The 112,115-nt window shown below is 69.8% G+C and carries 102 protein-coding genes, 2 tRNA genes and 1 pseudogene (2 of these 105 only partly in view); 34 read left to right on the top strand and 71 right to left on the bottom strand.

From position 1 onward, the window contains the following. Positions 1-159: the 3' portion of a potassium/proton antiporter gene (locus LCC91_RS01560; RefSeq protein WP_224440984.1), read on the top strand. 1,362 nt of this gene lie to the left of the window's left edge; the window shows 159 of its 1,521 coding nt (coding positions 1,363-1,521); the start codon falls outside the window, past its left edge; it ends in the stop codon at positions 157-159. A gap of 112 nt (positions 160-271) precedes the next feature. Here the strand turns inward: LCC91_RS01560 and LCC91_RS01555 are convergent, their stop codons facing one another. From LCC91_RS01555 to LCC91_RS01530, 6 genes are read right to left on the bottom strand one after another with little or no spacing between them, the layout of a single operon-like run. Next, the gene (locus LCC91_RS01555; protein WP_052231708.1) at positions 272-1,219 is read right to left on the bottom strand and encodes a ribose-phosphate diphosphokinase; all 948 of its coding nucleotides are present in this window, start codon (positions 1,217-1,219) and stop codon (positions 272-274) included. A gap of 2 nt (positions 1,220-1,221) precedes the next feature. Continuing rightward, a complete protein-coding gene (locus tag LCC91_RS01550; RefSeq protein ID WP_082007682.1) occupies positions 1,222-2,844 on the bottom strand; it encodes a thymidine phosphorylase family protein in 1,623 nt (540 codons plus the stop codon). A gap of 1 nt (position 2,845) precedes the next feature. Beyond that, the gene (locus LCC91_RS01545; RefSeq protein WP_052231707.1) at positions 2,846-3,895 is read right to left on the bottom strand and encodes a Bug family tripartite tricarboxylate transporter substrate binding protein; all 1,050 of its coding nucleotides are present in this window, start codon (positions 3,893-3,895) and stop codon (positions 2,846-2,848) included. Positions 3,896-3,934: 39 nt separating this feature from the next. Continuing rightward, a complete protein-coding gene (locus tag LCC91_RS01540) occupies positions 3,935-5,179 on the bottom strand; it encodes an FAD-dependent monooxygenase (RefSeq protein WP_052231706.1) in 1,245 nt (414 codons plus the stop codon). Continuing rightward, on the bottom strand, positions 5,161-6,165 hold the full coding sequence (locus LCC91_RS01535; RefSeq protein ID WP_052231705.1) for a S49 family peptidase: 1,005 nt from the start codon (positions 6,163-6,165) through the stop codon (positions 5,161-5,163). Before LCC91_RS01535 ends, LCC91_RS01540 begins: the two co-directional genes overlap by 19 nt. A gap of 7 nt (positions 6,166-6,172) precedes the next feature. Continuing rightward, positions 6,173-6,592: a Rieske (2Fe-2S) protein gene (locus tag LCC91_RS01530; protein WP_082007680.1), complete on the bottom strand. Its 420-nt coding sequence runs from the start codon at positions 6,590-6,592 to the stop codon at positions 6,173-6,175. Positions 6,593-6,678: 86 nt separating this feature from the next. Here LCC91_RS01530 and LCC91_RS01525 point away from each other — a divergent pair, with 86 nt between their 5' ends. After that, a complete protein-coding gene (locus tag LCC91_RS01525) occupies positions 6,679-7,281 on the top strand; it encodes a Maf family nucleotide pyrophosphatase (protein WP_043702858.1) in 603 nt (200 codons plus the stop codon). Further along, a complete protein-coding gene (locus tag LCC91_RS01520) occupies positions 7,278-8,135 on the top strand; it encodes an SAM-dependent methyltransferase (RefSeq protein WP_224440983.1) in 858 nt (285 codons plus the stop codon). Before LCC91_RS01525 ends, LCC91_RS01520 begins: the two co-directional genes overlap by 4 nt. Before the next feature lie 116 nt (positions 8,136-8,251). Here the strand turns inward: LCC91_RS01520 and purH are convergent, their stop codons facing one another. From purH to dusB, 3 genes are read right to left on the bottom strand one after another with little or no spacing between them, the layout of a single operon-like run. Next, on the bottom strand, positions 8,252-9,838 hold the full coding sequence (purH, locus tag LCC91_RS01515) for a bifunctional phosphoribosylaminoimidazolecarboxamide formyltransferase/IMP cyclohydrolase (RefSeq protein WP_043702856.1): 1,587 nt from the start codon (positions 9,836-9,838) through the stop codon (positions 8,252-8,254). A gap of 46 nt (positions 9,839-9,884) precedes the next feature. Further along, a complete protein-coding gene (locus tag LCC91_RS01510) occupies positions 9,885-10,124 on the bottom strand; it encodes a helix-turn-helix domain-containing protein (RefSeq protein WP_043702854.1) in 240 nt (79 codons plus the stop codon). After that, positions 10,121-11,140: a tRNA dihydrouridine synthase DusB gene (gene dusB / locus LCC91_RS01505; RefSeq protein WP_058616308.1), complete on the bottom strand. Its 1,020-nt coding sequence runs from the start codon at positions 11,138-11,140 to the stop codon at positions 10,121-10,123. Before dusB ends, LCC91_RS01510 begins: the two co-directional genes overlap by 4 nt. Before the next feature lie 109 nt (positions 11,141-11,249). On the opposite strand from dusB, the gene LCC91_RS01500 reads away from it, so the two are divergent. After that, complete coding sequence (locus LCC91_RS01500; protein ID WP_043702852.1) at positions 11,250-11,741, top strand: YqaA family protein; 492 nt, start codon at positions 11,250-11,252, stop codon at positions 11,739-11,741. A 24-nt stretch (positions 11,742-11,765) separates the two neighbouring features. Here LCC91_RS01500 and LCC91_RS01495 read toward each other — a convergent pair whose 3' ends face one another. The 3 genes from LCC91_RS01495 to ettA all read right to left on the bottom strand — a co-directional run bounded on the left by LCC91_RS01495 (position 11,766) and on the right by ettA (position 14,875). Continuing rightward, on the bottom strand, positions 11,766-12,431 hold the full coding sequence (locus tag LCC91_RS01495) for a helix-turn-helix domain-containing protein (RefSeq protein ID WP_052231703.1): 666 nt from the start codon (positions 12,429-12,431) through the stop codon (positions 11,766-11,768). Positions 12,432-12,470: 39 nt separating this feature from the next. Then, positions 12,471-12,992 (bottom strand): DUF1415 domain-containing protein, encoded by a 522-nt coding sequence (locus LCC91_RS01490; protein WP_043702919.1) that lies wholly within the window; start codon positions 12,990-12,992, stop codon positions 12,471-12,473. A 218-nt stretch (positions 12,993-13,210) separates the two neighbouring features. Next, complete coding sequence (gene ettA / locus LCC91_RS01485) at positions 13,211-14,875, bottom strand: energy-dependent translational throttle protein EttA (RefSeq protein ID WP_043702851.1); 1,665 nt, start codon at positions 14,873-14,875, stop codon at positions 13,211-13,213. 315 nt (positions 14,876-15,190) lie between these two features. Here ettA and LCC91_RS01480 point away from each other — a divergent pair, with 315 nt between their 5' ends. Further along, the gene (locus LCC91_RS01480; RefSeq protein WP_043702850.1) at positions 15,191-16,909 is read left to right on the top strand and encodes a DEAD/DEAH box helicase; all 1,719 of its coding nucleotides are present in this window, start codon (positions 15,191-15,193) and stop codon (positions 16,907-16,909) included. A 14-nt stretch (positions 16,910-16,923) separates the two neighbouring features. Continuing rightward, complete coding sequence (gene gloA, locus LCC91_RS01475; protein ID WP_043702847.1) at positions 16,924-17,337, top strand: lactoylglutathione lyase; 414 nt, start codon at positions 16,924-16,926, stop codon at positions 17,335-17,337. Between the two features lie 45 nt (positions 17,338-17,382). Here the strand turns inward: gloA and LCC91_RS01470 are convergent, their stop codons facing one another. Together LCC91_RS01470 and serS are read right to left on the bottom strand one after the other, a co-directional pair. After that, positions 17,383-17,961 (bottom strand): hypothetical protein, encoded by a 579-nt coding sequence (locus LCC91_RS01470; protein ID WP_043702844.1) that lies wholly within the window; start codon positions 17,959-17,961, stop codon positions 17,383-17,385. Positions 17,962-18,081: 120 nt separating this feature from the next. Further along, positions 18,082-19,401, bottom strand: coding sequence for a serine--tRNA ligase (gene serS, locus LCC91_RS01465; RefSeq protein WP_043702841.1), 1,320 nt, complete (start codon positions 19,399-19,401; stop codon positions 18,082-18,084). Positions 19,402-19,601: 200 nt separating this feature from the next. Here serS and LCC91_RS01460 point away from each other — a divergent pair, with 200 nt between their 5' ends. Both LCC91_RS01460 and LCC91_RS01455 read left to right on the top strand, forming a co-directional pair. Beyond that, a complete protein-coding gene (locus LCC91_RS01460) occupies positions 19,602-19,901 on the top strand; it encodes a nucleotidyltransferase domain-containing protein (protein ID WP_043702838.1) in 300 nt (99 codons plus the stop codon). Further along, positions 19,898-20,803, top strand: a complete 906-nt coding sequence (locus tag LCC91_RS01455) for a 5'-nucleotidase (RefSeq protein WP_058616310.1) — start codon at positions 19,898-19,900, stop codon at positions 20,801-20,803. The genes LCC91_RS01460 and LCC91_RS01455 overlap by 4 nt, the downstream gene beginning before the upstream one ends. A 197-nt stretch (positions 20,804-21,000) precedes the next feature. Here the strand turns inward: LCC91_RS01455 and LCC91_RS01450 are convergent, their stop codons facing one another. The 3 genes from LCC91_RS01450 to modA are packed head-to-tail and all read right to left on the bottom strand — an operon-like array spanning position 21,001 to position 23,657. After that, complete coding sequence (locus LCC91_RS01450; RefSeq protein WP_224440982.1) at positions 21,001-22,194, bottom strand: ABC transporter ATP-binding protein; 1,194 nt, start codon at positions 22,192-22,194, stop codon at positions 21,001-21,003. Further along, a complete protein-coding gene (gene modB / locus LCC91_RS01445) occupies positions 22,191-22,856 on the bottom strand; it encodes a molybdate ABC transporter permease subunit (protein WP_043702832.1) in 666 nt (221 codons plus the stop codon). Before modB ends, LCC91_RS01450 begins: the two co-directional genes overlap by 4 nt. Before the next feature lie 12 nt (positions 22,857-22,868). After that, positions 22,869-23,657 (bottom strand): molybdate ABC transporter substrate-binding protein, encoded by a 789-nt coding sequence (gene modA / locus LCC91_RS01440; RefSeq protein WP_224440981.1) that lies wholly within the window; start codon positions 23,655-23,657, stop codon positions 22,869-22,871. Between the two features lie 85 nt (positions 23,658-23,742). Here modA and crcB point away from each other — a divergent pair, with 85 nt between their 5' ends. From crcB to LCC91_RS01425, 3 genes are all read left to right on the top strand, one after another. Beyond that, the gene (crcB, locus tag LCC91_RS01435; protein ID WP_143898009.1) at positions 23,743-24,114 is read left to right on the top strand and encodes a fluoride efflux transporter CrcB; all 372 of its coding nucleotides are present in this window, start codon (positions 23,743-23,745) and stop codon (positions 24,112-24,114) included. Between the two features lie 133 nt (positions 24,115-24,247). After that, positions 24,248-24,952, top strand: coding sequence for an orotate phosphoribosyltransferase (gene pyrE / locus LCC91_RS01430; RefSeq protein ID WP_043702822.1), 705 nt, complete (start codon positions 24,248-24,250; stop codon positions 24,950-24,952). 92 nt (positions 24,953-25,044) lie between these two features. Then, positions 25,045-25,746 carry a DUF4124 domain-containing protein gene (locus LCC91_RS01425; protein WP_052231702.1) on the top strand — a complete coding sequence of 234 codons (702 nt, stop codon included), beginning with the start codon at positions 25,045-25,047 and terminating at the stop codon, positions 25,744-25,746. A 14-nt stretch (positions 25,747-25,760) separates the two neighbouring features. On the opposite strand, the gene gatB is transcribed toward LCC91_RS01425, so the two are convergent. From gatB to gatC, 5 genes are read right to left on the bottom strand one after another with little or no spacing between them, the layout of a single operon-like run. Next, complete coding sequence (gene gatB / locus LCC91_RS01420; protein WP_043702915.1) at positions 25,761-27,242, bottom strand: Asp-tRNA(Asn)/Glu-tRNA(Gln) amidotransferase subunit GatB; 1,482 nt, start codon at positions 27,240-27,242, stop codon at positions 25,761-25,763. A gap of 39 nt (positions 27,243-27,281) precedes the next feature. Then, on the bottom strand, positions 27,282-27,587 hold the full coding sequence (locus tag LCC91_RS01415; RefSeq protein ID WP_082007677.1) for a DUF2442 domain-containing protein: 306 nt from the start codon (positions 27,585-27,587) through the stop codon (positions 27,282-27,284). Then, positions 27,542-27,802, bottom strand: coding sequence for a DUF4160 domain-containing protein (locus tag LCC91_RS01410; protein ID WP_043702816.1), 261 nt, complete (start codon positions 27,800-27,802; stop codon positions 27,542-27,544). Before LCC91_RS01410 ends, LCC91_RS01415 begins: the two co-directional genes overlap by 46 nt. Before the next feature lies 1 nt (position 27,803). Next, positions 27,804-29,318: an Asp-tRNA(Asn)/Glu-tRNA(Gln) amidotransferase subunit GatA gene (gene gatA / locus LCC91_RS01405; RefSeq protein ID WP_043702813.1), complete on the bottom strand. Its 1,515-nt coding sequence runs from the start codon at positions 29,316-29,318 to the stop codon at positions 27,804-27,806. After that, positions 29,315-29,614 (bottom strand): Asp-tRNA(Asn)/Glu-tRNA(Gln) amidotransferase subunit GatC, encoded by a 300-nt coding sequence (gatC, locus tag LCC91_RS01400; protein WP_043702810.1) that lies wholly within the window; start codon positions 29,612-29,614, stop codon positions 29,315-29,317. The genes gatA and gatC overlap by 4 nt, the downstream gene beginning before the upstream one ends. A gap of 120 nt (positions 29,615-29,734) precedes the next feature. Here gatC and LCC91_RS01395 point away from each other — a divergent pair, with 120 nt between their 5' ends. Genes LCC91_RS01395 through mrdA form a run of 4 tightly spaced genes read left to right on the top strand, consistent with a single transcriptional unit; the run spans position 29,735 to position 34,213 of the window. After that, on the top strand, positions 29,735-30,781 hold the full coding sequence (locus tag LCC91_RS01395; RefSeq protein WP_043702806.1) for a rod shape-determining protein: 1,047 nt from the start codon (positions 29,735-29,737) through the stop codon (positions 30,779-30,781). A 48-nt stretch (positions 30,782-30,829) separates the two neighbouring features. After that, on the top strand, positions 30,830-31,714 hold the full coding sequence (gene mreC / locus LCC91_RS01390; protein WP_082007676.1) for a rod shape-determining protein MreC: 885 nt from the start codon (positions 30,830-30,832) through the stop codon (positions 31,712-31,714). Further along, on the top strand, positions 31,711-32,235 hold the full coding sequence (gene mreD, locus LCC91_RS01385) for a rod shape-determining protein MreD (RefSeq protein WP_043702803.1): 525 nt from the start codon (positions 31,711-31,713) through the stop codon (positions 32,233-32,235). The genes mreC and mreD overlap by 4 nt, the downstream gene beginning before the upstream one ends. Positions 32,236-32,242: 7 nt before the next feature. Beyond that, positions 32,243-34,213, top strand: coding sequence for a penicillin-binding protein 2 (gene mrdA, locus LCC91_RS01380; RefSeq protein WP_043702800.1), 1,971 nt, complete (start codon positions 32,243-32,245; stop codon positions 34,211-34,213). Here the strand turns inward: mrdA and LCC91_RS01375 are convergent. From LCC91_RS01375 to glnK, 3 genes are all read right to left on the bottom strand, one after another. Next, on the bottom strand, positions 34,195-34,959 hold the full coding sequence (locus LCC91_RS01375; RefSeq protein WP_043702797.1) for a TSUP family transporter: 765 nt from the start codon (positions 34,957-34,959) through the stop codon (positions 34,195-34,197). The two genes, mrdA and LCC91_RS01375, sit on opposite strands and share 19 nt — an antisense overlap. A 264-nt stretch (positions 34,960-35,223) precedes the next feature. Next, positions 35,224-36,651 carry an ammonium transporter gene (locus LCC91_RS01370; protein ID WP_043702792.1) on the bottom strand — a complete coding sequence of 476 codons (1,428 nt, stop codon included), beginning with the start codon at positions 36,649-36,651 and terminating at the stop codon, positions 35,224-35,226. Between the two features lie 41 nt (positions 36,652-36,692). Further along, on the bottom strand, positions 36,693-37,031 hold the full coding sequence (gene glnK / locus LCC91_RS01365) for a P-II family nitrogen regulator (RefSeq protein ID WP_043702789.1): 339 nt from the start codon (positions 37,029-37,031) through the stop codon (positions 36,693-36,695). A 231-nt stretch (positions 37,032-37,262) separates the two neighbouring features. Between glnK and LCC91_RS01360 the strand changes: the two genes are divergently transcribed. Continuing rightward, positions 37,263-38,831, top strand: coding sequence for a YifB family Mg chelatase-like AAA ATPase (locus LCC91_RS01360; RefSeq protein WP_043702913.1), 1,569 nt, complete (start codon positions 37,263-37,265; stop codon positions 38,829-38,831). A gap of 41 nt (positions 38,832-38,872) precedes the next feature. After that, a complete protein-coding gene (locus LCC91_RS01355; protein ID WP_082007675.1) occupies positions 38,873-41,374 on the top strand; it encodes a GspE/PulE family protein in 2,502 nt (833 codons plus the stop codon). A gap of 100 nt (positions 41,375-41,474) precedes the next feature. Here LCC91_RS01355 and LCC91_RS01350 read toward each other — a convergent pair whose 3' ends face one another. Genes LCC91_RS01350 through LCC91_RS01340 form a run of 3 tightly spaced genes read right to left on the bottom strand, consistent with a single transcriptional unit; the run spans position 41,475 to position 47,216 of the window. Further along, the gene (locus LCC91_RS01350; protein ID WP_043702786.1) at positions 41,475-42,929 is read right to left on the bottom strand and encodes an efflux transporter outer membrane subunit; all 1,455 of its coding nucleotides are present in this window, start codon (positions 42,927-42,929) and stop codon (positions 41,475-41,477) included. Beyond that, complete coding sequence (locus LCC91_RS01345; protein ID WP_143897399.1) at positions 42,926-46,072, bottom strand: efflux RND transporter permease subunit; 3,147 nt, start codon at positions 46,070-46,072, stop codon at positions 42,926-42,928. The genes LCC91_RS01350 and LCC91_RS01345 overlap by 4 nt, the downstream gene beginning before the upstream one ends. Positions 46,073-46,082: 10 nt before the next feature. Continuing rightward, positions 46,083-47,216: an efflux RND transporter periplasmic adaptor subunit gene (locus LCC91_RS01340; protein WP_224440979.1), complete on the bottom strand. Its 1,134-nt coding sequence runs from the start codon at positions 47,214-47,216 to the stop codon at positions 46,083-46,085. A gap of 84 nt (positions 47,217-47,300) precedes the next feature. Between LCC91_RS01340 and LCC91_RS01335 the strand changes: the two genes are divergently transcribed. After that, complete coding sequence (locus tag LCC91_RS01335; protein ID WP_153004421.1) at positions 47,301-47,981, top strand: TetR family transcriptional regulator; 681 nt, start codon at positions 47,301-47,303, stop codon at positions 47,979-47,981. Here the strand turns inward: LCC91_RS01335 and metH are convergent. Next, a complete protein-coding gene (metH, locus tag LCC91_RS01330; protein ID WP_082007672.1) occupies positions 47,978-50,767 on the bottom strand; it encodes a methionine synthase in 2,790 nt (929 codons plus the stop codon). The two genes, LCC91_RS01335 and metH, sit on opposite strands and share 4 nt — an antisense overlap. A gap of 187 nt (positions 50,768-50,954) precedes the next feature. Then, complete coding sequence (locus LCC91_RS01325; RefSeq protein WP_043702780.1) at positions 50,955-51,857, bottom strand: LysR family transcriptional regulator; 903 nt, start codon at positions 51,855-51,857, stop codon at positions 50,955-50,957. Positions 51,858-51,962: 105 nt separating this feature from the next. Here LCC91_RS01325 and LCC91_RS01320 point away from each other — a divergent pair, with 105 nt between their 5' ends. Together LCC91_RS01320 and LCC91_RS01315 are read left to right on the top strand one after the other, a co-directional pair. Beyond that, positions 51,963-53,501: an NADH-quinone oxidoreductase subunit L gene (locus LCC91_RS01320; protein ID WP_043702777.1), complete on the top strand. Its 1,539-nt coding sequence runs from the start codon at positions 51,963-51,965 to the stop codon at positions 53,499-53,501. 51 nt (positions 53,502-53,552) lie between these two features. Then, positions 53,553-56,042, top strand: a complete 2,490-nt coding sequence (locus LCC91_RS01315) for a YbcC family protein (RefSeq protein ID WP_052231700.1) — start codon at positions 53,553-53,555, stop codon at positions 56,040-56,042. On the opposite strand, the gene ychF is transcribed toward LCC91_RS01315, so the two are convergent. Beyond that, positions 56,032-57,126 carry a redox-regulated ATPase YchF gene (ychF, locus tag LCC91_RS01310; protein WP_043702905.1) on the bottom strand — a complete coding sequence of 365 codons (1,095 nt, stop codon included), beginning with the start codon at positions 57,124-57,126 and terminating at the stop codon, positions 56,032-56,034. The genes LCC91_RS01315 and ychF overlap by 11 nt on opposite strands. A gap of 134 nt (positions 57,127-57,260) precedes the next feature. Beyond that, the gene (locus LCC91_RS01305) at positions 57,261-58,163 is read right to left on the bottom strand and encodes an MOSC domain-containing protein (RefSeq protein ID WP_043702775.1); all 903 of its coding nucleotides are present in this window, start codon (positions 58,161-58,163) and stop codon (positions 57,261-57,263) included. A gap of 380 nt (positions 58,164-58,543) precedes the next feature. Between LCC91_RS01305 and LCC91_RS01300 the strand changes: the two genes are divergently transcribed. The 3 genes from LCC91_RS01300 (at position 58,544) to LCC91_RS01290 (ending at position 62,528) form a co-directional block, all read left to right on the top strand. Beyond that, complete coding sequence (locus tag LCC91_RS01300; RefSeq protein WP_043702772.1) at positions 58,544-59,707, top strand: FAD-dependent monooxygenase; 1,164 nt, start codon at positions 58,544-58,546, stop codon at positions 59,705-59,707. A gap of 134 nt (positions 59,708-59,841) precedes the next feature. After that, the gene (locus tag LCC91_RS01295) at positions 59,842-60,600 is read left to right on the top strand and encodes a DsbC family protein (protein ID WP_043702769.1); all 759 of its coding nucleotides are present in this window, start codon (positions 59,842-59,844) and stop codon (positions 60,598-60,600) included. After that, positions 60,597-62,528 (top strand): M61 family metallopeptidase, encoded by a 1,932-nt coding sequence (locus tag LCC91_RS01290; protein WP_082007671.1) that lies wholly within the window; start codon positions 60,597-60,599, stop codon positions 62,526-62,528. The genes LCC91_RS01295 and LCC91_RS01290 overlap by 4 nt, the downstream gene beginning before the upstream one ends. Here the strand turns inward: LCC91_RS01290 and LCC91_RS01285 are convergent. Then, complete coding sequence (locus LCC91_RS01285; protein WP_043702766.1) at positions 62,482-63,300, bottom strand: enoyl-CoA hydratase-related protein; 819 nt, start codon at positions 63,298-63,300, stop codon at positions 62,482-62,484. The genes LCC91_RS01290 and LCC91_RS01285 overlap by 47 nt on opposite strands. A 394-nt stretch (positions 63,301-63,694) precedes the next feature. Between LCC91_RS01285 and LCC91_RS01280 the strand changes: the two genes are divergently transcribed. The 5 genes from LCC91_RS01280 to groL all read left to right on the top strand — a co-directional run bounded on the left by LCC91_RS01280 (position 63,695) and on the right by groL (position 69,400). Further along, positions 63,695-64,486 (top strand): enoyl-CoA hydratase, encoded by a 792-nt coding sequence (locus tag LCC91_RS01280; RefSeq protein WP_043702763.1) that lies wholly within the window; start codon positions 63,695-63,697, stop codon positions 64,484-64,486. A gap of 266 nt (positions 64,487-64,752) precedes the next feature. Further along, positions 64,753-64,829: transfer RNA gene (locus LCC91_RS01275), tRNA-Met, on the top strand. Between the two features lie 572 nt (positions 64,830-65,401). Continuing rightward, on the top strand, positions 65,402-66,844 hold the full coding sequence (locus LCC91_RS01270; RefSeq protein WP_043702760.1) for an ATP-binding protein: 1,443 nt from the start codon (positions 65,402-65,404) through the stop codon (positions 66,842-66,844). Between the two features lie 570 nt (positions 66,845-67,414). Then, entirely contained in the window at positions 67,415-67,705 is a 291-nt protein-coding gene (gene groES, locus LCC91_RS01265; protein WP_043702757.1) for a co-chaperone GroES, read from the top strand. Between the two features lie 60 nt (positions 67,706-67,765). Then, complete coding sequence (gene groL, locus LCC91_RS01260) at positions 67,766-69,400, top strand: chaperonin GroEL (protein WP_043702754.1); 1,635 nt, start codon at positions 67,766-67,768, stop codon at positions 69,398-69,400. Positions 69,401-69,572: 172 nt separating this feature from the next. On the opposite strand, the gene LCC91_RS01255 is transcribed toward groL, so the two are convergent. Genes LCC91_RS01255 through LCC91_RS01245 form a run of 3 tightly spaced genes read right to left on the bottom strand, consistent with a single transcriptional unit; the run spans position 69,573 to position 72,915 of the window. Then, the gene (locus LCC91_RS01255; protein ID WP_043702751.1) at positions 69,573-70,511 is read right to left on the bottom strand and encodes a DUF6279 family lipoprotein; all 939 of its coding nucleotides are present in this window, start codon (positions 70,509-70,511) and stop codon (positions 69,573-69,575) included. 45 nt (positions 70,512-70,556) lie between these two features. After that, complete coding sequence (locus LCC91_RS01250; RefSeq protein ID WP_043702746.1) at positions 70,557-71,705, bottom strand: acyl-CoA dehydrogenase family protein; 1,149 nt, start codon at positions 71,703-71,705, stop codon at positions 70,557-70,559. Positions 71,706-71,718: 13 nt separating this feature from the next. Further along, the gene (locus LCC91_RS01245; RefSeq protein WP_043702742.1) at positions 71,719-72,915 is read right to left on the bottom strand and encodes an acyl-CoA dehydrogenase family protein; all 1,197 of its coding nucleotides are present in this window, start codon (positions 72,913-72,915) and stop codon (positions 71,719-71,721) included. Positions 72,916-73,100: 185 nt separating this feature from the next. On the opposite strand from LCC91_RS01245, the gene LCC91_RS01240 reads away from it, so the two are divergent. Next, positions 73,101-73,176, top strand: a tRNA-Asn gene (locus LCC91_RS01240). Between the two features lie 117 nt (positions 73,177-73,293). Here LCC91_RS01240 and LCC91_RS01235 read toward each other — a convergent pair. The 12 genes from LCC91_RS01235 to flgB form a co-directional block, all read right to left on the bottom strand. Continuing rightward, positions 73,294-74,481 carry an HDOD domain-containing protein gene (locus LCC91_RS01235; RefSeq protein ID WP_043699669.1) on the bottom strand — a complete coding sequence of 396 codons (1,188 nt, stop codon included), beginning with the start codon at positions 74,479-74,481 and terminating at the stop codon, positions 73,294-73,296. A 307-nt stretch (positions 74,482-74,788) separates the two neighbouring features. Then, positions 74,789-76,069 (bottom strand): flagellar hook-associated protein FlgL, encoded by a 1,281-nt coding sequence (flgL, locus tag LCC91_RS01230; protein ID WP_043699672.1) that lies wholly within the window; start codon positions 76,067-76,069, stop codon positions 74,789-74,791. 17 nt (positions 76,070-76,086) lie between these two features. Then, complete coding sequence (gene flgK, locus LCC91_RS01225; protein ID WP_043699674.1) at positions 76,087-78,045, bottom strand: flagellar hook-associated protein FlgK; 1,959 nt, start codon at positions 78,043-78,045, stop codon at positions 76,087-76,089. 17 nt (positions 78,046-78,062) lie between these two features. Continuing rightward, entirely contained in the window at positions 78,063-78,944 is an 882-nt protein-coding gene (gene flgJ / locus LCC91_RS01220; protein WP_043699677.1) for a flagellar assembly peptidoglycan hydrolase FlgJ, read from the bottom strand. Position 78,945: 1 nt separating this feature from the next. After that, the gene (locus tag LCC91_RS01215) at positions 78,946-80,097 is read right to left on the bottom strand and encodes a flagellar basal body P-ring protein FlgI (RefSeq protein WP_052231456.1); all 1,152 of its coding nucleotides are present in this window, start codon (positions 80,095-80,097) and stop codon (positions 78,946-78,948) included. Between the two features lie 36 nt (positions 80,098-80,133). Further along, the gene (locus LCC91_RS01210) at positions 80,134-80,823 is read right to left on the bottom strand and encodes a flagellar basal body L-ring protein FlgH (RefSeq protein WP_043699679.1); all 690 of its coding nucleotides are present in this window, start codon (positions 80,821-80,823) and stop codon (positions 80,134-80,136) included. A gap of 47 nt (positions 80,824-80,870) precedes the next feature. After that, on the bottom strand, positions 80,871-81,653 hold the full coding sequence (flgG, locus tag LCC91_RS01205; RefSeq protein WP_043699681.1) for a flagellar basal-body rod protein FlgG: 783 nt from the start codon (positions 81,651-81,653) through the stop codon (positions 80,871-80,873). Positions 81,654-81,669: 16 nt separating this feature from the next. Next, positions 81,670-82,410: a flagellar basal-body rod protein FlgF gene (flgF, locus tag LCC91_RS01200; RefSeq protein ID WP_143897400.1), complete on the bottom strand. Its 741-nt coding sequence runs from the start codon at positions 82,408-82,410 to the stop codon at positions 81,670-81,672. Positions 82,411-82,442: 32 nt separating this feature from the next. After that, on the bottom strand, positions 82,443-83,741 hold the full coding sequence (flgE, locus tag LCC91_RS01195; protein ID WP_043699685.1) for a flagellar hook protein FlgE: 1,299 nt from the start codon (positions 83,739-83,741) through the stop codon (positions 82,443-82,445). Between the two features lie 66 nt (positions 83,742-83,807). Further along, positions 83,808-84,464, bottom strand: a complete 657-nt coding sequence (locus LCC91_RS01190; RefSeq protein WP_043699687.1) for a flagellar hook assembly protein FlgD — start codon at positions 84,462-84,464, stop codon at positions 83,808-83,810. A 21-nt stretch (positions 84,465-84,485) separates the two neighbouring features. Beyond that, the gene (gene flgC / locus LCC91_RS01185) at positions 84,486-84,890 is read right to left on the bottom strand and encodes a flagellar basal body rod protein FlgC (protein WP_043699688.1); all 405 of its coding nucleotides are present in this window, start codon (positions 84,888-84,890) and stop codon (positions 84,486-84,488) included. A gap of 11 nt (positions 84,891-84,901) precedes the next feature. Further along, positions 84,902-85,348, bottom strand: coding sequence for a flagellar basal body rod protein FlgB (gene flgB / locus LCC91_RS01180; RefSeq protein ID WP_043699696.1), 447 nt, complete (start codon positions 85,346-85,348; stop codon positions 84,902-84,904). Positions 85,349-85,511: 163 nt separating this feature from the next. Between flgB and flgA the strand changes: the two genes are divergently transcribed. The 3 genes from flgA to LCC91_RS01165 all read left to right on the top strand — a co-directional run bounded on the left by flgA (position 85,512) and on the right by LCC91_RS01165 (position 87,209). Next, entirely contained in the window at positions 85,512-86,345 is an 834-nt protein-coding gene (gene flgA / locus LCC91_RS01175; protein WP_052231457.1) for a flagellar basal body P-ring formation chaperone FlgA, read from the top strand. 119 nt (positions 86,346-86,464) lie between these two features. Beyond that, the gene (gene flgM, locus LCC91_RS01170; protein WP_043699699.1) at positions 86,465-86,800 is read left to right on the top strand and encodes a flagellar biosynthesis anti-sigma factor FlgM; all 336 of its coding nucleotides are present in this window, start codon (positions 86,465-86,467) and stop codon (positions 86,798-86,800) included. 49 nt (positions 86,801-86,849) lie between these two features. Then, the gene (locus LCC91_RS01165; protein ID WP_043699702.1) at positions 86,850-87,209 is read left to right on the top strand and encodes a hypothetical protein; all 360 of its coding nucleotides are present in this window, start codon (positions 86,850-86,852) and stop codon (positions 87,207-87,209) included. A gap of 32 nt (positions 87,210-87,241) precedes the next feature. Here LCC91_RS01165 and LCC91_RS01160 read toward each other — a convergent pair whose 3' ends face one another. From LCC91_RS01160 to LCC91_RS01050, 23 genes and pseudogenes are all read right to left on the bottom strand, one after another. After that, complete coding sequence (locus LCC91_RS01160; RefSeq protein ID WP_043699798.1) at positions 87,242-87,964, bottom strand: RNA polymerase sigma factor FliA; 723 nt, start codon at positions 87,962-87,964, stop codon at positions 87,242-87,244. Positions 87,965-88,014: 50 nt separating this feature from the next. Continuing rightward, positions 88,015-88,626 (bottom strand): hypothetical protein, encoded by a 612-nt coding sequence (locus tag LCC91_RS01155; RefSeq protein ID WP_043699704.1) that lies wholly within the window; start codon positions 88,624-88,626, stop codon positions 88,015-88,017. Next, positions 88,619-90,157, bottom strand: a complete 1,539-nt coding sequence (gene flhF / locus LCC91_RS01150; protein ID WP_043699707.1) for a flagellar biosynthesis protein FlhF — start codon at positions 90,155-90,157, stop codon at positions 88,619-88,621. Before flhF ends, LCC91_RS01155 begins: the two co-directional genes overlap by 8 nt. Next, positions 90,154-92,244 carry a flagellar biosynthesis protein FlhA gene (gene flhA / locus LCC91_RS01145; protein ID WP_043699710.1) on the bottom strand — a complete coding sequence of 697 codons (2,091 nt, stop codon included), beginning with the start codon at positions 92,242-92,244 and terminating at the stop codon, positions 90,154-90,156. The genes flhF and flhA overlap by 4 nt, the downstream gene beginning before the upstream one ends. Before the next feature lie 29 nt (positions 92,245-92,273). Further along, on the bottom strand, positions 92,274-93,413 hold the full coding sequence (locus tag LCC91_RS01140; RefSeq protein ID WP_043699712.1) for an EscU/YscU/HrcU family type III secretion system export apparatus switch protein: 1,140 nt from the start codon (positions 93,411-93,413) through the stop codon (positions 92,274-92,276). A gap of 121 nt (positions 93,414-93,534) precedes the next feature. Next, complete coding sequence (locus tag LCC91_RS01135) at positions 93,535-94,194, bottom strand: protein phosphatase CheZ (RefSeq protein WP_043699715.1); 660 nt, start codon at positions 94,192-94,194, stop codon at positions 93,535-93,537. A 24-nt stretch (positions 94,195-94,218) separates the two neighbouring features. After that, entirely contained in the window at positions 94,219-94,605 is a 387-nt protein-coding gene (cheY, locus tag LCC91_RS01130; protein ID WP_043699718.1) for a chemotaxis response regulator CheY, read from the bottom strand. 23 nt (positions 94,606-94,628) lie between these two features. Beyond that, positions 94,629-95,597 (bottom strand): flagellar motor protein MotB, encoded by a 969-nt coding sequence (motB, locus tag LCC91_RS01125; protein WP_043699721.1) that lies wholly within the window; start codon positions 95,595-95,597, stop codon positions 94,629-94,631. Positions 95,598-95,638: 41 nt separating this feature from the next. Continuing rightward, on the bottom strand, positions 95,639-96,496 hold the full coding sequence (gene motA, locus LCC91_RS01120) for a flagellar motor stator protein MotA (protein ID WP_043699724.1): 858 nt from the start codon (positions 96,494-96,496) through the stop codon (positions 95,639-95,641). Positions 96,497-96,561: 65 nt separating this feature from the next. Then, a complete protein-coding gene (locus LCC91_RS01115) occupies positions 96,562-96,918 on the bottom strand; it encodes a YqjK family protein (protein WP_161936800.1) in 357 nt (118 codons plus the stop codon). Continuing rightward, the gene (locus LCC91_RS01110; protein ID WP_052231459.1) at positions 96,902-97,309 is read right to left on the bottom strand and encodes a phage holin family protein; all 408 of its coding nucleotides are present in this window, start codon (positions 97,307-97,309) and stop codon (positions 96,902-96,904) included. The genes LCC91_RS01115 and LCC91_RS01110 overlap by 17 nt, the downstream gene beginning before the upstream one ends. Positions 97,310-97,349: 40 nt before the next feature. Next, positions 97,350-97,661: a DUF883 family protein gene (locus LCC91_RS01105; protein ID WP_043699727.1), complete on the bottom strand. Its 312-nt coding sequence runs from the start codon at positions 97,659-97,661 to the stop codon at positions 97,350-97,352. Between the two features lie 46 nt (positions 97,662-97,707). Continuing rightward, positions 97,708-99,501: an aspartate--tRNA ligase gene (gene aspS, locus LCC91_RS01100; protein ID WP_043699729.1), complete on the bottom strand. Its 1,794-nt coding sequence runs from the start codon at positions 99,499-99,501 to the stop codon at positions 97,708-97,710. A gap of 44 nt (positions 99,502-99,545) precedes the next feature. Continuing rightward, positions 99,546-100,220 (bottom strand): DUF502 domain-containing protein, encoded by a 675-nt coding sequence (locus tag LCC91_RS01095; RefSeq protein WP_224440978.1) that lies wholly within the window; start codon positions 100,218-100,220, stop codon positions 99,546-99,548. Further along, positions 100,207-100,518 carry an FmdB family zinc ribbon protein gene (locus LCC91_RS01090; protein ID WP_043699731.1) on the bottom strand — a complete coding sequence of 104 codons (312 nt, stop codon included), beginning with the start codon at positions 100,516-100,518 and terminating at the stop codon, positions 100,207-100,209. The genes LCC91_RS01095 and LCC91_RS01090 overlap by 14 nt, the downstream gene beginning before the upstream one ends. A 113-nt stretch (positions 100,519-100,631) precedes the next feature. After that, complete coding sequence (ubiB, locus tag LCC91_RS01085) at positions 100,632-102,185, bottom strand: ubiquinone biosynthesis regulatory protein kinase UbiB (protein WP_043699733.1); 1,554 nt, start codon at positions 102,183-102,185, stop codon at positions 100,632-100,634. Further along, entirely contained in the window at positions 102,182-102,865 is a 684-nt protein-coding gene (locus tag LCC91_RS01080) for a ubiquinone biosynthesis accessory factor UbiJ (RefSeq protein ID WP_082007507.1), read from the bottom strand. The genes ubiB and LCC91_RS01080 overlap by 4 nt, the downstream gene beginning before the upstream one ends. A 44-nt stretch (positions 102,866-102,909) precedes the next feature. Further along, positions 102,910-103,871 (bottom strand): annotated as a pseudogene (locus tag LCC91_RS01075) (Tim44 domain-containing protein). A gap of 65 nt (positions 103,872-103,936) precedes the next feature. Beyond that, a complete protein-coding gene (locus LCC91_RS01070) occupies positions 103,937-104,668 on the bottom strand; it encodes a class I SAM-dependent methyltransferase (protein WP_043699737.1) in 732 nt (243 codons plus the stop codon). A 25-nt stretch (positions 104,669-104,693) separates the two neighbouring features. Further along, positions 104,694-105,095 carry a gamma-butyrobetaine hydroxylase-like domain-containing protein gene (locus LCC91_RS01065; RefSeq protein WP_043699739.1) on the bottom strand — a complete coding sequence of 134 codons (402 nt, stop codon included), beginning with the start codon at positions 105,093-105,095 and terminating at the stop codon, positions 104,694-104,696. 53 nt (positions 105,096-105,148) lie between these two features. Beyond that, a complete protein-coding gene (locus LCC91_RS01060; protein ID WP_043699741.1) occupies positions 105,149-105,610 on the bottom strand; it encodes an HIT family protein in 462 nt (153 codons plus the stop codon). Further along, positions 105,607-109,515: a DUF3683 domain-containing protein gene (locus LCC91_RS01055; protein WP_058615663.1), complete on the bottom strand. Its 3,909-nt coding sequence runs from the start codon at positions 109,513-109,515 to the stop codon at positions 105,607-105,609. The genes LCC91_RS01060 and LCC91_RS01055 overlap by 4 nt, the downstream gene beginning before the upstream one ends. A gap of 194 nt (positions 109,516-109,709) precedes the next feature. After that, positions 109,710-109,991 (bottom strand): hypothetical protein, encoded by a 282-nt coding sequence (locus LCC91_RS01050; protein ID WP_058615662.1) that lies wholly within the window; start codon positions 109,989-109,991, stop codon positions 109,710-109,712. Between the two features lie 27 nt (positions 109,992-110,018). On the opposite strand from LCC91_RS01050, the gene hemA reads away from it, so the two are divergent. Next, positions 110,019-111,335, top strand: coding sequence for a glutamyl-tRNA reductase (gene hemA, locus LCC91_RS01045; RefSeq protein ID WP_058615661.1), 1,317 nt, complete (start codon positions 110,019-110,021; stop codon positions 111,333-111,335). Further along, positions 111,332-112,115, top strand: partial view of a peptide chain release factor 1 gene (prfA, locus tag LCC91_RS01040; RefSeq protein WP_058615660.1) — the 5' portion only. The gene runs 323 nt beyond the window's last position; the window shows 784 of its 1,107 coding nt (coding positions 1-784); the start codon lies at positions 111,332-111,334; the stop codon falls past the right edge of the window. Before hemA ends, prfA begins: the two co-directional genes overlap by 4 nt.

Raw genomic sequence — 112,115 nt, 5'->3', positions numbered from 1 at the left:
ACGTGCCAGCGCCCACCCGTGGAGGGCGACCAACTGCGCTGGGGGCCAGCTGAGCTCAGCGTGCGCCGCGTGCGGGCGGGGTCGATCGAGCGGGTGGGCATCCGCATCGAGGATACAGACGAGGACGGGAACGGGACCACATCGACACCCGCTCGCTGAGGGTTGGCGGGCGGACCGGCGCCACGAGATGTCGGCGGGTCGGTGCGCCCGGCATGCATGGGCTGCGCGGTCATGGCCCGGATATGGCCCCCGCGCGGGCGCCGCGGTCGGGTCAACCCACCTCAGTCACCGGGCGTGACCGGGTGACGCCGTCGTGCAGCGCCGCGGCGAGCAGCGGCGCGAGCGGCACCGCGTTGCTGTCGTGGGGCACGCTGTCGGCGCTCCAGACCTCGCCCACGCCCGCCGTGCGCATCACCGCGAGCGCATCGCCAATGAAGAGCGCGTGCGTCACCGCCACGTCCACCGAGACGGCACCCGCGGCACGCAGCGCGATGGCGGCCTGCGCGACGGTGCGGCCGGTGCTGGCCATGTCGTCCAGGATCACGACGGCGCGGCCGCGCACGGGCTGCGGCGGCAGCTCGATCACCACGTCGCGGTCGCCACGGCGCACCTTGCGGCACACCGCCGCCTCCAGCCCGACCGCGGCGGCGGCCTGGCGCACCCACTGGGCGGATTCCTCGTCCGGCCCGACCAGCAGGGCCCCGGGCCGCCGCGCGGCGATCGCCTGCGCCAGCAACGGGGCCGCCGTGAGGGCGTGGGCGTCGGGCAACGGCACCGCTTCCGCCAGTGTCGCCACCCGGTGCAGGTGCGGATCGACGGTGATGAGCCCGTCGAAGGCCGCCGCGAGCCAGTGCCCGACGTGGCGCTGGCTGACCACCTCGCCGGGGGTGAAGGCCATGTCCTGCCGCATGTAGGCGAGGTACGGTGCCACCAGCCACAGCCGCTGCGCCCCGAGCGCACGCGCGGCCGGTGCGGCCAGCAGCAGCTCGACGAGCTTTTCGTTCGGCTGGTGCAGGCTGCGGTAGATCGCCACCGCGGGCGGCAACCGGGGGGGCAGGCGCAGCCGCAGCTCGCCGTCCGGGAAACGGTGGCGCTCGATCGGCGCCAGCGCCCAGGCCTGGTCGCCGGCATTACCCGTGGCGGTCGAGCGAACCTGCAGCGCGGCGAGCAGCCGTTGCGCGGGGCCGCGCTCGTCGTCGAAACACAGCAGCAGCGGCACGTTCAGAACTCCACGAAGACCTGCGGCACCTCGTGCGGGTCGCCGATGCGGTAGCCGCTGTCGCGCGTGCTGGCCTGCAGCGCGAAGTCGCGGTCGGCCGGATACTCCGCATACACGCGGTACAGCGTCTCGCCGGCGCGCACCGGCTCGCCGAGCTTGCGCGCGAGGTCGACCCCCGCCCCCGCCACCTTCGGTGCCCCCGCCAGGCGCGCGATGCGCGCGATCTGCAGGTTGTCGATGCCAGTGACGACGCCGTCGCGCGGGGCCGTGACCTCGAAACTCAGGCGCGCCAGCGGGGGCCGCTCCGGGTCGAAGTCGCGCGCCCCTTGCGCGGCGATCAGCGCGCGCATCTTCTCCAGCGCGCGGCCGGAATCGAGAATGTCGCGCGCGATGCCGTAGCCGTCGCCGCCGCGGATGTCGGGGTCGCACTCGAGTAGCCGTCCGGCCAGCCGCAGCGCCTTCTGGCGCAGGTCGATCGGCGCGAGCGGGTGGTTCTGCAGCACGCGCATCACGTCGCGCGCCTCCAGCACCGGGCCGATGCCCTGGCCGATCGGCTGCCGTCCGTCGGTGATCACGACGTCGATCGAAATGCCCAGCCGCCGCGCCACGTATTCAAACAACCGGCGCAGGCGCTGTGCCTCGGGCATCGTGCGCACCTTCGCGGTGGGCCCGACGGGGATGTCGAGCACGATGTGGTTGGAGCCGGCGGCGACCTTCTTGCTCAGGATCGACGCCACCATCTGGCTGGGTGAATCGAGCGACAGCGGCCGCTCGACGGCGATCAGCACGTCGTCCGCGGGCGAGAGCTGCGCCGTCCCGCCCCAGGCGAGGCAGCCCCGGTGCTCGCGCACGATCTCGCGCAGCCGCTCGATCGGCAGCTCCACCGCGGCCAGCACCTCCATCGTGTCGGCGGTGCCCGTCGGCGACGTGATGGCACGCGACGAGGTCTTGGGACAGACCAGCCCGTGCGCGGCGACGATGGGCACGACCAGCATCGACGTGCGATTGCCCGGGATGCCGCCGATGCAGTGCTTGTCGACCACGAGGCGCTCGCGCCAGTCGAGCCGCTGCCCGGCGTCGATCATCGCCTCGGTCAGGAAGTACACCTCCTCGCGGTCGAGCTCACCGCTGTGCGTGGCGACGACGAAGGCCGACAGCTCGATCTTGGAATAGCGGCGCTCGGCGATGTCGCGCACGATGGCGCGAAACGCCTCGCGATCGAGCCGTTCACCGTTGATCTTGCGGTGCAGCGCGGCGATCGACGCCGGCGCCTCGGCCTGCGAGATGGTCGCCGGGTGGCCGGGCTCCACCCCCAGCTGCGCGAAGGCGTCGATGGACAACCCGATCTCGTCACACTTGACGATGCGCGGGTCGTGCGTGACGTTGAGCGTCGCGAGCACCATGCGGCCGTTGGCGCGTACCTCCACCTTGGACAGGGCCTGGAAGCCTTCGGCGCGATAGCGCTCGCAGTCGCGGTGGAGGTAGGCGACGTTCTCGCGATAGGTGTCGATGGCGACGCGGCGCAGTTTCAGCGGCGCCTCGCCCGCCGCCTCCGGTGCCACGGGCGGACACGGCGAGAGCTTGAGCAGGTCGGCGGAAGCGGAGGGGAATGGGGGTGTGGACATGTCAGGCAATCCGGATGTGCTGGCGTTCGATGATCGGCCGCAGTCGCGCCGTCTCGGTGGCGACGCGCTGCGCCAGCGCCTGCGGGGTGGAGCCGACGCCCTGCCACCCCTGGGCCTGCAGGCGCTGCTGCACGTCGCGCTCGCGCACGACGCGCGCCAGCGCGCGGGCGAGCCGCTGCGCCGCCTCCGGCGCCAGCGCCAGCGGTGCGGCCAGGGCGTACCAGTGCTCGAAGCCGTAGCCGGCCACGCCCCGCTCGGCCAGCGTCGGCAGCGCCGGCAGCAGCACGCTGCGCCGGGGCGACGTGACGGCCGCCACCGGCAGCCGCGCCGTGCGCCAGTGCGGCACGGCCAGCGCGGGGGGCAACAACGCCACCTGCACCTCGCCCTGCAGCAGGGCGTTGACGACCTGCGGGTTGCCGGGATACGGCACGTGCCGGATCTGCCAGCCGGTGTGGGCCTTGAGCAGCTCCATGCCGAGGTGAAACGGCGACCCCGCACCGGGGCTGCCGTACTGCCACGCGGCGCCCGCCTCCGCGATCGCGCGCAGCGCGGCCGACCCGCGGGTGGCCAGGTGCGGCGACAGGCACAGCAGCAGCGGCGTGCTCGCCACCACCGAGACGCCGCGCAGATCGGTCAGCGGGTCATAGCCCAGCGACGGCTGCAGCCAGCGCGCCACCGTCAGCTGCCAGCCCGGCAGCAGGCCCAGCACGTGGTCATCGCCCATCTGGGCCAGCGCCGTCGCGGCCGCCAGCCCCCCCGCGCCGGGGCGGTTTTCCACCTCGATTGGCTGCCCGAGCGCCGCCGCCAACGGCCCGACGAGCGTGCGCGCCAGCTCGTCGGCGGACGACCCTGCCGGGAAACCCACCCAGCACTGCAGGGGGCGCGTGGGCCACGCCGCGCGGGCCGCCGCCGGCCGCGGCGCGAGCGCCGCCGTCGCCGTGGCGATGGCCCATCCCGCCCCCGCCGCCAGCCAGGCGCGGCGCGACCGCTCACCGACGGCAGACGTCGACGGTCGTGGAACGGGGGCACCGGGGGGGCGGAGCGGCTTCATGCGTGCAAGTCGGCAAGCGTACCACCGATGTGGGGCCGCTCACCGCGCCGTCGCGAGCGGGTCGGGCGGGCCGCCGTAGAGCCACGGCTGATCGAGCAGCCGCTCGCCCAGCCACGCCATCACCGCGTCGCGCCCCCAGCGCAGCAGGCCGGTGGCGTGGAAAATGGTGCCGTTGCGGCGCGAGCGCGCCTGCACCCGCGCGTTGCGCGCCCAGCGGGACTCGGCCCAGCGCGCCAGCCACCCGGCCCAGTCCGGCGCGTCCGGCTGCGCCTGCAGCAGGCGCCCCAGCGTCCACGCGTCCTCCAGCGCCATCGCCGCGCCCTGCGCCAGATACGGGCGCGTGGGGTGCGCCGCGTCGCCGAGCAGCGCGATGCGCCCGCGCCCGTGCTCATACGCCCCGCGCATCGGCTCGCGCACATACAGCGGCCACAGCCGCCACTGCGGCACGGCGCGCACGACGGCATCGAAATCGGCGTGCACCGGGCCCAGCGCCGCGCGCAGTTGCGCCACCTGGGCCGCGTGGTCCCAGCCCTCGGCGCCCGTGGGCGGCAGCGGCCCCTCGACGACCACGACCACGTTGAGCCACGCCCCGCCGCGCACCGGGTAGTGCACCGCGTGCAGCCGCGGCCCGAGCCAGGCGACGACCTGCGGCGTCTGCCGCACCGCCACGGGCGCGTCGGCCATCGGCAGCAGGCCGCGGTACGCCACGTGCCCACTGAAGGTGGCTCGACCGTCGGCCAGCACGCGCTCGCGCGTGCGGCTCCACACCCCGTCGGCGGCGAGCAGAGCGTCCCCCTGCCAGCGGCGCCCGTCGGCGGTGGTGACGCTGACGCCCTGTGGGTCTTCGGCGTGGGTCACGATCTCCGCGCCGGTGTGCAGCGCCACGGCGGGGAGCTCGCGCACCGCATCGAGCAGCAGCCCCTGCAGATCCGCGCGGTGGATCGTCGCGTAAGGCGCGCCGTAGCGCCGCCGCGCCCGCTCCCCCAGGGTCAAGCCGCCCAGCACGGCGCCGTCGCGCGCTGCGCGCACGCACAGCCGCTGCGGGAACGCCGCGACCGCCGCCAACGGCTCGGCCAGGCCCCAGTCGTGCAGCACGCGCACCGCGTTGGGGCCAAGCTGGATGCCCGCCCCGACCTCGGCAAACGCGGGGGCGCGCTCCAGCAGGGTGACCGTCACGTCAGGGCGTGCCCGCGCACACGCCAGCGCCGCCCCGAGCCCCGCGATACCGCCCCCGATCACCAGCAGGCGGCCAGCCGACGGTGCCGTCACCGCCACGCCGGCCATGCGCCCCGCGCCGCGCGCCACATGCTCTCGGCCGCGCCGGCGCCGAAGCGGCGCGCCAGGCGTTCGGCCACGCTCTCGCGCTGCGTGTAGTCGACGATGTCCTCGGCCTGCACCACCTCGCGCGCGACGTAGTCGAGGTTGCCGAGCTCGTCGGCGAGCCCCATCTCGACCGCCCGCTGCCCCGTCCAAACCAGTCCGCTGAAGGTGTCGTCCGTTTCCTTCAGCCGCTCGCCGCGCCCCTTGCGCACGACCTCGATGAACTGACGGTGGATATCGTCCAGCATCTGTTGCGCGTGGGCGCGGTGGCGTTCGGTTTGCGGGCTGAAGGGGTCGAGAAAGCCCTTGTTCGCCCCCGCGGTCAGCAGCCGGCGCTCGACGCCGAGCTTGTCCATCAAACCGGTGAAGCCAAAGCCGTCCATCAGCACCCCGATGCTGCCCACGAGGCTCGCCTTGTCGACGTAGATGCGGTCGGCGGCAACCGCGATGTAGTAGGCAGCCGACGCGCACGTCTCCTCGACGACCGCGTACACCGGCTTGTCGTGCTGTTCCTTGAGGCGCCAGATTTCGTCGTTGACGATGCCGGCCTGCACCGGGCTGCCGCCGGGCGAGTCGATCAGCAGCACCACCGCCTGCGCGCCCGGGTCCTCGAACGCCTCGCGCAGCGCGGCGACGATCGCGGCCGCGTTGGCCTCACTCTCCGATCCGATCTCGCCGCGCACCTCCACCAGCGCCGTGTGCGGGGTCGAAGCGGGCTTGGGCGGCACCACGTCGCGGTACAGCAGCCACGCGATCACGGCGGCCATCAGCAGCCACACCGCCCGCCAGACGTTGCGCCAGCGGCGCGCGGCACGCTGTTCCTGCAGCGCCGCCAGCGCCAGTTTTTCCAGCAGCTCGCGCTCCCAGCCGGCGCCGCCCGCCGTGGGTGTCGGGCCCGGCGCGCTGCGTGCGGCATCCGGTGCGGGCGGGGAAGTCTCGGAGGTGGTCATGGTCGGTTCAGAACTCCACGGGTTGCAGCTCGTATTGTGACTGCCAAAAGACGACCCCATCGCGCTCGCACACGGCGATCGCCACCAGTGGCCCGCGTCCGGGCCCGCCGACGCAGCGCCCGGTGTGCGGCTCGAACAGCGCCCCGTGCGATCCACAGACGAGAAACTGCCCCGTGACGTCGAAGAAGCGGTTGGGCATCCAGTCCATTTCCATCGCCACGTGGCTGCAGCGGTTGAGGTAGGCGTACACCCGTCCGCGGTAGCGGATCGCGAACGCCCGGCACGTCTGCCCCCGGTAACGCACGTCGAACGGCACCGCCTCGCCGCCGTCGACCAAATCGGCCGACCGGCACAGTGCGTGCCACGGCTGCGGCGGCTCCGCGGGCGCGGCGGCCGCCTGGGGGCGGTCGGATCCGGTGGGGTGCATGCGTCGTCTCCGCGGCGGTGCGGGGGCTACCGCCCATCGTCTTCACACGGCGTCTAGGATAGCGCGCTCGCGGCGACAATACGGCGATGCACTCCGATACCCCCACCCCGCCGCGGCCGCTGATCCTCGGCTCGACGTCGCCCTACCGGCGCGAGCTGCTGCAGCGCCTGCGCCTGCCGTTCACCTGCGTGGCCCCGCAGGTCGACGAAACCCCCCGGACCGGCGAAGCGCCCGTTGCGCTCGCGCAACGCCTGGCGCGAGCCAAGGCACAGGACGTGGCCCGGCACCACCCGGACGCGATCGTCATCGGCAGCGATCAGGTGGCCGAACTCGACGGTCAGCCGCTCGGCAAACCCGGCACGCACGAGCGCGCGGTGGCGCAGCTGCGCGCCATGTCGGGCCGCACCGTCGTCTTTCACACCGCGCTGGCGGTGGTGTGCCACGCAACCGGTTACGCGGCGGACGATCTCGCATCGGTGGAGGTGCGCTTCCGCCCGCTGACGGACGCCGAGATCGAACGCTACCTGCGCGCCGAGGCGCCGTACGACTGCGCGGGCAGTGCCAAGAGCGAGGGGCTGGGCATCGCCCTGCTGGACGCGATCGTCAGCGACGACCCGACCGCGCTGGTGGGGCTGCCGCTGATCCGCACGGCACGGCTGCTGCGCGCGGCCGGGGTGACGCTGCCATGAACCCCGCCGACCCCGCGGCCCGTCCCAGTGGTGGGCCGATCGACGAGCCGACCGTAGGCGGCGACCGGACCCGCGCGAGCGGCGGCCACCCCCGCACCGGGACGCTGTACCTGGTGCCGACCCCGCTGGACTTCGGCTGTCCGGCGCAGCCCGATCTGCGCGAGGCCCTGCCGACCACGACGATTGCCGTCGCGGCGGGCCTGACGCACTGGATCGCAGAAAACGCCAAGAGCGCACGGGCCTTCCTCAAGCGCGTGCAGGCGGTGCAGCCGCTGGCCGCCCCGCTGCAACAACAGACGATCACCGAACTGCCGCGCGAATGGCACAAGCGCGGCGACCGGCAGCCGGGCGCCGACGCACAAGCACGCCAGTGGCTGGCCCCCGCGTTGCAGGGGTTCGATGTCGGGCTGATCAGCGAGGCCGGCATGCCCGCGATCGCCGACCCGGGCGCGGCGGTGGTGCGCGCCGCCCATGCGCTGGGCGTGCGCGTCGTGCCGCTGGTCGGGCCGGTGTCGCTGATGCTGGCGCTGGCGGCCAGCGGCTGCCACGGCCAGCACTTTGCCTTCGTCGGTTATCTGCCACAGGGGGCGGCGGAGCGCGCCGCCCGCCTGCGCGAGCTGGAGGCCACCGCGCAGCGGCTCGGTCAGGCGCAGCTCTTCATCGAAACGCCCTACCGCAACGCGGCGCTGCTGCAAGCAGCGCTGCAAACGCTGCGGCCGCAGACGCGGCTGGCGGTGGCGTGCGGCCTGGGCCTGCCGCAGCAGGCCGTACACGCGGCGCGCGTGGCCGACTGGCACCGCGCGCCGCCCGCGCTGCCGTTGGAGCTGCCGGCGGTGTTCGTGCTCGGCGCCTGACGGGTGGCGGAGGCCGCTGCATCGCGTCCCTCACCGGCGCCAAGACCCCGCGGCAGGGTCCACGGCCGAAGGATCACGGCCGCGGCGAAGCTCGCAGGCCACGCGGCGCGGTCGCTTCAGTGCCGGAAGTGCCGCACCCCCGTGAAGACCATCGCCACCCCGCGCTCGTTGGCGGCGTCGATGACCTCCTGATCGCGCACCGAGCCGCCGGGCTGAATGATGCAGGTGGCGCCCGCATCGACCACCACGTCCAGCCCGTCGCGGAACGGGAAGAAGGCGTCGCTCGCCACCGCCGTGCCCTGCAGGCTCAGTCCCGCGGCCTGCGCCTTGATGCTGGCGATGCGGGCGGAGTCGAGCCGGCTCATCTGTCCCGCGCCGACGCCCATCGTCATGCCGTCCTTGCAGAAGACGATCGCGTTGCTCTTGACGTACTGCGCCACCGCCCAGGCGAACAGCAGGTCCTGCATCTGTTCGGGCGTGGGCTGGCGCCGGGTCACGACCTTCAGATCCTCCGGCCGCAGCACGTGGTGGTCGGCCGTCTGCACCAGCACACCGCCGCCCACGCGCTGCAGGTGCCAGCGGTTGCGCGTGGCCGCCGCATCGGCCGGCAGCGCGATGCGCAGCAGCCGCACATTGGCCTTGGGCTTGAAGACCGCGAGCGCCTCCGGCGTGAAGTCGGGCGCGATCAGCACCTCGACGAACTGCTGCGCCACCGCCTGCGCGGTCTCGCCGTCCAGCGCGCGGTTGAACGCGATGATGCCGCCGAACGCGCTGGTCGGGTCGGTCTGGAAGGCCTTGCGGTAGGCCTCCAGCGGACCGGCGCCCACCGCCACGCCGCAGGGGTTGGCGTGCTTGATGATGACGCAGGCCGGTGCCTCGAAGCCCTTGACGCACTCCCACGCCGCGTCGGCGTCGGCGATGTTGTTGTAGGAGAGCTCCTTGCCCTGCAGCTGCTGCGCGGTGACGAGCGAGCCGGCCGGTGCGTCCGGGTCGCGGTAGAACGCCGCCTGCTGGTGCGGGTTCTCGCCGTAGCGCAGGTCCTGCAGCTTGGTCCAGCAGGCGTTGAACTGCCCCGGAAAGGCGTGGCGCGGCGGCTCCGCGTCCGCGCTCGGCACGCCAGCCGAGAGGTCCAGCGCCGAGAGGTACTGGCTGATCGCCGCGTCGTACTGGGCGATGCGGTTGAACGCGGCCACCGCCAGCCGCAGGCGTGTAGCGTCACTGACCTTGCCGGCATCCTTGAGTTCGGCCAGCACCACCGGGTACTGCGCCGGGTCGGTCAGCACGGCCACATCACGCCAGTTTTTCGCGGCGGAGCGCACCATCGCCGGACCGCCGATGTCGATATTTTCGATCGCGTCGGCCAGCGTGCAGCCCGCGCGCGCGACGGTCGCCTCGAACGGGTACAGGTTGACGACCAGCAGGTCGATCGGTGCAATCCCGTGCCGCCGCAGCGCGGCCATGTGCTCGGGCAGGTCGCGCCGCGCCAGCAGGCCGCCGTGCACCTTCGGGTGCAGGGTCTTGACGCGGCCGTCGAGCATTTCCGGAAAACCCGTGACCTCGGCGACCTCGGTCACGGGCAGGCCGGCGTCAGCGAGAAGCTTCGCCGTGCCGCCGGTGGAAATCAGCGTCACGCCCAGCGCGTGCAGCTCGCGGGCCAGCTCCAGCACGCCGGTTTTGTCGGAAACGGAAATCAGGGCTCTCATCGGGGGAAGTCCTCGGTGGGGGTTGCGATGCATCCAGGGCCGCGCATCAGCCGTCCAGCAGGCCGTGCTCGAGCAGCTTTTTGCGCAGGGTGTTGCGGTTGAGCCCCAGCCACTGCGCCGCGCGCGACTGGTTGCCGCGCGCGCGCGCCATGACCACCTCCAGCAATGGCTTTTCCACCGCTCGCAGCAGCATGTCGTGCAGGTTGGCGGGCTCGGTGTCGCCGAGGTCGGCAAAGTAGGCGTCGAGGCTCGCGCGCACGCAGTCGGGCAGGGTCGTCGGGTTCATGCGGCCAGGGGAAGGACGGGTTCGTATGCGTCGAAAAACGCCTGCACCGCGGCGAGCTGCGCCTCGCAGGTCTCGGCCGTGGTGATGGCATCACGCAGGCGCTGCTGCGCCGCGGCGTCGCCGCCGATCGCGCGCAGGTACCACAAAAGGTGCTTACGGGCACTGCGCACCCCGCTGTACTCGCCGTACAGCGCGTAGTGGTCGTGCAGGTGGTCCAGCAACCACGCGCGCAGCTCGGCCGCCGTGGGCGGCGGCGGCAGGCGGCCCGTGGCCAGGTAGTGCGCGATCTCGCGGAACAGCCAGGGGCGCCCCTGCGCGGCGCGGCCGATCATCACCGCGTCCACGCCCGTCGTGCGCAGCACGCGCTCGGCCGCCTGCGGGCTGTCGATGTCGCCGTTGGCCACTACCGGGATGCGCACGCTGGCCTTGATCGCGGCCACCGTCTCGTGCTCGGCCTGTCCACCATAGCCTTGCTCGCGCGTGCGGCCGTGGATGGTCAGCAGCCGCACCCCGGCGCTTTCGGCGATGCGCGCCAGCACCGGCGCGTTGCGCACCTGCGCGCACCAGCCGGTGCGCATCTTCAGCGTCACCGGCACGCCGCGCGGCTCGCACGCCGCCACCACGGCCTCGATGATCGCGGCGGCAAGCCGCTCGTCGCGCATCAGGGCCGAGCCGGCCCACTTGTTGCAAACCTTCTTGGCCGGACAGCCCATGTTGATGTCGATGATCTGCGCACCGCGGTCGATGTTGTAGCGCGCGGCCTCGGCCATCATCTCCGGGTCGGTGCCCGCGATCTGCACTGCGATCGGGCCGACTTCGCCGTCGTGGTTGGCGCGCCGCGCGGTCTTGAGGCTGTCGCGCAGCTCCGGGCGCGAGGTGATCATTTCGCTGACCGCATACCCCGCGCCCAGCCGCTTGCACAGGCGGCGAAACGGCCGGTCCGTCACACCCGCCATGGGCGCGACGAACAGCCGGTTGGGCAGCACATAGGGGCCGATCGCGGGGCCGGCGGTCATGGGATGGGGGCGGGCGGCGGTTGCTGAAAAAGGCGGCAAGATTGTACCCGGCCCCGTACCCCGCGCCCGCTTGCCTATACTGGCGGCTCCCGTTGCCGTCACCGCCGCCATGGATGCGTGGATCCCCGCCCTGCTGCAAACGCTCAGTCTCCCCGAAGTCGGGCTGACGACGGTGTTCGTCGTGGCGTTCGTCTCGGCGACGCTGCTGCCGATGGGGTCGGAGCCGGCGGTGTTCGGGCTGGTCAAGCTCAACCCGGAGCTGTTCTGGCCCGCGGTCGCCGTGGCCACGGTGGGCAACACGCTCGGCGGTGCGGTGAGCTGGGCGATGGGCTACGGCGCCCACGCGGCGATCGACCGCGCACGCGGCTCGCCCACCCACCTGCGCGCACTCGACTGGCTCGAGCGCTTCGGCCCGAAAGCCTGCCTGCTGAGCTGGCTGCCCGCGGTGGGCGACCCGCTGTGCGCCGTCGCCGGGTGGCTGAAGTTTCCGCTGCTGCCGTGCCTCGTTTACATGGCCATCGGCAAGTGCCTGCGCTATGTCGTGATGACCGCGGCGCTGCTGTGGCTCATCCCGGGCGACTGGTCGGCGTGGGCGGGCTGACGCCGCCGGCAAACCCGCGGACGATCAGGCGTCGGCGGCGGCGGCGGCGCAGGGCCGTTCTTCCAGCGCCTGTTGGATCAGCGGTGGCAGCTCCCGCACGAGATTTGGCTTGTGCACGACCGGCACGCCCTCCAGCGCGTGCGCGTAGTCGTGCCGGGCCGCCTCGTCGAGGGCGGTGAGGACGATCAGGCCGCAACTGCCGAACAGCTCGTGACGGCGCAGCCCCATGACCATCGACGCCCCGTCGATGCCGGGCAGCAGGATGTCCACGATCAGCAGGTCCGGCTGCAGCTGCCCGAACGACACCAGCCCCGAGATGCCGTCACCGGCGACGTGCAGCTCGGCGTGCGGAAAGCGCTGGCGCACCAGCAACTGCACCAAATGCTGGAAATGCGAGGAATCCTCGATCAGCAGGATGCGCGGCGGACGCCCGTGACGTGCCGCTCCACGCCGGGGCCGCGCCGCCCGCTGCGCCGCCGGCGGCGCCACGCCCACGCGGCTGCGCGCAAGCCAGTTCTGCAGCGACGAAGCGGTGATGCGGCGGTGCCCCCCGGGGGTCTTCCACGCCTGCAGCTCGCCGCGGTCCACCATCATCTGCACCGAGCGCACCGCCATGCCGAGCATGCGGGCGACCTCGAGCGTGGTGTAGTAGGACTCGGTATCGGGCAGCGGTTGCGGTTCGGGTTTCATTGTTGCTATTTTTACCACAAAACCGGCAATCGGCGCGCGTTACCCCCGGTCGTCCTGCAGCAGGTGCCGCCATCCCTGCGGCCCCAGGGCGCGCAGCGTGGCGATGTTGCGCTCGACGATGGTCTCGGCCGACTCACCCGACGCCACGGCGCGCGCCACGCTGTCCTCGCGCAGCAGATGCAGCGTCGGGTACGGCGCCCGGTTGGTGGCGTTGGCGATATCGTCCGCGGCGCTGCCCTCGAAGACGAAGTCCGGGTGAAAGGGGGCGACCTGGATCACGCCCTCCAGCCCGTGCTCGGCCACGACCCGGTCGACGACGTCCAGAAAATCGTTGAACACGAAGAAGTCCGGAAACAGCGTCGGGTGCACCAGCAGGGTCGTGTCCAGCACCGCGGCCGGCGTATCGCGCAACCGCAGCAGCTCGGCGTCCAGGTCGTCGAGAAACCCATCCAGGTGCCGCGCGCGGCTGACCGCGATGCGCACCTGCCCCTTGACCCACACCGCCTTCGCGAACGGGCACAGATTCAGGCCGATCACCGCGCGCTCGACCCAGCGGCGCATCGCCGCTTCCACCGCGGCCGGGTCCGGCGAGGCAGGCTGCGACGTCGGCACGGACGGGGGTGCGACCACCGCGCCGCCGGTACCCGACGCGGCTGCCTCGCCGTCAGCCCCCTTGTTGTTGGCCGTCTCGCTGTTGGCCGTTTCGCTGTTGGCCGTTTCGCTACGAACCGGCATGCGCGACGGCACCGCGCGGTCCGGTTGGTCGGGTGCCATCGCGGTCACGCCAGCGACTTGAAGCGCACGCGCTTGGGCCGCGCGCCCTCCTCACCGAGCCGGCGGATCTTATCGGCCTCGTACTCGGTGAAGTTGCCGTCGTAGAAGTACCACTGGCTGTCGCCTTCGTACGCCAGGATGTGCGTGCAGATGCGGTCCAGGAACCAGCGGTCGTGGCTGATGACGAGCGCACTGCCGGCGAACTCCAGCAGCGCCTCCTCCAGCGCGCGCAGCGTCTCCACGTCCAGGTCGTTCGACGGCTCGTCCAGCAGCAGCACGTTGCCGCCCTTGGACAGCGTCTTGGCCAGGTGCAGCCGGCCGCGCTCGCCGCCGGAGAGGTCGCCGACGCGCTTTTGCTGGTCGTTGCCCTTGAAGTTGAAGCGCCCGAGGTAGGCGCGACTGGGCATGACGAACTTGCCCACGGTGATGTTGTCCAGCCCGCCGGAGACCTCCTCCCACACCGTCTTGTTGGGGTCGAGGCAGTCGCGGCTTTGGTCGACGAAGGCGAGCTTGGCCGTCTGGCCGATGATGATCTCGCCGCTGTCGGGCTTTTCCACGCCCTGGATCATGCGAAACAGCGTGGACTTGCCCGCACCGTTGGGGCCGATGATGCCGACGATCGCCCCCGCGGGCACCGAGAAGCTCAGGTTGTCGATCAGCAGCCGGTCGCCAAAACCCTTGCTGACGTTTTTGAACTCGATGACCTGTGAGCCCAAGCGCTCCGCCACCGGGATGAAGATCTCGTTGGTTTCGTTGCGCTTCTGGTATTCGACGTCGCTGAGCTCCTCGAAGCGCTGCAGGCGCGCCTTGCTCTTGGCCTGGCGGCCCTTGGCGTTGGCGCGCACCCACTTGAGCTCCTCCTTCATCGCCTTGCGACGGGCGTCCTCGGCCTTCTGCTCCTGCTCCAGGCGCCGCTCCTTCTGCTCCAGCCACTCGCTGTAGTTGCCCTTGTACGGGATGCCCATGCCGCGGTCGAGCTCCAGGATCCACTCCGCGGCGTTGTCCAGGAAGTAGCGGTCGTGCGTGATCGCGACCACGGTACCGGGGAAGCGCTGCAGGAACTGCTCCAGCCAGTGCACGCTCTCGGCGTCCAGGTGGTTGGTCGGCTCGTCGAGCAGCAGCATGTCGGGCTTGGACAGCAGCAGCCGGCACAGCGCGACGCGGCGCTTTTCGCCCCCGGAGAGGTTGCGGATCACCGCGTCCCACGGCGGCAGGTTCAGCGCGTCGGCCGCCAGTTCGAGCTGCAGGTCGGTGTTCTCGCTGCCGGCGGCGGCGATGATGGCCTCGAGCTCCGCCTGCTCGGCCGCGAGCGCGTCGAAGTCCGCGTCGGGCTCGGCGTAGGCGGCATAGACCTCCTCCAGCCGCTTCTTCGCCGCCAGTGCGCCGCCAATGCCCTCCTCCACCGTCTCGCGCACGGTCTTGTCCGGGTCGAGCTGCGGCTCCTGCGGCAGGTAGCCGATCTTGATGCCGGGCATCGGCACGGCCTCGCCCTCGTAGTCCTTGTCGACGCCGGCCATGATTTTGAGCAGCGTCGATTTGCCCGCGCCGTTGAGGCCGAGCACCCCGATCTTGGCGCCGGGGAAGAACGACAGCGAAATGTCTTTCAAGATCTGCCGCTTCGGCGGCACGGTCTTGGAGACGCGGTTCATCGTGAAAACATACTGGGCCATGGCAGGCAACCCCTCGAAGCAAACGGTGTAATCGTGAAAAAATTGTCCCGGGAACGCGGCCCGGGTTGGCCCCAATTATCCCAGTTATGCGACAATCGGGCGTGATCGGGTCCAGCAGTCGCGTCCCGATCGGCATGGATGCCCGGGCCACGGGATACGCGCGGGTCGTGACGACCGGCTCCCCGGCCCACTTTCAGACCCCATCTGCCCTCGACTGAGCCGCCCGTTCGGCACGCACCCCACCGGGTGCCGCCGCCGCCCGAGCGGCATGGGCCGATGCCGCGCGCCCCGGCATGGGCGCCCCATCCACACCACATGACATTCGAAGCACTCCAACTGTTGCCGGCCATCGTCGAAGCCGTGCGCGAACAGGGCTACGAGCAGCCCACCCCGATCCAGGCCGAAGCCATCCCTGCCGTGCTCGCCGGCCACGATGTGCTCGCCGGCGCGCAAACCGGCACCGGCAAGACCGCCGCCTTCACGCTGCCGATGCTGCACCTGCTGGCCACGCGGGGCGAGCCGCCCAAACGCGGGCAATTCCGCCCGATCCGGGCGCTGGTGCTCACCCCGACACGCGAACTGGCCGCGCAGGTCGAGGAGTCCGTCAAGGCCTACGGCAAGCACCTCAAGCTCAAGTCCGCCGTGGTCTTCGGCGGCGTGGGCCTGAACCCGCAAATCGAAAAACTCGTCAAGGGCGTGGACATCCTCGTGGCCACCCCGGGGCGGCTGCTGGACCTGGCCGACCAGGGGCACGTGGACCTGTCGAAGGTCGAGATCCTCGTCCTCGACGAGGCGGACCGCATGCTCGACATGGGTTTCATCCACGACGTGCGCAAGGTGCTGGCGCTGCTGCCCGAGCGCAAGCAGAGCCTGCTCTTTTCCGCGACGTTCAGCGACGAGATCAAGGCCCTGGCGCAGAGCCTGCTGCACGACCCGAAGCACATCCAGGTCACGCCGCCCAACACGACGGTGCAGCGCATCCGCCAGACCATCTACCCCGTGGCGCGCGACAAGAAGATGGCGCTACTCAAACACTTGCTGGACGGCAACGGCTGGAACCAGGTGCTGGTGTTCACCCGCACCAAATTCGGCGCCAACCAGGTGGCGCAGTTCCTCAACGAGCACGGCATCACCGCAATGGCGCTGCACGGCAACAAGAGCCAGACCGCGCGCACGCAGGCGCTGGAGGGCTTCAAGAGCGGGCAGCTGCGCGTGCTCGTCGCCACCGACATCGCCGCGCGCGGCATCGACATCGAGGACCTCCCGCACGTCATCAACTACGACATCCCCAACGTGCCGGAAGACTACGTGCACCGTATCGGCCGCACCGGCCGCGCGGGCTCGGAAGGCGAGGCGCTGAGCTTCGTCAGCCTCGACGAAGAGGGCTGGATGATGGCGATCGAGCGCTTCACCGGCCAGCAGATTCCGGTGCAGGCGCTGCCCGAGTTCATGCCCGGTCCCGAGGAAAAGGCCGAGCCGATTGCGATGGGCCGCCAGGTGCTGTGGGGCGGCGCCGGCAAGCCGCCGAGCCGCGAGGTCATGGCCGCGGCGGCCAAGGCCGCACGGCGCGAGCTGATGGAGCGCATGCGTGCCCGCAAGGCCGGAGCGAACCCGGCACCGCGCTCCGCCGCCCAAGGGGTCGCCGATGACGAGGGCGGCGCGGACGGCGACGGCGCAGACACGGGGGCCGGCACCCCCGCGGGCGGCGAGCGCCCCCGCATCGACCCCGAAGGACGGCGCAATCGCAACCGGCGCCGCCGCAACAAAAACAAGGCCGGCGCGGGCGGGCAGCCGCGCGCCGACGGCCAACCAGGTGCCAACGGCGGCCAGCCGCGCCCGCCGCGCGACGGCCGCCACGGCCAACCGCAGGGCGGCCGCAAGCCCGCTGGCCCCGCACCGGCGCGCCAGCCCGATCCGCTGCGCACCGGCATCGACGCGCTGAATGAGCGCGGCCGGCGCAACCGCAACCGCGGCAAAGGCGGCGGTGGCGGCGGCATCGACCCGCTGCGCACCAGCTTTGGCCGCATCAAGTGAGAGGAGCCCCCACGATGCGTATCCTGCACACGATGCTGCGGGTCGGCAACCTGCAGCGCTCGATCGACTTCTACACGAACGTGCTCGGCATGCAGTTGCTGCGCACCTCGGACAACCCCGAGTACAAGTACTCGCTCGCTTTCCTCGGCTACGACGGCGGCAACCCGGGCCAGGCGGAGATCGAGCTGACCTACAACTGGGGCGTCGAGTCGTACGAGATGGGCACCGCCTACGGCCACATCGCGATCGGCGTGAGCGACATCTACGCGACCTGCGAACGCATCCGCGCCGCCGGCGGCAACATCACCCGCGAACCCGGCCCGGTCAAAGGCGGCACGACGCTGATCGCCTTCGTCACCGACCCCGACGGTTACAAGATCGAGCTGATCCAGCGCGACGACAACGCACCAGGCGTCGGCTTGCGCTGAGAAGGGGTCGAGGGCCAGGGCATCGGCGCGCCCCCGCTCGTGCGCTCAGGCGCGCTGGCGTTTCATCAGCACCGACCAGCCCGACGCGAGCTCTGGTGGCAGCATCGCGTACAGCTCCTCGCGCACGCGGGCGGCCACTTTCGGATCGGCGATTTCCTCGATCAGTTGCATACAGTCGGCCAGCGCCGCAACGACCTGCTGCGGCTCGCGCGCCACACGCAAGTGCGCCCGCACCGTATCGCTTTGTACGCCCAGCAGCCGCTCTGCCATGTCGAGCATATACATGCGCGACATGGCCAGAGAGCGTCGGCGTGTCGGCACAGCGGCCGCCGATGCACGGGTCACCGTTTGACGGTCGGTCACCGCGCGCACAACGGTCGTACCCGCCGACACTTGCCCTTGCCGATCGCCGCCGGCAACAGGCTCGACCCACCCTTGGGCCAACAGCGCGCTCGCCCACTCTGTCGCTTGGGGCCCGAACAGCTCGACCAGCTCTCCCACGGAGCGCTGGCCATTGCACATCACCAACAGCTGCCGCAGCCGCGGCCCGATCGCCTTGCTGGGCTGCGCCTGCTCATGCAGGCCCGCTGCCGTCTTGCGTAGCACCGTCTCCCGCGCCAGCATACCCACACCCTATTCGACCGAATGGCATGCAGGATAGCCGGCCAGTGTGACGGCCGCATGAAAGGGAGGGCTGCGTCCCGTGCACGCCGCGCACCCGCTGGGGGAAGCACGGCCCCCTGTTCACAGCCGCTCGGCTCCGCCCAGGTAGGGGCGCAGCGCGCTGGGCACCGTGATGCTGCCGTCGGCGTTCTGGTAGTTTTCCAGCACCGCCACCAGCGTGCGTCCCACCGCCAGCCCCGAGCCGTTGAGCGTGTGCACGAGCTCGGTCTTGCCCTGCGCGTTGCGAAAGCGCGCCTGCAGCCGCCGTGCCTGGAACGCCTCGCAGTTGCTCACCGAGCTGATTTCGCGGTACGTCCCCTGCGCCGGCAGCCACACCTCCAGGTCGTGCGTGCGCGCCGCGCCAAAGCCCATGTCGCCGGTGCACAGCAGCACCACGCGGTACGGCAGCCCCAGCCGTTGCAGGATGGCTTCGGCGTGCGCGGTCATCTCCTCCAGCGCCGCGTGGCTGTGCTGCGGGTGCACGATCTGCACCATCTCGACTTTGTCGAACTGGTGCTGGCGGATCAGCCCACGCGTATCGCGCCCGGCCGCCCCCGCCTCGGAGCGGAAGCACGGCGTGTGCGCGGTCAACTTGATGGGCAGGTCGCCCTCGGCCAGGATGGTGTCGCGCACGAAATTGGTCAGCGTCACCTCGCTGGTCGGGATCAGGTACATCGCCCCGTCCTCACCCTCCGCGCCGCCCTTCTTGGCCGCAAACAGGTCGGCCTCGAACTTGGGCAACTGACCCGTGCCGCGCAGCGTCTCGGCGTTGACGATGTAGGGCGTGTAGCACTCCGTGTAGCCGTGCTCGGTAGTCTGCACGTCCAGCATGAATTGCGCCAGCGCCCGGTGCAGTCGCGCGATCGGCCCGCGCATGACGGCAAACCGCGCGCCGCTGAGCTTGGCAGCGGTCTCGAAGTCCAGCCCCAGGCGTTCGCCCAGCGCGACGTGGTCGCGCGGCTCGAACGGCAGCGGTGCCGGGTCACCCCCGTAGCCACCGCCGGGGCTCCAGCGGCGCAGCTCCACATTGCCGCTCTCGTCGGGCCCGACGGGCACCTCTGGCTGCGGCAGGTTGGGCACGGCCAGCAGCAGCGCCTGCAGCTCGGTCTGGATCTGCTCCAGCCGCGCCGCACACGCTTCCAGCGTACCCTTGATCTCACTCACCTCCGCCATCGCCGCCTCGGCCTCGGCGTGCCGGCCCTGGCCCTTGAGCTGGCCGATTTGCTTGGAGAGCGCGTTGCGCCGCGCCTGCAGCGTTTCGGTCTGCACCTGCAGCGCCTTGCGCTCGTTCTCGAGCGCGGTGAAGGCGGCGACGTCCAGGTACGGTTGGGGGGACTTGCGGGTCTCGAGCCGCGCGACGACGGCGTCCAGGTCGCGGCGTAGCAAAGCGATGTCGAGCATGGTGGCGCGATTGTAGGCCGCCGCGCCTGCTGCACCGCAGCGCCATCGACGCGCGGCAACCCGGCCCGGGGCCCGACGAGCCGCCGACGACGGCCCCGCCCGCGCGCCCGCGTCCGGCCCGCAACGGCCGTCGCGCCCACCGACACTGGAGCCGCCGCCCTCACCGCCCACGCACCGGCGTCTCGTGCCAGAATCGGCCCATGCGACTGTCCCCCGACGAGGCCCAACGAATTGCCGACGAGGTGCGTGCCGTGTTCGGGCCGCACGCGCAGGTGCGCCTGTTCGGCTCGCGCGTCGACGATCGTGCCCGCGGCGGCGATATCGACCTGCTGGTGACCGTCCCGCAGGCGGTGGAGCGCCCCGCGCTGCTCGCCGCCCAACTCGGCGCGCGGCTGCAGCTGGCGCTGGGGGAGCAGCACATCGACATCGTCGTGGAGGCCCCCAACCTCCTGCCCCAACCGATCCACCGCATCGCCCACGAGCAGGGGGTGTTGCTATGACCTCTCTGCTCGACGGCCGGCTGGTGGTGGCGATTTCGTCGCGGGCGCTGTTCGACTTCGAGGAGGAAAACCGCGTCTTCGAGCAGGGCGACGACCGCGCCTACATGCAGCTGCAACTGCAGCGGCTGGAGCAGCCGGCCGCGCCGGGCGTGGCGTTTTCGCTCGTGCGCAAGCTGCTCGGCTTCAACGACGCGCGCGCGCAGCGGGTCGAGGTGGTGATCCTGTCGCGCAACGACCCGGTGTCCGGCATGCGCGTGTTTCGCTCCGCCACCCACTACGGGCTGCCGATCCAGCGCGGCGTCTTCACGCGCGGGGCGCCGCCGTGGCGCTACCTGCGGCCGTTGCGGGCCAACCTGTTCTTGTCGGCCAACCTCGACGACGTGCGTGCGGCGCTGGCGGCCGGCTTTCCCGCCGCACAGGTCTATCCGCACGCGCAGCGCGCGTCCGATGCCCACCCAAACGAGGTGCGCATCGCCTTCGACGGCGACGCCGTGCTGTTTTCCGACGAGGCGGAACGGGTCTTCCAGGCCGAAGGGCTGGACGCCTTTCAGGCCCACGAGTCCGCCAAGGCCGCGCAGCCGCTGCCCGGCGGCCCCTTCAAACCGCTGCTGCAGGCGCTGCACCGGCTGCAGCAGGAGGGCACGGACGCGATGCGCATCCGCACGGCACTGGTGACGGCCCGCAGCGCACCGGCCCACGAGCGCGCCATCCGCACGCTGATGGACTGGCGCATCGAGGTGGACGAGGCGATGTTCCTTGGTGGCCTGCCCAAGGGCGCTTTCCTGCGCGAGTTCGAACCGGACTTCTTTTTCGACGACCAGACGCGCCACGTCCACAGCGCCGCCGAGCACGTGCCCGCGGGCCATGTGGCGGCGGGGGTCATCGGGGCGGGTCATGGATGATCATGACACGAAGACGTTTTACGTTCCCGCACCGCGCCCTCTCGGTGTGATGGAAACGGGAAACGCACGACAGCATCGTGCCGGGGCCATCGTCGTCGGCGGCGCGCTCGGGACCGGGCCCGGCATGCGCGCTTGCTGGGGCGTCGACTGAGAGAAGTCCGCGCACGCGGTCCTGGCGTGCGACAGCCTCGATGGACCTAGACCGGACGCAGCCGCGTCGGCATCACGTGCACCCACGCGCAGTCCAACTGCAAGAGCCCCGCGTCGCCCACCGACCACTGCTGGCGCGCGGCGCCGCTGAGCGTCAGCCGCACCTGCACCGCCGGCGCGTCGCGCAGCGCCAGCACGAGCAGCGACAGATCGCCCAGGTGGCGCACGTCGCACACCTGCACGGGCAGCCGGGCACACGCCGGGAGCATCGCGTCGCCGGCGACCGGTTCACGCGTCAGTGTGAGGCCATCGCGCTGGATGACCCAGGTGACGGGCTGGCCGGCGGGAATCCGCCCCTTGTCCGGGACCCGCAGGCGCGCCACCCCCTGTCCCCCGGCGTCGGCAGGGGCCGAGAGCCACTGCAGCCAGCCGGTGCCGGGCGCGTCGGCCGGGCCCTCCCAGCGGCCGGCAAAGCGGTTCTGGACGCCCACGACGTCCGCCACCCGGGCGTTGCGCGGCGCGCGGTAAAGCCGCTGCGGCGCACCCTGCTGCAGAATCTCACCCCGATCCATCACCGCCAGCGTGTCGGCGAGCTGGCGCGCCTCGCTCAGGTCGTGCGTCACGAGCACGATCGGGATGTGCAGCTGCTGCCGCAGTTCCGCCAGCAAGGCATAGAGACTCTGCCGCTGCAACTGGTCCACCGCAGAAAACGGCTCGTCGAGCAGCAACAGCCGCGGCTGCCGCGCCAGCGCCCGCGCCAGCGCCACGCGCTGCTGCTGCCCACCCGACAGCGCGGCCGGGCGACGCCGGGCGTGCGCCTCGTCCAAGCCGACGCGCCGCAGCCACTGTAGCGCCTGCGCGGCGCGGGCGGCGCTGGGCTGCTCCAGCAACGCCAGCGCCACGTTGTCCTGGGCGCTGAGGTGCGGCATCAGCGCGTAATGCTGAAAGACCAGCCCCACGTGCCGGCGCTGCGGCGGCACCCAGGTGCCGGATGCGGTGTCCAGCCACACCTCGCCACCGACCTGCACGCGTCCCCGCGCCGGGCGCATCAGGCCCGCCAGCACGCGCAGCCACGAGGACTTGCCCGCCCCGGACGGGCCGACCAGCGCCAGCAGCTCGCCCGGCGCACAGCGCAGGGCACCGTGCAGCGGCATGGGCTGCGCCTGCTCGATTTGCGCGACCAGCCCCGCGCCGGCGTCATCGGATACCGAGGGGGGCGGTGCGACCGGCGCGCCGCTCACGGCTGCCATCCCCGCCGCCCGGTCGCGGCCAGCGACACCGCCACGGCCAGCAGCGACAGCGCCAGCAGCAACGCCGCCATGGCATGGGCGCCGGCCCAGTCAAACGCCTGCACGCGATCGTAAATGGCGATGGCGAGCGTGCGCGTCTCGCCCGGGATGTTACCGCCCATCATCAGCACGACGCCGAACTCCCCCAGCGTGTGCACGAACGTCAGCACCGCCGCCGACACGATGCCGCGCCACGCCAGCGGCAACTCGACCCGCCAAAACGTTTGCCAGCCCGACAGACCGCTGAGCGCCGCGGCCTCCAGCAGACGCGGGTCGATCGCCTCGAAGGCGCGCTGCGCCGGCTGCACGACGAAGGGCAGGTTGAACACCAGCGAGGCGATCACCAGCCCGGCAAAGTTGAAGGTCAGGGTCACCCCCAGCGTCTGCTGCAGCCAGAGCCCGAGCGGCGACGCCGCACCCAGCGCCATCAACAGGTAAAAGCCCAGCACCGTCGGCGGCAGTACCAGCGGCAGCAGGATCGCCGCCTCCACCCACACCCGCCCGGGAAACCGCCGGTAGGCCAGACACCGCCCCAGCCAAACCCCCGGCGGCAGCAGCAGCGCCAGCGTCACCCCCGCCAGCTCCACCGACAGCGTCAGAGCGGCCACATCCATCGGCAGCGACCTTTAGCGCGGGGCCTCGAACCCGTAGCGGGCCAGCACGGCCTGCGCCGCCGGCGTGGCCAGGTACTCGTAGAACGCGTGCGCAGCCGGTGGCGCGCCGCGCAGCACCACCATGCGCTGCCGCAGCGGCTGGTGCCACGCCGCGTCGATCAGCGCGAAACGCGTCACCGCCGCGACCGCGGGCGCACGCGCGAGCGACTGCGCGACGATGCCGGCCTGCGCGCCGCCCGTCAACACGAACTGCGCCGCCTGGGCGACGTTTTCACCGAGGACCAGGTGTGGCTGCACGGCCTGCCACAGTCCGGCGTGCTGCAGGGCCTCCTGCGCCCGGGCACCGTAGGGCGCATGTTCCGGGTGCGCGATGGCGAGCTTGCGCAGCCGCCCGTCGCGCAGCGCCGCGCCCAGATCGCGCAGGGTGCCGTCGGGCTGCAGCGCCCCCCCGGCCCCGACGAGCAGGCCGATGCGCCCCACGGCGTACAGCCGTCCGTCGCCCTGGGTACGGCCCGCCTGCACCAGCCGCGTCACGAACGCCTCATCCGCCGACAAAAACAGGTGAAACGGCGCCCCCTGCAGAATCTGCGTCGTGAATTGCCCGGAGGAACCAAAAATCAACCGCAACCGGTGAGCACTCGCACGCTGGAAGGTATCGGCGAGTTCCTCCAGCGCAAACTTGAGGTCCGACGCCGCGACCACCGTCGTGACCTCCCCCCGCGCCGCGGCGGGCCCCACCCGCGCGGCGCCGACGCCCGCGGCGCTGGCGAGGGCCCACTGCAACAGACGACGCCGGGGCACGGGCGCGCCCTGTGTATCATGCGCGGCGACGGTCGGTGGGCGGGGCATGCCGCTCAGTATAAAATAAAAGGAGCGCGGGGTGCTGATGTCGGCGGCGGCGGTGGTGACGGGCGCGGGACTGGGCGCGCTGCTGCGCTGGTGGCTGGGGCTGCGACTCAACGCGGTGCTGCCCCACCTGCCGCTCGGGACGCTGGCGGCCAACTGGATCGGCGGGTATGCGATCGGGCTGATCGTGGCGTGGCTGCTGCACCACCCGGAGATCGCCCCGCAGTGGCGGCTGTTCCTCGTGACCGGGCTGCTGGGCGGGCTGACGACGTTTTCCAGCTTCTCGGTCGAGGTGGTGGCGTTACTGCAGCAGGGCCGACTGTTGTGGGCGCTGGGGGCCATCGGCCTGCACGTCGGCGGATCGCTGCTGCTGACCGCGCTCGGGTTTGCCACCTGGTCCGCGCTGCGCTGATGCGCGGCGGCGTCGGTGCCTACAATTCGGCGCCGGTGCCTGCCATTTTCGATGCCGGCCCGCGTGATGGCGCTGCCCATGCCGCGGACAACGGCCCGTACCCCGTGTGTCCCCATTTCCCTTCGACCGCCCCATGTCCCATCCCCCCGAACACCCCGCCCCCGACGCCCTGGCCCAGCGCTTCGTGCAGTTCGCGCTGGACGCCGGGGTGCTGCGCTTTGGCGAGTTCAAGACCAAGGCCGGGCGTCTGAGCCCCTACTTTTTCAACGCCGGCCTGTTCGACGACGGGGCCAAGCTCGGGCGCCTCGCGGCGTTTTACGCCGACGCCATCCTGGCCAGCGGCATCGCGTTCGACATGCTCTTCGGTCCCGCCTACAAAGGCATTCCGCTGGCCGCCGCGGTGGCCGTGGAGCTGGCGCGGCGCGGGCACAACCGGCCGTTCGCGTTCAACCGGAAAGAAGCCAAGGACCACGGCGAGGGCGGCACGCTGATCGGGGCGCCCCTGCGCGGGCGGGTGCTGATCGTCGACGACGTGATGAGCGCGGGCACCGCGGCCCGCGAGTCGATCGCGATCATCCGTGGCGCCGGCGCCACACCGCACGCAATGGCCATCGCGCTCGATCGCCAGGAAATGGCAACCGAAGTCGGCCCGGACGGCACCGTGCGCGACGTGCCCTACAGCGCGGTGCAGTATGTGCAGCGGGAACTGGGCCTGGCGGTGTGCGCCATTGCCAAGCTGTCGGACTTGCTGCAATATCTGGAGCATCAAGACGACGCCGCCATGCAGGCGCACCGCGCGCGCGTGCAGGCGTACCGTGCCCGCTACGGCGTCGGCTGAGGCAGCACCGGGCCGCCTGGCGGCGGGTGGGGCTGTCGAAACGTCCACACCAACGTCCAGACCACAGAACGGGGCAGCACCCCGCACGTCCCATGCCCAGCCGGTTCGTTTGGCGCCCCTCCTCGTTACGCCTCGTCGCGGTGGTTGGCGGGGCGTTGTGTATCGGCCTTGCCGGGCTGAACACCCACGCGCAGACAAAACCCGCCAACGGTGCCATCTACACGTGCATCGACGCCCAGGGGCGGCTGTTGTCGTCGGACCGGCCGATAGCGGAATGCCGCGACCGCCCGCAGCGGGTGCTGGGCCCGACCGGGACGGTGCGGCAGATCGTGCCGCCCCCGCCATCACCGGAAGAGCGCGAACGCGAGGCCGCCCGGCAGCGCGAAGCCTCCGAAGCCGCCACGAGACTGGCGGAGGAGCGCCGGCGCGAGGCGCTGCTGCTGATGCGCTACCCCGACGAGGCCGCGCACCAGCGGACCCGCGCCGCCGCAATCGCCCAGGTGCAGTCGGTCATCGACAGTGCGCGCGCGCACGCGCAGACCCTCGAACGCGAGCGCCAGCGCATCGAGGAGGAGATGGCGTTCTACCGCAAGGACCCGGCCAGCACGCCGCCCGCGCTCAAGCAGCGTCTGGCGCAAAACGCCAAACAGCGGCAGCTGCAGGCGCAGTTTCTGGCCGACCAGGAGCGCGAAAAGGCCCGTATCGAAGAACGCTTCGACGCCGAGTTGCGCACGCTGCGGCGGCTGTGGGCGACCGCCGACGCAGACGCGGGGGCCGCCGGCGCGCCCCGCTGACCACGCCGCAGCCGTCAGCCCAGCGCGCGCTTGAGCAGCTCGTTGACCTGCTGCGGGTTGGCCTTGCCCTGCGTGGCCTTCATCACCTGCCCCACGAGCGCGTTGAAGGCCTTGTCCTTGCCGGCGCGGTACTCGGCCACGTTTTTCGGGTTGGCGGCAATGACCTGCTCGACGATCGCCTGCAGGGCACCGGTGTCGTTCATCTGCCGCAAGCCCTTGGCGGCGATCACCGCATCGACCCGGGCGAGCGCCGCCGCCACATCGGCCACCGCCCCCGCCTCGGGTGCCTCGGCCCACAGCGCGTCGAACACCTGCTTGGCGGCGTTGTTGGACACCGTCCCGTCGGCCACGCGCTGCAACAGCGCGGCCAGCAGCGCCGGCGGCACGGGGCAGCGCTCGATGCCGATCTCGGCTGCGTTGAGCCGGCGCGAGACCTCGCCCATGATCCAGTTGCTCGCCGCCTTCGGTGCCGCCCCCGCGCGCACCGTGTCCTCGAAGTACGCCGCCATCGCCGGGGACTGCGTCAGCATGGTCGCATCGTAGTCCGGCAACCCGTGGTCACGCACGAAGCGCTCGGCCATCGCGCGCGGCAGCTCGGGCATCGCCGCGCGCACCGCCTCCACCCAACCCGGCGCGATGATCAGCGGCGGCAGGTCGGGGTCGGGGAAGTAGCGGTAGTCGGCCGCGTCCTCCTTGGTGCGCATCGCGCGGGTCTCGCCGGTGTCCGGATCGAACAGCACCGTAGCCTGCTCGATGGGGCGGCCGTCCTCGAGCTGCTCGATCTGCCAGCGCACCTCGTAGTCGATGGCCTGCTGCATGAACTTGAAGGAGTTCAAGTTCTTGATCTCGCGCCGGGTGCCCAGCGGCGCGCCCGGCTTGCGCACGCTGACGTTGGCGTCGCAGCGGAACGACCCCTCCTGCATGTTGCCGTCGCAGATGCCGATCCACGTGACCAGCTTGTGCAGCTCCTTCGCATAGGCCACCGCCTCGGCGCTCGAGCGGATATCGGGCTCGGTGACGATTTCCAGCAGCGGCGTGCCGGCGCGGTTGAGGTCGATGCCGCTCATGCCGTGGAAATCCTCGTGCAGCGACTTGCCGGCGTCCTCCTCCAGGTGCGCGCGCACCAGCCGCACGGTGCGCAGCTCGTCCCCAAGGTAGAAGCGGATCGCCCCGCCTTGCACGACCGGGATTTCGTACTGGCTGATCTGGTAGCCCTTGGGCAGGTCGGGATAAAAGTAGTTTTTGCGCGCGAACACGCTGCGCGGCGCGATGTGCGCGCCCACCGCCAGGCCAAAGCGGATCGCGCACTCGACGGCGGCGCGGTTCATCACCGGCAGCGTGCCCGGCAGCGCCAGGTCCACCGGGCAGGCCTGGGTGTTGGGCTCGGCCCCGAACGCGGTGGCCGCGCGGCTGAAAATCTTGCTGCGGGTCGACAGTTGGGCGTGCGTCTCGAAGCCGATGACGACCTCGTAGCCCTGGACGAGAAAACGATTCATCACGATCCAATCCATTCATCGAGGCGGCTGCGGCCGCGCTCAGGCGAGCACCCAGCGCCCCTCCCGCGCCAGCGCCTCATACATGGCATCGGGCGCCAAGTCCACTCCGTTGGGCCATGTCACCGCGCCATCCTCCACCCTGACTTGGGCAAATACCGCGGCGTCCTTCAGGCTTGCAAAAACCCCCGTCAGGTGCGAGGGCTGGATTTCGACTTCGCCGCTCAGCCCATCGGCAAACCGTACCTCCAGTACGCCCGGACGGACGGCGCACACCGCGACGACAGGCGGCGGGCACGGCGTCAAACCAATGGCGAGATCGGTTTCGGCTGCTGCTTGTTCGCGCATAGCTCCCAATCCTCCATCAACGCCGCCCGGTGCTGGGCGGCCCATTCCAGCACCATCGCATGGGCCCGGCGGGGCAATGCCCCCTGCAGCAGCGCCAGCGTCTCGATCGCATAGACCGCCCGGTACTCGCCGTAGGTCACATGAAAGTGCGGCGGCGCATGGTCGTCCCAGTACATGCGAATCAAAATCCCGTAGAACGCGGATATGGTCGGCATGTCAGGCGCTCCGTGGCTCGCGCCGATGCCAGTCGGTGACGCGCTGGAACTGGTGCGCCGCGTGCAGCAGCCGTTGCTCGGCCAGGTGCGGGCCGATCAGCTGCAGTCCGACCGGCAGGCCCCCGGCCCCGAAACCGGCCGGCACGCTCATGCCGGGCAGGCCGGCCAGCGACGCCGGCAGCGTGTAAATGTCGGCCAGGTAGGCCGACAGCGGGTCGTCCGCCTTCTCGCCGATAGGCCACGCGACAGTGGGGGCGACGGGGCCGGCGATCAGGTCGCACTGCTCGAACGCGCGCAAAAAGTCCTGCGCAATCAGGCGGCGGATCTGCTGCGCTTTCAGGTAATAGGCGTCGTAGTAGCCGTGTGACAGCACGTAGGTGCCGATCAGGATGCGCCGCTGCACCTCGGCACCAAACCCCTCGCTGCGCGAGCGGCAGTACATGTCGAACAGATCGGTGTACTCGGCGGCGCGGTGCCCGTAGCGCACGCCGTCGTAGCGGCTCAGGTTCGAACTCGCCTCGGCCGGCGCGATGATGTAGTACGCGGGGATGCTCAGCTCGGTGCGCGGCAGGTGCACGTCGACCAGGGACGCACCCAGCCGCTCGAACTCGGCCAGCGCCGCGCGCACGGCGGTCTGCACCTCGGCGCTGCAGCCTTCCCCGAAGAATTCCACGGGCAGCCCGATGCGCAGCCCCTGCAACGGCCGGCCGGCGCTGGCGCCGGGCAGCGGGTCATCCAGCCCTTGGGTGTAGTCCTGCGCCGGCAGGTCGAGGCTGGTCGAATCCCGATCGGGATCGGGCCCCGCCATCGCCGACAGCAGCAGCGCGCAGTCGTGCGCCGAGCGCGCGATCGGCCCTGCCTGATCCAGACTTGACGCGTAGGCCACCATCCCGTAGCGCGAGCAGCGGCCGTAGGTCGGTTTGATGCCGGTCACCCCGCAAAACGCCGCGGGCTGGCGGATCGAGCCGCCCGTATCGGTGCCGGTGGCAGCCGGCACCAAACGCGCCGCGACGGCCGCAGCCGACCCGCCGGACGACCCCCCGGGCACGCGCGTGGTGTCCCACGGGTTGCGCGCCGGGCCAAAGGCCGAGTTGTCGTTACCCGAGCCCATCGCGAACTCGTCGCAGTTGAGCTTGCCCAGCGTCACCGCGCCCGCGCCCGGGTGACCGTCGGCCCCCTGCCCCAGGCGCGCGACGACCGTGGCATCGAACGGGCTGCGGAACCCGGCCAACATGCGGCTGCCCGCGGTGGTCGGGAAGTCGCGCGTGACGAACACATCCTTGTGCGCGAGCGGGACCCCGAGCAGCGGCGCGCGCTCCCCGCGGGCGCGGCGCTCGTCGGCCGCGCGCGCCTGCGCCAGGCTCACGTCCTCGTCCACGGCCAAAAACGCCCCCAAGCCCTCGTGCGCGCGTACACGCTGCAACAGCGCCTGCGTCACCTCCACGCTGGAAGTCTGGCCCGCGTCCAGGGCGGCCGCCAGTTCGGCCACACCCATCTGGTGCAGTTCCATGCTCATTCGATCACCCGCGGTACGAGATACAGGCCGTCCTCGACGGCGGGGGCGCTGGCCTGATAGGCCTCGCGCTGGTTCGGCTCGGTCACGACGTCGTCGCGCAGCCGCAGGCTCACGTCGGTGAACACCTCCGCGGGGTGAGCTAGCGGTGTGACACCGGTGGTGTCGACAGCCTTCATCTGCTCAACGATATCGAAAAACGCATTGAGCTGGCCGAGCATCCGTTCGGCCGTGGGGCGGTCGAGCGCCAGCCGCGCCAGGTGCGCGAGGCGGTCGACATCCTGCAGGGTCAGTGACATGGTGTTGCGCTGCGATGGGCGAAAAGACCTTTGCGGTATTATCCTGGGTTTCACGAACCGGCCTGCCCGCGCCCCGGTTCCGCATGCGCCGCCGGCAGGCTGCTGAGGACCCCACACACCATGTTCGAATCCCTGCGTCGGCACTTTTCGACCGACCTCGCCATCGACCTGGGCACGGCCAACACGCTCATCTACGTGCGCGGCAAGGGCATCGTGCTCGATGAGCCCTCCGTCGTCGCCATCCGCCACGAGGGCGGCCCCACCGGCAAGAAAACCATCCAGGCCGTCGGCCACGCGGCCAAGGCCATGCTCGGCAAGGTGCCGGGCAACATCGAGGCCATCCGCCCGATGAAGGACGGCGTGATCGCCGACTTCGTCGTCACCGAGCAGATGATCAAGCAGTTCATCAGGATGGTGCACCCGCGCAGCCTGTTCACGCCCAGCCCGCGCATCATCATCTGCGTGCCCTGCGGCTCGACCCAGGTCGAGCGCCGCGCGATCAAGGACGCCGCCGAGGCCGCCGGCGCCAGCGCGGTCTACCTGATCGAGGAGCCGATGGCCGCAGCGATCGGCGCCGGCCTGCCGGTCGCGGAGGCGGCCGGCTCGATGGTGATCGACATAGGCGGCGGCACCACCGAAGTCGGCGTCATCAGCCTGGGCGGCATGGTCTACAAGGGCAGCGTGCGCGTCGGGGGCGACAAGTTCGACGACGCCATCATCAACTACATCCGCCGCAACTACGGCATGTTGATCGGCGAGCCCACGGCCGAGGCGATCAAAAAGCAGATCGGCAGCGCCTTCCCCGGCTCCGAGGTCAAGGAGATGGAAGTCAAGGGCCGCAACCTCTCCGAGGGCGTGCCGCGCAGCTTCACGATCAGCTCCAACGAGGTGCTGGAAGCGCTGACCGATCCGATCAACAACATCGTCAGCGCCGTCAAGACCGCGCTGGAGCACACGCCGCCGGAATTGGGCGCCGACATCGCCGACCGCGGCATGATGCTGACCGGCGGCGGCGCGCTGCTGCGCGACCTGGACCGGCTGCTCAACGAGGAAACGGGACTGCCGGTGTTCGTCGCCGAGGACCCGCTGACCTGCGTGGTGCGCGGCTGTGGCATGGCGCTGGAGCAGATGGACCGCCTCGGCCACAGCATTTTCACCAGCGAATAATCCGGCGCGCGTGCCCCACGCCGCCGGCCGCCACCGCGCCCCACCGCCATGCCGCTGGGCACCGTCGATCGCACGCCGCCCCCCTTTTTCAAGCAGGGCACCCCGGCGCTGACCAAGCTGCTGGTGTTGAGTGCCCTGGCGATCCTGCTGATGGTGGTTGACACGCGGCTGCGCTGGGCCGCGCCGCTGCGCGCGGCGATCGCCACGGTCCTCTACCCGGTGCAATGGCTGACGCTGCAGCCGGTGCGGGGGGTGCAGTGGCTGGCCGACCACTTCGCGTCGCTGCAGGCCGCGCAGCGCGACGCCCGCGAGGCGCGCGAGCAGCTCGCCCAACTGGCCCAGCGCGCCGGTCTGGTGGAACACCTGGCACACGAAAACCGCGAGTTGCGGCGGCTGCTCGGCCTGCGCGAGCGCGTCGCGCCGGCGGGCTTTGGGGCGGAGATCCTGTACGCGTTGCCCGACCCGTACACGCCGTCCGTCGTGATCGACCGCGGCGCGCTCGCGGGGGTGCAGGAGGGGTCGGCAGTCATGGACGGCTTCGGCGTGCTCGGCCAGGCCACGCGCGTCTACCCGGCCACCAGCGAGGTGACCCTGATCGTGCACAAGCGGCTGGCCGTCCCGGTGCTCAACACCCGCACCGGGGAACGCTACCTCGCCTACGGCAACGGGGACCGTGACGACCCCGCGCTGTCGCTGCGCTTCGTGCCCCTGCAGACGGCCACTCGGGCCGGCGACGCGCTCGTCACCAGTGGCATCGATGGCCTCTACCCACCGGGGCTGCCCGTGGGCACCGTGCGCGCGGTCTCGACCGAGGGCGAGGAAGGTTTCGCGCGCGTCGACGTCGAGCCCGCCGCGCGCACGCGCGACGCGTTGCATGTGTTGGTCTTGCCGCCTGCCCTCCGCGAAACCCCGCGCGCGGAGGTCGCCCGATGATCCTGCCGCGCGGACAGGCGCTGCTGCTGCCGGCCAACCCGGTGTTCATCCGGACGGCCCTGGTCGCGGCCTTCGTGCTGCAAGTGCTGCAAGGTCAGTTGACTGCCGCGCCGTGGGTGCCCGACTGGATGTCGCTGGTCCTGGTGTTCTGGACCATCCACCAGCCGTTGCGCGTCGGCGTGGGCACGGCGTTCGTCGCCGGGCTGTGCCTGGACGTGCACCAGGGCGTGCTGCTGGGCCAGCACGCCCTGGCCTACACCGTGATGGGGTACGGCGCGGTGGCGATGCACCGGCGCGTGCTGTGGTTCGACCTGCGCGCCCAGGCGCTGCACGTGCTGCCGCTCTTTGCCCTCGCGTGGGGCCTGCAGGTGGCCGTGCGCTGGCTGGCGGGGCACGGGGAGCCCACGGGGTGGGGGGTGCTTTCGCCGCTGCTGACGGCACTGCTGTGGGTGCCCGCGACGTGGGTCTTGCTCGCGCCGCAGCGGCGCGCCCCGGATCCCGACGAGACCCGACCCCTGTGACGCGGCGATGACCGAGGTTCAGGACGCCGAGACCCGCATCGCGCGCTTCCGCTGGCGCGCGGGGGTGGCGCTGGCCGTGGTGCTGGCCGCTCTGGCGCTCCTGGCGCTGCGCGCCTGGCACCTGCAGATCCGCGCGCACGAGCGCTACGCCGCGCAGGCCGAGGGCAACCGCACCGCCGTCGTGCCGATTCCCCCGCCACGCGGGCGCATTTTGGACCGCAACGGCGTGGTGCTGGCGGAAAACCTCCCCGTGCACGCGCTGGAGATCGTACCGGCGCGCACGCCCGATCTGGACGCCACGATTCAACGCCTGGGCGAGATCGTCACGCTGTCCCCGCGCGACGTGCAGCGCTTTCGTCGGCTGCTGGCCGAGTCCAAGCGCTTCGACGCCATCCCGCTCAAGACCCGGCTCACCGAAGACGAGATGGCGCGCGTCGCCGCGCGGTTGTGGTCGCTGCCCGGTGTGGAGATCCAGGCGCGGCAACTGCGGCGCTACCCGTTCGGCCCCACCGCGGCGCACGTCATTGGGTACATCGGCCGCATCAGCCAGCGCGACCGCGAGGCGATGGAGGACTGGCCGGACGAGCGGCTCGCCAACTACCGCGGCAGCACCCACATCGGTAAACTCGGCGTCGAGGCCGCGCAGGAGGAGCGCCTACACGGCCGCACCGGCTTCGAGCGCATCGAGACCTCCGCCACCGGCCGCGCGGTGCGGCGGCTGGACGTGACGCCGCCGCGTGCGGGCGAGACGGTGCGGCTGTCGATCGACGTGCGCCTGCAACACCTGATCGAGCGCCTGTACGGCACCCGGCGCGGCGCCACCGTGGTACTGGACGTGGACACGGGCGAGGTGCTCGCGCTGGTGAGCATGCCGACCTTCGACCCCAACCTGTTCGTCGACGGCATCGACGTCGACAACTGGCGCGCGCTCAACGAATCGATCGAGCGCCCGCTGCTCAACCGCGCGCTGCGCGGCACCTACCCGCCGGGGTCCACCTACAAACCGTTCATGGCGCTCGCTGCGCTGGAGCTGGGGCTGCGCACGCCGCAGACGGTCATCCACGACCCGGGCTACTGGATGCTGGGCAACCACCGCTTCCGCAGCCACGGCGAGCACGCGCTGGGCCCGGTGGACCTGCGCCGCAGCATCGTGCTGTCGAGCAACGTCTACTACTACACGCTGGCACACGAGATGGGGGTACAGACCATCCACGACTTCATGGCCCCGCTCGGCTTTGGCCAGCTCACCGGCATCGACCTGCCGGGCGAGGCGCGCGGCGTCTTGCCCAGCCCGGCGTGGAAGCGCGCCACCTACCGCCGTGCCGAGCAGCAACGCTGGCACCCGGGGGAAACGATTTCACTGGGCATCGGGCAGGGCTACAACAGCTTCACGATGCTGCAACTGGCTCACGCTATGGCGACACTCGCCGCCGGCGGGGTGCGCCGTACACCACACGTCGTACGGGAAATACTGGCACCTGGGCCGGAGGGTGCGGCGACCTCGACCCCGGTACGCGCACCCGAGCAGTCCTTGGGCTACCGGCCGGAGCACGTTCGCGTGGTGCTGGAGGCGATGGCGGCCGTCCCCACCGAGGGCACGTCGGCGCGCGTCTTTGCCGGCGCGCCGTACCGCAGCGGTGGCAAAACCGGTACCGCGCAGGCGGTCACGATCGGCCAGCGCGAGCGCTACGACGCGCAGCGCCTGGCCGAATTCCAGCGCGACCACTCCCTCTACATCGCGTTCGCTCCGGTCGAGGCGCCGCGCTACGCCCTGGCCACCATCGTGGAAAACGCCGGCTTCGGGGCCGCCAGTGCCGCGCCGATCGCGCGCCGCGTGTTCGACTACCTGTTGCTGGGCTTGTACCCGAGCGAGGACGACATCGCGGCGACGCAAAAGGGCCAGTCCGCCGCCCCGATCGGCACCCCCCGCCGCGTCGACGAGGTGCCATGGCCGCCCGCTCAGGGCAGCGCGCCGTAAGCGTCCCACGTGGTCTTGGCGATCAGCGCCGTCACCACCGCGATAAACACCCCGCGCACGAAGCCGGCACCGTGCCGCAGCGCCAGCCGCGTGCCAAGCAGGCTGCCCGCGACGTTCGCCGCGGCCATCGCCAGCCCGTAGTGCCACCAGACGTGCCCCTTCCACGCGAAGAGCGCCACCGCGGCGACATTCGACGTGGTGTTGAGCAGTTTGGCCGCCGCGCTGGCGCTCAAAAAGTCGTACCCCAGCCAGCGCACGAACAGAAAGACGAAGAAGCTGCCGGTGCCCGGCCCGAAAAAGCCGTCGTAAAAGCCGATCGTGCCGCCGATCGTGCACGCCGCCAGCGCTTCGGCCCGCCCCTGATAGCGCGGGCGGTGGTGCCGGCCCAGCTCCTTTTTCGCGAGCGTATAGAGCAACACCGCCGCGAGCACGAACGGCAACGCGCGCCGCAGCCACTCGGCGCTGACCAGGGTCACCGCCCAGGCGCCGAGCCACGCCCCGATCAGGCACACGAGCACCGCGGGCACGAGCGCCGCCCAGCGCATCTCGACCCGGCGCGCGTAGCGCCACGTCGCCATCGCCGTGCCCCAGACCGAGGCGCTCTTGTTCGTCCCGAACAGCGTCGCCGGTGCGGCCTGCGGAAAGACGGCGAAGAGCGCCGGCACCAGGATCAGCCCGCCACCGCCCACGATCGCATCGACGAAACCCGCCAGCGCCGACGCGGCGGTCAGGATCCACCATTCCATTCCCCGATTGTCACCGGGGCGTGAGGCCGTCGGGGGCGCACCGGCGACACGGTGTCGCGTCGTTCGGTGCCCGTCCCGACGGTGGGTTGTCGCTCCCCCGGGGCGCGACGCGCTCACCCGCCATCACCCCGCCGAATTGCCGCCACCCGTGCACGGCGCGACCGGCCTCGACGTCCAGTCGGCGCCCCCAAGAAAAAAGCCCGGGTGCTCGCGCACCCCGGGCCCAACCCCCGAGAGGAGACCGGCAGTCGCCGTGTGTGACGATCAGCGGTTGTAGGCAGACTCCCCGTGGTAGGTGATGTCCAGGCCTTCGCGTTCTTCTTCCTCCGTCACGCGCAGACCGATGACCATGTCGACGATCTTGTACGCGATGAAGGCGACCACCGACGACCACACCATGGTGATAATGACGCCCTCGGCCTGCACCCACAGCTGGCTGGCGATGCTGAAGTCCTCGGCCCCGGTGCCGCCCAGGCCCGGCGCGGCGAAGACGCCCGTGAGCAGCGCCCCGACGATACCGCCGACGCCATGCACACCGAACACGTCGAGCGAGTCGTCCGCACCCAGCATCTTCTTGAGGCCCGTCACGCCCCACAGGCACAGGAAGCCGGCCACCAGACCGATGACGAGCGCGCCCATCGGGCCAACCGAGCCGCACGCCGGCGTGATCGCCACCAGGCCCGCCACGGCGCCCGAGGCCGCGCCCAGCATCGACGCCTTGCCCTTGTGCATCGCTTCACCCAGCGACCAGGCCAGCACCGCCGCCGCCGTGGCCACCAGCGTGTTGAGGAAGGCCAGCGTCGCACCGGCGGTGGACTCCAGGTTGGAGCCGGCGTTGAAGCCGAACCAGCCCACCCACAGCAGCGAGGCCCCGACCATCGTCAGCGTCAGGCTGTGCGGCGGCATCGCCTCGCGGCCGTAACCGATGCGCTTGCCGAGCAGGTAAGCACCCACCAGACCCGCCATCGCGGCGTTGATGTGCACCACCGTGCCACCGGCGAAGTCCAGCGCACCCTTGCCCAGCAGGTAGCCGCCCGGCCCCCAGACCATGTGCGCGATCGGCAGGTAGCTGAACGTGAACCACAGCGCCGAGAACAGCAGCACCGCGCTGAACTTGATGCGCTCGGCGAACGAACCGACGATCAGCGCGCAGGTGATGCCGGCAAACGTGGCCTGGAACGCGACGAAGATCAGCTCCGGGATCTTGACGTTCTCGGTGAAGGTGTCCGCCAGCGACGCCGTCGTCACCCCCATCAGGAACGCCTTGTCGAGCCCAGCGATGATCAGCCCCTCGCCGCCGAACGCCAGGCTGTAGCCGTACAGCACCCACAGCACCGCGATCAGCGAAAACACCATCATCACCTGCATCAGCACCGACAGCATGTTCTTGCTGCGCACCAAGCCGCCGTAAAAGAGCGCCAGCCCCGGCAGCACCATCAGGATGACCAGCAGGGTCGAGGTCATCATCCACGCGACGTCACCCTTGTCGACGGTGACCGCAGGCGCCTCGGCGGGGGCGGATTCGGCCGGTGCGGGCGCCGCCGCGGCGTCGGCCGCGGGTGCGGCCGTATCCGCCGGCGCCGCCTGCACCGCCACGGGCGCATCCTTGGGCGGCTCGGCGCTCTGGGCCAGCGCCGCGCCCCCCCAGACCAGTCCGATGCCCAGACACAGACTCATCAACAGTTTTTTCATGGGAATCCCCTTGCAACGTTGGGAACGGGTGGGTGCGGGTGTCAGAGCGCATCGGCACCGGTCTCGCCGGTGCGGATGCGGATGACCTGCTCGAGCGGGAAGACGAAGATCTTCCCGTCGCCGATCTTGCCGGTACGGGCGGCGCCTTCGATCGCCTCGACGACGCGCTCGACCAGCTCATCGCTGACGGCGGCCTCGACCTTGACCTTGGGCAGGAAGTCGACGACGTACTCGGCGCCGCGGTACAGCTCGGTGTGACCTTTTTGTCGGCCGAAGCCCTTGACCTCGGTAACGGTGATGCCCTGCACGCCGATGGCCGACAGGGCCTCGCGCACCTCGTCGAGCTTGAACGGTTTGATGATTGCGGTGACCAGTTTCATGGCTATCCTTTCCTTGGGAGCGCATCGGGATGGCGAAACTCCGCTCCCGATGAAGCACAACGCGTGCCAGCCCTCGCCCCTCGCCCCTCGCCCCTCGCCCCTCGCCCCTCGCCCCGAACCCCGAACCCCGAACCCGCCGCGCCGTCGTTTCCGTGCCCCGGCACGTCCAAGCCACCGCGTTGCGCGTGGCATGATCGCGAGCTGACCGATCTGACGGGAGGGTTGATCGCCATGGGTCTGTGCGTGGTGCGCAGCCGCACGCTCGTGGGGCTGGCGGCGCTGCCGGTGCACGTGGAGGTGCACCTGGCCAACGGGCTGCCCAGCCTCACGCTGGTGGGGCTCGCGGAAACCGAGGTGAAGGAGGCGCGCGAGCGCGTGCGCTCGGCCATCCTCAACAGCGGGCTGGAATGGCCCTCGTCCAAGCGCATCACCGTCAACCTGGCGCCGGCGGACCTGCCCAAGGAATCGGGGCGCTTCGACCTGCCGATCGCGCTCGGCATCCTCGCCGCCAGCGGCCAGCTCGACACAGCGGCGCTCGACGGCCACGAATACGCCGGGGAGCTGTCGCTCAGTGGCGCGCTGCGCCCCGTGCGCGGCGCGTTGCCGATGGCGCTGGGCCTGCGCACCGAAATGGGGCATGGCGCACCGCCATCGACCTTGGTGCTGCCGGGTGACAGCGCGGCCGAAGCCGCCCTCGTGCCCGGGGTGCGGGTCGTGCGCATCGCGCACCTGCTCGACGTGGTGCGGCGCTTTCCGGGCGCGACGGGCACGCCCGGCGCACCGCCCGCGGACGCCCCAGCCCCCGTGTGGGAGATCGTCGTCCCCGGTCCCCGGCCGTTACCGGATGACAGCCCCGCCCTTGACCTGGCCGACGTGCGCGGGCAGGCGGCGGCGCGGCGGGCGCTCGAAATCGCCGCCGCGGGCGGCCACAGCCTGCTGTTGTGCGGACCGCCCGGTGCCGGCAAGTCGATGCTGGCGCAGCGGCTGGCCGGGCTGCTGCCGCCGATGACGGAAGAGGAGGCGCTGGAGAGCGCCGCGATCGCCTCGCTGGTGGGCCGCTTCGACCCGGCGCGCTGGCGCCAGCGCCCCACCGCTGCGCCGCACCACACCGCCAGCGCGGCGGCGCTGGTGGGCGGCGGCGTGCCCCCGCGGCCGGGGGAGATTTCACTCGCCCACCACGGCGTGCTGTTTCTGGATGAGTTGCCGGAATTCCCCCGCCCTGCGTTGGAGGCGCTGCGCGAACCGCTGGAGACCGGCCGGGTGCGCCTGTCGCGCGCGGCGCGCCAAGTCGAGTACCCGGCGCGCTTTCAGCTCGTCGCGGCCATGAACCCCTGCCCCTGCGGCTATCTGGGATCGACGATACGCGCCTGCCGCTGCACGCCGGACCAGGTGCAGCGCTATCGCCACCGGCTCAGCGGCCCCCTGCTCGACCGCATCGACCTGCAGGTGGACGTGCCGGCACTGCCACCCCAAGCCCTGTTGGAGGCGGCGCCCGCGGAATCCACCGCCGTGGTGCGCGAGCGTGTGCGCGCAGCGCGCGAGCGGGCGCAGGCGCGGCAGGGGCACCCGAACCACGCGCTGCAGGGTGACGCGCTGCTGGCGCACGCGGCGCTGGACACGGCCGCGCGGCAACTGCTGCAGCAGGCGGCCACCCGCCTGGGCTGGTCCGGTCGCGCCACACACCGGGCGCTGCGCGTGGCGCGCACGATCGCCGACCTCGCCGGCAGCGAGCGCGTGCAGGCCGCGCATGTGGCGGAAGCGCTGCAGTATCGCCCCGCGCCCCCGCCGATGCCGTCATAATCGGCTGCAACCAGGGAGGCCAAGTTCCATGACGCACTGCCATGCCTGACGACGCAGCCGATCCCCTCGTTAACACGCAACGATCCTCTGGACCCGCCGCACTTCGGTGGCCTACTCCCCCATATGTGGGCTACGCCGCGGACGACGGTGCCGACGGACCGAAGCCGTGCGAGGTCGAGGGAGCCAACCGCCAGACCCGATCGTGTTTGTTGATCGCGGTTGATTGGGAGCGGCGTGTCATCCAGGTTCAGGTGCCCCCGTCGCGCGCGGTGGTGCCCCTGCGTTTCGACATGTTCCGGCGGCTGGTCCTGGCGGAGCCGTTGGCCCCGACGAACACGCTGCTCGCGGGCGAGGCAAATCGCCAATTAGAAGAACTCGTTGACTATCGTCCACGGCTTCCCTACCGGCTTTCATGGCGTGATGGGAGCATCCACGAAGGCACGACCATCGGCCACGCGGAAACGGATGCCGGCCTGTTTCTCTTCGAGCCCATCGACGACCAGGACCGGGTGCGACGCATCTTCATTCCCAGGGAGGCTTACGAAGCGTTTCATATCGGCGAAGTGATCGGTCAGGTGCTGATTGCGCAACAGGCCATCACACCCGACGCCGTCGAGCGTGCAGCGCGCGAACAGGATGCCTTGCGTCAACGCAAGCTCGGGGATTTCCTGCTGATCGAGGAAATCGTCACGCCCGAGCAACTCCTCCAGGCGCTGGAGGAGCAGCAGCGCATGCCACTCGTTCGTATTGGCGAGGCGTTGACGGCCCTGGGCTTCATCACCGAAGCACAGCTTCAGGAAGCGCTCGAAAAACAAAAACGCGAACGCAACACCCCGCTGGGCGAATTGCTCGTTCGCACAGGTCAATTGTCGCGCGAACAGCTGCGCATCGCGCTGGCGCGCAAGATGGGCTACCCGGTCGTCGACCTGACGCAGTTTCCGGTCGACGCGGACGCCCTGCGCCGCGTGCCGCTGGCGACCGCACGCAAGCTGCGCATCGTGCCACTGCTGTGGCAGACCGGAACGCTGATCATTGCGGCCGAGGACCCGTCACGCCGCGCGACGATCGACGAGCTGGAGTTCGCACTGCAGTGCAAGGTGGTCCCGGCACTCAGCAGCCAGTCGCTGGACAGCCACACCATCACCGACCTCTACGCCCGCTTCGGGCTCGACGCCGGCACGCCGCCGGTGGCCGACGCCGACGCCAGCGTTCCCACGTCACCGGAACAGCTGCTCGAGTCGCTCGAACAGGGAACAGACGACGAGACGGAAACCGCGCCCCCGGTAGAGCAATCCGACAACTCACTGGTGCGGCTCATCAACACCATCATCATCGACGCGCACCAACAAGGGGCCTCGGACATTCACATCGAAACCTACCCGGGCAAACGCAAGGTGCGCATCCGCCTGCGCAAAGACGGGCGGCTGCGGCCATACATGGAGTTGCCACACACCTACCGGGCAGCGCTGGTGGCGCGCATAAAAATCATGTGCGAGCTCGACATCTCCGAGCGACGCAAACCCCAAGACGGCAAAATTGAATTTGCGAAATTTTCGCCGCAACACCGCATCGAGCTGCGCGTGGCCACCATCCCCACCCATGGCGGCGCGGAAGACATCGTTCTGCGCATTCTGGCGTCGGCCAAACCGCTGCCTGTAGAAGCGTTGGGCATGGCCCCAGAGAACCAAACCCGGCTGCTGAAGGCGGTACAAAGACCCCATGGCATGGTGCTGTGCGTTGGCCCCACCGGCTCGGGCAAGACGACCACGCTGCACTCGCTGCTGCAACACCTCAACACGCCCGATCGCAAAATCTGGACGGCCGAGGATCCCGTCGAAATCACCAATCCCGACTTGCGTCAAATTCAGGTCAACCCCCGCATCGGCTGGACGTTCAGCGCGGCGCTGCGGGCGCTGCTGCGCGCCGACCCCGACGTGATCATGGTAGGGGAGATCCGCGACGCCGAAACCGCGCAAATGGCAGTCGAGGCGTCGCTCACAGGTCACCTGGTGCTGTCGACCCTGCACACCAACAGCGCGGCCGAGACGGTGACACGGCTGCTGGACATGGGCATGGATCCGTTCAACTTTGCGGACTCGTTGGCCGCGGTGCTGGCACAACGCCTGGTGCGGCAGTTGTGCCAGCACTGTCGCGTGCAAGAGCCGCTGGATGCCGCCACCTTGGACGAGCTCATGGCCGATTATGCCCACGCGCTTCCCGAGGATATGCGGCCATCGCCGAATGCGTTACGCGACGAATGGCTGGCCCGCTACGGCCAGGGTCAAATGGGGCTCGGCCACGCGCGTGCCCGTGGTTGCCCGCAGTGCGACCACACGGGCTACAAAGGACGCATCGGCATCCATGAGCTGCTGGTGGTGGATGCGCCGCTGCGGCGGCTGATCCAAACGAAAGCCGCGCCCGAAGCGCTGGTGCGCTCGGCCATGAGCACCGGTTACTTTCGCACGCTGCGCCAAGACGGCATCCTCAAGGTATTGCAGGGCCTGACAACCGTCGACGAAATCCGCGCCAGCACCGCGCACTGACGCGACCGCTGCGCGCAGCGGGGCGGGCCGTGATGACGGCGATGCGGCGCGCGCTGCAGCCACATGCAAAAACCACCGGAGCGCGGCACCGCACACAGCGCTAACGCTCACGATGGCCACTGTCACGCGACGCCGTCAGCCGCTCGGGTGCCGACCAGCCGCCGCCCAGGGCTTTGAACACCGCCACCGTCGCGCTCAACTGGGCGCGGCGGTTTTCCACCACGCGCAGCCGCGCCGCATAGGCGCTGCGCTGGGCATCGAGCAGCTCCAGGTAACTCGCATAACCCACCTCGTAACGTTGCTGCGCGGCACGCAACGCCCGCTCGCTGGCCTGTGCAGCCGCCTCCACGTCGGCTTGCGCGGCACGCGCGGCCTCCCAATCGGTCAGCGCATCGCCCACATCGCGAAACGCCGCCAGCACCGCTGCGCGGTAAGTCGCCAGTGCCTCGCGCTGACGCGCCTCGGCCTGGGCGGTTTGCGCGCGCCGCCGCCCCGCATCGAAGAGGGGCAAGTCCAACGTCAGGCCCAGTGAGCCAAACCGCGCACCGCTCTTGAGCAAGTCCGCCAGCTCGGTGCTGAGCCCACCTGCCGCCCCCGTCAGCACGATGCTGGGGTACATCGCCGCACGCGCCACACCGATTTGCGCGTTGGCGGCAGCCAACAAGGCCTCGGCTTGCCGCACATCGGGGCGACGCTCCAGCAGCGCCGAGGGCAACCCCGGCGGCGGCACGGGTGGCAGCGGCATGTCACCGAGCCGCCCCGGCTCGAGCTGCAGCGCTGGCTGCCCGGTCAACAGCGCCAATTGCGAGCGCACCAGCTCACGCTGGCGCTGCAATTCGCGCCACTGCACAGCGGCCTCGGCTCGCTCCGCTTCGGCTTGCTCCACCTCCATACGGGTGGCCGCACCGGTTTGCAGGCGCAGCTGCAACAGCCGCAGGCTCTCCTCGCGCGACGCCAGCGTCTCGCGGCTGAGCGCGATTTGCTCATCGAGCATACGCAGCGTGAAGTAACTTTGGGCCACCGAACCGCTGACCGTCTGCCAAACGACCTCGCGAGCGTAGTCCGTGGCCAGCGCCTGGGCACGCGCCGCCTCCGATGCCCGGCGCAATCGGCCCCAGAAATCGATCTCGAAACTCGTGGTGCCCGCGAGCTGGTAGGTTTCGTACGCGGCCCCGGTACCACCGGGGGCCAACGCGCTGCTGCGCTGGCGCGTCGCCGCGGCGTTCAACCCAAGGGTTGGCCAGCGCAAAGCCTCGGCCTCGCGCAGCAGCGCTTCGGCCTGTTCCACGCGCGCCGCCGCCGCCTGCACATCCGTGTTGTGGCGGCGCGCGGCCTCCATCAGCTCGTCGAGCGTGGGGTCACCCAACAGCGTCCACCACGTCGGCGACACCGTCGCCGTGGCCTCGGACTTCGTGACGGTGGCCACCGGAAAGTGCGCAGGCAACTCTACTGCGGGACGCTCGTAGTCCGGCCCCACCATGGCGCATCCGCCCAGCACAGCCACCCCCAACAGCGACCCCCATCGCCGCGCAGTTCCTCGTGCATGCAACGTCATACCGACACCTCCTCGGCTGCGCCAGACGCATGGCCGTGTGTGGGGCGCGGCTTGCGCGCCAACAAGGTGAAAAACAGCGGGATGAACAGCGGAGCCACGAACGTCGCCACGACCATGCCGCCAAAAACGCCCGTGCCCATCGATTGCCGGGCGGCGGCACCGGCACCGGTGGCGATCATCAGCGGCACCACCCCCAGACCAAACGCCAGTGAGGTCATCACGATGGGGCGAAAGCGCAGCCGGGCGGCTTCGCGCGCGGCGGCCACGGCCGACAGGCCGCGCTCCATGCCTTGCATGGCGAATTCGGCAATCAAGATGGCATTCTTCGCCGCCAGACCGATGAGCACCACCAAGCCGATCTGGAAGTAGATGTCGTTTTCCATTCCGCGCAAAAACACCAGCAACAACGCCCCCGTCACGGCAAACGGCACGGCCAGCATCACCGCCAGCGGCACCCCCCAACGCTCGTAGAGCGCCGCCAGAATGAGGTACACCATGATCAACGCAAAGCCGAAGGCGAACACCGAAGCATTGCCCGTGCGCTTCTCCTGATAGGCCTGCCCGGTCCACTCGATGCTGTAGCCGGGCGGCAGGGTTTCACGCGCCACCTGTTCGACGGCGGCGATGGCCTCGCCCGAGCTGTAGCCCGGTGCAGCGTTACCGAAAATCTTGGCCGCGATATAGCCGTTGTAGCGCTCCACCTGCTCGGGGCCGACGATGTTGTCCACGCGGATGAGCGCTTTGAGCGGGATCATCTGCCCGCTGGTGCGCGAGCGCACATACAGCCGTCCCAAATCCTCGGGCCGGGCGCGGAAGGGGGCATCGGCCTGGATCGTCACCCGATAGGTACGCCCCTGGCGGTTGAAGTCGTTGACGTAGTACGACCCCATCTGCACCTGCAAAGCGGCAAACACCTCGTCCACCGACACCCCCAGAGCCAGTGCCTTTTCGCGATCGACCTCCACGCGCAGCTGTGGCACCGTGGGGCGGTAGAAGGTGTTGAGGCCGGTCAGTGCGGGGTGGCGACTGAGTGCCGCGATGAAGTCCTGCGTGACCTGGGCCAACTTCATCGGGTCGGGCTCGGTGCGCCCCTGCACATAGACCTCAAAGCCGCCCGCCTGGCCCAACCCCATGATGGCCGGCGGATTGAAAGCAAAGGCAATGCCGTCGGGCAGCGCCAGGCCCATGCCCGAGACGGCTTGCGCCAGCGCCTGCGCGCTCTGTTGCCGCTGCTCCCACGGCTTCATCGGGATGAAGATCGTCGCGGCGTTTGCCTTCGCGCCACCACCGATAAAGTCGAAGCCATTGATCGCGAAGAAGTTTTGAATGGCTGGGTTGTCCGCGTTCATTTGCCGCAGCGTCTCGGTGGCGCGCTGTGTGCGCGCCAGCGTCGCGCCATCGGGCAACACCACCGAGGCGATGATGTAACCTTGGTCTTCCTCTGGCACAAAACTGCTGGGCACCGTCACCAGGAGCCAGCCGCCCCCCCCCAATATCAGCACAAAGGCCACCAGCGCCGCCAGGCGCCGCCGCAGCGCCAAGTCCACCCCGCGCAAGTAGTGGTCGGTCAACCACTGAAACCCGCGATTGAATGGCGCAAACCAGCGCTCGGCGCGCGTGGGCCCTCCGGGCGTGTGCGGCTTGAGCAGCAGGGCGCACAGCGCCGGTGTGAGCGTCAGCGCCACCACCCCGGAGAGCACCACCGAGATGGCCACCGTCACCGCAAACTGGCGATAGAGCTGCCCCGCGATCCCACCCATAAATGCCACGGGAATAAAGACCGCGCACAGCACCAGCACGATGCCCACCACCGCACCGGAAACCTCGCGCATCGCTTCGACAGCGGCGGCAAACGGGCTCAAGCGCTCCTCGCGCATGAGGCGCTCGACGTTTTCGATCACGATGATGGCGTCGTCCACCACGATACCGATGGCCAACACCATCGCGAACAGCGTGAGCGTGTTGATCGAAAAACCCAGCAGCCACAACCCCGCAAACGTGCCGATCAACGATACCGGCACCGCCAGCATGGGGATGAGCGTGGCGCGCCACGTCTGCAAGAAAACATACACCACCACCAGCACGATGAGGGCGGCCTCGAGCACCGTCTTGGCCACCTCATGGATGGAGGCGGACACAAACCGGGTGGTGTCGTACGGGATGAGGTACGCCACATCTTCGGGGAAGCGCTCGCGCTGCAACTCGGCCATCTTGGCCTTGACCGCATCGCCCACATCCAGCGCGTTCGCCCCCGATTGCAAGAACACGCCAATGGCGATGGAGGGCTTGCCGTCGACGTAGCTGGACTGGTCGTAGCTTTGTGCGCCCAGCTCCACCCGCGCCACGTCTTTGAGTCGCAACACCCCGTTAGGGCCGTCGGCGCGCAAGACGATGTTGCCAAACTCCTCGGGCCGCAGCAGTCGCCCACGCGCGGTGGCGGTGTAAGTGAGCACCTGGCCTGCCGGGGCCGGCTCGGCACCGATTTTGCCAGCCGCGTACTGGGCGTTTTGCGCGCTGATGGCCGCCGCGACGTCAGCCGGCGTGACACCCAACTGCGCCATGCGCTCGGGATGGAGCCACACCCGCATGGAATAGTCACGCGCGCCAAACACCTGCACGTCGGCCGCGCCTGGGATGCGCTTGAGCTCATCCACGATATTGAGCGTGGCGTAGTTCGACAGGAACAGCTCGTCGTGGGTACCTCGCGGCGAGGTCAGTGCAATCACCAACAAAAAGTTGTTGGAGCGCTTGGCCACCACCACGCCATTGCGCCGCACCTCATCGGGCAAGCGCGGCATCGCCAATTGCACCCGGTTGTTGACATTGAAGGTGGCTTTGTCGATGTCGGTGCCCACCTCGAACGTGGCGGTGATCTCGACGGTACCGTTGGAGGATGCGCTCGAGCTGAAGTACAGCAGCCCCTCCACGCCCGAGAGCTGCTCCTCGATCGGCGCAGCCACCGTGGTGGCCAGCGTTTCGGCCGATGCCCCGGGGTACGACGCGGTGACGGTCACGGTCGGTGGGGCAATCTCGGGATACTGCGCAATGGGCAGCACGCGCATGGCCACCAGTCCGGCCAGCACGACGACGATGGACAACACGGCCGCAAAAATCGGCCGCTCGATAAAGAAGCGGGAATTCATGCGCCCTCCCTTAGTGGCCCGTGCTCGTCTGTGCTGCAGCCGCGGCCGCGGCGGTGTGCACGGTCACCGGCATGCCCGGTCGCAGCTTCATCAGGTTGTCGACGATGACGGAGTCGCCCGATTGCAGCCCTGCCGTCACCACCCAATCGCCGCCCCACCAACCGGCGGTTTGCACGGTAACGGGCTGGGCATGCCCATCGCGCACCACCCACACCCGATGCCCTTCTTCGTTTTGCACCAAGGCCGCTTGCGGAACCAAAAACCCTTGCGTTTGCCCAGCCACCACCTGCACCTTGACAAATTGCCCCGGTAACACGCGCAACCGCGGATTGGCAAACTCGGCCCGCAGCGGCACCGTGCCCAGCGCGGGGTCGACCGTCGAGCCCGTAAAATTCAACCGCCCGGGCTCCAACAGCGGCTCGCCCCGCTCATCGAGCACGCGCACCTGCGTGCCAGCGGCGGCGCGCAAGCGCGCCCATTCCGCTTCGGACACTGCAAACCGCACCCAAATGGGGTGGGTCTGCGTCACAGTGGTCAACAAACTGTCCGTGCCTGGATTGACCAACGCCCCCTCGGACTTGAGCGAGCGCCCCGTCACCCCCGCGATCGGGGCGGTCACCGTGGTGTACGACAGGTTCAGCTCGGCTTGGCGCACCTGTGCCTGGGCTGCCGCCACCGCGGCCTGGGCCAACTGCAGTGCCGACAGCGCGTTGTCCGCCTCGCGCTGGCTGACGGCCTGGGATTGCGCCAACGGACGCACGCGCTCATACTCCCGCTGCGCCTGCGCCAGCTGGGCTTGCTGCTGCGCCAGCTGCGCGCGCGCCTGCTGCAGCGCGATCTCGAACGGCGCGCGCTCGATCTCGTAGAGCACCGCACCGGCGCGCACCGGCTCGCCCTCTTGGTAGCGCTGTCGCTCGATCAAACCGCTGACGCGCGCGCGCACCTCTACCTGCTTGGAGCCTTCCGCTTGCCCCACGGCTTCCAGCATCAGCGGCACCGTTTGCGCCTGCATCACCCGCACCTGCACCGGCAGCGGCGGCATCTCGTGTTCCGACGCAGACTCACCCACCGCCCGCTGGCAGCCAGCCAGCAGCGCGAGCACCCCCAAGGCCGCGCCCAACGCGGCTCGGCTTCGATTCCACACAGCACACCCTCCTATCGAGATTGTGAGAGCTCTGGATTTTACATACATTTGTGTATGTATGTTTACTGTGCGAAAATTTATGATATGGCTCGCTGCACCAAAGAGGAGGCTCTGCAAACCCGTGCCCGCGTGCTGGAGGCGGCACGCACGGTCTTTCGGGAACGAGGGGTCAGTCGCACAACATTGGAAGACATCGCCAAAGCGGCTGGTGTGACGCGCGGCGCGGTCTATTGGCACTTCGCCAACAAGGGGGACGTGCTGCAGGCGATGTTTGACGAGGTCTCCATCCCGCTCATTGATCGGCTCGACGACACGCTGCTGCTAGACCCCCATACCGATGCGCTGGGGCGCGTGCGCAACTTTTTGCTGCAGCTCATCGGCTCCATCCAGCGCGACGAGCGGCTGCTGGCCATCATGGAGATCTGCGAATTCAAGTGCGAATTTGTGCAGGAGCGGGCCGCAGACTTGGAGGAGTGGCGCCTGCACATCAACGACTTGCAGGGCAAGCTGACGAGCACGTATGAAATCGCGCAGCGCGAGGGCAGTTTGCGCCCCGATCTGTCGCCGGCACTGGCGGCATGGGACACGCAGTGCTTTCTGGCCGGGCTGATTCGTCTGTGGTTGCTGGCACCGGCGTCGTTGGCGGCGCTGGGCACGCCTGAGGCGCTGATCGAGCAGCACATCGCGCTGCGCAAGCGCTGCGCGACCGAGCTGACGCCCTCTTCAGCCGGCGCGGTAACGGTCGGCCCGGCCGAGCGCGGCTAATCCAATAACGGAGCCAACCAGCGGGCCAGCTCCTCGACGGGCATCCCACGGCGCGCGGCCATGTCCTCGAGCTGGTCGCGGCCGATCTTGCCGACGTTGAAGTAGCGCGCCTCGGGGTGCGCGAGGTAAAAGCCGCTGACGCTGGCCGCAGGCGTCATCGCCAGGCTCTCGGTCAGTCCCATGCCGATATCGTCGCAGCGCAGCAGCGCGAAGAGGTCGCGCTTGACCGTATGGTCCGGGCACGCCGGGTAACCCGGTGCGGGGCGGATGCCTTGGTATTTTTCGGCGATCAGCTCTTCGTTGGTCAGCCGCTCGTGCGGCGCGTAGCCCCACAGTTCGGTGCGCACGCGCTCGTGCAGCCGCTCGGCCAGCGCCTCAGCGAGCCGGTCGGCCAGCGCCTTGAGCATGATCGCGCTGTAGTCGTCGTGCGCAGCCTCGAACGCCGCCGCGCGCGCCTCGGCGCCGATACCCGCCGTCACCGCGAACACCCCCACGTAATCCGGCACGCCACTGGCCAGCGGCGCGACGAAGTCCGCCAGACAGCGGCTGGGGCGCATCACGCCGTCGATCTCTTCCTTGGCGGCCTGTTGCCGCAAGTTGTACCAGGTCAGAACCGGTTGCGTGCGCGACTCATCCGCATACAGCACGATATCGTCGCCCTCGCCGCTGGCGGGCCAGAACCCCACCACCGCGTGCGCCGTCAACCAGCGCGCGTCGATGAGGCGCTTGAGCATCGCCTGCGCATCGGCAAACACCTTGCGCGCCTGCTCGCCCACCACCTCGTCGTCGAGGATGGCCGGATACGGCCCCGCCAGGTCCCAGGTCTGGAAAAACGGCCCCCAGTCGATGTAGCGTGCGATCTCGGCCAGGTCGTACTGGCGAAAGACGCGCCGGCCCAGAAAGCCGGGGCGCACCGGCTGCCACGCCGACCAGTCGATGGGCGTGCGGTTGGCCCGCGCCTTGGCCAGCGGCCACAGCGGCGTGGGCTTCTTCGCCGCGTGCTGGGCGCGCACGCGCGCGTAGTCGGCGCGCAGCTCGGCGACGTAGGCCTCGCGCTGCTCCCCCAGCAGCGCCTGCGCCACGCCAACGCTGCGCGACGCGTCAGGCACGTACACCACCGGCCCGCTGTACTGTGGCGCGATCTTGACCGCCGTGTGCACGCGGCTCGTCGTGGCGCCGCCGATGAGCAGCGGCACGCCGCGCTCGCGGAACCACGGGTCCTTTTCCATTTCCGCGGCGACGTGCTGCATCTCCTCCAGACTCGGGGTGATCAGGCCCGACAAGCCCACGATGTCGGCCTGCACTTCCTTGGCCTTGGCGAGGATGTCGTGGCAGGGCACCATCACGCCCATGTTGACCACGTCGAAATTGTTGCACTGCAACACGACGGTGACGATATTCTTGCCGATGTCGTGCACGTCGCCCTTGACGGTCGCGATCACGATCCGCCCCTGGGGCTTGACGTCCCCCCCGGCCGCTTCGAGCTGGCGTTTTTCTTCCTCGATGTAGGGCACGAGGTGCGCCACCGCCTGCTTCATCACGCGCGCGGACTTGACCACCTGCGGCAGGAACATCTTGCCCGCGCCGAAGAGGTCGCCGACCGTGTTCATGCCCGCCATCAGCGGCCCTTCTATCACGTGCAACGGGCGGCCACCCTGGGCCTTGATCTTCTGCCAGGCCTCCTCCGTGTCCTCGACGATGTAGTCGGTGATGCCGTGCACCAGCGCGTGCGCCAGGCGCTCCTCCACCGGCAGCGCGCGCCACGCCAGCTTGGCGCTGTCGTCTTTGGCCGCGCCCTTGACCCGCTCGGCGATCGCGAGCAGCCGCTCGGTGGGCGTTTGCGCCGTGTCCTCGCCTTCGCGGTAGCGGGGGCGGCGGTTGAGCACCACGTCCTCCACGCGCTCGCGCAGCTCCGGGTCGAGCTCGTCGTACACGCCGATCTGCCCGGCGTTGACGATGCCCATGTCCATCCCGGCGCGGATCGCGTGGTAGAGGAACACCGTGTGGATGGCCTCGCGCACCGGCTCGTTGCCGCGGAACGAGAAGCTCACGTTGGACACGCCGCCCGACACCTTGGCACCGGGCAGGTTGGCCTTGATCCAGCGCGTGGCCTCGATGAAGTCGACCGCGTAATTGTCGTGCTCGGGGATGCCCGTCGCGATCGCAAAGATGTTGGGGTCGAAGATGATGTCTTCCGGCGGGAAGTCCACCTCTTCGACCAGGATGCGGTAGGCCCGCGTGCAGATCTCGATTTTGCGCTCGAAGGTGTCGGCCTGGCCCTGCTCGTCGAAGGCCATCACCACGGTGGCCGCGCCATAGCGCCGGATCAGCCGGGCCTGGCGCTTGAACTCCGCCTCGCCCTCCTTGAGGCTGATCGAGTTGACGATGCCCTTGCCCTGGATGCATTTCAGGCCCGCCTCGATCACCTCCCATTTGGAGGAGTCGATCATGATCGGCACGCGCGCGATCTCGGGCTCCGACGCAATCAGGTTCAGGAATCGCACCATCGCGGCCTTGCTGTCGAGCATGGCCTCGTCCATGTTGACGTCGATGATCTGCGCGCCGTTTTCCACCTGCTGGCGGGCCACGGCCAGCGCGTCCTCGAAGCGCCCCTCCAGGATCATGCGCGCGAACGCGCGCGAGCCCGTCACGTTGGTGCGCTCGCCGATGTTGACGAAGAGGCTGCCCTCGCCGATGATGAGCGGCTCCAGGCCCGACAGCATCATCGGCGGGATGCGGCGGTGGGCGGTGGCGGGCGCGGCGGCAGGCGCTTCGGAAGCGTTCACGGCAGGGGTTCGGGGCGGGAGACGAAGCCCGCGATTGTAGGCCGGGCCCCGCGCACCTGCAGCGCGCTCCGGGCGAACACGGGCCCGGCCGGGGCAAACACACCCCCGACGTGCCGGTGGACGTCGCCGTGGCCGACCTGCCAGCGCTGGCGGCGCGGCTGCAGGCCGCGCGGGCGGCTGCCGGGTGTTAACCCGCGCGGTCCCCGCGGGGCGGCGCGCCCACCAGGCCGTCCAACAGCGCCGGGCGGTAGCGGTGCAACGCGGTGATCGCGTAAAAGTGCTCATGCAGCGCGTTCGTCACCCCCACGACGACCAACGTGCCGGCGCGCAGCTCGTCCTGCACCACGACCTCCGGCAACAGCGCCAGCCAGCCGCTGTCACGGGCGACGAGGCGCAGCATCGCCATGTCGTCCACCTCGGCGCGGATGCGGGGTGAGACGCCCGCGGTCGCACACAGGGCATCGAACGGTGCGCGCACCGCGTGCCGGGGCCCCGGCAGCGCCAGCGCCTGCCCGTGCAGATCGTCGGGGACGCGCAGCGTCCGGCCGCGCCAGACGTCGGCCTTGCCGACCAGTGACATCGGCTGGCTGGCCAGCAGCCGGCAGTGGACGGGGCGCTTGGGGTCCGCGGGCACCGCGTCGTTGGCGAGCACCACGTCCAGCTCGTGGTGCAGCAGCCGCGCGATCAGATCCTCCAGCCGCCCCGACTCCAGGGTCAGGCGCAACCCCGGGTCGGCCAGCAGCGGACGCAGCCAGTTTTCCTGGAAGTTGCGCGACAGCGTGGCCACACTGCCGACGCGCAGCCACGTCACACCGGTGCGCCGCCCGGCGAGCCGGCCCAGCATCTCGCGCCCCAGTTCGAAGATGCCATCCGCATAGCCCAGCACCAGGTGCCCCGCGTCCGTCAGGCGCAGCCGCCGGCCCTCGCGCTCGAACAGCGGTTCACCGAGGCGCTCCTCCAATTGCCGGATCTGCGCCGACAGCGCCGACTGCGACACGTGCAACTCGCGCGCGGCCCGGCTGAGATGCCCGGTTTTGGCCACGCACCAGAAGTAGTGCAGGTGGTGGAAATTGAGCTGGTGCAGGTCCACGGGGACATTGTTCTGTTTTATCGATGATTTATTTCTGTCAATTGTATTTTACAGAACGTTGGTTCCGCGGCACGATCCGCCCATCGCCGTTGCCGTGAACCGATCATGGGCCCCACCCTCGTCTTTGCCTCGATCCTCGCCGCCACCGCGCCGCTGGCCGTGATGGCGCTGGCCGTCCCCCTGGCGCTGGCGGTGCGCGACCCGCGCCGCCTGTGGCCGCTGCAACACGCGCTGATGGGTCTGGCGGTACTCGCCGCCGTGGCCTCGCTCGTCCTGCACGGCCTGGGCTCGGGCCCGTCCGCGGCCGTGGTGCCCGGGCTGCGCGCCGACCTCGGCGCCGCGTGGATCGCGCTGCTGGTGCAGGGGCTGGGCAGCGTGATCGCCGCGTTCTCGGCCCGCTACCTCGCGGGCGAACCGGGGCAGCCGCGCTACGCCGCCGCGCTCGCCGCAGTCCTGGCAGGGGTGCACGCGCTGCTGCTGGCCGACCACTGGGCGGTGCTGATCGGCGCGTGGGTGCTGGTCGGCGCCGCGTTGCAGCGGCTGCTGTGTTTCTACCCGGAGCGGCCGTTCGCCCGGCTGGCCGCGCACAAGAAGTGGCTCGCCGACCGCCTCGCGGACGCGCTGCTGCTCGGTGCCGCGTGGCTGTCGTGGCAGGCGGTCGGCAGTGGCTCGCTGTCGGCGCTGCTGGCGCACGTGCAGACCCACGGCGCCGGGCCCGCCCTGCAGGCGGCCGCCGTGCTGCTCGTGCTCGCGGTCATCGTGCGCACCGCCCTGCTGCCGCTGCACGGCTGGCTGATCCAGGTCATGGAGGCCCCCACCCCCGTCTCGGCGCTGCTGCACGCGGGGGTGGTCAACCTGGGGGGCTACGTGCTGATCCGCTTCGCGCCGCTGCTCGACGTCGCCGCGCCGGCACGCACGCTGCTCGTCGTGTTCGGCACCGCCAGCGCGGTGTTGGCCGGCCTCGTGATGCTCACCCGCGTCAGCATCAAGCTGCGGCTCGCGTGGTCCACGCTCGCCCAGATGGGGTTCATGCTGCTCGAGTGCGGCCTGGGGCTGTACACGATGGCGATGCTGCACCTGATCGGCCACTCGATCTACAAAGCCCACGCCTTCCTCGCGGCGGGCGAGGCGGTACGCGCGGCCCGCGCGCGCGACCGGCGCAACCCGCACCCGCCGGCCCCCGCGAGTCTGTGGACGGCTCCCGCCATCGCGGCGGCGGTCGTGGGTACTGTGGTCGCGGGGGTCGAATCGGTGGCACCCGGCAACGGCTGGCCGTGGTGGTGGAGCGGGGTGCTCGCCATCGCGTGGGCACCGCTGCTGTGGCGGCCGCCCTCCGCGAGTGGCACCGTGGACGCGGCCTGGACGGTGCGCGGGGCTGCGCTGATCGCGAGCCTGACCGCGCTGGCGCTGGCGGGCCATGCCCTGCCGCTGGGGACCGTGGACGTGCCCCACGATGGCGCCGGACCGTGGGTGTTGGGGGCGCTCGCGGGCCTGTATGCGGTCACCGCCGCCCTGCAGCACCCCGCGTGGGCCGCGCGGCTGGAGGCGCTGCGGCGCGCCAGCTACGCCGGCTTCTATCTCGACGAGGCCTACACCCGCGCGGCACTGCGCTTGTGGCCGGCGCGCCTGCACCACCCCGCCTGACGCGATCACTTGACCCGTCACCCGACCCACTGCCCCTGAACCGGAGCGCCCATGAACCCGACCGACGCCCTCCCCTTGCAGATCGAGGCCGCCTGTGAACAGGCGTGTGCGGCCATCGCCCCCGCGTGGCCGCTGGACCGCGCGATCGCGGTCAACCCCCACTGGGGCCGCATCGGCCAGCCGCTGCGCACGGTCGCCGCCCGGCTGGCGGTGCTGGGGGGCGTGCGCGTGCTGCCGCCGCGCGCGCTGGTGCGCGAGGCCTGGGCCAGCGGCCGCGTCACGCGGGCGGATCTGGAGGAGGCGATCGAGCGCCTGCAGCCCCCGCCCGCCGCGGGGTTGGACGCCGACGCATGCGTGGCGGCCCTGGCGGCGGAGCCGTCGCTGCCGCGCCTGCCGCTGCTGATCGACCTGCTGGACGCCGAGCCGAACCGGCACCACCGGCTGCCGTGGCGCGACGCGGTCACGCACCAGATCAGCCAGACCTGCGCGGCCTACTTCGACCGCCACCAGGCCGACTGGCAGCCGCGCCGCGACGGCGGTCTGTACGCCTTCTGGCGCGAGACCCTGCTGCACGATCACGGCATCGGGACGCTGATGGGCCTGCCGCGGCTGGGGGCGTCGCTCGCCCACCTGCCCCCGACCCCGGCCGAGGCGGAACGCTGGGTGCTCGGCAAGCTGGGGCTGCCCCCGGCGCGGTGGGCGGACTACCTGGAGGCGCTGCTGCTCACCGTCAACGGCTGGGCGTCGTACTGCGCCTACCTGGACTGGCAGGCGCGGCTCGCCGGTGGGCGCGATCCACACCTGCGCGAGCTGCTGGCGCTGCGGCTGGCCTGGGGCGCGATCCTGCTGGAAGGCGACGCCGCGCGGCATGCGCAGGCGGCTTTCGCGGGCCTGCACGCGGCGTGGTCGCAGGTCGACGCGCACCTCGCCGCGGCCGACGCCGCGCTGCGCGTCGATGAGATCTGGCAGACCGCCCTCGACATCGACTACCAGCGCACCCTGCTGCACACGCTGCGCCACGCCGGGGCGTCCACCACGCCGCAACCCCCAGAAGCCCAAGTGGTGTTTTGCATCGACGTGCGCAGCGAGCGGCTGCGCCGGGCGCTGGAGGCGACCACCCCGCACGTGCAGACGCTGGGGTTTGCCGGCTTTTTCGGGTTGCCGATCGCCTACACCCCGATCGGCACGCCGGCGTGCCGCCCGCAACTGCCGGGGCTGTTGGCCCCTGCACTGGAGGTCACGGACGCCCCGGCCGGGGCCACCGGGACGGTAGACCCGCCCGCGGACGTCCAGCCCGCAGACGTGGCCGCGTTGCGGCAGCGGGCCCTGGCGCGCGCGGACCAGCGCGGCGCCGGCGCGCACTGGCCGCTGGCGGCGTTCCCCTTCGTCGAGGCGGCCGGTTGGCTCTACGGCGGCGCGCTGCTGCGCTGGCTGCGCCCCCCGGCGTCCCCGCGCCCCAACGACGATGCCGAAGGGTTGCCCGCGCGCCTGCGGCCGGTGTGCCGTCCGGCGCTCGGCGGCATCCCGCTGGAAGAGCGAATTGCGCTGGCCGCGCGCGTGCTGCGCGCGATGGGGCTGCACGCGGGGCTCGCCCCGTTGGTCGCGCTGGTCGGCCACGGCAGCCAGAGCGCCAACAACCCCCACGTGGCCGCGCTGGACTGCGGTGCCTGCGGCGGCCAGACCGGCGAGGTCAACGCGCGCGTGCTGGCGCAGTTGCTCAACGACCCGGCGGTCCGCGCGGGCCTGTCTGCGCACGGGATCACCGTCCCCGCCACGACGGTCTTCGTCGCGGCGCTGCACAACACCACCACCGACGAGGTCGAGTGGTTCGACACGGACCTGCTGCCCGCGCCCAGCCAGCGCGCGCTGGAGGCGCTGCAGGCCGCGTTCGTGCGCGCGGCCGAAGCGGTCCGCCGGGAGCGCGCGCCGACACTCGACCTGCCTGCCGCCACGAACGGGCCGTCACTGGCGCGGTGGCTGCGCCGGCGCGCCAGTGATGGCGCACAAACGCGCCCGGAATGGGGGCTGGCCGGCAACGCCGCGTTCCTCATCGCGCCGCGGTCCCTCACACGCGGGCAGTCGCTGGACGGGCGGGTGTTCCTGCACGACTACGACGCCGCGCAGGACACGGACGGCAGCCTGCTGGAGCTGCTGATGACCGCGCCGATGCTGGTGACGCACTGGATCAACTGGCAGTACCACGCGTCCCAGTGCGAGCCGCGGCTGTACGGCAGCGGCAACAAGGTGTTGCACAACGTGGTCGGCGGCGTGCTCGGCGTCTTCGAGGGCAATGGCGGCGACCTGCGCATCGGGCTCGCGCGCCAGTCGCTGCACGACGGGCAGCGCTGGATGCACGAGCCCCTGCGGCTGACGGTCGTCATCGCCGCGCCGGCCGCGCGCATCGAGGCGGTCATCGAACGCCACACCACCGTGCGCCACCTCGTCGAACACGGCTGGCTGCACCTGTGGCGGCTCGACGCCGACACCGTCTACCGCTACGTCGCGGGCCAGTGGCAGGCGCTGCCGGACGTCAGACGTTGAAGAGGAAGTGGATCACGTCGCCGTCCTGCACGACGTAGTCCTTGCCTTCGGCGCGCATGCGCCCCGCCTCCTTGGCCCCCTGCTCCCCGCCGTAGCGGATGAAGTCGTCGAAGGCGATCGTCTGCGCGCGGATGAAGCCGCGCTCGAAATCGCTGTGGATCACGCCCGCTGCCTGCGGCGCGGTGGCACCGATCGGGATGGTCCAGGCGCGCACTTCCTTTTCGCCGGCGGTGAAGTAGGTCTGCAGCCCCAGCAGCTGGTAGGCGGCGCGGATCAGGCGGTTGAGGCCCGGCTCCTCTAGCCCCAGCTCGCGCAGAAATTCGGCCTTGTCGGCGTCGTCCATGTCGGCGAGTTCGGCCTCGATCTTCGCGCAAATGGCCACGACCGGCGCGCCCTGCCGCTCGGCGTACGCCTGCAGCTGCGCCAGCAGCGGGTTGTCGTGGAAACCGTCTTCCGCCACGTTGCCGACGAACATCGCCGGTTTGGCCGTGATCAGGCACAGCGGCTTGAGCAGCGCGCGCTCCTCGTCGGTGAGCGCCAGCACCCGCACCGGGCGCCCCTCGTCGAGCACCGCGCGCACCCGCCCCAGCAGCGCGACCATCTTCGCGGCTTCCTTGTCGTTGCCGCTCTTGGCCGCCTTCTGATAGCGCTGCAGCGCCTTGTCCACCGTGCCCAGGTCGGCCAGGCACAGCTCGGTCTGGATCACCTCGATGTCCGCCACCGGGTCGACCCGGCCCGCCACGTGCACGATGTTGGGATCGTCGAAGCAGCGCACGACGTTGATGATCGCGTCCGTCTCGCGGATGTGCGCGAGGAACTGGTTGCCCAAGCCCTCCCCCTGGCTCGCCCCGGCCACGAGCCCCGCGATGTCGACGAACTCGACGATCGCCGGCACCACGCGCTGCGGCTTGACGATCGCGGCGAGCTGCTGCAGGCGCGGGTCCGGCACCTCGACCACGCCAACGTTGGGCTCGATGGTGCAAAACGGGTAATTTTCGGCGGCGATGCCGGCCTTGGTCAGCGCGTTGAAGAGGGTGGACTTGCCGACGTTGGGCAGGCCCACGATGCCGCATTTCAGGCTCATGGCGGGGAGGTCGTCCAAAAAAGAAAACGCCACCGGGCCGCGCCCATGCGCCGCCCGGCGACCGGTCGAGCGCCCGATTCTACCGGCCGGGCACCGCGAACAACGCTACCCGCCGGCCGCCACGGCCCGCCGCCTCACCACGCGCCCCAGTGCCCCACGCCGCGCATCCCCTCGTGCAGCATCTGGCCATCGCCGCGCCGCACGATCGCGTTCATCCCGAGCGTCACCGCGCCCATCAGCCGCCGGTCCTGGCGATAGGTGCGCAGCAACGGGCTCACGCGCCCGTCCGGCGCACCGGTCGTCGGGTCCACGTCGGGGATGCTGCAGCGCGCGCACGGCTTGACGAGCCGCAGCTCGACCGCCGGTGCGTCGTCCGGTGCCGCATCCGCGTGCCAAGCGATACGGTCGAGCCGGTCTTCGTCGTAGGGGCCGACACCGCCGATCACCACGTTGGGCCGAAAGCGCTCCACCCCCACGGGCGGCAGGCCCTGCAGCGCCAGCCGCTCGTTGACGTCCGCGAGCGACGCGGCCGACAGCACCAGCACCGGGAAACCGTCACTGAACGTGTTGGGTGCCTCGACCCCACCGGTCCAGCGTGCTGGCGACAGCCGCCGCTCGTCCGGGTCGAAGCGCACGAGCCGCAGCGGCCCCATCCCGGGCGGCAGATCCGGCCCCAGGAAATCCGTGAACCACTGCGCCGCAATGTCCCCCATGTCGTAGGCGTCCACCGTGTCGTCCCAGACGCGCACCCGGCACGGCCGCTCGGCCGCGTCCAGCGCCAGGTGCAGCGACAGCATCCCCGGCGCTCGCAGCTCCAGCTGCCCCATGCGAAAGCGCGGCTGGATCAACGCCATGCGCGGCAGCTCCCGCTGCGAGACGAACTCCCCGTCCGCGTCCACGACCATCCAGGTGCGGTCCCACTCCAGGCCCGTCTCCAGCAGCTCCACCGCGCGCAGGCGAATGCCGGCACAAGACTTGACCGGGTAAATCCACAACTGCTCCAGCGTGAGGTCCAGCGTGGCGTCGGTGTCGTTCATGGTGAGCCAACTCCGCAGACGGTGAGGGTGGCGTGCCCGATGCCAGGGCAACACACGGGCATACCCGATGAAAAGGGATCGACAACCCGACAGAACGGGGCCGATGGCGCACATTGTGCCTCCAGCGCCACCCCGCGGGCCGGCCACCGCGGCGCCCCATCGCACAGCCCCCCTTTATCTGGCCTATTGATCCGGCACAAAGAACTTTTTCACCTCCTCCGCAGCGTCCTGTGCTTGTGAGGACAGCTGGGGACTCAAGACAAAACCGTGACGGAGCCGTATCCGGAGCCATATCGCACGGCAGTATCACGACTCGCGATCGCAAGGATGCATCGCACGGGTCCACGACGTGGTCACGGCCCCGGTCCTACAATGGCCGCATGAGCAAGCTCTACGACGTCGCGATTCTGGGCGGCGGCATCGTCGGCCGCACGTTGGCGCTGCTGCTGGCGCGCGAGCGGCTGCGCGTCGCGCTGGTCGAACGCACGCCCGCCGCCGGCGACGCCCCCGACATCCGGGCCTATGCGCTCAACGCCGCCTCCCGGGCGCTGCTCACCGCGGTGCGCGGCTGGCCGACCGAGCCCGACGCGGTCACGCCCGTGCGCCACATGTGGGTCGCCGACGCTGACACCGCGCCAGACAGCGCGGCGGTCGACGCCGCCGCGGCGATCCGTTTCGACGCGGCGGCCGCCCCCTCGGCGCCGCTCGCGTGGATCGTCGATGTGCCGGCGCTGGAGGCGACGCTCGCGCAGGCGGTGGCCTTTCAGCCGGGGATCGAGCGGCTCGACGCCGACCAGACCCCGCGGCCGCGCGCGGCGCTGACCGTCATCTGCGAGGGGCGGCGCAGCGCCACCCGCCTCGCCGAGGGATTCGCATACGAACGCCACCCCTACCCCCACACCGCCGTGGCGGCGCGGCTGCGCTGCGAGCGGCCGCACGGCGCCGTGGCGCGGCAGTGGTTCTGTGGCGACAGCATTCTCGCCCTGCTGCCGATGGGGGGCGAACACGGCCACACGGTCGCGCTGGTGTGGTCGGTGCCGCACGCGCGCGCGGCGGAGCTGCTGGCGTTACCGCCCGACGCATTTGCGGCCGCGGTGCAGACCGCCTGCGGCGCGGCGCTGGGCGCGATGCACACCGAGGGCCGGCCGGCCGGCTGGCCGCTGGAGCTCTCGATCGCGCGCCCGTGGGTGCGGCCGGGTGTGGCACTGGCGGGCGACGCCGCGCACGCGATGCACCCGCTCGCCGGCCAGGGCCTCAACGTCGGGCTCGGGGACGTCGCCGAGCTCGCCCGGGTGTTGCGCGAGCGCGAATACTGGCGACCGCTGGGCGACCTGCGGCTGCTGCGGCGTTACGAGCGCGCGCGCGCCGCGCCGGTGGCGGCGATGCAGGCCACCACCGATGCGCTGCACGCGCTGTTCGGCAGCCCCGACCCCCGGCTGGCGCTGCTGCGCCGCTGGGGCCTGCGCGCGGCCGACCGGCTGGAACCGATCAAGCACTGGCTCATCCAACAGGCGGCGGGCCAACCGCTGACTCCCGCGGCATGAGGCGCCCGGAAACACGCTGGCGCGTCCACCCGAACCGGGATGGGCGATGACCGGCATCCCACCGCCAAGGCACCTCCCCGCATCACATCGCGCTCCGTTGTGCCCCTTTCTTTCGACATACCGTGAACACTGACATGCCCCGCGCCATCTCTGCCCTGCCCCGCCGCGCCGCGCTGGCGGCCTCCGCCGCCCTGCTGGCCGTGGCGGGCACCGCCGCCCACGCCAACGAAGCGCTCATCCGCAAAAACCTCAGCGAACGACTGCCCAACCTGCCCCGCATCGAGGAAGTGCGCCCGACCCCGATGCGCGGCCTCTTCGAGATCCGCCTCAACGGCACCGACATCCTCTATACCGACGCCGAGGGCAACTACCTGATCCAGGGCGTGCTGATCGACACCAAGGCGCGCACCAACCTGACCGAGGAGCGGCTGGACAAGCTCACCGCGATCGCCTTCGAGAGCCTGCCACTCAAGGACGCCTTTACCGTCGTGCGCGGCAACGGGCAGCGCAAGCTGGCGGTGTTCGCCGACCCCAACTGCGGCTTTTGCAAGCGCTTCGAGCGCGACTTGGCCAAGCTCGACAACGTCACCATCCACACCTTCCTCTACCCGGTGCTGGGCAAGGATTCGGAAGCCAAATCGCGCGCCATCTGGTGCGCGCGCGACCGCGCCAAGGCGTGGAACGACTGGATGCAGCGCGGCGTCACGCCGCCCGAGCCACCGGCCGACGCCAAGTGTGACACCGCGGCGCTGGAGCGCAACATCGCCTTCGGGCAGAAGTACCGCATCACCGGCACGCCGACGACGATCCTGGCCAACGGCACGCGGCTGCCCGGTGCGGTCGGACTGGACCGGCTCGAGCCGCTGCTGGCGCAGGCCGGCGCTGGCAAATGAGCACACCACGGCAGCAGCGGGGGGCTGCGCGTCGCGTGCCCGGCGCAACGCGGGGCGGCACACCACCCGCCGCCATCCGCTACACGGTCGAGGTGGTCGACGCGCACGCGCACCTGTGGCGCGTCACGCTCGACATCGACCGTCCCGCGCCACGGCAGCGCGTCAGCCTGCCGGTGTGGATCCCCGGCAGCTATCTGGTGCGCGAGTTTGCGCAGCACCTGCAACGGCTGCAGGCGTCAGCCGGTGGGCACACGGTGCCGGTGCGCGCGCTCGACAAAAACACCTGGCAGATCGACGCGGGTGACGCCGCCACGCTGACGCTGACCTACGAGGTCTACGCCTTCGACCCATCGGTGCGGGCGGCGTACCTGGACACGCGCCGGGGCTTTTTCAACCCCACCAGCCTGTGCCTGCGCATCGTTGGGCGCGAGGATGAACCGCACGCGCTGACGCTGCAACCCAGCGACGCCACGCACGGCTGGCGCGTGGCCACCGCACTGCGCCCGCTCTCACCCGCCCCCGGGGCGCGCCGCCGCACGGCCGCCGCCTGGCGCTGGGCCGACGGCGACGGCTTTGGTACCTACCTGGCTGCCGACTACGACGAGCTGGCCGACAGCCCGGTGGAAATGGGCGCCTTCTGGTGCGAGGACTTCACCGTGCGGGGCGTGCCCCACCGCTTCGTCGTCAGCGGCGCACCCGCCGGGTTCGACGGAAAGCGCCTGCTGGCCGATACCGCCCGCGTGTGCGAAGCGGCCATGGCCCTGTGGCACGGGCCGGACGGTGCGCCGCCCATCGACCGCTATGTGTTTCTGCTGCACGCCACGCAGGACGGCTACGGCGGGCTGGAACACCGGCACTCGACGGCCTTGGTGTGTGCGCGCGCCGACCTGCCGCTGGCCCCGCTGCCGGGCCTGCACGCGCCGGACGAAACACCCCCGCCACTGAAAGCCAGCGACGGCTACACGACGTTGCTGGGCCTGATCAGCCACGAGTATTTCCACACCTGGAACGTCAAGCGGCTGCGCCCGCGCGAATTCACCCGCTACGACTACGACCGCGAAAACCACACCGAACTGCTGTGGTTCTTCGAGGGCTTTACCAGCTACTACGACGACCTGCTGGTGCTGCGCGCGGGCCTCATCGACCAGGCCACCCACCTGCAACTGCTGGCCAAGACCATCAACCAGGTGCTGCAAACCCCGGGGCGGCACGTGCACAGCGTCGCCCAGGCGAGCTGGGACGCGTGGATCAAGTACTACCGCGTGCAGGAAAACACCCCCAACGCCACCGTCAGCTACTACACCAAGGGGGCGCTGGTGGCGCTGTGCCTGGACCTGACGCTGCGCGCGGAGGGCCACGCCACGCTGGACGACGTGATGCGCGCGCTGTGGCAACGCTGCGCCGGCGGCCCGATGCGCGAAGCCGACTTGCGCGCCGTGCTGCGCCGGCTCGGCCGCCGCTCCTTCGACGCCGAGCTGGACGCCTGGGTGCACGGCACCGACGAGTTGCCGCTGCGCACGCTGCTGGAGCGCCACGGCGTGCGCTGGGTCGAGGAGCCCGCGCCGCTGGCGCAGCGGCTGGGGCTGCGCGTCGACGAAAGCAACGGCGCGCTGCGGCTGCGCAACGTGCTGCGCGGCGGAGCGGCGGAAGCCGCCGGCATGGCCGCCGGGGACGAGTGGCTGGCCGTCGAGCGCGCGGGCGAGACGTGGCGCGTGCGCCGCCTCGACGACGTGGCGTTGCACGCGCGCGGGCTGGGCGCGGACGAGCCGCTCGTGTGCTGGCTGGCGCGCGACGGCCGCGTGCTGCGCTGCCCGCTGCGCTGGCCCGCCCCGGCGGTCACGGTGCAACTGCTCCCCGCCGCCGCGACGGATACCGCCGACCCTACTGCCCCCGGAACTGCGGCGCGCGCTTCTGCAGAAACGCGGTGACCCCCTCGACGTAGTCGTGCGTGCGGCCCAGCGCCGCTTGCAGGTCGCGCTCGGCGTCGAGCTGCTGCTCGAACGAGCGCTGCCCCGCCGCGCGCAGCAGGTGGCGCGTGGCCACCAGCGCCTTCGTCGGCATCGCCGCCAGCCGCTCGGCCAGCGCCAGCGCCGCCGCCAGCGGGTCGTCGGCCACGTCCCAGATCAGGCCCCACGCCTTGGCCTGCTCGGCCGGCAGCTTGTCGCCCAGCATCGCCCACGCCAGCGCCCTTGCCAAACCCAGGCGCTCGACCGACAGCCAACTCCCCCCGGCGTCTGGGATCAGCCCGATCTTGCTGAACGCCTGCACGAAACTCGCCTGCGGCGCGGCGATCGCGATGTCGCAGGTCAGCGCCAGCGACACCCCCGCGCCCGCCGCGACGCCGTTGACCGCCGCCACCGTCGGCACGCGCAGTTGCATCAGCGCCCGCGCGCTGGGGTTGAAGCATTCCTCGATCACCGGCCCCGGGTTGGCGCGCTCCAGCATGTCCGGCCCGGGGCTGAAGTCCAGCTCCGACAGGTCCAACCCGGCGCAAAAGCCCCGCCCCGCACCGGTCAGCACCAGGGCGCGGATACCGTCGTCCGCCTCGACGGCGGCGAGCGCCTGCTGAAACGCGCGGTGCATCGTGCGCGTGAAGCTGTTGAGCGCCTGCGGGCGGTTCAGCGTCAGCACCGCCACGGCGCCGCGGCGCTCGAACACGATCTCGTCTGCCGCGGGCGCGGCGGCTGGGGTATCGGTCATCGTCTCGCTCCTTCCTTCATGGGGGATGCGCACCCATCAGTCGTCGCACGGTCGGGCGCGCCCGCCGCCATCGTACCGCGCGCGTGACGGCGGCTGCCGTGGATCGACACCTCCCATCCACCCGCAGGCCCCGCGGGCGCGCGCAGCGCCCAGGACAGGAGTGAGCGCGTTGCGCACGCGCTACCGCCGTCGGCTCGGCGTAAACGGGTGCCGGCTGGCGGCCACACCCTCCCGGGCAGACACGCAATGCCCCACATGGGCCACGCAACACCCCACAGGGGCTAACGGGAAGGGCACGCCAAAGCGCCAAAGCGCTATAGTTGGCGAAGCACACCCATACGTAACCCCCGTCGCCGTCGACCGATACCCACCGACCTTCGTTCCAGGATCCTCCATGAGCGAAACACCTCCCACTTACGAAACCCTGCTGACCCGCACCGAGGGGCCGGTCGGCATCATCACCCTCAACCGCCCCAAGCAGCTCAACGCCCTCAACGACCGGCTGATGGACGAGCTGGGCGCGGCGCTGCGCGCCTTCGACGCGGACGACGCGATCGGCTGCATCATCCTCACCGGCAGCGAGAAAGCCTTCGCCGCTGGTGCCGACATCGCCGCGATGGCGCAGTACACGTTTTCGGACGTCTACCGCACCGAATACATCACCCGCAACTGGGAGGCGCTGCGCCACGTGCGCAAGCCGGTCATCGCGGCCGTGGCGGGCTTTGCCCTCGGCGGTGGCTGCGAGGTGGCGATGATGTGCGACCTCATCATCGCCGCGGACAACGCCAAGTTCGGGCAACCCGAGGTCAAGATCGGTGTCGTGCCGGGCGCGGGGGGCACGCAGCGGCTGCCGCGCGCCATTGGTAAGGCCAAGGCGATGGACATGGTCCTCACCGGCCGCATGATGGACGCCGCCGAAGCCGAGCGCGCCGGCCTGGTCAGCCGCGTCGTGCCGCTGGACAAGCTGATGGATGAGGCGCTGGCGGTGGCGCTGTCCATCGCGTCGCTGCCGCGCCTGGCGGTGCTGGCCGCCAAGGAGGCGGTCAACCGCGCCTTCGAGGGACCGCTGTCGGACGGGCTGATGTACGAGCGGCGGCTGTTTCACGCGATGTTCGCCACCGCCGACCAGAAGGAAGGCATGGCCGCGTTTCTGGAAAAGCGCACGCCCCATTTCCAACATCGCTGATCCCCGAAGCGAGCGCGTCATATGCGGACTGAGTCTTGTTGCACGCAGCGGGCTCACGCCAGCCTTGAACACAAAAATTCGGACAGTGCCCAAGGCGCGTGGCGCAAGGCTGAGCTCGCCGTGCGCCGCGCGCTCTCTGAGCCGCTCCTGGCGCTGGGATGTCTCGCTGGGATGCATTCTTCGGGCCTGCATCCCTCCCGCCGTTCGCCGCACCGGGTGCCGGCGGAAGGGATGCTTCGAATTGCCGCTATAATGCAGGCTTCGCTGGCGCTTTAGCTCAGCCGGTTAGAGCGACGGAATCATAATCCGCAGGTCCGGGGTTCGAATCCCTGAAGCGCCACCAAACATCCAAGCCAGCCTCGCGCTGGCTTTTTCGTCGGCCCGCCAATGATCAGTCCTGGCGCGGGTTGCCGGTGCATGCCGTGTTCCGGTCGGCGGCGACCGGTGTGTTCTGCGGCCTTAGACCGGCGTAGATTCCCCCTTTTCTCCATCCGACCTGTGGCTGGACTTTGCTCGCCCCCTTGGGGCGATGCGGGTTTGCGCGTCGCGGTTCGCTGAAAACCGTGTCACGTGAAAGCGAATCGCGCACGCCTTACGCATCGAGCGCGTCGAACAAGGGCTGCTGCGCGTGAATCTCATTGAGCGAATCATCGCTTCGGCCGCCTCGGCCGGCAGCTGCCCGATCGGATGAGATGCGCCGAAGGCCTGCGCGCGCTTGGGCACGTGGTGGTGACACGTAGGCCGCGCGGGGATCGGTGTGGCGCATCGGGGTCTCCGGGTTGATCGCGATGCAATGATTCAAGCGCTGTCGGGGCCGGAAGCAAGGTACCTCGTTGACAATCAAATCCACCTTATAAGACGAAAACAAGCAAACTACACTTTAACTAAGATGGAGAAACAGGTAGAATCCGCTCGATGAGAGTCTCAAAAGAAGAGCTCGTCGCCGTCCTCGCCCAGTTTAACCCCTGGTGGCGGGGCGAGGCCATTGCGGACTTGCCTGCGTTCCGGCGCGCGGCCTTCTGCGAACTCCACACCTGGCTCACCGCCCCGCCCGCGCCCCGGGCCGTGATGCTCTCCGGCGCGCGGCAGATCGGCAAAACCACCCTGATGCTGCAGGCCGCGGATGCGCTGCTGCGCGCCGGTGTGCCCGCCGCCAACATCCTCTACGCCACCTTCGACCACCCGATCCTGAAGCTGGCCGGCATCGATGCCGTCATCGATGCCTGGCGCGAGCGCGAGCCGCGCGCCGAGGGACCGGAGTACCTGCTGCTCGACGAGGCCCAATTCATCCGTGACTGGGGCACTTGGGTCAAGCACCAAGTCGACTTCCGCAAGGACCGGCGCATCGCCTTCACCGGATCGGCCATGCCGCTGGTGGAAGCCGACCAAGAATCCGGCGTCGGCCGCTGGCAAACGATCCGGCTGACCACGCTGTCGTTCTACGAGTACCTGCAGATCAAGCGCCTGCAACTGCCCAAGCTGCCCCGGCTGCGCAGCCTGCGCGACCTGTTCGACTGGACACCGGCGGACTTCTACCGCGCTACCGACCTGGGTCGAGACTACGTCGGCCACTTCCACGAGTACCTGCTTCGCGGCGGCTTTCCGCAGACCGCGCAGGTGGACAGCGTCACCCAGGCGCAGCGCCTGCTGCGCGAGGACATCATCGACAAAGTGCTCAAGCGCGACATGACGGCCCTCTTCGGCGTGCGCCGCGTGCTGGACCTGGAGCACACCTTCCTCTACCTGTGCTTGCACGATGGCGGCCTGCTGGACATGGTGGACCTGTGCAGCAACCTGGAAGTCAAGCGCCCGACGGCGCAGCACTTCATCGAGCTGCTGGAGGCCACGCACCTGATCTACCGCCTGGCACCCTACGGATACGGCAAAGACGTGCTGCGCGCGCGCTTCAAGATCTACCTGGCCGATGCCGCCATCGCGCCAGCCGTGATGCTCAAGGGCAAGGCCATCCTGGAAGACGCCGCGGCGCTGGGCGTGGCCACCGAGACGGCCGTGTTCAAGCACCTGTTCGCCCGCTACTACGCGCAGAACGTGCGTTTCTCTTACTGGCGCGGCAAGCGCGACCACGAAGTCGATCTCGTCGCCGAAGTGGGCGGCGAGCTGATTCCATTCGAAGTGAAGTACCGCGCCCAGCACACCGGTGCGCGCGAGCTGAAAGGTCTGATCGAGCTGTGCCAAGGCAAGCGCATCGCGCGCGGCTACGTGGTCACGAAGTCGCTGGACGACTTCGGCCCCTTACAAGGCTTGCCGGGTAACGGGATCGAGGCGCAGATCATGCGCATCCCGGCACCGCTGCTGTGCTACTGGATGGGCGCAACCGAACGTCCGGAGGACCCATGATGCCAAAGCTCTGGGCCTGCGAACGCCAGCGTCCGAGCGGCTCGCTGCAAAAGCACCATAAATTCCATGCCATGATGCGCGTGACCGACGACACGTCGCAAGCCGCAAGTAGGATCACTTGTCAGCCATCCACGATCTGGCTACGCAAGTCACCAACCCACGTCTGCGTGAGCGGACGGTCACTGAATGGGCCTGCGCCTCAAAAGAGAAGAAGTTCGGCCTGGTGTTCGGGGACCACCTGTCTGAACTGTTGTCTCTGCTCAAAGCCAGGCCGCGCCGCTGCCTCTCGAGCCTAGCCCTCACCGCTTGTCAGATCCGCTTCCACTGCGAACGGCATAGAGCCGAAAAACTGAGCGCGCTGAAGGAGATGTTCTGCAAGGCGCTTGCGCTTCCCCGCGAGCCAGGCCCGCCAACCGCCACCCAACCCTCCCTCGCGGCCCCTCGTGCCCCCACCCCTTGAAACGGCCCGCCGAAGCCCTTATCATTAGCACTCGTCGGCGGTGAGTGCTAACACCTGACACCCCGCCGCCTCTGCAACCCAACCTCATCGTCCTTACGACAGGAGATCGCATGAAACTTCGTCCTCTCGCCGATCGCGTGATCGTCAAGCGTCTGGAAAACGAGACCAAGACCGCCTCGGGCATCGTGATCCCGGACAACGCGGCCGAGAAGCCCGATCAAGGCGAAGTGCTGGCTGTCGGTCCCGGCAAGACCAACGACAAGGGCGAAACCAAGCCGCTGAGCGTCAAGGTCGGTGACCGTGTGCTGTTCGGCAAGTACAGCGGCCAGACCGTCAAGGTCGACGGCGAAGAGCTGCTGGTCATGAAGGAAGACGACCTGTTCGCCGTCATCGAGAAGTGAACGCGACACGCGTCCCCTTTTGATCTCCCGAATCAACCCCTACACGAAGGAATCTGAACCATGGCAGCAAAAGACGTCGTTTTTGGCGCTGACGCGCGCGCCCGCATGGTCGAAGGCGTCAACATCCTGGCCAATGCCGTCAAGGTGACCCTGGGCCCGAAGGGCCGCAACGTGGTGCTGGAGCGCTCGTTCGGTGCCCCCACCGTGACCAAGGACGGTGTGTCCGTGGCCAAGGAAATCGAGCTCAAGGACAAGCTCCAGAACATGGGCGCCCAGATGGTCAAGGAAGTGGCGTCCAAGACCAGCGACAACGCCGGTGACGGTACCACCACCGCGACCGTGCTGGCGCAGGCGATCGTGCGCGAAGGCATGAAGTACGTCGCCGCCGGCATGAACCCGATGGACCTCAAGCGCGGTATCGACAAGGCGGTCGAAGCGCTGGTGGCCGAGCTGAAGAAGATCAGCAAGCCCACCACCACCAGCAAGGAAATCGCCCAGGTCGGCGCCATCTCCGCCAACAGCGACGAGTCGATCGGCCAGATCATCGCCGAAGCGATGGACAAGGTCGGCAAGGAAGGCGTGATCACCGTCGAGGACGGCAAGAGCCTGCAAAACGAGCTGGATGTCGTCGAGGGCATGCAGTTCGACCGCGGCTACCTGTCGCCGTACTTCATCAACAACCCGGACAAGCAGGTCTGCGTGCTGGAGAACCCGTACGTCCTGCTGCACGATAAGAAGATCAGCAACATCCGTGACCTGCTGCCGGCGCTGGAGCAAGTGGCCAAGGCGGGCCGTCCGCTGCTGATCATCGCCGAAGACGTCGAAGGCGAAGCGCTGGCCACCCTGGTGGTCAACACCATCCGCGGCATCCTGAAGGTGTGCGCGGTCAAGGCCCCGGGCTTTGGCGATCGCCGCAAGGCCATGCTGGAGGACATCGCGATCCTGACCGGCGGCAAGGTCATCGCCGAGGAAGTCGGCCTGACGCTGGAGAAGGTGACGCTGGCCGACCTCGGTCAAGCCAAGCGCGTCGAAGTGGCCAAGGAAAACACCACCATCATCGACGGTGCTGGCAAGGCCGAGGACATCGAAGCGCGCGTCAAGCAAATCCGCGTGCAGATCGAAGAGGCCACCAGCGACTATGACCGTGAGAAGCTGCAAGAGCGCGTGGCGAAGCTCGCCGGCGGTGTGGCGGTGATCAAGGTCGGCGCCGCGACCGAAGTCGAAATGAAGGAGAAGAAGGCCCGCGTCGAAGACGCGCTGCACGCCACCCGTGCGGCCGTCGAAGAAGGCATCGTTCCTGGCGGTGGCGTGGCGCTGCTGCGTGCGCGTCAGGCGGTCGGCACGCTCAAGGGTGCCAACGCCGACCAGGACGCGGGCATCCAGCTCGTCATGAAGGCCGTCGAAGCCCCGCTGCGTGAGATCGTGGCCAACGCCGGCGGCGAGCCCTCGGTCGTGATCAACAAGGTGCTCGAAGGCAAGGGCAACTTTGGCTTCAACGCCGCCAACGACACCTACGGCGACATGATCGAGATGGGCATCCTGGACCCGACCAAGGTGACCCGCACCGCGCTGCAAAACGCCGCGTCGGTGGCCGGCCTGATGCTGACGACCGAGTGCATGGTCGCCGAAGCGCCGAAGGCCGAAGCCAAGCCGGCCGCGGGTGGCGGCATGGGCGGCATGGACATGGACATGTGATCGGCCGCTGACGGCACGACCACACATCCGTGAAACCCGCCGGGAGCGATCCCGGCGGGTTTTGAAGAAACCCGCTGGGATGCCAAGGCCCAGCGGGTTTTGGCGAAACCCGCAAGAATGTTTCCTTGCGGGTTTTGATGAAACCCGCACAGCTATTGCTGTGCGGGTTTTTTCATGGTCGGTTGGTGGTGCCCAGGAGGCTGCCGTTGGACACGCCGTTCTCCATCAGCGCCCGGACCTCACGCTCATACGTCTGCAACTGCGCCACGGCGCGGGCGCGCTGCGCCGGCGTTGCACGGGCGTGCCAGTCGGCCAGCCACGCACAGCCCGCGAACCACGCCGCATCCTGATATGCGGCGAGCGTCGCATCGGGCGAGCGCCAGGTGCGCGCCCACAGGGCGCGCACGTCCGCCGCGGCCTGGGCCGTGGGCAGCCCCCGCAGGCGGCGCGCCGTCTCCAGCCAGTCCGCCTGCCGGCGCTGGCGCTCCGCCCACGCCAGTTCCGGCCGGACCTCCACGGCGCGCAGCCGCTCGCGCAGCCAGCGGCGCTGCTCGTCGTCGAGGCGGCCGTAAAACATCTCCAGCCGCTCCCGCGTGCGCCGCAGCCGTAACCCCCGGTCGATATCGCTCTGCCCCCAGTCGCGCCGCCACTCGGCGTCGGCATCGTCCAGCCGCGCGCGCCAGTGAGCCAGTTGCGCGTCGGTCAGCGTCGGCAGCCAGCGCGCGAGATCGTCCACCGTGCGGTCGGTCGCCTCCCGCAGCAGCGCCCGCACCGCGTCGGCCTCGCGGCAAACCGTCGCCGCGTCGGGGGTACCGGCCGCCAGGGCCTGCCAGCGCTGCAGCAGGGCGGCGACCGCGGGCAACTGCTCGCGCCGGTGCCACGCGTGCCAGCGCCGCACGGCCTCGTCCACGCCCACGCGTTGATCGCCCTGCAGATCCCACAGGCTGTCCAGCCGCCACATCAGCACCGTGGGCAACTGCTGGTAGGCCAGCCCGACCACGCTGCAGCCGGCCACGGCCAGCGCCAGTACGCCGGCGCCCAGCCAGCGGCCCACCGCCTGCCACCGATGCGGGGAGACCCCCGTCCACCACCCGTTTTCCGCGACGTGCATGACCGCTGGATCGCGGGGTGCCGCCTGGGTTCCCGACCAGCCGGCTCAGGCGCTCGCCTCGCGCAGCCGACTCAGCGCGATGAAACGCGCCAGGTGGTGGTCCTCGTCGCCGTATTCGTGATCGATCATCACGAGCCGCTTGGCGTAGTGCGCCAACGGCAGCTCCCACGTCATGCCGATGCCGCCGTGGAGCTGGATGCACTCCTCCGCCACGTGGGTGCCGGTGTGGCCGATCGTCGCTTTGGCCGCGGCGATCAGGCGGTCCCGTTCGAGCGCGTCGCCGCCGTCGAACGCGGCGGCCGCGTTGATGACGGCCGAGCGCGCCTGCGCCACGGCCATCCACAGGTCCACCACCCGGTGTTGCAGCGCCTGGAAGCTGCCGATGGGCCGGCCGAACTGGCGCCGCGTCTGCAGGTAGTCGCGCGTCTGCTGCAGTGCGACCTCCATCGCCCCGAGGGCTTCGGCGCACAGGCTCAGCGTCGCGCAGGCCAGCCCATGCGCCAGCACCTCCGACGCCCGCGCCGGCCCGACGACGAGGGCTTCCGCCGGCACCTGCGCGGTCGTGAACCGCAGGTCCGCTGCGCCGCCGCCGTCGATGCGCGGGTATGGCTGCACCGTGACCCCGAGCGCATCGCGCGGCACCCAAAACAGCCCGATCCCCGCCGCATCGCGCACGCCACCGGCCAGACGCGCGCTCACCAGCCAGCCGTCCGCCGCCGCGGCGTGCGCCACCACGGCCTTGTGCCCATCGAGTACCCAGCCGTGGGCATCGCGCTGCGCCGTCGTCGCCACATGCCAGGGCTCGTAGTGGGCGTCCGGCTCCTCGTGCGCGAATGCCACGACGGCGCCCGCCGCCACGCGCGCCAACCATGCGGCCACGCGATCCGGGTGATCGGCCCGGGCCAGGATCTGCCCCACCACCAGCGCCCCGCGCAGCGGCTCGATCAGCAGCGCCCGCCCGGCGCTCTCGAACACCGTCGTGATGTCGAACCCGCCGCCCCCGAGCCCCCCGGCGGCTTCCGGCAGCAGCGCGGCCACGGCCCCCAGCTCCACCAGGCCGGCCCACACTTCGGCATCGAAGCCCAGCGCGCTCGCCGCTGCCGCGTGCCGGCGTGTGATGGGGTAGCGCTGCGCGAGATAGCGGTCCAGCGACTCCGCCAGCATGCGCTGGTCGTCGGTCAGCCGAAAGTCCATGCCTCGCCCCCCTTCACAGCCCGAGCACCGCCTTGGCGATGATGTTTTTCTGGATTTCGTTGGAGCCGCCGAAGATCGACAGCTTGCGGTAGTTGAAGTACTGCGCCGCGGCGCTCGCCGCCCCCGGGGGCCCCACGGCGGCGTCCGCGCGTTCCAGCGTCAGCGCCTCCTCGATCCACGGCAGCGCATACGGCCCCATGGCCCGCCGCGTCAGGCTCAGAATTTCCTGCCGGATCTGCGTCCCGAGCACCTTCAGCAGCGAACTCTCCGCGCCCGGTGCGCCGCCGCCCGCCACCGACGCCAGCACGCGCAAATTGGTGGTCTTGAGGTTTTCCAGGGCGATCTCCACCCGCGCCAGCCGCGCGGCAAACAACGGGTCCTCGATCAGCGGCCGGCCGCCCTTGTGCACCCGGCGCGCGACGACCTTGAGCCGCTCCAGCCCCGCCACCGAAAACCCCACCCCCGCGATGTTGGTGCGCTCGTACGTCAACAGGTATTTGGCGATCGTCCAGCCCTGGTTCTCCTGTCCCACGAGCCGGTCCAGCGGCACCCGCACACTCGTCAGGAAGACCTCGTTGACCTCGTGCTCGCCGTCCAGCGTGATGATCGGCCGCACCTCGACACCCGGGCTGTCCAGGTCGATGAGCAGGAAGCTGATCCCCTCCTGCGGCTTGGCGTCGCGGTCCGTGCGCACCAGCGCGAACATCCGGTTCGCGTAGTGCCCGAGCGTCGTCCACGTCTTCTGGCCGTTGACGACGTAGTGGTCACCGTCACGCACCGCGGTGGTCGTGAGCGACGCCAGATCCGAACCCGCCCCGGGCTCGGAGTACCCCTGACACCACCAGTCGCGGCCGTCCAGGATGCGCGGCAGCCAGTGGCGCTTTTGCGCCTCCGTACCGTAGCGGATCAGCACCGGCCCCAACATGTGCACACCGAACGGCACGATGCGCGGCGCCCCGGCCAGCGCGCATTCGTACTCGAAGATGAAGCGCTGCACCGGCCCCCATCCGGGGCCGCCCCATTCCCGCGGCCAGTGGCTGGCGAGCCACCCCTGCTCATGCAGGATGGCGTGCCAGCGCGCCATGTCGTCGCGCGTCAGCCGCAGTCCCTGCTGCACCTTGGCCGCCAGTTCGGGTGGCAGCCGCTCGCGCAGGAAGGCGCGCACCTCGTCCCGAAACGCCAATTCCTCGGCGCTGAAACGCAAATCCATCGTCGGCTCTCCAACAGCGTTAGCATCGGGCCGGCCTACCCCACCAGCCACTGCGCCGGCCATCGCCACGGCGCCACCCCACGGGGTGCATTGTCACCGCCGACGCGGCCACCGGCCACCGCCGCATGTCCAATGCGCGACGGCCGGAGACGCCCCGCACCGCCGCTATAATGCGGGTCTATCGTTCCCCGATAGCTCAGTCGGTAGAGCGCCGGACTGTTAATCCGTAGGTCCCTGGTTCGAGCCCAGGTCGGGGAGCCAAAGAAATCAAGCACTTAGCCCGCCACCGCGCGGGCTTTTTGCTGTCCGGCCCTGTTATTGCTGCATTTTTGCTGCATAGCGCGGCCATCGCAGCGGGACCACACTGCCGAGGCCACGTCACGCCGCGGCCCGCGCCAACGTCCGCAGCAACGCCGTGTTGACCGACTGCAGCGAAAACCCCGCCTCCGCGCACGCGTCGGGGAGGGTGTCGAGCGCCGCCGGGTCCTCCAGCCGCCGCGCGATGTGCAGGTACGGCGCGTAGGGCCCCTGTCCGTTCACCAGCGCTTCGACCATGGCGTCGGACAGTGGCAGCGGCGCCAGGAGGCTCGCCATCGAACCCGGCCACCAGTCCGTCAACCCGGAGAACAACCCCGTCAGGTAGATCTCTGTGGCCAGCGATTGCTGCGGTCCGGCGTCCATCAGCCACTGCATGCACTGCGCCCGCAGCACCAAGGCGCTGCGCAGCGGCAGGAGGTCGGGGTCGGCGACGGCGGCGGGCATCAGCCGCAGCAACAGATCCCGAAAACGCCGCTCGCCCAGCGCCCGCATGGCCTCGCGGATCGTCGGCATGGGCCGGCGGGCGGCCACCGCATCGCTGTGGAGGAGTCGCAGCAGCCGGTACGTCAACGCCACGTCGCTGTGGATGAGCGTGACGACGCGTTCCAGCGGCGTGTCGTGCATCAGAGCCTGTTGGACACGCAGCAGCGTGGCCTTGTCCGGGCCGCGTTGCACTGGGCTGCGCTGGGCCCACACGTCTGCCGCGGGCCAGCCGACGACGCCCCAACCCCGGCGATGGTCCAGCCACTCCCGCGCCGACGCCAGGGTCGTGAGGCCGGCGCACAGCGCCTGCGGCCCCATGTCGTCGCCCTCGATGGGCGCGGCCGCCCGGGTCGCTGGCGTGCCCACGTCGAGCAGGTACCGCCATTCCGCGCTGGGCTGCGGCAGTCCGCGGCGCGTCACGCGACTCGGCACACGCTGCACGAGGCGGTGTCCGTGTCGCCGGGCCAGCGAGACGGGATGCGCCCAGTCGCTGCTGGGAAGCGCCGCCGCCGGCGGCAGCTCCAGCCACAGATAGTCCGGCGCCGTGGCGGCCAGTGCCTGCCGCAGGTGCCGCTCGTGCTGGAAGGCAACGATCAGGATCGGCGAGCCGGCGTACCACCAGTCTTCCAGCGCCAGCAGCAGGCGCGGCACGTCCGCCGCCTCTTCCAGCACACGCACCCGCAGCCGCACCGCAACGATGCGGCGCTGCGCCCCCCACACGGGCTCGTAGGTGCAGGCAATGTGGTCGAGTGCACGCAGTCCCATGCATACACTGTAGTGGATTGTGTCGTGTGCTCAACTGTGTCGATCAAACTTCGGTTACGCCGAAACCAACCGCCCCGGGCACGCCGCCCAACCGTCAAGGACGCGGCGTTACGTTGCGAATAGGACGGGTCCGGGAATACGGGGGCAAGGTCACACGGACGGCAATACGAGGCGCAGATCGCCATGTGCTGAGCGCGCAACCCCACTCCGAGCCACAGCCGTGCCGGGGTTTGCCACTCATCGAATCATCTGGCACTGTCTTGCGGTGCCGGCGCAAGCGCCGGCGGGTCAGCGCCGAACGGCGCGGTCAGGCCAGATACTGGAACAGCGACAGGCGCTGTACCTGCGCGTAGGACGACAGCGCGGCTTGGTAACCCAGCTGTTGGGTTTGGAAGCGCGAAATCGCCTCGACCATGTCGAGGTCGGTAAGGTCGGACTGTTGCTGCACGTGATAGTCCTTGCGTGCCTGGAAGGCTGCGTCCATCTGATCCGCACGGTTGAGCCAGTCACCCAACTGACCGCGAGCCGAGAGCAATCTGTCGAGGCGTTTTTCCAGGTGCAGGTTGACGACAGCCAGTTCCTGGTTCAGGTCATGGCCATTTTCGCTCTTGAGCGCCCCGATGGCGCGGTCGAAGGACTCCCACACGTCCACATCGACGGTGGGCGTGACGGTAAAGGCATCCCCGTTGGCAGGCGTGCCTTGGATGCGCACCCGCAATCCCTCGAAATCGAGTTGCGTCACGCCATCGACGGTGGTGACCGTGGCCGTGACGGGACCGAACGCCGCACCCGACTTGTCGGTTCCATTGACGGTCCACACACCGGCTGTGTAGGTCAGGGTGTAGCTGCCGACGTTGGGCGTGCTGTCATCCAGTGTGAACACTTGGGTGGTATTGAGCCCGGCGGCGTTCTGCACACGGGCGTCGAGCGCCACGGCCGTGCCGCTGTTGCCGGCGTTGACCGACACAATGGCTGAGGCCGTGGCCGCAAGCCGCCCCGAAAACACCGGGTAACCATCGATTTGGCTGGGCAACCCCGTTTCGGTCGCCGCCGCTTGCCCACGCAAGCCATTTTCTTGCACCACCCGACCATCGGGTCCATAAGTGGTAGCGGCCGCAGTAACCAGGTTTTCCTGGAACGACTGCGTGCCGCTGGCCAACCCCAAGCCCATGAACAGCGGCCGTCCGAGCGTGTCCTTGGTGTTGGCCAGTGCCAGAATGCGCTCTCGGATGCCCTCGAGCTCCTGCGCGATGGTGGCGCGGTCGCTGGGGTTGAGCGACCCGTTGCCCCCCTGCACGATCAGCTCTTTGGCACGGTGATAGAGGTCGCCGATGTCGGCCAGCGTGCTCTCCGCCAGCTGCAGGTTGCGGCGCGCTGCCTCCAGCGCGCGCTGGTCGGCCTGCACGCGGTGCTCGCGCGCGCGCTCGCGCTCGGCCAGTGCCGCCGCGGCCGGATCGTCGCTGACACGCCGCACGCGCTTGCCGGAGGAGAGCTTGTCCTGCTGCTCGGCCAGCTCGGCTTGCCGCTGCTGCAAGCGTTGAATGGTGGTGTCGTAGCTGTTGGCGGTGGCGACACGGTAGAGGGTCATGACGCACCTCTTGGGGGTCAACGGAAGGTGGCAAGCAGCGTGTCGAAGACCGACTGCACCGTTTGCAAATACTTGGCCGACGCTTGATAAGCCTGCTGGAACTGCAGCAACCGCGCGGCTTCCTCGTCGAGGTTGACGCCAGCGAGATTGGCGCGGCGCTGCTCGGCGTCCGTCGCTTGCGCCCGCGTAAACGTCGCTCGCGTTTGCGCTTCGTTGATGCGCGCCGCCAGTCCCGAAAACACCGCCAAGTAGCCATCGGACAGCGGCGTGGTGCCGTCGAACAACACGTCATCGCGCAGCGCCAGCATCGCGCTGGCGTTGCCGCCATTGACAACCAAGGCCGCGCCACTGGTGGGGGCCGCCTGCAACTGAAAGACGTCGCCATTTTGCGGCTGGCCCCGCAGGGTGAGCCGCACGGTCACCGAGTTGCCGCCCGACGTATACGTAAATTCCATGGGCTCGCCCGGCGTGTAGGTAACCGATGCCGGCGTAAAACCAGCCAGTGCAAATTGGTTGGGTGCGGTAAATGTCAGCGCCGCGGGCAACGCAGGCATTGCCCAGCTGCCGCTGTTGATGTGGGCGGAGACCGCCTCGATGGTGGCGTTGCCGTTGTTGGGCGTCCCCAGCGCCAGTTGCACGCGGTTGGCCGCGGCGAGCTCCGCGGGGCTGGCAAGCGGCATGTGCAGGCTGCTGGCGGCATCGGCCCCGGCACGAATGTAAAACCGGTCACCTGCCGCGGGGGTGCCGCTGATGCTCAGCGTCAGGCCATCCAGTTGGGCGGGCAATGTACCCAGCGTCGCCGCACTGGGTTGCCACGCGGTACCGTTCCAAAACCAACCATCGCTGCTGCGCCGGATCTGTACATTGGTGCCGCTGGTGTAGGTAATGTCGTAATCGGTGGCGCGCAACGCCGCTGGATCGGCCACCGTCAGGGTCATCGTTGCAGTGCTGGTGTTTTCGCTGCCGGGCTTGGCCTGCAAGCCGGCAGGCGCATACGTCAACAGATCGGTGCCGGGAGCCCCCAAAGCATTGAGCCCGCTGCGCTGCTGGCGGTTGAGGACCTCGGCGGTCGCCAAGGCCACACGCCCGAGCTCGGCTTGGGTTTGTACGACGTCGCGGTTGATGAAATCCAACAAACCCCGCAACTGCCCGCCACCGACGAATTCGCGCGGGATATCGTACCGCGTCGCCCCTTGAACGAATTGCAGCTGGATTTGCCGGTCGCTGTCGACAGTGGCGCGAGCCACCTCCAGCCGCGCTGCCTGATTGCCCAACACCAGCGGCAGGCTCCCCGCGACAAACACCGACAACGTGCCGTCATCCGCCGCCAATGTGGTGACCTGAATTTTTTCGTTGAGCTGCGCGATGAGGTGATCACGCTGATCGAGCAAATCGTTGGGCGGCACGCCACTGCCGGCAACGCGCGCGATCGATTCGTTGACCTGTGCAATTGCTAGGGCCAAACGGTTGACCTCGCCCGCGATTTCGCCGGCTTGCACGCGCGCCCCTTGGGTAATCTCATCGAGCCGCGCCATCGTGTCGCGCACACGCGTGGCCAGCGCGTCGAAGCGGCTGAGCACCACCTGCCGCGCGGTGGTGTCGTCAGGGGCGTTGGCGACATCGACCCAGGCGTTGAGCGCGTCGTTGAGCACCTGCCCCAGCCCGCCATCGCCCGTCGGGAACAGCGACTCGACGCTGCGCAGGTACTCGGCGCGGATCGCGTCCGCGGCGGCGGTGGAGCGGGTGCCGTTGGCCTCACGCGTAAGAAAAGCGTCATAACCGACGCGCGCCACGGTCTCGATTTGTACGCCTTTGCCGAAGTAGCCGCTGCCCAAGCGTTGTCCGGCGACGGCCTGCAGCTCGGCACGCTGGCGGGTGTAGCCTTCGGTGTTGACGTTGGCGATGTTGTGGCCAATGACCTGCAGCACCGCCTGGTTGGTGGTGAGGGCCCGGGTGGCGATGTTGAGCGCGCTCATCGTCGGCTACCCCGGCATCAGGCGAGCGCCCGCTGCAGCTGCAGCGTGGTGTTGATGACGCGGCTGAGCTTGGTCGCGTACTGCGGGTCGGTCGCATAGCCGGCCTGCTGCAGCTGCTGTGCGAAGGCCTGCGCCGAATGCAGGTTGCGCACCACCGCCTGGTAGCGCGGGCTGCCGGTGATCAGGCGCGCATAGTCGCGAAACGCGTCGGCATAGCTGTCGTAGGCACGAAAGCGCTGCACCACCTTGCGCGGCTGGCCGTCCACGTACTCGGTGGTGGTGACTTCCGCGACCTTTCCCGTCCAGCCCGGCCCCGCCTTGATGCCGAACAGGTTGTGTGAGTTGCGCCCGTCGGGCAGCCGGATCTCGCTGCGGCCCCAGCCGGTCTCGTGCGCCGCCTGCCCGATCATGAACGCGGCGGGAATGCCGCTCTCGCGCGCCACCTGCTGCGCCGCGACGCGGTGTTGCTGGATGAACGACACCTGCGCCGGGGTCGGTTTGGGCACGGGTGCCTCCACCGCCGACGACGGCGTCGACGGGGCCGCTGCCGCCGCCCGCCCGCCCGCGGCACCGTCGGCGTGTGCCATCTGGCGCTGCAACTGGCGCTCGATCATCTCGGCCAGCCCGCCGGGCAGCCCGGTCATCTTCACGGCCCACTGCTCGTCCAGCAGGTCCATCCCCAGTTCGCTCGCGTCGTTGTCCATCAGGCCGCTTTTCATCGTCGCGTCGCGCATGGACTTGAGCAGCTCGCGCATGAACAGCGCCTCGAACTGACGGGCGGTTTCTTTCAGCGCCGCCTTCGGGTCGCGCCCCGCGAGGCCGTTGAGCGCATCGAGCGTCTTGGCGTCGGCGGCGAGCCCACGCTGCGTGGCGGCGGTCACGGCGTTGGCGGCGTTCATCTCACAGCACCTCGATCTCGGCCTTGAGCGCGCCGGCCGCTTTCATCGCCTGCAGGATGGCCAGCAGGTCCTGCGGCGTCGCGCCCAGCTTGTTGAGCGCGCGCACCACGTCGGCCAGCTGCGCCGACGCCTCCACCTCCAGCAGCTTGCCGCCTTCCTGCTGCACCTGGATGTCGGCCTTTTCGGTGACCACCGTCTGCGCGCCCGGCGGCGCGAACGGCCCGGGCTGGCTGACCTGCGGCGTGGAAGAGATGGTGATCGACAGGTTGCCGTGCGCGATCGCGGCCGGCGCGAGCTTGACGGCCTGATTCAGCACGACGGAGCCGGTGCGGGCGTTGAGGATCACCTTGGCCGTCGGGGCCGAGAGCTCGAGCGGCAGATCCTCCAGGCTCGCCAGAAACGCCACGCGTTCGTTGGGGTCGAGCGGCGCGCGCACGCGCACCACGCGGCCGTCGAGCGCCTGCGCGGTGCCGTCGCCGATCGCGCGGTTGATCGCCTGCGCCACGCGGGTGGCGGTCTGAAAATCCTGCGCGTTGAGCGCGAGGTCCACCGTCTCGCCGATCAGCAGCGGCGTGGGCACCGCGCGCTCGACCAGCGCACCGTTGGGGATGCGTCCGGCGTTGAGGTGGTTGACGGCCACGCTGCTGCCGCCGGCCGACGCGCCGGCACCGGCGACGACCAGGTTGCCCTGCGCCAGCGCGTAGACCTGCCCGTCCGCCCCGCGCAGCGGCGTCTGGATCAGCGTGCCGCCGCGCAGCGACTTGGCGCTGCCGATCGACGACACGGTCACGTCGATGGTCTGCCCCGGCCGCGCAAAGGCCGGCAGTTCCGCCGTCACCAGCACGGCCGCGACGTTTTTCGGCTGCACCGTCACGCCGGGCGGCAGCGTCAGCCCCATCTGCTGGAGGTAGTTGGCCAGGCTCTGCGTGGTGTAGGCGTTGGAGGAGTCGCCCGTACCGTCCAGCCCCACGACCAACCCGTAGCCGCTGAGCTGGTTGGGGCGCACCCCCTGAACCGCCGCGACGTCCTTGATGCGCGTGGCGTGCGCGGGTGTCCAGACCGCGAGCAGCGACGCCGCGGCCGCCGTCAGCACAGCGTACAGCGCGGCGCGCCAGCGGCGACGATCGTGGGGGGTATGGGGCAATCGGTTCATGGCAGGACACCTCGTCGAACCGATTGTGGAAAAACTTTAGAACGGCAAAAGCGTCAAAAAGAACCGCGCCAACCAGCCAAATGTTTGCGCATCGGCCGGTGCCCCCCGGCCGCGCGAAAGCACGCGCACGTTGGCCACCTGCGTCGACAGCACCGTGTTGCCCGGGCGGATCGCGCGCGGATCGACCGTGCCGGAAAACTGCAGCACGTCCACCGCCTGGTTGACGCCGATTTGCTTTTCGCCGATGACGACCAGGTGCCCGTTGGGCAGCACGTCCGTGACGACGGCGGTGATCGACCCGCGGAAGGTGTTGCTCGCCTCGGTCTTGCCGTCGCCGCTCATGCTGTTGGCGCTCTTGGCCCCGGCGTTGAGGTCGGCCAGCGTCCCCGCGCCAAGGAACGGAAACGCCGACACCCCGGCCGACAGGGACGACTGGCGTGAGACATCGGTCTTCGCGCTTTGCGAGGCGCTCAGGTTCTCGGTGATCTGGATGGTGATCACGTCTCCCACCAGCCGCGCGCGGTGATCCTCGAACCCGGGGCGATACGACGCCGGCGAGTACAGCGAACCGGTAGGCACGGGGTTCGGGACCGCGCGCTGCTGCGGATAGACGAGCTCCTCCGGCGGTTTGGCGAGGTCGACATCCGGGATTTGCGATAGCGTGTTGCAACCGGCCAGCGTGGCCGCCGCCGCGGCGGCCACGATCGCGCGCATCAGGGGTTTCATCGCAGCGGCTCCTGGAAAAACGAGCGGTTGGCCCATCACGGCAGCGATCACAGCTGCGTCAGGCGCTGCAGCATCTGATCGGACGTGGTCACCGCCTTGGAGTTGAGTTCGTAGGCGCGCTGGGTCTGGATCATGTTGACCAGCTCCTGCACCACGTTGACATTGGAGCTCTCCAAAAAGCCTTGCAGGGTTTGCCCAAACCCCTCTGTACCGGGCACACCCTCGGCAGGCTCACCGGAGGCGGGCGACTCGCGAAAGAGGTTTTGCCCGAGCGGTTCCAAACCCGCGGGGTTGATGAACGTCGCCAGCGTGATCTGGCCGATCGGCTGCGGTGCAACCTGCCCCGGCAACGTCACCGTCACCGCCCCATCCTTGCCGATGGTGAGCGACTGCGCGTTGGCCGGCACTGTGATGCCATCGACCAGCAGGTATCCCTGGTTGGTGACGACCTGCCCCTCGGCGTTGAGCTTGAAGCTGCCGTCGCGCGTGTAGGCGGTCGACCCGTCGGGCAACTGGACCCGGAAAAACCCGTTGCCGTTGATCGCCACATCCAGCCGGTTGTCGGTCTGCTGCAGGTTGCCCTGCGTGTAGGTGCGCGCGGTGGCCACCGTGCGCACCCCGAGCCCGATCTGCAGTCCCGTCGGCAGCTCGGCGTTCTCGGCCGTGTTGCCGCCCACCTGGCGCAGGTTCTGGTAGATCAGGTCCTCGAACAGCGCGGTGCCGCGCTTGAAGCCCGCGGTCGAGACGTTGGCCAGGTTGTGCGAAATGACGTCGAGCTGCGTCTGCTGGGCCTGCATGCCGGTTTTGGCGATGTGCAGCGAGTTGATCATGGCGTTCTCTCCGGTATCAGGCGTTTAGGCTGAGCAGCTGCGCCGCCTGCTGGTCGTTGCGCTCGGCGTTTTGCAGCAGCTTCATCTGCATTTCATACAGGCGGGCCACCGCAATCATGTCCACCATTGCGCCGATGGGGTCGACGTTGGAGCCCTCGAGCATCCCGTCCACGAGCGTTGCGGCTTCGTCGGCCGGCAGCGGTTGGCCGTCGGGCGAACGGAACAACCCGTCGTCCCCGCGCACGAGCTTTTGCCCCTCGGGCGGCGTGACGAGCTTGAGGCGCCCGATCTCCTGCGGCGCTTCGTTGCCCACCTTGGCCGTCACCGTGCCGTCGCGCGCGATCGTGACCTGCGCCCCCTCGGGCACCGCGATCGGCGCGCCGCCCGCGCCGAGCATCGGCAGGCCGTTGAAGCCGACCAGGTTGCCCTGCGCGTTGACCTGCAGGGCGCCGGCGCGCGTGTAGGCCTCGGTGCCGTCCAACGCCTGGATCGCGAAGAAGGCGCTGCCCACCGCGGCCACGTCGAGCGCGCGGCCAGTGTTCTGCAACGGTCCCGGCTTGTCCAGATAACCGGGCGTGGCCTCCAGCGCGTGCACACGGGTCGTAGCGCCTTCGCCGCGCAGCGGCACGGCGCGAAACGTCGACAGCTCCGCCCGAAAACCGGTCGTGGTGACGTTGGCCAGGTTGTGCGCGATGACCTGGTGCCGGTGCATCGCGGCCGTGGCACCGGACGTGGCGGTGTAGATGACCCGGTCCATCGCGAGGGCTCCTCAAACGTGCGATCGCAGCATCAGCGCAGGTTGACCAGCGTCTGCTGTACCTGGTCTTGCGTTTTGATGGTCTGTGCGTTGGCTTGGTAGTGGCGCTGAGCCACGATCATGTTGACCAGCTCTTGCGTGAGATCGACGTTGGACTCCTCTAGCGCCCCTTGGCGCACCGCTCCGAAGCGTCCGCTCAATGGAGCCCCTTCTACAGCGTTGCCCGACGTGAAGGTCTCCCGCCAATAGCCGCCGTTGACGGGCTCCAGGCCCTGCACGTTACGAAAGCGTGCCAGCGCGACCTGTCCCGCGTCTTGCGACACCCCGTTGGAGTAGCGCGCCGTGATGACCCCCGACTCCGATACAACAATAGACGTCAACTCACCCGGAGCGTAGCCGTCTTGGCGTACATCGTAGACGGCGAACGGCGATCCGTACTGGGTCAGGGTCCACCCACCCGCCGCGCTGCCGATGTTGATCGGAATGGGAGCCGGGGGAAATGCGGCCGATGGCACCCCGGCGCTCACCGATCCCCCGGGTAGCGCGTTGGCAGGCAACTGAATAGTGGGCGTACCGGTGACCTCGCCCGCCGCGTCGAACGTCACCGTCCCCAACACCGCCTCGTACGGCGTCGTGCCCTCGACCCGCCCCACCACGGTCCACGTCGAATTCGGTGCCGTGTAGTTGGTGCGCACGAAATACAGCTGCAACGGAATCTGGTTGCCCTGCTCGTCATAAATGTTGACCACCGTCCCGTAGCGCCGCCTCGCATCATCCAGTGGTGTGGCCGGCGTGAGCACCTCGGCCGAGGCAGGCAAGTTGGCGGTCACGCGAATCCCCCCTTCGGGCCCGGTGAGCGTGCCCGTGCGGCGCGGCGGAATCGCAGCCCCGGTGGGAAGGAAAAGATCTTGCGTGCCCCCCACCGTGATCGGCGCGCCCGGGGCCGCCGGCAAATACCCTTGCAAGCGCGAGCCGTTGTTGGTGATGATGTAGCCGTCCTTGTCGAGCTTGAACTCGCCATTGCGGGTGTACATCACTTCGCCAGATGTGGAGCGAACCTTGAAAAAGCCATCGCCATTGATGGCCATGTCCAGGTTATTCCCCGTGATCTTGAGGTTGCCCTGGGTGAAGAGCTGCGCCACCGTGGCCACGGCCACCCCGATGCCGCCGTTGCTGCCGCCGGCAGCGCCGAGCGACGCGGCGTACATCTCGGCGAATTCGGCGCGGCCGGCCTTCATCCCGGTGGTGTTGGCGTTGGCGATGTTGTGGCCGATCACGTCGAGGTTCTTGCTCGCGGCGTTGAGGCCTGAGAGTCCGGTTCCAAAGCTCATGGTGTGCTCCTGCAGGTGTGTACGGGTTGCGGGCGCGATCCGACGCGATCGGCGAACGAGTGGTCGTCAGAGGTAGGCGAGGATCCGATCCTGGGAGAGCGTGCCGCGCTCGGTGCGCAGCCGTACGGTGCCATCGACCACGCCGACGGACTGCACGCGCTGCAGCGCCAGCGGCGTTGCCTCCACCGCTTGCCCCCCTGCGCCAGTGGCACTGACACGGATGGTGGCAACGCGCGCGGGGTCGACATCGCCCAACGACCACTGCAGGGTCTGTAGCCCAGCGCTGCGCGCCCCGGCGTTGACGGTACCCACCATCGCGCCATTGGCATCCAGAAATTCCACAGTCACGCTTTGGGCGTCCGCGGCCAAGTTAAACGCCGCCCTCGCCTGCCCGTCGGCCACCAGCACGGCGTTGCCCTCGGTCGCGACGGTGCGGCCGACGAGCTGCACGCCCTGCATCGCACCCACCCAGCCGAACTGCGCCGACAGGTTCTTGAGCGTCTCGTTGACCTGTTGCAGCCCCACCACCTGGTTGATCTGCGCCATCTGCGTGGTCATCTGCGCGTTGTCCAGCGGGTTGAGCGGGTCCTGGTTGTTGAGCTGCGCGACGAAGAGCTTGAGAAACCGCTCCTGCGCGGCCTTGGGGTCGGTCGCGTCGGCCTGTGCGCCGCCGCGGGCGTTGTAGGCGTCGATCTCGCTGTTGCTGATCGCGGTCATGAACATGGCGTACTCCTTTCCGCGGGATCACTGCCCCATCTGCAGGGTTTTGAGCAGCAGCGTCTTGGCGGTGTTCATCACCTCGACGTTGTTCTGGTACGAGCGGGCCGCGGCAATCATGTGCACCATCTCCTCCACCGGATTGACGTTGGCGTACGTCACGTAGCCCTGGGCGTCGGCGTTGGGGTGGTGCGGGTTGTAGACGCGGCGGTTCGGCGCATCGCTCTCGACGATGGTCTTGACCTTGACGCCGGCGGAGGCGGGCTCGCCCATCGGCACGGTCTGGAACACGACCTGCCGCGCCTTGTAGGCCTGCCCGTCCGGCCCCGCGACGGCGTCGGCGTTGGCCAGGTTGCTGGCGACGGTGTTGAGACGCTGCGCCTGCGCGCTGATCGCACTGCCCGAAACGTCGAAAATCCGGAACATCGACATGGCGACCCTCCTCACTGCCCCTGGATGGCGCTGAGCATCGTCTTCACGTGCCCGTTGATGAAGCGCAGCGTCGTTTCGTACTGCACCGCGTTGTCGACGAAGTTGGCACGCTGCTGGTCCAGGTCCACGGTGTTCTGGTCCAGCGACGGCTGCGTGCGCGCGGTGTAGGCTAACCGTGCGCGGTCGGCGACACCGTCGCGGCTGTGCACAGTGCGCAGGTGGCGCGGATCGCTGCCCGCGAGTCCGTCGGCGGCGCTGACCGTCGACGGGTTGGTGGGCGTCACGCCACCCTGACCACCCTGCGCGCGCGCCAGCGCCGCGCGGAAGTCGAAATCCCGCGCCACGTAACCCGGCGTGTCGGCGTTGGCGATGTTGCTGGCCAGCACCTGCTGCCGGTAGGCGCGCAGCTGCAGCGCCTGCCCCAGCAGGTCCATGCGCTCGGTCCAACGGTTGAACATGGCGGCCTCTCGACGGCTTCGGTGGATGACCCACCGCTCGGGCGGGGGGTGTTGACGGGATTGTCAAAAACTTGAGTCCGCGGCAGGCCCGGAAAAGCGGGGCCGCAGCGGCGCAATTGGCGGCTTTGGCGCGGCGCCACCGGCGTACAGTGCCAACGTGATCATGGACACGCCGCGCCTGCCCCCCATCGGCCCGCTGCGCCCGCGCCACCGCGCGGGGGGGGCGTCGGTTCGTTCAGCGTGGTTGCGGTCGCTGTGGTTGCGGTCGGTTGGGCGGCGCGGGTCCCTGCTATTCGCGCTGATGGTGGCGATGCTGCCGGTGGCCGGCGCCCCCGCAGCGGCCGCATCCGCCACACCCTCCCCGTGGGGCGCGCTGGTCGGCCCGTGGCTGGACGCGACCGTGAACGCGCAGCTGCGCGCGGGCGAAGCGCCGCTGCCGCTGCGGGCCGAGGTGGAGGTCGGCACGCTCGACCCCCGCCTGCGTCTGGCGCCGTGCCAGCGCGTCGAACCCTATCTGCCACCGCAGACGCGGCTGTGGGGCCGCAGCCGTATCGGGCTGCGCTGCACCGCGGGGCCGGTCGCGTGGAACGTATTTCTGCCGGTCACGGTGCGGGTCTGGGGGCCGGGGTGGGTGCTGCGTCGGCCGGTGGCGCCGGGCGAGGCGCTCGGGCCAGAGCACGCGGAGGCCGCGGAGGTCGAATGGACCGCCCAACGCGACACCGTCCTCGTGCGGCCGGAGGACTGGCAGGGACGCGAGGCCGCCCGGGGCCTGGCCGCCGGGCAGGTGCTGCGCACCGGGGTGGTAAGGGCCCCGCAGGTGTTCGAAACCGGCGCGACGGTCCGCCTGCGCGTCGAGGGGCGGGGTTTTGTGCTCACCGCGGTCGGCGAGGCGCTGGGGCACGGGCGCCTGGGCGAACCGGTGCGGGTGCGCCTGCCCAGCAAACGCGTGCTCACCGGCACCGTGATCGACGCCGAGACGGTCGCGCTGCCGCTGTGACGCACAGCCCGATCACACGGCGCATCAAAAAACACGGGGCGTCAAAAAAGGGGTAAAGTCCCGGTTCATCCAGCCGATAACGCTCTCAAGCGACTCGTTATCCGGGTCTGGAGCGTGCCATGAAAGTCAACAACTCGCCTGAAGCCAAGTTCGGACTGTCGACTCCGGTGACCAAGCGCACCGCGGAGGGGGCGAGCACGTCAGCCGCCGGCAGCAGCGCCACCGCGGCCGAGGCCGCGGGCACGCGGGTCCAGCTCTCCCCGGTGACACAGGCGATGACCAACGGGATCGCGCGCTCGGGCACCGACAGCTTCGACGCAGCGAAGGTCGAAGCGATCCGCACCGCGATCCAGAGTGGCCGCTTCTCGGTCAACGCCGAAGCGATTGCCGACAAGCTGCTCGCCAACGCACGCGAACTCCTGGGTGTGGCCTCCGGGGCGCGTCGTTCCTCTTGAACCAGACGCGATGGCGCACGGCGTAGCCCCTGCACCGAACACGGATGGGTTGGACAAACTGCGCCACCTGCGCGATCGACTCGACGAAGCGCTGAACCTCACCACGCGACACGCCGCGGGAGAGATCGACGCCGACGGGTGGCTGGCCGGCATCGCCGAGTTGGCGCACGCGTTCACGGCGGTTCGCGCCCAACTGCCGGCAGTCGGGCAAGCCCCGGCCCGGACCGCGGAGGTCAATCGCCTGCTGGATGAGATCGGCCAGCGGCTGCGGCTGCTGGCCGAACTGCAGGGGCGGCTGTCGGCCAGCGCGCGGCTGGCGCTCGGGCAAATGCTGCCCCAAGACGACCTCAACGCCTACGCGAGCCTGGGCCGCCAGCGCCTGCCCGGTCGGCGCGGCGGATACGGCTAGGCCGACGACCGACAGCGGCGCGGGCCCGTTCGTCAGTGCTCGCGCAGCCGTGCCCGCAGGCGCGCGACCGCCTGCGAGTGGATCTGGCTGACCCGCGATTCGGTTACACCGAGCACGGCGGCGATCTCCTTGAGGTTCATGTCGTGCTCGTAGTACATGCTCATCACGTACTGCTCGCGCTCGGGCAGGCGCTGGATCGCGTCGACGAGCGCCTCGCGCATGCGCCGGTCGGCCAGGATCGACTCGGGGTTTTGCTCCGCATCGTCCGGCAGGAAGCGTTCCAGAAACCCCTCCTCGCCGTCGTCGCTGCGCCCCCCCAGGTCTTCCAAATACACGAGCTGCGTGCCGCGCATGCGGCTGAGCGTCTCGTGGTATTCGTCCAGCGTCATCCCCAGCTCCTGCGCGATTTCCGACTCCCGCGGCGGGCGCTGCAGGCGCTGTTCCAGCCGGTGGATGGCGGATTCGATGTCTTTTTGCAGCTTGCGCGAGCCGCGCGACATCCAGTCCGCGTCGCGCAGCTCGTCGAGCATCGCGCCCTTGATGCGCTGGCTGGCGAAGGTTTCGAACTGCACGCCCATCGACGGCTCGTAACGCGCCAGCGCCTCCGTCAACCCGATCATGCCGACCTGGATGAGGTCGTCGAGCTCGACGCTGGCCGGCAGGCGCGCGATCATCAGGTGCGCCAGCCGGTGCACCAGCGGCGCGTACTGGCGCAGTTGCGCGTCTCGGTCGAGCATGCCCTTGGGCGTGTACATCGAAAACTCCGGCGGTCGGATCGGCCGCGCGGGCGTCAGCGCTGGCGTGGTCAGCATGGACGCAGCCGCCCCCCCATCGCGCCAGGTGCTTCCAGCGTCCAGGCCGCTTCGAGCACCCGCAGCAGCGTCCCCTCCCCGGCGGGATCGGCCGATCGTTGTGCATGATACCCCAGCGTCCACACCGGCGGAACGGCGCGCAGGTGCTGGTGGCAGGTGCGCCGCAGCGCCGCCAGGGCGGCCTGCAGCGCCCCGTGGGGCGCCATCGTCTCGTCGCCCTCGTCGGGCAGCGCCACGACCACCGGGTGCAGGCCGCCGCCCGACAGCGCCTTGATTGCGCGGTACGCGTCCACCAAAGCGGCCGGGTCCGCCGTCAGCGCCACCAGCGGCCGCCCCGGAACGTTGCGCCAGTCGCGCCACAGCGCGCTCACCGGCGCGTGCCACAACCCGACACCGCCGGGCTCCAGACCGTCGCCCCAGCATTCGGGCGGCCCCTCGATCACCGCGCATGGCAGCTCAAGTGCGCGGCACCCCTCGCGCAGCCGCCACAGCAGCTCCAGCGACGCCGCGCCGCGCTCGGCCGCCGCCACGGCCAGCACGCGTGTGGGCGGCTGCAGCTTCCACGCCAGCAGCCCCGCCGCCTGATCGCGAACCGCCTCAAGCATGGGCAACCCCCTGCGGCTTCCAGCTGGACGATGTGGGGTCGGTAAAGAAAAACGGCAGCTCCGCGCTGGTGGGATCATACGCCGACTTGCCCTGACTGCCCATCGACAACCGCACGAGCGCGGTGGCATCGGGGCGCTGCCAGTCTTCCGGCACTCGCTGCCCGGTGGTCAGGCCTCGCAGCACCGTCTGGTGCCGGATCAGCGCATCCACCGCAGGGCCGAGCTTGGCCGCCTCGTCCACCTTCGACAGGATGACGCCGTGCAACGACGTCTCGCGGTAGGCCCCGAACACGTCGTCGAGGGTGTCGCCGTGGCTGCCCGCGTTGACCACGAGCAGCTTCTTGATCGACGGCGCTGCAAGCAGCGACATCATCTCCCGGATGCGCGGGTCGCGCTGGCCGAGCCCCGCGGTGTCGATGATGACCATGCGCTTGTTGGCCAGCAGCTCCAACAGGTCCTGCAGTGCGGCGCGGTCGTGCGCCAGATGCGCGACCACGCCGAGCATGCGGCCGTAGGTCCGCAACTGCTCGTAGCCGGCGACGCGGTAGGTGTCCAGGGTGATGAGCCCGACGCTGTTGGCACCGTAGGCCTTGACGCACTGCGCGGCAAGCTTGGCGGCGGTCGTGGTCTTGCCGACCCCGGTGGAGCCGATCAGCGCGAATACACCCCCCTCATCGCAAAGCTGCCCCGGCTCGCGCGCGACGCGCAGGTTGCGCGCCAGCACTTCCAGGGTCCAGCGCCACGCGCCGGAGGCGTCCAAGTGCGCAGGCAGCCGTTCCAGCACGGCCCGCGCCACGGTCGGCGAGTAGCCCGCGCGGATGAACTTGTGCATCAGCTGCGACTGGATGGGGTTGAGCTTGGTCTGACCGAGCCAGGCCAGCGTCTGGAAGCGCTCCTCCATCATCGCCTTGAGCGCGTCGAGCTGCGCCGTCAGGGCGGCCGCCGCCGGGGCGGGCGCCGGTGTGGCAGGACGCGGGGCCGCAGCGCCTTTGGCGCGTGCCGCCGGGACAGTGCCGCCCGCGCTCGCCCCGTGGCCGAACGGCAGGATCATGCCGTCCGCGGCGGGCGGCTGCGGCCGGGCGGGCGGCACCGCGCGCGCGGCGGGCACGGGCGTCGTCGCGGCGGTGTCGGCCGCGAGCTTGCCCTGCATCGCCTCGCGGCGCTTGCGCAGCATACGCTCGCGCACATACTCCTGGAACGACAGCGTGCTCATCGCCAGCGTCTCGGTGTCCTGGGCAACCGTGCTGTCCGGCGACAACGGGGGCAGCTGCGCCGCGGCACGCTGCTGCAGGTTCAGCGCCCGCCCGCCGCGTGCGGCCGGCGTCTCGGGCAGCTGGGCGTGGCTTTGCAGCGCCGCCGGCGACGCCGCCTGGGCGGCGATGCGCGCGAGCTGGTCCTCCGACGTGGCCACGACCTCGAAGCCCTGCTCGGTGGAGCGGCTCGACAGGATCACGGCCTGCTCGCCAAAGGCGGCACGCGCCAGCGCCATGGCCTCGCGCGAGTTGGGGGCGACGAATCGTTGCGCGTTCATGCGGGCTCTCCAATGATCGGGCCGATGCGGATGGTGTGGGTTTCAGGGATCTCGCTGTGTGCCAGCACCTGCAGGCGCGGGGCCGCACGGCGCAGCAGCCGCGCGACGGCCTGGCGGATCGCATCGGGCACCAGCAGCACGGCGGGTACGCCGTTTTCCTCCTGACGGGTGGCCACGCGCGCGGCGGACTGCGTCAGCATGTCGGCCAGCCCCGGATCCAGTGCGCCGCCGCCCTGACCCGACAGCGCCTGGGTCAGGATGCGCTCCAGCCCCGGCTCGATCGCGATGACTTCGAGCTCCGGCACCGGACCGTAGATCTGCTGCACGATCGCGGGTGCGAGCGCCTGGCGCACGCGCCGCGCCAGCTCCAGCGGATCCTGTGTCTGGCCCGCGTGCTCGGCCAGCGTCTCGATGATGGTGCGGATGTCGCGGATGTGCACCGACTCCTCCAGCAGCAGCTGCAGGACTTTCTGGAACACACCGATGGGCACCATGGCCGGGATCACTTCTTCGATCAGCTTCGGGGCGAGCTTGCGCACGTGCTCGACCAGCTCCTGCACCTCGGTGCGGCTGAGCAGCCGGGCCGCGTGGACCTGCATCAAGTGTGACAAATGCGTGGCCAGTACAGTCTCGGCATCAACGACCGTGTAACCCGCCATTTGCGCGCTTTCGCGCTGGCGCTCGTCGATCCAGGTCGCCGGCAGGCCGAACGCCGGGTCGGACGTCGCCTGCCCGATCAGCGGCGTCTGGATGTGCCCGGGGTTGATCGCCAGTAGCTGCCCGGGGAACACCTCGCCCTCGCCGACCACGACGCCGCGCAGCGTGATGCGGTACGCGGTGGGCTTGAGCTCCAGGTTGTCACGCACGTGCACCGGCGGCGGCAAGAAGCCCACCTCCTGCGCGAACTTTTTGCGCACGCCCTTGATGCGGGTGAGCAGGTCGCCACGGCGCGTGCGGTCCACCAGCGTGATCAGCCGGTAGCCCAGTTCCAGCCCGAGCAGGTCGACCGGCTGAAGGTCATCCCAGGTGGCCTCGGTTTCCGCGGGCGTCTGCGTCGCCTGCTGCGCGGCCAGTTCCTGCGGCGAGGGCTTGCGCCGCTCGCGCGCCAGCCAGTACGCCACCGACCCGATCACCAACGCAAAGGTCAGAAACACCAGGTTGGGCATGCCCGGAACGCTGCCCAGCAGCGCCAGCACCACCGCCGTAATCCCGAGCACCTTGGGCGAGTCGAACATCTGGCTGACGATCTGCTGGCCCAGATCGGCCTCTTTGCCCACGCGCGAGACCACCATCGCCGCCGCCACCGAAATCAGCAGCCCCGGCACCTGCGCCACCAGCGCGTCACCGACCGACAGCGTGATGTAGCTGTGCGCGGCCTGCTCCAGCGTCAGGCCGTGCTGCAGCATGCCGATGGCAAAGCCGCCGATGATGTTGATGAGCAGAATCAGGATCCCGGCGATCGCGTCGCCGCGCACGAACTTGGACGCACCGTCCATGTTGCCGAAAAAGTCCGCCTCTTCGGCCACTTCGGCGCGGCGGCGCTTGGCTTCGGCCTGGTCGATCAGGCCGGCGTTGAGGTCCGCGTCGATCGCCATCTGCTTGCCGGGCATCGCGTCCAGCGTGAAGCGCGCGCCCACCTCGGCGATGCGCTCGGCGCCCTTGGTGATGACGATGAAGTTGATCACCACCAGGATCAGAAACACGATCAGGCCGACCGCAAAATTGCCGCCGATCAGGAAGGTGCCGAAGGCCTCGATCACGGCCCCGGCTGCGCCGGGGCCCGTGTGCCCCTCCATCAGCACGACACGGGTGGAAGCAACGTTGAGCGACAGCCGCAGCAGCGTCGTGATCAGCAGCACCGTCGGGAACACCGCAAAGTCCAGCGCGCGCCGCATGTAGGCCGCCACCATCATCACGGTGAGGGCGATCGCGATGTTGAGCGTGAAAAAGGTGTCCAGCAGCCACGGCGGCAGCGGCAGCACCAGCATGGCCAGCACCAGCATGACCAGCGCGGGCGCCGCCAGCGCCTGACCGTGCCCGCGCAGCGGGCCCAGGTGTTGTTGCAGCGATTGCAAGACGGCGTTCATGGGGCGAAAGGGGACTCAGCGTCAGCGGTTCAGGTGGGCGCGCGGCCGTGCAGCGGGTCGAGCTCGACCGGGACGTCCGGACGGGGCGGCCGCGGCATCGGCCCCTGGCCGCGCAGCGCCGCGCGCAGGCGGTACACCCACGCCAGCACCTGCGCCACGGCGGTAAAGAGCGCCGCGGGAATCGGCTCGTCCAGCTCCGTGTGCGCGTACAGCGCGCGCGCGAGCATCGGTGCTTCCAGCACCGGGACCTTGGCCTCGCGCGCCACGTCGCGGATGCGCAGCGCCAGCAGGTCCGCGCCCTTGGCGATGACGTGCGGCGCGGCCATCGTGTGCTCGTCATAGCGCAGCGCCACCGCGTAGTGGGTCGGGTTCATCACCACCACGTCCGCCTCGGGCACGCGGCGGATGCTCTGGCCGTACGCAATCTCGCGCGCCCGCTGGCGACGCGCGCTCTTGATCTGCGGGTTGCCCTCGGTTTCCTTGTGCTCGTCCTTGACCTCCTGCAGCGACATGCGCAGGCGGTGGCGGTAGAGGTACTGCTGCAGCGGCACGTCCACCGCCGCCACCAGCAGCACCACCGCCAGCAGCCACGCAACGCCCGCGGCGAACCACTCGCCCGTCTGCACGAGCGCGGACTCCAGCGGGCGCAGCAGCAGCGAGGCAAAGGCGTCGATGTGTGATTGCACGTACCACGCACCGAGCACCGCGATCAGTGCGGTGATGGCCAGCAGCTTGAGCACCTCGAACGCCTGCTGACGGGAGAACAGCCGTTTGAAACCGCTGATCAACCCGATTTTGGAGAGGTCCGGCATCAGCGGCTTGGTGCTGAGCGCATACGAGCCCGCCGCCAACAGCGCCAGTACGACGATCACCAGCACCGCCAGCCCCAGCGGCAGGTACAGCCCCAGCCCCAGCCACAGGCCATCGCCCAGGTGCTGCAGCATCTGCGCCGGTTCCCGCGCGCGCTCGGCGTCGAAGCGCAGGCCCGCGCGCACCGCGGCGCGCAGCCGCTCGTACACCCACGGCAGCGTCGCCCACAGCAGCACCGCCCCTCCGCCGAGCACGGCCAGGTGCGTCAGGTCGCGTGAGCGGGGGATCTGCCCTTCCTCGCGCGCTTTTTGCAGGCGGCGCGGTGTGGCGGGCTGGTTTTTGTCCTGGGTGGATTCCATGGCGGTCGGGCGACGGCGTTCGACCGCATTGTCAGCGGGGCCTTGGCGGTTCTAAAGTGACAAAAGGCGGGCAAACACCCGCCTCTTTGCCTTCCGCCGGGGCGGGCCCGCACCGACGTACTCAGAACCCCAGGCTCGCGAGCAGGTCGTCCACCTGCGCCTGACTCGTCACCACGTCGCTGCGCCCTTCCGGGTTCACCACGGGACCGGACAGCTCGCGGCGGGATTCGCCCGCCGGGGCTGGTGCGGCCGCCGGGGCGGACTCGGCCTCCGCCGCGGCCGCATACGGCGCCGTCTCGACCAGCAGCTGCACGAGCTGCTGCTCCAGCGTCGCGGCCAGTGCCACCACCTTTTTGATCACCTGGCCCGTGAGGTCGTGAAAGTCCTGCGCCATCATGATTTCGGTCAGGTGGTGGTCGGTACGTTCGGCCGCCCCCTGGATGCGCTGCGACCATTCGAGCAGTTCGGGCATCGCCCACTTCAGGCCCGGCACCCGGCCGATCGTCTCGACGAGCTGGCGGCTGCTTTCGATCACCGTCTGTTGCTCGGCCTTGGCCTCGTCGACGCGATTGAGCACCTTCTCGGCAGCTTCACCGGTCAGGCGCGCGATGTACTCGAGCCGGCTGCGCGCGTCCGGAAGCTCCCCCACCGCGTCTTTCAGCGCGGGCATATAGCCCAGCGCCTTGAGCGCCTCGTGCAGCTCGCGGGTGATTTCCCCCAGGCGCTGGTAGATGTCGCCCTTGCTGTCGGTCTTGGGCGCGGCGGATGTGGCGTTGGTCATGGCCTCCCCTTCCCGGTGCGGGCGTCACGCCCAACCCATCTTGCGGAAGATGTTGGTGAGTTTTTCCTCGAGCGTAGCCTTGGTGAACGGCTTGACGATGTAGCCCGCCGCACCGCCCTGCGCCGCGGCGATGATGTCCTCCTTGCGCGCCTCGGCGGTCACCATCAGCACCGGGATGTGCTTGAGTTTGTCGTCCGACTTGATCTGCGTCAGCAGCTCGAAGCCGTTCATGTTCGGCATGTTGATGTCGGTGATCACCATGTCGAACTTGCCATTGCGCAGCTTGTGCAGCGCCACCGACCCGTCCTCGGCCTCGTCGGCGTCGCCGTGGCCGAGCTCCTTGAGCAGGTTGCGCACGATGCGGCGCATCGTGGAGAAATCGTCGACGATCAGAAATCGCACATCGGCCATGTATCACTCCGTCCGGGAGGGCGTTAGTTTACGCGCTGGGCGGCGGGCTGAGGTTGGCGGGCGTCGCCGTTGGTCACCACCTCGCGCGCTGCGGCTTCATCAGTGACAGCAGGTGCCGCCTCCAGCGACTTGGACATGCGCTCCTCGGCCTCGCGCGTGAGCACGAGGATGCTGATGCGGCGGTTGCGCGGGTCCTGCGGTTGGTCGGGAAAGAGCAGCTGCTTGTCCGCCATGCCGACGACGCGCGCGAGCTTGCCCTCGGGCAGCCCAGCCGCCACCAGTTCGCGCCGGCTCGCGTTGGCCCGGTCGGCCGACAGCTCCCAGTTGCTGTAGGCACGCTCCCCGCTGCCATACGGGGTCGCATCGGTGTGGCCGGAGAGCGAAATGCGGTTGTCCACCTCGGCCAGCGCCTGCGCGATCGCCCGCAGGATATCGCGCATATACGGCTTGAGCAGGGCGCTGCCGGTGTCGAACATCGGGCGGTTTTGCTCGTCGACGATCTGGATGTACAGACCATCCTGCACCATCTCCAACCGTATCTGGTTCTTGTACTCCGCCAGCTGCGGGTTCTGGCTGATGATGTTTTCGATTTTGTCGCGCAGCGTCGCGATGCGCTGTTTTTCCAAGCGGATCATTTCCGCGCGGGCGAGCTGCGCCCCCAGTTCGCGCACCTTCTCCTCGACATTGCCGCTCGCCTCCTCGCCGACGCTCTTCGTCAGGTCGTCGCCACCGCCGTCGAGGATGCTCGTCGCGCCCCCGGAACCGGGCCCGCCGAACAGCATGACCTTGAGCGGCTGGTTGAAGTAGTCGGCAATGCCCTTGCGGTCGCCTTCCGTGGTGGAGCCGAGCAGCCACATCAGCAGGAAGAACGCCATCATCGCGGTGACGAAGTCCGCGTACGCGATCTTCCAAGCGCCCCCGTGCGCGCCATGCCCGCCCTTCTTGACGCGCTTGACGATGATCGGTTGCAGCGGCTTGCCGGAGGAGGCCATGGTGCGTGGGTGGCTCAGTCAACGAGACGTCGGCGACGGCGTCACTTCTTCTTCACGTGGGCCTCCAGCTCACTGAAGGTCGGCCGCTGGTCGGAGAACAGCACCTTGCGCCCGAATTCGATCGCCGTCATCGGCGCATAGCCCTGCATGCTGGCCAGCAGCGTCGTCTTGATGCACTGGAACTCCTTGCTCGATTCCTCGACCTTCTGCTCCAGCAGGCTGGCCAACGGTTCGGCGAACGCGTACGCAAGCAGAATGCCGAGGAACGTCCCGACGAGGGCCGAGCCGATCATGCCGCCCAGCACCGCGGGCGGCTGGCCGACCGATCCCATCGTGTTGACCACGCCCAGCACCGCGGCGACGATACCGAAAGCCGGCAGCGCACCGGCGAGCCGCTGTAGCGCCGCCACCGCCGCGTGCTCCTCGGCGTGGTGGGTTTCCAGCTCGGCGTCCATGATGGACTCGATCTCGTGCGCATTCAGATTGCCCGAGACCATCAGCCGCAGGTAGTCGGTGATGAACTCGACTGTGTGATGGTCGCTGGCGATCGTCGGGTATTTCTGGAACAGCGGCGACGCGTCGGGGTTTTCGACATCGCCCTCGATCGCCATCAGGCCCTCTTTGCGCGCCTTTTGCAGGATGTCGTACAGCAGCCCCAGCAGGTCCATGAAGCGCGCTTTCGTGTACTTGGAACCTTTGAAGCACGCCCCGAGTCCACGCCCGACGCCCTTGAGCACCTTCATCAGATTGCCCGCGATGAAGGCACCGATGGCCGCGCCGAAGATCGTCGCCATCTCGAACGGCAACGCCTTCAGGATGACGCCGATATTGCCGCCGTGTGCGATGAACACACCGAACACACACGCGAGGACGACCAACCAGCCAACGATGACGAACATGGGCTACCCCACCGATACCACGGGGACCATTGTATCGGGCGACGTCGGACGAACCGTGACGGGGCTCATGCCGGCCATCCCGACGCGCGCCGGCTCGCCCGCCCCGTCACGCGCACCCACAGCGGCTCGACGCGGCGCCACCAGCGCCAGCCGCGCCATACGAGCCACAGTGTCGCCCACGCACGGCGCGGGCGATACAGCGCCAGCGCGAATGCCCCGACCACCGGCACCCACGGGTGGGCACGCAACCAGCGCCAGCCGGCGCGGACACGGTCCACGCCGTCGGCGGCGGGTCGCAGCACCTGCACCTCGCGGCTCAGGCGCTCGCGCAACTCGGCCGACCGTTGCAGCAGCGCCTGGCGCCGCGTGGAGAGCCGCTCGCGCAACGGGATGGCGGTGGGGGTATCAGTCCGCGCCGCCACGCAAACGCTCCACGTCGCGGGCCAGTTCGGCCGCGCTGGCCGCAAACCAGCGCACCGCGCGCAGGCGCGCGCGTGCCCACACGAGCGCCACCGCCCCCAGCGTCAGAAAGACCGTGGCGAAGAGGGCCAGCGCCAACAGACGGTGCCCGTCCCACCACAGCACCGTCAGCAGCACCGCCAAGAACCCCAGCCCCAGCGACAACAGGACGGCGGCGGCGACCGCCGCGCCCAGTGCCTGCGCGACGTCGAGCGCGTGCTCCGCCGCCTCGACACCGAGCAGCTCGAGCCGCACGCGCAGCAGCGCGGCGGCATCGTTCAACGCCCCGCGCGCGGCACCCCAGAGCGTCGTCGATGCGGCCGCATCGCCAGAGGGGTGGGATGTCGGTGGCATGCCGTCAGTCGGTGCGGCGGCACGCAGCCGCCCGCTCGGATCAACGGCGGCCGATCAGCAGCCCCACCAGCAGGCCCACGCCGGCCGCGACGCCGATCGCCTTCCAGGGGTGCTCGTGCACATAGTGATCGGTGGCCTTGGCCACTTCGCGCGTGCGTTCACGAATCGCCGCTTCCGCATCGGCCAGGCGGTAGCGCGCGTTGCGCAGGTTTTCCTGCAGGCGCTCGCGCAGCTCCGCGACCTTCTCGCCCGTGGACTGGGCGGTGGCGGCGAGCAGCTCCTCGGCGTCGGCGACGACGACCTTCAGGTCGGCGACGAGTTTGTCTTTGGGTTGCAGCGTGCTGTCGGTCATGGGATCCTCCTGAGTGAACGGAATCGATGGCGTCCCGCTCACTGTATCACGCCGGCTGCGGGTTGCGCAGCCGGATGTGCAGTTCGCGCAACTGCTTCTCGTCCACCGGGCTCGGGGCATGGGTCAGCAGGCACTGCGCGCGCTGCGTCTTCGGGAAGGCGATGACGTCGCGGATCGACTCCGCCCCGGTCATCAGCGTGATCAGGCGATCCAGCCCGAACGCCAGCCCCCCGTGCGGCGGCGCGCCGTACTGCAGCGCATCGAGCAGGAAGCCGAACTTCGCGCGCGCCTCCTCCGGGCCGATCTTGAGCGCGGCAAACACCTTGCTCTGCACGTCGGCACGGTGGATACGCACCGAGCCGCCGCCGAGCTCCCAGCCGTTGAGCACCATGTCGTAGGCCTTGGCCAAGCACGCGCCGGGATCGGTGTCCATGAGGTCCTCGTGCCCGTCCTTCGGCGCGGTGAAGGGGTGGTGCACCGCGACCCAGCGCTGCTCGTCCTCGTCGAACTCGAACATCGGGAAGTCCACCACCCACAGCGGCGCCCAGCGATCCTCGAACAGGCCGTTGGCCTTGCCGAACTCGCTGTGGCCGATCTTGACACGCAGCGCGCCGATGGCGTCGTTGACGATCTTGGCCTTGTCGGCGCCGAAGAACAGCAGGTCGCCGTTTTGCGCGCCGGTGCGCTGCAGAATGGCCTGCAGCGCGGCGTCATGCAGGTTCTTGACGATGGGCGACTGTAGCCCGTCGCGCCCCGCGGCGACATCGTTGACCTTGATCCACGCCAGCCCCTTGGCGCCGTAGATCTTGACGAACTCGGTGTAGGCGTCGATCTCGCTGCGCGACAGTGCCGCACCGCCCGGTACGCGCAGCGCCACCACGCGCCCGCCGGCCATGTTCGCCGGGCCCGAGAACACCTTGAACTCGACGTCCTTCATCACGTCCGTCAGCTCGGTGAACTCGAGCTTGACGCGCAGGTCCGGCTTGTCCGAGCCGAAACGCGCCATCGCCTCGGCATACGGCATGACCGGGAACTCGCCCAGGTCCACGCCGATGGTGTTGGCGAAGACCGTCTTGATCATCTGCTGGAACAGGTCGCGGATCTCCTGCTCCGTCATGAACGAGGTCTCGATGTCGATCTGCGTGAACTCGGGCTGGCGGTCGGCGCGCAGGTCCTCGTCGCGGAAGCACTTGGTGATCTGGTAGTAGCGATCGAACCCCGCGACCATCAGCAGCTGCTTGAAAAGCTGCGGCGACTGCGGCAGCGCATAGAACATGCCGTCGTGCACGCGGCTGGGCACCAGGTAGTCGCGCGCGCCCTCGGGCGTGCTCTTGGTCAGCATCGGCGTCTCGATGTCGATGAAGCCGTTGGCGTCCAGGAACTTGCGCACCTCCATCGCGACGCGGTAGCGCAGCATCAGGTTGCGCTGCATGTACGGGCGGCGCAGGTCCAGCACACGGTGCGTCAGGCGCGTCGTCTCCGACAGGTTGTCGTCGTCGAGCTGGAACGGCGGCGTCACGCTCGGGTTGAGCACGGTGATCGCGTGGCACAGCACCTCGACACGGCCGCTGCGGATCGACGGGTTGACCGTGCCCTCGGGGCGTGCCCGCACCACACCCTGGACCTGGATGCAGTATTCGTTGCGCAGCCCCTCGGCGGTGGCGAACATCTCGGGCCGGTCGGGGTCACAGACCACCTGCACCGTACCTTCGCGGTCGCGCAGGTCGACGAAGATCACGCCACCGTGGTCACGGCGCCGGTTGACCCAGCCACACAGCGTCACGGATTGCCCCAGCAGGGCCTCGGTCACCTGACCGCAGTAGGTGGTGCGCATCGGCATCTTGATTCCTCGGAATACGACAGTTCAAACGGGCCGGGCGGCGATCAGCGCGGCTCGGCGGCGGGCGCGTGCACCGGCAACGCCCCTTTGCGACCGCCGGGCACGATCACGCCCATCGAAATCACGTACGTCAACGCCTCGTCGACGCTCATCGCCAGCGGCACGACGTCGCGGCGGTGCACCATCACGAAGTAGCCGCCGGTCGGGTTGGGCGTCGTGGGGACGTACACACTCAGGTAATCCTGCGGCGGCAGGTGGCGCGCCACGTCCCCCCCGGGCGCCCCGGTCAGGAACGCGATGGTCCACATGCCATCGCGCGGCCACTGCACCAGCAACGCCTGGCGGAAGGCGTTGCCCTTGTCCGACAGCAGCGTGTCCGACACCTGCTTGACGCCGGAATAGATCGAGCGCACCACCGGGATGCGCTGCAGCAGCGCGTGCCACCACGCGACGAGCTGGTTGCCGACGTAGTTGGACGCGAGCGCCCCGACGCCGAGCACGATGGCCACCGCCAGCAGCACGCCCATCCCGGGCGGGCGCATGCCCAGCCAGCGTTCCGGCTGCCACGCGTCCGGCAGGATGTCGAGCGTCTGGTCGAGCGTCGAAATGACCCAATCGAGCACCCAGATGGTGACGATCAGCGGGATCAGCACCAGCAGCCCGGCGAGCAGCCAGCGCCGCAACGCGCCGACGACGCGGCCGCGGTCAATGACAGGCACAGGACGCCCCGCAGGGGGTGGCGCTGCTGGCCGCACCACCGTCGCCGGCGGAGGGTTTGGACGCCTCGGCACTGGACGATGCACCGGCCGCGGCAGCGCCGGTGGCGGCCGACCCGCTGTTGCGGAAATCGGTCACGTACCACCCCGTTCCCTTGAGCTGGAAGCCGGCTGCCGTCAACTGCTTGCGAAAGGTGTCGGCGCCACACGCCGGGCAGGTGGTCAACGGCGCGTCAGAGACTTTTTGCAACACGTCCTTGGCATGGCCACAGGACTCGCACTTGTACGCGTAGATGGGCATGGCTGACTGCGAAGGAAGTGGATCAACGAAACGATGGAAACGGGCTCCCGCAACCCGGGAAAAACCCTTCATTATAGGTGGGAGCGTTGCGGCGGCGCTTCAAGGGCCGCCGCTCACCACAGGTACACGCGCAGCCACCACTGCATCGCCAGCAGCCCGGCGACGAAGCCAAACAGCACGTAGATCACCATCGCCAGCAGGCGCTGCGTGCGCCGCTGCTCCTGCACCAGCCGGTCGATCTCATGGCGCAGGTCGGTGGGGCGCTGACGCAGGTAGGCGTGCAGCAGGCGCGGCAGCTCCGGGATCAGCTTCGCGTAGTGCGGCGCCTCGGCCTTGAGCTGGTTCCAGAATTTCTTCGGCCCCACCTGTTCCGCCATCCAGGTTTCCAGAAACGGTTTGGCCGTGCTCCAGAGGTCCAGGTCCGGGTCCAGCTCGCGCCCCAGCCCCTCGATGTTGAGCAGGGTTTTTTGCAGCAGCACGAGCTGCGGCTGGATCTCGACGTTGAAGCGGCGCGAGGCCTGGAACAGCCGCATCAACACCAACCCCAGCGAAATCTCCTTCAGCGGCCGGTCGAAATACGGCTCGCACACCGCGCGGATCGCCGACTCCAGCTCGTCGACGCGCGTGTTCGCCGGCACCCAGCCGGACTCGATGTGCAGCTCGGCGACGCGCTTGTAGTCGCGCCGGAAAAACGCCGTGAAGTTCTGCGCCAGGTACTCCTTGTCGAACTGCGTGAGCGTGCCGACGATGCCGAAGTCGAGCGAGATGTAGCGCCCGAACGTCTGCGGCGCGAGCGACACCTGGATGTTGCCCGGGTGCATGTCGGCGTGGAAAAACCCGTCGCGAAACACCTGCGTAAAAAAGATCGTCACGCCGTCGCGCGCCAGGCGCTTGATGTCGACGCCGGCGTCGCGCAGGCGCTGCACCTGGCTGATCGGCACGCCGTGCATGCGCTCCATCACCAGCACGTCGCTGCGGCACAGGTCCCAGTACATCTCCGGGATCAGCACGAGGTCGAGCCCCGCCATGTTGCGCCGCAGCTGCGCGGCGTTGGACGCCTCGCGCAGCAGGTCGAGCTCGTCGTGCAGGTATTTGTCGAACTCGGCGACCACCTCGCGCGGCTTCAGGCGCCGCCCGTCGTGCGACAGCCGCTCGACCCAACCCGCCATCGTGCGCATCAGCGCCAGGTCTTTCTCGATCACCGGCAGCATGTTCGGGCGCAGCACCTTGACGGCCACCTCGCGCCCGTCGTGCAGTGTGGCGAAATGCACCTGCGCGATGGAGGCGCTGGCCACCGGCTCGCGCTCGAAGTGGGCAAAGATCGCCTGCAGCGGCCGGCCGAACGCACGCTCGATGGTGGCGATGGCGACCTCGGTCGGGAACGGCGGCACGCGGTCCTGCAGACGCGCCAGCTCGTCCGCGATGTCCGGCGGCAGCAGGTCGCGCCGGGTGGAGAGCACCTGCCCGAACTTGACGAAGATGGGGCCGAGGCGCTCCAGCGCCTCGCGCAGGCGCTGACCCCGCGGCGCCGACAAATCCCGCCCGATGGTCAGCACCCGACGCAGCGCCGCCAGCACCGGGTGCCGAAAGCCCGACAGCACCAGCTCGTCCAGGCCATAGCGCAGCATGACCCAGACGATGAACCAGCCGCGCAACCAGCGCCTCATGGCGTGGCCCCGCCCGCCGGACCACCGGGACTCCCGCCCGCCGATGCCGATGCCGGTGGCGATGCGGGCGCCGGATCGCACGCCCCGGTACGGGCTCCTGCAGCACGCGCGCGCACAGCAACTGCGCGCTCATGGGCCCGCTGCACGAGCGGGCCCGCCAGCGCGCGCAGCTGCTGCGCCAGCCGCCGCACCCCCTGCACGAGCGTGTGCGCCATCGCGTCGCCGAACAGCCGCGCCAGATCCTCCTCGACGTCCCAGCGCACGTTGTCGGTCAGCCACGCCACCTCGGCCGCGAGCTGGACGTCGCCCTCGATCGAGACCGCGGGCTTGTCCCCTTGCACGACTTTACCGGCGACGGCCCACGGCGACGGCTCATCCAGCGTCAGCACGAGGTCGGCGGCGCTGTCGTCCGCCACCCGCTCCAGCAGCCCGGCCGCCGAGGCCCGCACCACCAGCGCCGCATCGAAGCCCAGCACCGCCGCATCGCGCCCCCAGCGCACGCGTATGGTCTTGCCGGCCTGTCGGCGCAGGCGCAACATCGCCTCGGGCTCCTGCTGCAGCACGTGGTTGACCAGCAGCACGAGGCGGTTGCGCACCTCGTCCCATAGCCACGCCGGTGGGGCGGGCAAGCGCCATGCGCCCTGGCCGGCGCGCGGAAACAAAAACGGGGGCGTGTTCATGCCCCCGATTCTGCCGGATCGCGGCGCCCCTGCGCCGCGGCGGGTCACTGCAGGGCCTGCACGCCCGCTACCAGCCAGCCGCCGCGCCCGTCCTTGCGTCGGGTGATGTTCCACACCTCGCGAAACGGCGCCGGCCCCTCGGCCGGGTCCTCGCGGATCAGCCCGGAGAACTCGACGCTGGCCATCACCTCGTCACCGAGGTCCTCGATGCCGAGCAGCTGCGCGTCCAGCGTCACCACCTCGGTCACGTTGGACACCCCGGGGCGGCTCGCCTCACGCTCGGCGAGCTGGGCCTCGATCTGCGCCAGCATCTCGTCGGTCATCAGCGCGCGCAGGGTCGGGATGTCCCCCCGGTCCCACGCCCCCTGCAGACGCACGAAGTGTTCCTTGGCCGCGCGCAAAAAGCCCGCCGTGTCGAAGTCCGCCGGAACCCCCCAGGTGTTGGCGGTCTGCGCCCCGATCGCGCTGCCGATCAGGCTGCCGCCCGCGTCCCCGCCGAACTGCGTGCGCTCCCACGGCCGCGCCGACGCGTCGTTACCGACGTTACCGGGGTGGTAACTGCGCGGCGTCACGGGCGCCGCGCCGACCCCGCCCGCCCCCTGCAGCGCCAGCGGCGAGCGCGCCGCCGCGGCCGGCCGGCCGCGGCGCAGCAACGCCACCACCGCCACCACGCCCATCACCAGCAGCAGGATCAGCAGAAACTGCGCGAACGCCTCACCGAACCCCAGGGCGGAGGCGAGCCACGCCAGGCCGAGCCCGGCCGCCAGCCCCCGAGCATCGCCCCCCACGGCCGCTGCGGCTTGGCCGCCGCGCCAGCCGCCGCGGGTGCGGCGGGGGCCGCCTGCTGCGGGGCCGCGGGTTGTGGCGCGCCCGGCTGCGGCGCGGGCTGCGCCGGCGCGGCTTGCCGCTGCACCACGTTGCTCGACTGCTTGCCGATCGAGCCGCCACCGCCGAGGCGCTTGGCCCAGCCGTCGCCGCTGGCCAGCGCCATTGCCGCCACCAGCATCCAGGTTCCGAAGGTCGTCTTCACGTCGTGTCTCCCATCGGGCCGGCAACCGCCGGCCGTCTCGTTCAGGCCTTGAACCCCACGTGCAGCGCCACCACCCCGGCCGTCAGGTTGTGCACGTCGCAGTGCGCGAAGCCCGCCTCGCGCACCATCGCGCGCAACGTCTCCTGGTCCGGGTGCACGCGGATCGACTCGGCCAGATAGCGGTAGCTGGCCTCGTCCCCCGCCACCCAGCGGCCCAGCCGGGGCAGCACGTGGAAACTGTACCAGTCGTAGGCTTTGCGCAGCGGGGGCGCGACGTGCGAGAACTCGAGCACCAGCAGCTTGCCGCCGACCTTGAGTACTCGATACATTTCGCGCAGCGCAAGTTCCTTGTGTGTCATGTTGCGCAAGCCAAACGCCACCGTCACGAGATCAAAGTACCCGTCCGCAAACGGTAGCCGCTCGGCATCGCACACCACCGTCGGCAGCACCAGCCCGTGGTCGAGCAGGCGGTTGCGCCCCTCGCGCAGCATCGATTCGTTGATGTCGGTGTGCACGACCGTGCCGCCCGGCTGCACTTTGGGCGCGATCGCCAGCCCCAGGTCGCCGGTGCCCCCGGCGATGTCGAGCACGCGCTGCCCGGGCTGCGGATTGGCGACCATCACCGTGTACGCCTTCCACCAGCGGTGCAGCCCGGCGGACATCAGGTCGTTCATCAGGTCGTAGCGCGGCGCCACCGAGTCGAACACCGCGCGCACGCGCCGCGCCTTCTCGCGCTCGTCGACGGTCTGGAAACCGAAGTGGGTCTGGCTCATGGGGCAATGGTAGCCCGTTCGGGCGTCAGTGGTGGCCGCAGCCGCTGGCGGCTTTTTCCGACATCGGGGCGTCGCGGTCCACCCCGGCTTCGGCCAGTCGCCGCTCGTAGTCGGCCCACAGCGCGTCCTGCTGGCTGCCGAGGAAGTACAGGTATTCCCAGGTGAAGATGCCGCTGTCGTGCCCGTCGGAGAAGGTGGGCTGCACCGCGTAGTTCCCCACCGGCTCCAGCGCGACGATGTCCACGTGCCGCTTGCCGGTCTGCAGCACGGCCTGCCCCGGGCCGTGGCCCTGCACCTCGGCCGAGGGGGAGTAGACGCGCATCAGCTCGAACGGGATGCGAAAGCGCGCGCCGTCGGAAAACGCAATCTCGAAGACGCGCGACGCTTTGTGCACGGTGATCGATTCGGGCATCGGGTGGTCGGACATCGCGGGGCCTCCGGTGGCGAAACGGTGACAGTGGGGGGTCGGGACGGCCGACATCAAGCGGTTTCAGACGGCTGACCGTCCAGCGCGCGCACGATCGCGGCGTCACAGGCCGTGAGGCGGGCGTGCAGCGCCGCGAGCCGCGCGGCATCGCTCGCCCGCCGCGGCGCGTCCCAGATCGGCGCGGGATAGCGGCTGTCCCAATCGTAGCGGGCGATGACGTGCCAGTGCAGGTGCGGCACCACATTGCCCAGCGACGCGAGGTTGATTTTGGTCGGCACGAGCGTGGCGCGCATACAACGCTCGACGGTGGTCACGAGCGCCATCGCCCGTGCCTGCGCCGCCGCGTCGAGGTCGGACCACTCGGCCACGTGCACCCGGGCGACGACGCGGTACCAGGCGGGGGCCTCGGCGACGTCCGGGCCAAGCGCGCGCACCACGCGCCAGTCGTCGTCGCGCCACAGCAGCAGGCCGCCGTCCTCGCGGCACAGCGGGCAGGCGGCGGGCGCGGCGCTCACACCAGCACCCGCTCGATGCCGCCGGCGTTGGCGCGCGCCACGTACTCCGGCAGCCAGTTCTCGCCCAACACCTGGCGCGCGATTTCGACGACGATGTAGTCCGCCTCCAGCAGGCCGTTGTTCAGGTCCTCGCCATAGCGGCTCAGGCCCTGCAGGCAGCTCGGGCACGAGGTCAGAATCTTGGTGCGCCCCGGCTCGGGCGTGACGCCGTTGCGCTGCGCCAGCGCCGCGAGCTGCTCGGCGTTCTTGCGCAGCTCCTGCTCCTTGCGGAAGCGCACCTGCGTCGAGACGTCGGGCCGCGTGACGGCGAGCGTACCCGACTCGCCACAGCAGCGGTCGCTCAGCAGCACCGTCTCGCCCACCAGCGCCTTGACGGTTTTCATCGGGTCCTGCTGCTTCATCGGGCTGTGGCACGGATCGTGGTAGAGGTACGCGCCCTTGCCGTCGAGCTTGACGCCCTTTTCCAGCAGGTATTCGTGGATGTCGACGATGCGGCAGCCGGGAAAGATCTTGTCGAATTCGTAACCCTGCAACTGGTCGTAGCAGGTGCCGCAGCTCACCACCACGGTCTTGATGTCGAGGTAGTTCAGCGTGTTGGCCACGCGGTGGAACAGCACGCGGTTGTCGGTGATGATTTTTTCCGCCTTGTCGTACTGGCCGCTGCCGCGCTGCGGGTAGCCGCAGCACAAATACCCCGGCGGCAACACCGTCTGCACGCCGACGTGCCACAGCATCGCCTGCGTGGCCAGGCCCACCTGGCTGAACAAGCGCTCCGAGCCGCAGCCGGGGAAATAGAACACCGCCTCCGCGTCGGCACTGGTGCGCTGCGGGTCGCGGATGATGGGCACGTAGTGCTTGTCCTCGATGTCGAGCAGCGCCCGCGCGGTTTTCTTCGGCAGGTTGCCCGGCATCTTCTTGTTGACGAAGTGGATCACCTGCTCCCTGATCGGCGCCGGGCCCACGGTGGCCGGTGGCGCGGCGGTCTGCCGGCGCGCGACGCGCTTGAGCACGTCGTGGGCCAACCGCTGGGCGCGGTAGCCCACGTCCACCATCGCACTGCGCATCAGCTTGATCGTCTCCGGCCGCGTGGCGTTGAGGAAGGCCATCGCCAGCGCATTGCCGGGCCGCCACGACTTCTGCCCCATCTTGCGCAGCAGGTTGCGCATGTTCATCGACACGTCGCCGAAGTCGATCTTCACCGGGCACGGCGACAGGCACTTGTGGCAAACGGTGCAGTGGTCCGCGACGTCTTCGAACTCCTGCCAGTGCTGGATCGACACGCCGCGGCGCGTCTGCTCCTCGTACAGGAAGGCTTCGATCAGCAGGCTGGTGGCCAGGATCTTGTTGCGCGGGCTGTAGAGCAGGTTGGCGCGCGGCACGTGCGTCGAGCACACGGGCTTGCACTTGCCGCAGCGCAGGCAGTCCTTGATGCTGTCGGCGATCGCGCCGATGTCGCTTTGCTGCATGATGAGCGACTCGTAGCCCATCAGGCCGAAGCTCGGCGTGTACGCCTGGCTCAGGTCGGCCGCGTGCACGTCGTCGCCCAGCGCCGTGGCATCGCGCAGCAGCTTGCCACGGTTGAAGCGCCCGTGCGGGTCGACCCGACGCTTGTACTCAGCAAACGGCCGGATCTCCTCGTCGCTCAGGTACTCCAGCTTGGTGATGCCGATGCCGTGCTCACCCGAGATCACGCCACCGAGCCGCCGCGCCAGCGCCATGATGCGGTCGACCGCCTCGTGTGCGGTCTGCAGCATCTCGTAGTCGTCGCTGTTGACCGGGATGTTGGTGTGGACGTTGCCGTCGCCCGCGTGCATGTGCAGCGCCACCCAGACCCGGCCCTTGAGCACGCGCCGATGGATGGCCTCGCACTCCGCCAGCACGGGCGCGAAGACCGCGCCGGTGAACAGGTCGCGCAGCGGCTGGCGGATCTGCGTCTTCCAGCTCGCGCGCAGCGTGTGGTCCTGCAGCTGCTCGAACAGCGTGCGGCCACCGTCGGCCGGCACGTCGTCCAGGCCCGCCATCCACGCCTGCCACTGCTGGCGCACCGCGCGCACCAGGGCCAGCGCCTGCTCGGTGCGCTCGGCGATCAGCTCGGGCCCGGGCATGTCGTTGGGGTCTTCCGCCTTGCCCAGCGGCAGCGCCCCGCGCGCAAAAAAGGCTTCCAGCTCGTCGCACAAGCGGATCTTGTTGCGCAGGCTCAGCTCGATGTTGATGCGCTCGATGCCCAGCGTGTACTCGCCCATGCGCTCGAGCGGAATCACCACGTCTTCGTTGATCTTGAAGGCGTTGGTGTGGCGGCTGATGGCAGCGGTGCGCTTGCGGTCGGCCCAGAATTTTTTGCGCGCCTCGGGGCTGACGGCGACGAACCCCTCTCCACCGCGCGCGTTGGCCAGCCGCACGACCTCGCTGGTCGCGCGCGCCACCGCGTCCGGGTCGTCCCCGACGATGTCGCCGATCAGCACCATCTTGGGCAGCGTGCCACGCTTGCTCTTCGTGCTGTAGCCCACGGCCTTCAGGTACCGGTCGTCCAGGTGCTCCAACCCGGCGAGCAGCGTGCCGCTGCGCTTCGCCTCCGCGAACAGGAAATCCTTGATCTCGACGATCGACGGGACGGCGTCCTTCGGGTTGCCGAAGAACTCCAGGCACACGGTGCGCGTGTGCGCGGGCATGCGGTGCACCACCCAGCGCGCGCTGGTGATGATGCCGTCGCAGCCTTCCTTCTGCACGCCGGGCAGGCCGCTCAGGAACTTGTCCGTGACGTCCTTGCCCAGCCCGGCCTTGCGAAACGCCCGCCCCGGAATGTCCAGCCGCTCGGTGCGCCGCAGCGTCTTGCCGTCCGGGCCGTAATAGCGCAACTCGAAGCTCGCCACCTCGGCGTCGTGGATCTTGCCCAGGTTGTGGCCGATACGGTGCACCTCCAGCCACTCGGCATCGGGCGTCACCATGCGCCACGAAGCCAGGTTGTCCAGCGCCGTGCCCCACAGCACGGCCTTTTTGCCGCCGGCGTTCATCGCGATATTGCCGCCGATGCACGACGCCTCGGCCGAGGTCGGGTCGACCGCAAAGACGTAGCCCGCGCGCTCGGCCGCGTCGGCCACGCGCTGCGTGACGACCCCCGCCTCGGTCCAGACGGTGGGCACGGGCCGGTCCAGCCCGGGCAGCTGCACCAGCTCGACCTCCGTCATCGCCTCGAGCTTTTCGGTATTGATGACCGCGCTCTTCCACGTCAGCGGCACCGCACCGCCCGTGTAGCCGGTGCCGCCGCCGCGCGGGATGATGGTCAGCCCGAGCTCGATGCAGCCCTGTACCAACCCGGCAATCTCCGCCTCGGTGTCCGGGGTGAGCACGACGAAGGGGTACTCGACGCGCCAGTCGGTCGCGTCCGTCACGTGGCTGACGCGGCTCAAGCCATCGAACTTGATGTTGTCCTTGTGCGTGTGGCGGCGCAGCACCTTGACCACGCGCTGGCGCAGCGCGGCCATCTCGTCGAACGACTGCGCGAACGCGCGCACCGCGCGGCGCGCGTGCTCCAGCAGCTCGCCGACCAGCACGTCGCGCTGCGGGTCTTCCTGCGGGCGGCGGCGTTTTTCGATTTCGCCCAGCCGGTGGTGCAGCGCCTCGATCAGCGCGGCGCGGCGCTTCGGGTTGGCCAGCAGGTCGTCCTGCAGGTACGGGTTGCGCTGCACGACCCAGATGTCGCCGAGCACCTCGTACAACATGCGGGCCGAGCGCCCGGTGGCGCGCTCGCGCCGCAGCAGCTCGAGCACCTCCCAGGCCCGCTCGCCCAGCAGCCGCAGCACGATTTCCCGGTCGGAGAACGACGTGTAGTTGTACGGGATCTCGCGCAGGCGCGGCGCGTCAGGGCTGGCGTCGAGCAGGGCGTGCAGGGGCGTCGGAGCGTTCATGGGCAAAAGCGGCGAGGGATCGGCCGCGACGTGACCGATCCGGGCGGTCGGCGGCCGCCGACGGGGGAGCCGGATGTTACCGCAGCGCAGCACGGCCCACTGAGAGCAGGGTTGCAGCAGGGTCGCAGCCGGGTCGGGACCGGCGAGCGGGGTATGCCCGGTCGGGGAAACGTCGCCGGCACCGGCGCACCCGCTCAGCGCCGGGCCGCGCTATCGCGCCACGCGGCGACGAGGCCGACCGCGGCGACCAACGCGGCGTAGGTGGCCATGCGGCCGTCCTGCCCGGTCCACCACAGGCCGCCGATCAGCACCGCCGATCCGACCGTCCCCAGCCACAGCAGATGCGCCCCCCAAGCGGTCATCACCGGACGCGCGCGCCGCCCGCGCCAGGCAAGCAGCGGCGCTAGCAACGCGGCCAGTCCCCACGCGGGCGCCACCGCGCCGAGCACGTGCCAGAGGACGTCGAGGGCGTTCACAAGGGGCGCAATTTTATAATCCGCCCCATGGCAGTCTGGGCGCTCGGCATCAACCACCAAACGGCCCCGCTCGATGTGCGCGGGCGGTTTGCGTTTGCGCTCGACCAGGTGCCCGAGGCGCTGCGCCGCCTGCGCGCGACGCTCACCCGCCCCCCGGAAGCGGCGCTGCTGTCCACCTGCAACCGCACCGAGCTGTATTGCGCGTGCGACGAGCCGATGATCGAGCCGTCGGCGCGCTGGCTGGCCGACACGGCCGGGGTCGCGCCGGAAACGCTGCTGCGCCACGCCTACGTCCTGCAGGACGACGCGGCCGCGCGCCACGCTTTCCGCGTCGCCAGCGGCCTGGACAGCATGGTGCTCGGCGAGCCGCAAATCCTCGGGCAGCTCAAGGACGCGGTGCGCGCCGCGGATGAAGCGGGCGCGCTGGGCACGACCCTGCACCAGCTCTTCCAGCGCTCGTTCGCGGTGGCCAAACAAGTGCGCAGCAGCACCGCCATCGGTGCCCACTCGATCAGCATGGCCGCCGCGGCCGTGCGACTGGCCAGCCAATTGTTCGAGGATTTGCGCGAAATCCGCATTCTGTTCGTCGGCGCGGGCGAGATGATCGAACTCGCCGCCACGCACTTCGCGGCGCGTCAGCCGCGGGCGATGGCGATCGCCAACCGCACGCTCGAGCGCGGCGAAAAGCTTGCCGCCCGCTTCGGGGCCGAGGTGATGCGCCTGTCGGACCTGCCCGCGCGGCTGCACGAGTTCGACGCGGTGGTCAGCTGCACCGCGAGCACGCTGCCGCTGATCGGCCTGGGCATGGTGGAGAGCGCCCTGCGCCGCCGCCGCCACCGCCCGATGTTCATGGTCGATCTGGCGGTTCCGCGCGACATCGAGGCCGAGGTCAAAGCCCTCGACGACGTGTACCTGTACACGGTCGACGACCTGGCCGCCGTGGTGCAGGCCGGCAAGGACCAGCGCCAGGCCGCGGTCGCGCAGGCCGAGGCCATCATCGACGCCGGGGTACAGAGCTTCATGCACTGGTTGCGCCAGCGCGATCCGCACGGCGGCGTCGTGCAGCTGATCCGCGACCTGCAGACGCAAACCGACGCCTGGCGCGAAGCCGAGATCGCGCGCGCGCGGCGGCTGCTGGCGCGCGGCGAGGACGTGGACGCGGTGCTGCAGGCGCTGGCACGCGGCCTGACCCAAAAAATGCTGCACGGCGCGCTGGCCGAACTGCACAGCGGGGACGAGGCCAGCCGCCGTCAGACGGCGGAGGTGGTCTCGCGTCTGTTTCTGCGCGGGCGGGTCGGCACCGGGGGCGAAGCCGCCGCAACGCAGCCGGTCTCGCGCGCATGAAGCCCTTCGTGCGCGACACGCTCGAGCGCCTGCGCCTGCGGCTGCACGAGCTCGACGCCCAGCTCGCCGCCCCGGATGCGACGGCCGACATGGAGCGCTTCCGGGCGTTGACGCGCGAACACGCCGAAACCGACGCGATCGTGCAGCCTTATCTGCGCTATCTACAGCGCGAGGCGGACCGGCAAGCCGCGCAGCAGCTCGCCGACGAGGCCCAGGCCAGCGGCGACGACGCGATGGCGGCGCTCGCCGCCGATGAAATGGCGCAGGCCGACGCCGACCTCGCGGCGCTGGAGGCGACGCTGCAGTCCCTGCTGCTGCCGCGCGACCCGGACGACGAGCGCAACGCCTTCGTCGAAATCCGCGCCGGTACTGGCGGCGAGGAGGCCGCCCTGTTCGCTGCCGATCTGGCGCGCATGTACGCGCGCGACGCCGAGCGCCAGGGCTGGCGCGTCGAGACGGTCAGCGAATCCCCCAGCGACCTCGGCGGCTACAAGGAAGTCGTGCTGCGCATCGTCGGCCGCGGGGCCTACGGGCGGCTTCGCTTCGAATCCGGCGGGCATCGCGTGCAGCGCATCCCCGTCACCGAGTCGCAGGGCCGCATCCACACCAGCGCCTGCACGGTGGCCGTGTTGCCCGAGCCGGACGAGGCGCAGGCCGTGCAGCTCGACCCGTCCGCGCTGCGCATCGACACCTTCCGCGCCAGCGGTGCCGGCGGCCAGCACGTCAACAAGACCGATTCGGCGGTGCGCATCACGCACCTGCCCACCGGCATCGTCGCGG

Origin of the sequence: Tepidimonas taiwanensis, from assembly GCF_020162115.1 — a bacterium.
Lineage (GTDB): Bacteria > Pseudomonadota > Gammaproteobacteria > Burkholderiales > Burkholderiaceae_C > Tepidimonas > Tepidimonas taiwanensis.
Note: the sequence above shows the minus strand (reverse complement) of the source record. Positions and strands in the feature narration are given on the sequence as shown.

What these genes read in the sequence shown, in the direction of transcription:
- purH (WP_043702856.1), bottom strand. Translation starts at nt 9,838, where the DNA reads ATGAGAGCCCTGATTTCCGTTTCCGACAAAACCGGCGTGCTGGAGCTG.
- LCC91_RS01520 (WP_224440983.1), top strand. Translation starts at nt 7,278, where the DNA reads ATGAACCCCGCCGACCCCGCGGCCCGTCCCAGTGGTGGGCCGATCGAC.
- LCC91_RS01155 (WP_043699704.1), bottom strand. Translation starts at nt 88,626, where the DNA reads ATGCTTGAGGCGGTTCGCGATCAGGCGGCGGGGCTGCTGGCGTGGAAG.
- LCC91_RS01350 (WP_043702786.1), bottom strand. Translation starts at nt 42,929, where the DNA reads ATGACGTTGCATGCACGAGGAACTGCGCGGCGATGGGGGTCGCTGTTG.
- dusB (WP_058616308.1), bottom strand. Translation starts at nt 11,140, where the DNA reads ATGACCGCCGGCCCCGCGATCGGCCCCTATGTGCTGCCCAACCGGCTG.
- LCC91_RS01540 (WP_052231706.1), bottom strand. Translation starts at nt 5,179, where the DNA reads ATGGCCGGCGTGGCGGTGACGGCACCGTCGGCTGGCCGCCTGCTGGTG.
- LCC91_RS01215 (WP_052231456.1), bottom strand. Translation starts at nt 80,097, where the DNA reads ATGAACCGATTGCCCCATACCCCCCACGATCGTCGCCGCTGGCGCGCC.
- flhA (WP_043699710.1), bottom strand. Translation starts at nt 92,244, where the DNA reads ATGAACGCCGTCTTGCAATCGCTGCAACAACACCTGGGCCCGCTGCGC.
- pyrE (WP_043702822.1), top strand. Translation starts at nt 24,248, where the DNA reads ATGTCCCATCCCCCCGAACACCCCGCCCCCGACGCCCTGGCCCAGCGC.
- mreC (WP_082007676.1), top strand. Translation starts at nt 30,830, where the DNA reads ATGCCGCTGGGCACCGTCGATCGCACGCCGCCCCCCTTTTTCAAGCAG.
- flgJ (WP_043699677.1), bottom strand. Translation starts at nt 78,944, where the DNA reads ATGAACGCCGCCAACGCCGTGACCGCCGCCACGCAGCGTGGGCTCGCC.
- crcB (WP_143898009.1), top strand. Translation starts at nt 23,743, where the DNA reads ATGTCGGCGGCGGCGGTGGTGACGGGCGCGGGACTGGGCGCGCTGCTG.
- flgK (WP_043699674.1), bottom strand. Translation starts at nt 78,045, where the DNA reads ATGAGCGCGCTCAACATCGCCACCCGGGCCCTCACCACCAACCAGGCG.
- flgM (WP_043699699.1), top strand. Translation starts at nt 86,465, where the DNA reads ATGAAAGTCAACAACTCGCCTGAAGCCAAGTTCGGACTGTCGACTCCG.
- gatA (WP_043702813.1), bottom strand. Translation starts at nt 29,318, where the DNA reads ATGAGCATGGAACTGCACCAGATGGGTGTGGCCGAACTGGCGGCCGCC.
- LCC91_RS01135 (WP_043699715.1), bottom strand. Translation starts at nt 94,194, where the DNA reads ATGACCAACGCCACATCCGCCGCGCCCAAGACCGACAGCAAGGGCGAC.
- LCC91_RS01500 (WP_043702852.1), top strand. Translation starts at nt 11,250, where the DNA reads ATGGATGCGTGGATCCCCGCCCTGCTGCAAACGCTCAGTCTCCCCGAA.
- flgG (WP_043699681.1), bottom strand. Translation starts at nt 81,653, where the DNA reads ATGATCAACTCGCTGCACATCGCCAAAACCGGCATGCAGGCCCAGCAG.
- LCC91_RS01250 (WP_043702746.1), bottom strand. Translation starts at nt 71,705, where the DNA reads ATGGACTTTCGGCTGACCGACGACCAGCGCATGCTGGCGGAGTCGCTG.
- LCC91_RS01375 (WP_043702797.1), bottom strand. Translation starts at nt 34,959, where the DNA reads ATGGAATGGTGGATCCTGACCGCCGCGTCGGCGCTGGCGGGTTTCGTC.
- LCC91_RS01080 (WP_082007507.1), bottom strand. Translation starts at nt 102,865, where the DNA reads ATGAACACGCCCCCGTTTTTGTTTCCGCGCGCCGGCCAGGGCGCATGG.
- LCC91_RS01530 (WP_082007680.1), bottom strand. Translation starts at nt 6,592, where the DNA reads ATGCACCCCACCGGATCCGACCGCCCCCAGGCGGCCGCCGCGCCCGCG.
- LCC91_RS01355 (WP_082007675.1), top strand. Translation starts at nt 38,873, where the DNA reads ATGCCTGACGACGCAGCCGATCCCCTCGTTAACACGCAACGATCCTCT.
- serS (WP_043702841.1), bottom strand. Translation starts at nt 19,401, where the DNA reads ATGCTCGACATCGCTTTGCTACGCCGCGACCTGGACGCCGTCGTCGCG.
- gatB (WP_043702915.1), bottom strand. Translation starts at nt 27,242, where the DNA reads ATGAATCGTTTTCTCGTCCAGGGCTACGAGGTCGTCATCGGCTTCGAG.
- flgL (WP_043699672.1), bottom strand. Translation starts at nt 76,069, where the DNA reads ATGACCCTCTACCGTGTCGCCACCGCCAACAGCTACGACACCACCATT.
- LCC91_RS01345 (WP_143897399.1), bottom strand. Translation starts at nt 46,072, where the DNA reads ATGAATTCCCGCTTCTTTATCGAGCGGCCGATTTTTGCGGCCGTGTTG.
- LCC91_RS01295 (WP_043702769.1), top strand. Translation starts at nt 59,842, where the DNA reads ATGCCCCGCGCCATCTCTGCCCTGCCCCGCCGCGCCGCGCTGGCGGCC.
- aspS (WP_043699729.1), bottom strand. Translation starts at nt 99,501, where the DNA reads ATGCCGATGCGCACCACCTACTGCGGTCAGGTGACCGAGGCCCTGCTG.
- LCC91_RS01305 (WP_043702775.1), bottom strand. Translation starts at nt 58,163, where the DNA reads ATGAACGACACCGACGCCACGCTGGACCTCACGCTGGAGCAGTTGTGG.
- motB (WP_043699721.1), bottom strand. Translation starts at nt 95,597, where the DNA reads ATGGCCTCCTCCGGCAAGCCGCTGCAACCGATCATCGTCAAGCGCGTC.
- glnK (WP_043702789.1), bottom strand. Translation starts at nt 37,031, where the DNA reads ATGAAACTGGTCACCGCAATCATCAAACCGTTCAAGCTCGACGAGGTG.
- mrdA (WP_043702800.1), top strand. Translation starts at nt 32,243, where the DNA reads ATGACCGAGGTTCAGGACGCCGAGACCCGCATCGCGCGCTTCCGCTGG.
- LCC91_RS01525 (WP_043702858.1), top strand. Translation starts at nt 6,679, where the DNA reads ATGCACTCCGATACCCCCACCCCGCCGCGGCCGCTGATCCTCGGCTCG.
- ettA (WP_043702851.1), bottom strand. Translation starts at nt 14,875, where the DNA reads ATGGCCCAGTATGTTTTCACGATGAACCGCGTCTCCAAGACCGTGCCG.
- LCC91_RS01395 (WP_043702806.1), top strand. Translation starts at nt 29,735, where the DNA reads ATGTTCGAATCCCTGCGTCGGCACTTTTCGACCGACCTCGCCATCGAC.
- LCC91_RS01480 (WP_043702850.1), top strand. Translation starts at nt 15,191, where the DNA reads ATGACATTCGAAGCACTCCAACTGTTGCCGGCCATCGTCGAAGCCGTG.
- LCC91_RS01455 (WP_058616310.1), top strand. Translation starts at nt 19,898, where the DNA reads ATGACCTCTCTGCTCGACGGCCGGCTGGTGGTGGCGATTTCGTCGCGG.
- modB (WP_043702832.1), bottom strand. Translation starts at nt 22,856, where the DNA reads ATGGATGTGGCCGCTCTGACGCTGTCGGTGGAGCTGGCGGGGGTGACG.
- LCC91_RS01110 (WP_052231459.1), bottom strand. Translation starts at nt 97,309, where the DNA reads ATGCCACCGACATCCCACCCCTCTGGCGATGCGGCCGCATCGACGACG.
- LCC91_RS01460 (WP_043702838.1), top strand. Translation starts at nt 19,602, where the DNA reads ATGCGACTGTCCCCCGACGAGGCCCAACGAATTGCCGACGAGGTGCGT.
- gatC (WP_043702810.1), bottom strand. Translation starts at nt 29,614, where the DNA reads ATGTCACTGACCCTGCAGGATGTCGACCGCCTCGCGCACCTGGCGCGG.
- LCC91_RS01320 (WP_043702777.1), top strand. Translation starts at nt 51,963, where the DNA reads ATGGGCCCCACCCTCGTCTTTGCCTCGATCCTCGCCGCCACCGCGCCG.
- flgC (WP_043699688.1), bottom strand. Translation starts at nt 84,890, where the DNA reads ATGTCGATGTTCCGGATTTTCGACGTTTCGGGCAGTGCGATCAGCGCG.
- LCC91_RS01285 (WP_043702766.1), bottom strand. Translation starts at nt 63,300, where the DNA reads ATGACCGATACCCCAGCCGCCGCGCCCGCGGCAGACGAGATCGTGTTC.
- LCC91_RS01360 (WP_043702913.1), top strand. Translation starts at nt 37,263, where the DNA reads ATGGGTCTGTGCGTGGTGCGCAGCCGCACGCTCGTGGGGCTGGCGGCG.
- flgA (WP_052231457.1), top strand. Translation starts at nt 85,512, where the DNA reads ATGGACACGCCGCGCCTGCCCCCCATCGGCCCGCTGCGCCCGCGCCAC.
- LCC91_RS01535 (WP_052231705.1), bottom strand. Translation starts at nt 6,165, where the DNA reads ATGACCACCTCCGAGACTTCCCCGCCCGCACCGGATGCCGCACGCAGC.
- LCC91_RS01140 (WP_043699712.1), bottom strand. Translation starts at nt 93,413, where the DNA reads ATGGAATCCACCCAGGACAAAAACCAGCCCGCCACACCGCGCCGCCTG.
- groES (WP_043702757.1), top strand. Translation starts at nt 67,415, where the DNA reads ATGAAACTTCGTCCTCTCGCCGATCGCGTGATCGTCAAGCGTCTGGAA.
- LCC91_RS01550 (WP_082007682.1), bottom strand. Translation starts at nt 2,844, where the DNA reads ATGTCCACACCCCCATTCCCCTCCGCTTCCGCCGACCTGCTCAAGCTC.
- LCC91_RS01245 (WP_043702742.1), bottom strand. Translation starts at nt 72,915, where the DNA reads ATGGATTTGCGTTTCAGCGCCGAGGAATTGGCGTTTCGGGACGAGGTG.
- cheY (WP_043699718.1), bottom strand. Translation starts at nt 94,605, where the DNA reads ATGGCCGATGTGCGATTTCTGATCGTCGACGATTTCTCCACGATGCGC.
- flgB (WP_043699696.1), bottom strand. Translation starts at nt 85,348, where the DNA reads ATGTTCAACCGTTGGACCGAGCGCATGGACCTGCTGGGGCAGGCGCTG.
- LCC91_RS01235 (WP_043699669.1), bottom strand. Translation starts at nt 74,481, where the DNA reads ATGGGACTGCGTGCACTCGACCACATTGCCTGCACCTACGAGCCCGTG.
- LCC91_RS01470 (WP_043702844.1), bottom strand. Translation starts at nt 17,961, where the DNA reads ATGCTGGCGCGGGAGACGGTGCTACGCAAGACGGCAGCGGGCCTGCAT.
- LCC91_RS01315 (WP_052231700.1), top strand. Translation starts at nt 53,553, where the DNA reads ATGAACCCGACCGACGCCCTCCCCTTGCAGATCGAGGCCGCCTGTGAA.
- gloA (WP_043702847.1), top strand. Translation starts at nt 16,924, where the DNA reads ATGCGTATCCTGCACACGATGCTGCGGGTCGGCAACCTGCAGCGCTCG.
- LCC91_RS01090 (WP_043699731.1), bottom strand. Translation starts at nt 100,518, where the DNA reads ATGCCCATCTACGCGTACAAGTGCGAGTCCTGTGGCCATGCCAAGGAC.
- ychF (WP_043702905.1), bottom strand. Translation starts at nt 57,126, where the DNA reads ATGAGCCTGAAATGCGGCATCGTGGGCCTGCCCAACGTCGGCAAGTCC.
- LCC91_RS01280 (WP_043702763.1), top strand. Translation starts at nt 63,695, where the DNA reads ATGAGCGAAACACCTCCCACTTACGAAACCCTGCTGACCCGCACCGAG.
- groL (WP_043702754.1), top strand. Translation starts at nt 67,766, where the DNA reads ATGGCAGCAAAAGACGTCGTTTTTGGCGCTGACGCGCGCGCCCGCATG.
- LCC91_RS01065 (WP_043699739.1), bottom strand. Translation starts at nt 105,095, where the DNA reads ATGTCCGACCACCCGATGCCCGAATCGATCACCGTGCACAAAGCGTCG.
- LCC91_RS01415 (WP_082007677.1), bottom strand. Translation starts at nt 27,587, where the DNA reads ATGCGCGAACAAGCAGCAGCCGAAACCGATCTCGCCATTGGTTTGACG.
- LCC91_RS01190 (WP_043699687.1), bottom strand. Translation starts at nt 84,464, where the DNA reads ATGTTCATGACCGCGATCAGCAACAGCGAGATCGACGCCTACAACGCC.
- LCC91_RS01425 (WP_052231702.1), top strand. Translation starts at nt 25,045, where the DNA reads ATGCCCAGCCGGTTCGTTTGGCGCCCCTCCTCGTTACGCCTCGTCGCG.
- LCC91_RS01335 (WP_153004421.1), top strand. Translation starts at nt 47,301, where the DNA reads ATGGCTCGCTGCACCAAAGAGGAGGCTCTGCAAACCCGTGCCCGCGTG.
- LCC91_RS01255 (WP_043702751.1), bottom strand. Translation starts at nt 70,511, where the DNA reads ATGCACGTCGCGGAAAACGGGTGGTGGACGGGGGTCTCCCCGCATCGG.
- LCC91_RS01410 (WP_043702816.1), bottom strand. Translation starts at nt 27,802, where the DNA reads ATGCCGACCATATCCGCGTTCTACGGGATTTTGATTCGCATGTACTGG.
- ubiB (WP_043699733.1), bottom strand. Translation starts at nt 102,185, where the DNA reads ATGAGGCGCTGGTTGCGCGGCTGGTTCATCGTCTGGGTCATGCTGCGC.
- motA (WP_043699724.1), bottom strand. Translation starts at nt 96,496, where the DNA reads ATGTTCGTCATCGTTGGCTGGTTGGTCGTCCTCGCGTGTGTGTTCGGT.
- LCC91_RS01290 (WP_082007671.1), top strand. Translation starts at nt 60,597, where the DNA reads ATGAGCACACCACGGCAGCAGCGGGGGGCTGCGCGTCGCGTGCCCGGC.
- LCC91_RS01210 (WP_043699679.1), bottom strand. Translation starts at nt 80,823, where the DNA reads ATGAAACCCCTGATGCGCGCGATCGTGGCCGCCGCGGCGGCGGCCACG.
- LCC91_RS01510 (WP_043702854.1), bottom strand. Translation starts at nt 10,124, where the DNA reads ATGAACCCGACGACCCTGCCCGACTGCGTGCGCGCGAGCCTCGACGCC.
- LCC91_RS01270 (WP_043702760.1), top strand. Translation starts at nt 65,402, where the DNA reads ATGAGAGTCTCAAAAGAAGAGCTCGTCGCCGTCCTCGCCCAGTTTAAC.
- LCC91_RS01300 (WP_043702772.1), top strand. Translation starts at nt 58,544, where the DNA reads ATGAGCAAGCTCTACGACGTCGCGATTCTGGGCGGCGGCATCGTCGGC.
- flgF (WP_143897400.1), bottom strand. Translation starts at nt 82,410, where the DNA reads ATGGACCGGGTCATCTACACCGCCACGTCCGGTGCCACGGCCGCGATG.
- LCC91_RS01070 (WP_043699737.1), bottom strand. Translation starts at nt 104,668, where the DNA reads ATGAGCCAGACCCACTTCGGTTTCCAGACCGTCGACGAGCGCGAGAAG.
- LCC91_RS01490 (WP_043702919.1), bottom strand. Translation starts at nt 12,992, where the DNA reads ATGCGCCGCTGGGTCGAGCGCGCGGTGATCGGCCTGAATCTGTGCCCG.
- LCC91_RS01055 (WP_058615663.1), bottom strand. Translation starts at nt 109,515, where the DNA reads ATGAACGCTCCGACGCCCCTGCACGCCCTGCTCGACGCCAGCCCTGAC.
- flgE (WP_043699685.1), bottom strand. Translation starts at nt 83,741, where the DNA reads ATGAGCTTTGGAACCGGACTCTCAGGCCTCAACGCCGCGAGCAAGAAC.
- LCC91_RS01160 (WP_043699798.1), bottom strand. Translation starts at nt 87,964, where the DNA reads ATGTACACGCCCAAGGGCATGCTCGACCGAGACGCGCAACTGCGCCAG.
- LCC91_RS01495 (WP_052231703.1), bottom strand. Translation starts at nt 12,431, where the DNA reads ATGAAACCCGAACCGCAACCGCTGCCCGATACCGAGTCCTACTACACC.
- LCC91_RS01105 (WP_043699727.1), bottom strand. Translation starts at nt 97,661, where the DNA reads ATGACCGACAGCACGCTGCAACCCAAAGACAAACTCGTCGCCGACCTG.
- mreD (WP_043702803.1), top strand. Translation starts at nt 31,711, where the DNA reads ATGATCCTGCCGCGCGGACAGGCGCTGCTGCTGCCGGCCAACCCGGTG.
- flhF (WP_043699707.1), bottom strand. Translation starts at nt 90,157, where the DNA reads ATGAACGCGCAACGATTCGTCGCCCCCAACTCGCGCGAGGCCATGGCG.
- LCC91_RS01545 (WP_052231707.1), bottom strand. Translation starts at nt 3,895, where the DNA reads ATGAAGCCGCTCCGCCCCCCCGGTGCCCCCGTTCCACGACCGTCGACG.
- hemA (WP_058615661.1), top strand. Translation starts at nt 110,019, where the DNA reads ATGGCAGTCTGGGCGCTCGGCATCAACCACCAAACGGCCCCGCTCGAT.
- LCC91_RS01370 (WP_043702792.1), bottom strand. Translation starts at nt 36,651, where the DNA reads ATGAAAAAACTGTTGATGAGTCTGTGTCTGGGCATCGGACTGGTCTGG.